Origin of the sequence: Micromonospora humida (assembly GCF_016901255.1) — a bacterium.
Taxonomy (GTDB): Bacteria; Actinomycetota; Actinomycetes; order Mycobacteriales; family Micromonosporaceae; genus Micromonospora; species Micromonospora wenchangensis.
Genome location: NZ_JAFEUC010000005.1, coordinates 230,687 through 346,029 on the forward strand (window position 1 = coordinate 230,687; position 115,343 = coordinate 346,029).

Below are 115,343 nucleotides of genomic sequence, written 5' to 3' on the forward strand. Positions count from 1 at the left end.
AGGCCAGGTGCAGCGCCGTCAGCGAGGACGAGCACATGGTGTCGACCGCGAGGCTGGGGCCGCGCGCGTCGAGGAAGTAGGAGACCCGGTTGGCGACCGACGACGCGAACGACGTCGGTAGCACCGGTAGTCGGTCCTCGGCGCCGAGGCCGAGCATCTGGTACTGGGTGAACATGACTCCGGCGAACACGCCCACCGCTCGGCCAGCGACGGCCGTGCGGGTGATCCCGGCGTCCTCCAACGCGTGCCATGCCACCTGCAGGAACAGCCGCTCCTGCGGGTCCATGCCCTCGGCCTCGCGCGGCGTGATCCGGAAGAACGCGGGGTCGAACTCGTCGATCCCGTCGAGGAATCCACCCCACTTGCTGTACGAACGCCCGGGGGCCGGCTCCGGGGCGAAGAAGCCGTCCAGCCGCCAGCGCTGCTGCGGGATCTCGGTGACGCAGTCGCGTCCGTCGAGCAGGTTCGCCCAGAACCGGTCGAGGTCCGCAGCCATCGGGTAGCGGCCCGCCACGCCGATCACGGCGATGTCCCGGTCGGACGACCCGGATCCGCCCGCGGCGGCCCGGTCAGGTTCCCCGGACGTCGGCAGGGGGGAGGTACGGAAGCCGTCCGTGGGCGGTGCCGCGGTCGTGACCGCCGAGGGGGTGGCGGGCTCGCGCAGGCCCAGTGCCCGACGGGCCTGGTCGGGTCGGCCGTGCAGCACGATGATCTCGGTGCCCCGGCGGTCCCGGATCGCGTCGAGGACCGCGAGACCCGTCGCGGTCGGCAGGGGCGTCTGCCCCTGGTGGCGGAACACCGCCTCGGTGGCCGGGTCGGTGCGCATGCCCCCGTCCGCCCACAGCGGCCAGGCGACGGAGGTGAGCCCGTGCTCGCGTGCGTAGGCGTCGACGAAGGCGTTCGCCGCCCCGTAGTCCGCCTGCCCGACGTTGCCCGCCACCCCGGTCACCGAGGAGAACGCGACGAAGAAGTCGAGGTCGAGGTGCCGGGTCGCCTCGTGCAACAGCACGGTGCCGCGCACCTTCGGTGCCAGCACCGCCGACAGGTCGTCCGGGGACTTCCCCGCGAGCAGGCCGTCGCGCAGGACACCCGCGGCGTGCACCACCCCGTCGAGCCGGCCGTGCCGGGCGATGATCCCGTCGACCAGCCGCCGCACGTCGGTGGCCACGGTGACGTCGGCGCGGACGAACTCGGCGGCCGGCGACTCCCGCGCCGGGTTACGCCCGGCGAGCACCACGGTGGCGCCCCGCGACGTGAGGGACGTGGCGAGCGCCCGGCCGAGGCCACCGGCCCCACCGGTGATCAGGTAGACGCCACCGGGCCGCGGCGGCTGCCCGTCGCCGGGGGTCACGTCCCGGTAGCGGCGTACGAACCGGCCGGCCTCGTGCCGGACCCAGGTCTCACCGTGATCGGCCAGTTCGGCGAGCACGGCCTGCGGGTCGGGGTCGCCCGCGCACTCCACCACGGTCACCGTGAGGCGCGGTTGTTCGAGTCGGATGGTGCGGGCCATTCCCGCCACCGCCGCGGCCACCAGGGGCTGCGCCACGTGCACGACGGGCACCGGGGCGGCCAGCAACACCTGGGCGATCGCCAGCATCTCGCGGCACGCGGTCTCCACCGCCGCCGGGAGGTCGTCGCCGGCCGGCGGCCCGACGTGCACGACCGCCCCGGGGGCGGTGGGGAGGCTGGCCAGCAGGGCTTGCAGGTCGGTCCGGTCACCGGGGCGGAGTTCGTACTCGCGGTCGCCGCACCGCCGGAAGGCCGGGCCGCGCCGGACGACGATCTGGTCGGGCCGCAGCGGGGCATCGCCGATGACGACCAGCGGTCCGATCGACGGCACGTCCGGCCGGACCGCGCCGCACCACTCGCCGGTCACGCATACGGTGGTGTCCGGGGCGTCGTCGCACGGTGCCGGCGTCGTGCCGCCCGGCGGAGCGGCCGGGACGAGGCCGGCCAGGTGCTCCGCGACCGCGTCGACGGTGGGGTATTCGAACAGCAACGTCGGATAGAGCGCGATGCCCCACCGCTGCTCGAAGGAACGGACCAGCGACAGCAGGTGCGTCGATTCCAGGCCGAGGTCGTAGAAGCCGCAGTCGGTCTCGACGTGCAGGTCCGGGTCGCCGGCAGCCTGCCGGACCATGGCGATGATCTCAGCGTGCAGCGAGCCGTCCGTTCCGGACGCGGCGGTGGTCACGGGAGGTGCCGGCGCGGCCGCCGGGGTGGTGAGCCGGGTGATCGCCTCGGTGGACCGGACCCGCTTGAAGACCAGGTCGCTGAAGCGGGCGGACAGCACGCCCGATCCGTCGTACAGATCGATGTCCGCCCTGACGATGTCGGCGGCCGGTCCCGCCGGGGCGAGCCGGACCGCGACGGTGCACCCGTCACCGAGGGGTCGGGTCGCCCGGAACTCCCCGATGTGCAGCGGGATCAGCGGCCGTGCGTCGGCGTCGGCACCGGCGAAGGCCAGCGCGTACGCCTGCATGGTGGACCCGTCGAGCAGCGCGGGGTGCAGCATGAAGTCGTCCACCGTGGCCCGTGCCGCGGTGCCGAGCGCGAGCTGCGCCACCACCGTGTCCGCCTCGACCCGCAGCGTGCCGTGGCAGCGCATGAAGGCACGGTGTTCGATTCCGACGGACCTGCCGGTCGCGTAGACCTCGCCGACGTCGCGCGGCGTGGTGGTTCCCGCCGGTGGTGCCGACCCGGTCAGGGCCGGCAGGCCGGTACGGACGGTGGCCCGGAGGTGGGTGGTGGTGTCGTCGGCCGGGACACCATCCGCGACCCGCCGGCTGGTGGCGGTGACCCGCACGACCTCGCCGTCCGGTTCCAGCGCGACCGTGACCTCCCGGTCGACGTCCCCACCGGTGGTCAGCGGGCTGACGAAGAGGACGTCGCTGAGCCCGACACCGCCCGGCTCGATGCCGCACCCGTCGAGCAGGCGGTACACGATGTCGAGGAAGGTGACCCCGGGCAGGGTGCGCACCCCGTGGACCCGGTGGTCGTCGACGATCGGATGGTTCCCGGTCACCCGCAGACGGCAGCTGACGGCCGGAAGGTCCACCCGGTGGCCTGCCGGTGGGGACGGCTCGACGCGGGGGGTCGGTGCGTGCTCGGCGGTGACGGGCGTGACGGTCAGGTCCAGTCGCGCCGGTCGAAGCGGTGTCGCGACGGGGTGGGCCGGGCCCGTCCGGGTGGCGGTGTCGCGGGGCCAGAACCGACGACGCCGGTACGTGGGCGGCGCGAGCGGAGCCCGACCGGTCCCTTCGGGTGCGCCGGGGCCGAGCACGACGTGGGCGTTGGTGCCGCCGAATCCGAATGCGCTGACCGCGACGCGGCTGCCGGCGGGCAACTGCGTCGTCGTGCGCGCCGGGAAGAACGGCGACTCGGCGAACGCGAACCGTGGATTGGGCCGCTCGCAGTGCAGGGTCGGGGCGATCAGCCCGTACCGGAGCGTCTGCACGGCCTTGATGAATCCGGCGATTCCCGCCGCGCTGAGCAGGTGGCCCATCGAACTCTTGACGCTGCCGATGCCGCAGTAGGCCCGGTCGTCGGTGTGTCTCCGGTAGACGGCGGTCAGCGCCTGCAACTCGATCGGGTCGCCGATCATGGTGCCCGTGCCGTGCGCCTCGACGTACCCGATGGTGCGCGCGTCGATCCCGCCGCGGGCCAGCACCTCGGTGATCAGGGCCCGTTGGGCAGGACCGCTGGGGGTGGTGTGGCCCATCGTGCGCCCGTCGTTGTTGACGCCTGAGGATTCGATGACCGCCAGGACCCGGTCGCCGTCGCGTTGCGCGTCGTCGAGCCGCTTGAGCAGCACCAGCCCGGCGCCCTCGCCCGGAACGAACCCGTCGGCGGACTCGTCGAAGGTGCGGCACCGGCCGGTCGGCGACAGCGCGCTGCCGGCGCTGAGCATGAGGTACGGCTCCTCGTCGAGCAGCAGGTCGACACCGCCGGCCAGGGCCAGCTCGGACTCGCCCAGCAGCAGGCTCTGCACCGCCAGGTGCACGCTGACCAGCGCCGAGGAGCACGCGCTGTCGACGACGAGGTTCGGGCCGGTCAGGTCGAGAAAGTGCGACACGTGCGCCGCGATGTAGTTCTGGTTGATCCCGACGATGGACTCGCGGGTCAGCGGGCGCAGGTAGGTGCGGTGGTTGCCGGTCCGGCTGCCGACGAAGACGCCGACCCGGCGGCCGTGCAGTTCCTCGTCGGTGTATCCGGCGTCGCGGACACACTCGACGGCGACCTCCAGCGTCTTGCGCACCAGCGGGTCGAGTTGCCGCGCCGTCTCGTCGTCGAAGCCGAAGTAGGCCGGGTCGAACAGGGCCGCGTCGTCGAGGAAGCCGCCCCACCGGCTCTGGCTCAGCCCTGGGCCGCCACCCGGCCGATAGAGTGCCGTGACGTCCCACCGGTCCGGCGGCACGTCGCCGACCATGTCCCGCCCGGCGAGCAGTGCCTGCCACAGTTGTCCCGGGTCGGCGGCACCGGGCAGCCGGCACCCCATCCCGATCACCGCGATCCGCACCGGCGCGCCGGGTGGGACGGGCGTGGGTGCGGGCAGCACGGCCGGACGGGCCGCCGGGGGGCGCGTGCTGCGGGTGGTGAGGGCCCGGGCGAGCCCGGCCAGCGTCGGATGTTCCTGGAGCAGGCTGGGGTCCACGGCGTCGCGGACCGCCACCTCGAGGTCGCGGACCAGTTCGGCCATCAGCAGCGAGTCCACGCCCAGGTCGACGAGGTTCGTTTCGGGTCGCAGAAGGGAGCGTTCGGTACGGGTCGTCCGGGCCACCACGTCGAGCAGCCAGTCGATGCCGTCCGGCCTCGGTGCGTCCCCGGGGTCGAGGACCGGTGCCGTCTCCCCCGGGCCGAGGACCGGTGCCGGCTGCGGCGGGGCGGCGGGGCGGGGCGCGCGGAGGAACTCGTCGGCCGGTACGCCCGCACGGTGGGTCAGGCAGGGCAGCAGGACCGGCTCGTCCGGTACCCGCACCGCCAGGTCGAACAGGCGTAGCGCCTCCGCCTCGTCCAGGTCGGGGATGCCGAGGTCGCTCCCGGCGCTGGTCTGCCGCTCCCCCATTCCGATGCCCCGCCAGAGCGGGAACCGCAGCGACCGGACCAGGCACCGGGGTTCGTCGGCGTGCGCCTCGGCGAAATCGTCGAGGACGCCGTTGGCGGCGGCGTAGTCGAGGTGCCCGCCGGCCAGTCGGGGAGACGAGGCGGCGATCGACGAGAACAGCACCAGCAGCCGCGGCAGCCGGCCACCGAGCGCCGCCCAGAGTGTCTCCACGGCGAGTTTCGGCCGGAGCACGTCGGCTGTCTCGTCCCGGGTCCGGGTCAGGAACGACTGTGGTGCGTGCATCACCCCCGCGCAGTGGATGACCGTCGTGAGGTCGCCTGCGGTGCCCCGTACCCGGTTCATCAGTCGACGTAGCGACGTCACGTCGTCCAGCGGATGGGTGTGGACGGAGAGCGTCACGCCCCGGTCGGTGAGCGCCAGCAGTTGGGTCAGGCGGGCGCGCAGCAGCGGATCGGTCGACCCGGCGGCGGCGAGGGACACCCAACGGCTGCGGACGGGCAGCGGGGAGCGACCGATCAGGACGAGGTGTCGTGCGCCCCGATCGGCCAGGTGGGCGGCGAGGCGCAGGCCGATCGCGCCGGTGCCTCCGGTGATCAGGACGGCACCCTCGCCCAGGTTGGTCAGCGGGTCGGGGCCGGTGGGTCGGGCGAATCCGACCACGCGGCGCTGCCGGCGGGAGCCGACGTACCGGATCTCGGTCTCGCGGTCGTCGGCCGCACGCTCGGCCGCGACGGCGGTGGCCAGGTCGCTCCGGTCGCCGTCGACCCGGACGGTGCGGGAGACGACCATGGGCAGCTCTCCGGAGAGGGCGCGGTAGAAGCCGGCCAGCACCGACCGGCGGGCACCGCTGACGTGCAGGCAGCGCAGCCCGGTACGCGGCAGCCGGCCGAGCACTTCACGCAGCAGCTCGATCCGCTCGGTGACCAGCGCGCCCGGCTCGCTCCAGTCGACCAGGTCGGCGAGGCCGGTCAGGCCGTCCACGGCGGGCAACGGGTCCCCGGGCCGGTGTGCGACGGCGTCGTCGCCGAACAGGGCCGGTGCCAGGTCCGGGTCCGTCGTGACGACCAGGAGGCGGCCCTGCGGGGCGAGCGTGGGCGGTGGCGCGTCCCGCCAGAGCGCGGTCAGGAACTCGGGCGTCGCGGTGGGCGCGGCCCAGTGCTGGTCCCGGCGGAACGGGTAGGTCGGTAGGGAGACCACGGGTGCGGCGGGCACCGGGCCTTCGACCGGGGCGTCACCGGCGGGCGGCCCGGCGTCGAGGACGGCGGCGAGTCCGTCCGCCAACTCGCCGAGGTCAGCCGCCGTGACGGCGACCCGGCAGGGCAGCGCGGCACGCCCGGTGCGCATCGTCCGGGCGATCGAGGCCAACGGGGGTGCCTGGGGGGACCGGACCACGTTCAGCAGCGCGGCGACCGCTTCCCGCAGGGCTTGTGGGGTACGGGCCGACACCGGCACCGTCACCCGGCCGGTGGGCGGCGCGTCGGCGGTGGGCGGTGCCTCCTCCAGGACCACGTGGGCGTTCGTGCCGCCCATCCCGAACGAGCTGACCCCGGCCCGGCGGGGGCCGCCACCGGGCGGGGGCTCCCAGGCGGCGCGGTGCACCTGGAGGCGTAGTGGCGATCCGGCCAGGTCGATCATCCGGTTGGTCCGGCGGACGTTGCGGGTGGCGGGGAGGGTCCGGTGGTGCATCGCCAGGATGACCTTGATCATTCCGGCGATGCCGGCGGCGGCTTCCAGGTGACCGATGTTGGTCTTGACGGAGCCGATCCCGCAGTGCGGTAGCTGCGGCATCGGCTGCGGGCTGCGGGCGTACAACCGGCGGAAGGCCGTCACCATGGCCGAGACCTCGATCGGGTCGCCCAGCCGGGTGCCGGTGCCGTGTGCCTCCAGGTAGCCGACGGTCGTAGGGTCGACGCCGGCCATGGTGTATGCGCTGACCAGCAGGTCGGCCTGGGCGTCCGGGTTGGGCGCGGTGAACGACTGGGCCTGGCCGCCGTGGTTGACCGCGACCTCGCGGATCACCGCGTGCACCCGGTCCCCGTCGGCGAGTGCCCGGTCGAGGGGCTTGAGCAGCAGCGCGCACGCCCCCTCGCCACGGACGTAGCCGTCGGCGGCGTCGTCGAACGTGTGGCACCGCCCCCGCGGGCTCAGTACACCGGCCCGCTGGTACGCCGCGTGCCGTCCCGGGTCGCACAGCACGTTCACCCCGCCGGCGAAGGCCTGGTCGCAGACGCCGGCCCGCAGCGCCGCGACGGCGTTGGCGACCGCGACCAGCGACGACGAGCAGAGCGTGTCCACCGCGACGCTCGGGCCGCGCAGGCCCAGGGCGTAGGAGACACGGTTGGCCACCAGCGACGGTGAGACCGCCACACTCAGGTGCGGCTCGTCGCGCCCGGCGTGTTCGGCCAGGACGGCGGCGTAGTCGGAGTGGCAGACCCCGGTGTAGACGCCGGTCCGGCTGCCCGCGAGCGTGCTGGGGTCCTGTCCGGCGTCCTCGGCCGTCGCCCAGGTCACCTCGAGCATGAGCCGCTGCTGCGGGTCCATGAGCGCGGCCTCACGGGGGCTGACGGCGAAGAACTCGTGGTCGAAACGGCGGATGTCGTCGAGCAGCGCCGCCCGCCCCACCAGTCCGGGATGGGCGGCGGTGTCCCAGCGGTCGGTCGGGATGTCGCGGATCGCGTCCTCGTCCCGGCCGAGCAGGTCCCACAGCTCCGTGACGCCCGCCGCACCGGGGAAGCGCCCTGCCATGCCGATCACCGCGATCGGGGCGGTGCTCTGCGGCTGCGGCACGGCCGTGACGGCGGCGATCGGCTCCGGGTCGCGGTCCTCGCCGCGGATCACCCGCGCCATGGCGGCGACGGTGAATGCCTGGAACATGGCGCTGGGATCGATCCGCAGACCGTGCTCGCCCTCAGCCAGCGCCACGACCTCGGCCAGCGCGACACTGTCCAGGCCGTACCGGCGTAGGTCGTCGTCGGCGGCCAGGGTGCCGGCGGGCCGGTCCAACGCCCGTTCGAGCAGGGGCAGCAGCAGCGCGTCCAGGTCGGTCGTCTCGGGGCCGGTGTCCGCCGGCAGCGCGGCGGGACCGGTGGCGGCGACGTGGTCGCCCCAGAGGCTGCCGAACACGCTGCCACCGCGCAACACCTTCACGGTCTCGATCCGGGCCAGCGGCCTGCCGTCCCGTTCACGTAGCAGGGTCGAGGCCAGCACCGCCCGGTGGCCGCGTTCGAGCCGAAGGTCGTCGAGCCGGTACCGCACCGCGTCCTCGGCCCCGCAGTTCGCCAGGTACACGATGTCGCGGCTGACGGTGGCGGCGGCCGTGGCCCACTCGCCGCCGGGTGCCAGCGAGTGCAGGTACCGGCGCTCGCCGTGGTCGTTGATGTGCGGGTACGACGCGAAGTAGAGCAGGCCGAGGGCGTTGACGTCCACGACCGGATTGAGTTCGTAACGCTCGGTGTGCAGGCCGGATCCACCCGGCTCCCGCCCACCGTGCGTCTGGAAGTCGTGCAGGAAGTCGAGCTGGTCGGCGGTCGGCTCGCGCACCGGCAGGCAGCCGGGCACCTGTGGCACGCCGGGGACCAGCCAGTTGCGGTCCGAACGGCGGACGAAGACGGTGAGCAACCGGACGTCGACGTGCGCCGTCCCGGTGGTGAAGCGGATGTCGGACAGGAAACGGCGGTCGTCCAGCCTGGTCAGTTGGCCGGTCATCTCGCCCTCGTCCAGCTCGGCGAACGAGGCGAAGGAGGCGCTCGCGGTGTGCCGGACCCGGACGAAGGCGGGGAGCAGTCGTGTGCCGTCGGAGTCGGCGAGCTTGGTCACCGAGGTGCCGAAGTGCTCGCCGATCAGGGACCAGTGCAGGTCGCCGCACTCGCGTAACAGCCAGTTCTCGGAGAGACCGCCGGTGGCGAGCGTCGGCAGGCCCAGGATGACGTGTCGGGCCGTCATGACGGGGTGCCGGGAAGCCGGTGGCTCGGAAGCTGTGGCCAGCCGTACGGCTGCCCGCTAGATCCGCCTCTCTCGTGAAATAGACGTCCAGAAGTGGCCAGAGCGCGGCTCAAAAGATCACCCCGTGTCATCGACTGCTCTCGGAACGTAGCCCATGGGGCACCGTCCGTCGATAGATGCACGTGATTGCTTGGCAGCCCGCCCGCCACGACCCGGGGCCGTCCCGGGTCACCCCGACCCCGCCGATCCCCCAGTACAGGCCGGGGTTCGCCGCACCCGCAACAGCGGGACCAAACATCAAGCCCAGAGATCGTTAAGTACTGTTATTGCGATATAAGTCACACTAGACAACCCTGGTTGGGCATGACCATCGGGCCCGCGAAACAACCGGTCGATCCGTCCCGCCACGCGGACGGGGGGCGCTCACGTTCCGGGAAAGCCCTCGCCTCAGCAGGGCTGCGGCGGACGGGAGTGCCGAACGACGACCCCGTCCGCCCGCCGCCCGGTGGACACCGTCATCCCACCGGGCGGCGCCGGTCCGCTCCCTCCCGGGCATCCGGGGCGGTGTGGACAGGGTGACCTCGAACGTCACCGGGTTACCGGCTCCTCTTCGGACACGACCAGCACGTACCAGCCGGCCGACCGGTTCAGCAGTCCGGCGTCGACGAGGAGACGCCGGAGGGTGACCGCGTCGAGCACGCCCTCGGTGCACCACGGCCGCAGGCGGTCGGTCACGACCCGCTCGTCGTACCGCTCGTCGGGGGCGAAGCTCTGCCCCGCCACGTGCCGCAGCACCGTCCGCCGGGCATCGTCCTCCTCCGGCAGCCGGACGACGACGTTGCCCCGGACGAAGCCGCGCAACCCCGGATCCGGCTGATCGGCGACGGCCCGCTCCTCCTGCCGTCGGGCCGCCGTCGCCGCCGCCCCGGCAAGGGTCTCCCCCACCAACGCGAGCCGCCCGGGGCCGTCCATCCGGAGCAACCCGGCCCGCAGGAGCTGTCCGATCGCCGGGGCCGCCTGCTGCCCCGTGAGCCCGGTGGCGGCCAGGATCTCGGTCGAGGTGGCCGCGCCGAGGGTGACGGCGGCGAAGACCTGACGTACGGCGGAGTCGGCGAGCAGCAGTGCAAGCTCTTCAGGGGTCATCGAATTCCCTCCCGGGTGCCGGCCGGCACCTCAGCGGCCCCGGCGACGGAGCATGTCGTCGAGATCGCTGGAGACGGAGTTCAGCTCCGTGCAGCCCGCACCCAACTCCCGTACGGCGGCGGCGGCCGACCGCTCCGCCTTGCCGAAGATCGCGGCCTCACCGTCGTCGGGAGCACCCGAGACCAGACACCGGAAGGTGAACGTGCGCAGTGACCGCTCGTAGGTCACCGTGCCCTCCGACGTGAAGCGGGCGGAGAAGAGGTCGTGGTCGTCGGCCCGGGCGAGCAGCGCGGCGCGTTGCCCGTCGGTGAGCGGGGCGAACTTGCCACGGACGATGACCTTGTAGGTGTTGCTGCTCATGACTGCGGATCTCCCCATCAGAGGGTGGGCCGGTCGACCGGTCGACCGGAGCCGGCCGGCAGGGACGAACGGGGCGCGGACGGTTCCGCCGGTGCCCGACGTCGGCTCCACCGGACCAGCGGCCCGTCCGGGGACAGGCGGTAGACCGGCCGGGTTCGCGTCCCGCCGACCATGCCGGGAGTGCGGGCGCTCCGGCCCCGGATACAGCACCATATCCTAATACGGTGCTGTATCTGAAAGCCCGACGTTACCTCCTGGCAAATCGTGATCTTTCGCGATTTCGGCTGTCGCCGGCGCCCCCGCGTCCCGCAAAATTGGCCAGGTGTTGATTCGGTACCTCCTCTCCCACGCCCTGTCCCTGCTGGGCAACTCCATGGCCGCGATCGCCCTGCCCTGGCTCGTGCTGGTACGCACCGGGGACCCGGCGGCAGCCGGGGTGATCGCGGCGGTGAGCGCACTGCCCATGCTGCTCGCCGCGGTGGCCGGCGGGCTGGTCATCGACCGCTTCGGTCGCCGTCGGACGTCGATCTGGGCCGACCTCGCCTCGGCGGTGGCGGTGGCCGCGCTCCCCGTCGTCGACCAGGTCACGGGGCTCACCGTCGGCTGGTTCGTGGTGCTCGGGGTCGCGGGCGCGCTGCTCGACGTGCCGGGCATGACGGCGCGCGAATCCCTGGTGCCGGACGTCGCGACGGCGGCGGGGGTCGGCCTGGAACGGCTGGCGGGCCTGCGCGAGGGGATCAACGGCGTGGTCCTGGTCGTCGGCCCGGCCGCCGCCGGCGGCCTGCTCATCCTCTTCGACCCCACCACGGTCCTCTGGGTCACCGCGGCGTGTTCGGCGGCGGCGGCCCTGACCACGCTCACCCTCCCGGCCCGGCTGGGTCGGGGCTCGGGTGAGGCGGGCGGCGGGATCCGCACCGAGTTGCTCAAGGGCTTCCGGATCCTCGGCGGCGACCGGGTGCTCGCCGCGATGACCTTCGTGGTGACGATCAGCGTCCTCGTGCTGGCCCCGCTCCAGAACCTCCTGCTCCCCGTGTACCTCGTCGGCCGCGACTCGCCCGGCGGCTTCGGTCTGATGGTGGCCTTCCTCGCCGTGGGGGGCATCGGTGGGTCGATCGTGTACTCGATCGCCGGGGCGGGTCTGTCCCGGCGTACGGTCTTCGTCGTCGCACAACTGCTCACCGCGGCGGGCACCGTGGGTCTGGCCCTGCTACCACCGGTCCCCGTGCTGCTCGCCGCCGCCGCGCTCGCCGGCTTCGGTGCAGGGCCCATGCAGGCCCTGGCCCTGGTGTTGGTCACCGAACGCATCCCGGAGCGTTACCGGGGCCGGGTCCTGGGCCTCCAGAACGCCGCCACGACCACCGCGGTTCCGGTCGGTACGCTGGTCGCCGGCCTGCTGATCAACGGGATCGGCCTGCGTGAGACGGGTGTCCTGCTCGCCGTGGCCTGGGGGGTGGTCGCCGCCTTCGCCCTGCTGGTGCCGGCGCTGCGCCGGCTGGAGCCGCCGGACGACGCACGGCAGACGGCGGACTCTGCCGTCGACCGGGAACCGACGGTGGAGAGCGCGTCGTCGGTCGACTGACGCGCGCTGCCGGCCCCGGGCAGGGGCCGGCAGCGCGCCGGTCAGGGGAAGGCGAAGCGCGAGAGGTGTCCGACACCGCGCGAGACCGGCAGCTTCGCCAGCACCTTGGTGTCGAGCAGCAGTCGCAGCCGCAGGCCCAGAGGTAGCCGTCGGTGGTCGTCCGGGTCGGCGGTGTCGTACGCCCTGACCGACTCGACCAACCGCAGGCCCGGGACGTCCTGCGGCACCTCGCGCGGGTCGTCGATGCCCCAGCGCATCTGCGCGCCGGTCTGTCGCATCACCGGTAACGGTCCGCTCAGGCGCACGGTGGCCCGGGAGTACGAGTCGAAGGCGATCTCGCCGCCGAGTGGGAACCGGGCCACGATGGTGCGCAGCATCCGCGGGCCGTCCTCGGCGCCGAGGTACATGGCCAGCCCTTCACCGAGCACCAGCACCGGCCGGTCGGTCGGGATCTCCGTCAGCCAGCTCTCCTCGACCACCGAGGCGCCGAGGGTGCGGCAGCCCGGACGCGCGGGATAGAGCTCGTCCCGCAGGGCGATGACCTCGGGTTGGTCGATGTCGAACCACCGCACCCCGGGACCGGGGGCGAGCCGTTGCGCCCGCCCGTCGAGGCCGCAGCCCAGATGCAGCACGGTGGCCTCGGGGTGGGCGTCGAGGAACCGCCGGGTCCAGCGGTCGAAGAACCGGGTGCGGAGGGCGACACCGACAGCGGTCGCCGGTTGGATCTGCAACTTCGCGAAGTCGTAGTCCAGCCTGTCGAGGATCCCGGCGGCGGTGTGGTCACCGAGCATCGGGTGCGGTGAGCGGGCGTCGACGGCCCGCGCGCAGAGGGTGGCGAGCGTCGTCTCCGCCGCTCCGGTCAGCGATACCTTCATTCCACATCCCCAGTCGGGTGGACGCGGGTCCCATGGCACGGGTGGACGGTGCGGCGGGGGGCCGGCAGTGGCGGCGCACCCGGTGTGGATCTCCGGCCGCAGGTCGATGCTATCGATGCCGGCTACGGCAGGCAAGGCGGCGCTGACTTTCCGTCACCGCCCTCCGTCCTGTGTGGATCCGTTCGCCACATCCGACCGGCCTGGTGGGGCCCCCCGACACACCGGCGGACCAGGAGCCTGAGTTCCGCGGTGCCGGGATGGTCGCGGACACCCGGTGCGGTCAGCCACCGGTCGGCCAGGACCGGCCACGGGGCGCACGGGGGGATGACCTGGTGACGGAAGCGTCGGCGTCGGGCCAGCCAGCGGGCCACCGCCCGCGCCTCCGCCCCGGGGCAATCGGCGCGGAGCACGTGCAGCGTCCCGTCCGGTACCGCCGCCTCCACCTCGGCCAGGAACGGGATCAGCCGCCGGGTCGGGCCCGACGCACCGCCCGCCGGGCCCGACCCGGCGACGCTGTGCAGCGTCGGCGGGGCCGTCGCTGCGGCCGGGGCGGCGACGCCCGTGGCGTCGGGATGACCCACGGAGAGCACGAGGGTGCTCTCCCGACCCGCCAGGTGTACGCCGACCACGCCCCGCACGGCGGCCACGAACCTCGAATCGGTCACCAGCCGCCACGCGCGCACCCGGTCCGCCCCCAGGCCGTACTCGCGCCAGATGCGCGAGACCGTGGTCTGCGAGACACCCGTGGCGGCCGCCAGTGCGCGGGTGGTCCAGCGGTCGCCGGTGGGCGGCGGCAGGTCGAGGGTGGCGACCACCACCCGGTGTACGAGATCGGCGCCGATCGTGCGCGGGGCACCCCGGCGTGGCTCGTCGGCGAGGCCGGCGAGCCGGTGGACGGCGAACCGGTTGCGCCACTTGCGGACGGTCTCCCGGCAGACCCCGAGTCGTTGGGCCACCTCGGCGGTGGTGTCCCCGGTGGCGCAGGCGAGGACGATGCGGGCGCGTAGCGCGAACGCGGATGTCCCGGCCGGAGTCCGGGCCAACTGCTCCAGCGCGACGCGCTCTTCGATGGAAATGTGGTGGTCGTCGTCGGCGACAAAGGTCATGGAACATCCCGCCAACGAACTTGAAACTCATCGGCTGAATCTCCGCACGTCGAACGTGGTTCTGGGGATGAATGATCACCGAAAGGGGCTTGACGGACGCGCTGCGCAGTAGTGAACATGAGTCCAGAATGACACATCGATCGAGGTGGTGATCGGTCATCAAACCACGCAGAGTCTCACTTGTATCAATGCCGTGGAACAGCGCGACACGACCGTCCATTCAGGTGGGAATTCTACGTTCGGTGGCCGAGGCCGAGGGCTGGCAGGTCGACTCCCATTACGCCTACCTCGACTTCTATTCAATGGCTCCGCAGATTCTCGGGCTGTCCGACGACGACTGGGCCCAGGCGTACGAACTCATCGCCGAGCGGCTCTACCATCTGTCGGTCGGCGACTGGATCTTCAGCCGACGCGGTGCCGCGCCCGAGGAGCGGGCGGCCTACGTCGACCTGCTGCGCTCCAAGCGGGTCGACGAGACCAGCATCGGGGTGATCGACGCGCTGCGGGCGGTGGCCGACCGGCACGTCGCCGCCACGACCGAACGGCTGCTCGCCGCCGAGCCGCAGGTCATCGGGTTCACCAGCATGTTCAGCCAGAACGGTGCGACCCTGGCGGTGGCCGAACGACTCCGCGAGGCGGGCTACACCGGGACGATCGTGTTGGGCGGCAGCAACTGCGAGGGCTCGATGGGCCGCGCGCTGCTGGCCAACTTCCCGGCCCTGGACGCCGTGGTCGACGGGCCGGGCGAGGAAGCGCTCGCCGCCCTGCTCGCTCAGGTGGCGGCAGATCAGCCGGTGCGCTCGGCAGGCCGCCTGGTGGCGCGTGGGGAGGGCACCGCCCAGGTCGCCGAACTGGTCCCCGCCGACCGGTTGACCGTTCCCATGCCCAACTACGACGGATTCTTCGAGCAGTTGTCGACGGCCGGTCTCGACCGGCTGGAACCGGATGTTTCATTGCCGGTGGAATTCTCACGCGGCTGCTGGTGGGGTGCCAAGACACACTGCACCTTCTGTGGCCTGAACGGGGCCACGATGCGCTACCGCAGCAAGCACCCCGACTCGGTGGCCGGCGAACTCCGACACCTGATGGACCGGTACGGCGTGCTCGACTTCTTCGCGGTGGACAACATTCTCGACCTCGGCTATCTGGATACCGCCCTACCGGCGGTCGAAGAACTGCGGTCGGACCATTCCCTGTTCTTCGAGGTGAAGGCCAACATGGAGTGGGCGGACATCCGCCGGATGCGTCGGGCCGGGGTGCGTTCGGTGCAGCCGGGCATCGAGAGCCTGAGCACCGAGGGGCTGCGGGCACTCCGCAAGGGTGCCACCGCATTCCTGAACGTCCGGTTCCTGCTCGGCTGTGCCGAGTACGGGGTGCGGGCGGACTGGAACATCCTCACCGGCTATCCCGGGGAGGCCCCGGCGTCCATTCTGGCCCAGATCGATCTGGTCGCCTCCCTGTCACACCTGGTACCGCCGCACGTCACCCTGATCCGCTTCGACCGCTTCAGTCCCTACGTGGAGTCCCCGGCCGAGTACGGGCTCACGTTGACCAAACCGTTCCCCGGCTACCGCTTCGCCTACCCGGCGCTGTCCGAGTCGGACCTGTGGAACATCGCCTACCACTTCGAGGGTGAGTTCACCGACGACCCCCGCAACGTCGAGTTGCGCCGCCGGTTGGCCGCACGCATCCGGCTCTGGCGCAGCCGTCACGGGGAGGCGTCCTTCACCTACCGGCTCGGCTTCGCCAGCGTCGTGCTCGACGACCGGCGGCCCGGCCTGCCACCGCAGCGGGTCACCCTGAACGGGGACGCGGCCCGACTGTTCCGTGCGGTGATCGGGGGCACCCGGTTCCGGGATCTCCAGGCCCAGGGGTGGGACGGGCCACGCTGGGACGCCGCGCTCGCTCTGCTGCAGTCCTGGCAGCGGCGGCGCTGGGTGTTCATCGAGGGCACCAAGGTGATCGCCCTGGCGGTGCGCTGGCGACCCTCGGCCTACCGCACGCCGCCGGCCAAGGGCACGCCGAAGCGAGTCCGGACCCAGGTCCCGCTCACCCTCTCCAGCCCCGCCACGCGTCGCTGACGTGGTGGCGGTGGACCACCGTCCGTACGACGCCCAGAAGGGAGGAAACATGGGACCGGTTGTCGTGTTCGACTGCATGACCGCAGATTTCCTGAACGACGACCCCAACAACGCCGAGCTGAGCGAGCTGGAACTGCACGAGCTCGAGACGTGGGGGGCCTGGTCGGACGAGGCCGAGCCGACCACGTGAGTCGGCCGGCGTGAGCCGCCCAGCGGACGCGTCCTGACCTGACCGGCGGGACGCGACCAGTCGACGGGCGAGCGGGTCCGGGAGGAGGGTGATGATGACCGTGACAGCGGTGGTGACGTGCGTGTTGCGCAGGGTCGAGTACCAGGCGTTCCCTGCGGAGCAGACGATCACCGTCCGGTGTACGGCCGTCGCCGACACGGCGGTGGCCCAAGGCTACGGCACTGCCGTCACCGAAGCCGTCGCACGGCGTAAGGCGTTGTCCGAAGCCGTCGAACGCATGCTCGCGTGTACTCCCTTCGCCCTGCTCGCCCGCCCGTCGACCAGCCGGGCCACCGCAGCCGACGCGCGGTCCGGCCCCGACGGTGCGCGTACGGTCCCACCGGGATGCCGGCTGCGCCGTTACCGGGCGCTCGACGGTGGATCGGACCTGGCGGTCCCGCTCTTCTGGTCCGCACCGTGGGTGGCGGGCACGGAGTTGGCCGAGGGGACCCTCACCCCGCCCGTGGCGCGGCTGTCCAGCACGATCGGCTGGGCGGTGGCGCCGACGCCCGCCGCCGCGCTGCGGGGGGCGGTGCTGGAACTGACCGAACTCCTCGACCACGGCGCCTTCCTCTACCGGTCACTCGCCGTCGCCCCGGCCGGCCGGTCCGGTACGGCGGCGACTGACCGGGCCGAGGTGGAGACGATCCCCCTCTCCTTCGTCGGTGGTACCCCGGTGGTGCTGGTCGTGGCCCGAGCCGGCCGGCGGATGCCCGCGACGGGTCTGGGCGCGGCGCAGACCGTCGCCGCCGCCACCGAGCGCGCTCTGCTGGAACTGGCACAGGCCGACACCATGTGGCGGGCCAACGAGACGGCGGTACCGGCCGAGCGGTACTTCCTGCGTCGCTTCGAACGCTGGCCCCTGCTGCTACGGTGCGCCACCCTCGACTTCGAACCGGTCCCGGCCCCCGTCCCCGGCCGGGCTCCCCAAGCACCCGAGCGGGAGTTGGCGGCCGCCGGTGTGCGGGTCTGGGCCGACACCGGGGAGCTGGAGGTCAGCGCGCCCGAACTACCGACCACCCGGCTGCACTTCGCGCACGCCGTCTCCCGACCACAGCCGCTCCTGGGCCTCGTCCGCGCGGGCGTTCCCGTCTTCGACATGGGAGAAGTGAGGAAGATCCTTGACGACCGAGTACGCAGACAACGACCTCTTGACCGCCGTCCTGCAGGGCGGGGCACAACGCGATGACGTCCCACCGGAACGGGAGACGCCGATCGGCACCGCCCTCACCGCCGTGCGCGACTGGCTGACCGCCGAGCGGCTCACACCCGACATCCGCAGGTACGGCCCGGACACCGCGCCCACCTACGAGGTACGCCTGCACGACGCCGACGGCGTGCTCTGTTCCCGCAGCTCCGGCAAGGGCCTCGGCCACCGGAGCCTGGCGAGCGCCCTGTTCGAGAGCGCCGAGCACTACCACCTGGACTGGCGGCGCGACGCGGGCGCCGGCTGGAGTGGCTTCATGTCCGGCCGGGCGGTGGCCGGGCAACCCACCGCGCGCCGTTCGGCGCTGCTGCGGCGGCTGGGTGGGATCATGCCGGACGCCTCGGTCTTCACCCGCGACTACGTTCCGGTCGCCACCGCCCTCGGGCAGGACGGCGGCAGCTCCCACCGCCAGCCGGTGTTCCTCCGTGACGGGGGCTACCAGAACTGGCCGCATCCGCAGGACGACGGAGCCTTCCGTCCGCTGTGGCACTACACGTCGAGCGCCGGCTACGCCGCCGGTACCACTCTCCACGAGGCGTTGGTCCATGCGATCAACGAGGTCATCGAGCGGGACGCGTGGTCCTGTCAACTCGCCCGCAGCTACTTCGGCATGGGTGAGCCCGGCCTGGTGGTGGTCGACCCGGCGACGCTCACGACGGAGCTGCGGGCCCTGGCCGACGACGTGGAGGAGCTGACCGGCGCGCCGATCCTCATCGTGTCGATCGCCTGCGACACCGGGGTGCCCGCCTACGTGGTCTGCGACGGCAGCGCCGACGAGATGATCCGTCTCATCGGCAGCGGCGCCTCGCCGGTGCGCGCCTACGCCCTCCAACGCGCGTTGCTGGAGTATCTCCAGGTACGCACCATGTTCCAGCACGGGCCGGTGAACGCCGACACCGAGGCGGGGCAGATCACCACCGCGCTGGCCCGCTATCCCCGGCACCTGGCCGCCGCCCGCTTCGACGTCCGCACGTTGCCCCGACGTACCGAGCCCTTCCGTCCCGAGGACGGGTTGCCCGTCGAGGCCACGCCCGAGCAACTGCTCCGCCATCTGGTCGATCAGCTGGCCGCGGTCGGGGTGCACGCCTACCACCGGGTGCTCACCCGACCAGGGTCCATCACCGTGGTCGACGTGGTGGCCCCGGGGCTCGAACTGCTGGACAAGGCACGTGCGGGTTACCCGGTGCTGCCGACCGGTCGGCTCGGTGCGGCGATGGCCGGGCAGGGAGGCGCACGGCCATGAGACTCGTCCTCGTCGCGCCCCCGTGGAACAGCCTCTACCGGCCGTCCATCCAGGTCGCCTCGCTGATCGCGTTGGCCGCCAAATCCGGGGGTGGTCCCGTGACCGCCGAGTACATCTACCTGGACTGGTTCGAGTTCGCCGTCAAGGAGCTGGACTGCGAGCCGGCACGGTTCGCCGCCGTCTACGACACCATCGGCGAGGAACTCTACGGCCTCGGCGTGGGTGACTGGATCTTCGGGCGCGGCCTGCCCGCGGCGCGCGACGAGGACGAGGAGGCCGCCCGTGCCGAGTACGCCGGGTTCCTACGCGCCCGCGGTGTTTCCGCCGAGTTGGTGGACCTCGTGCTGGCGATGCGCGCCAGCGCGCCCCGGTTCGTCGCCGACACCGCCGACCGGCTCCTGGACACCGGCGCCCAGGGATTCGGATTCACCACCTCGTTCAGCCAACTGGTGCCCGCCCTGGCGGTCGGCCGGGCCATCAAGGACCGGGCCCCCGACCGGCTGGTCTTCCTCGGCGGTGCCAACTGCGACCGGCCGATGGGTGAGGCGGTCATGCGCGCCTACCCGTTCGTGGACCTGGTCGTGCAGGGTGAGGGGGAGGCCGCGGTCGCCGCGCTGTGCGCGGCCGAGGACCCGACCGTGCCGATCTCGGCGCCGGGGGTGGTGACCCGCGCCGGCACCCGGCTGGTGGTCAGCACGCCGGTGGTGCAGTCGGTCGACGCCGTGCCGGTGCCCCGCTACGACGACTACTTCCGCCGGCTGGCGGAGCTTCCCTGCAGCGAGCTGATCCGTCCCCACGTGGCGCTGCCGTTCCAGATGTCGCGCGGCTGCTGGTGGGGCGAGAAGATGCACTGCACGTTCTGTGGCGAGAACGGCAGCGGCATGCCGTACCGCAGCAAGCCGGGCCGGCAGCTGGTGCACACCCTGCGCGAGCTGACCGAGCGGCAGGGGGTGCTCGACACGTACGCGGTGGACACCATCCTCGCCAAGGACGACAACGGACTGGTCGAGCTGGCCGAGGCCGAGGTGGACGTGACCACCTTCTTCGAGGTCAAGGCGAACCTGGGACCCAGGGCGCTCGGGCAGCTCCGGGCGGCCGGGGTGATGACCGTGCAGCCGGGCATCGAGAGCCTCAGCACCGGGTCGCTGAAGCTGCTCCGCAAGGGTGCCACCGCCTTCCACAACCTGCGTTTCCTGGTGCTCTGCCGCGAGCTGGGTATCGAGGTCGGCTGGAACCTGCTCTCCGCGATGCCCGGGGAGCAGGCGGAGATGCTGGAGGAACAGCTTCGGCTGATCCCCTTCCTGTCGCACCTGGACCCGCCGTCCACGGTGAGCAAGGTCCGCGTCGACCGCTACAGCCCCTACTTCGAGAGGCCGGACGAGTTCGGGATCGAGCTGCGCGGGCCCGAGGCGAAGTACCGATTCGTCCACCCGGGCGAGGACGTGGACCGGGCGACGCTCGCCTACTCGTTCGACCACGACGAGCCGGACGCCACCGACGGCGCGCTGCTGCTGACCCTGCGCCGGCGGCTGGGCGCCCGGGTCGGGCTGTGGAAGAAACTGCACCCGCAGAGCCGCTTCACCTACCGCCTCGGCCCCACCGTCACCGCGGTCCACGACCACCGTCCGCACGTCGGACGGGGCCGGGAGGTGCTGCGGGGCTGGGAGAACGTGCTGTTCCGTGGGCTGACGCACGGGGGTCGGATCACCGGGTCGGTGGCGGCGGCCGTCGAGGCGGGTGCCACACCGGAGCAGGCCCACGGGAAGCTGACCGAGTGGTCCGCCCGCGGCTGGGTGTTCCTGGAGGCACCGCAGGGTCTGGTGCTGGCCGTACACGACAGCGGGCGCGACGAGCTGGGCCGGGCGATGGCCTTGGGAGGGCGTAGTGCAGCAGCGTGACCTGGAACCGTTCGAGACCACCTCCGCCGACGGCGCCCGGTTGCACGGCATGCGCAGGCCGGGGACGGGGACGCCGGTGGTGCTGGTGCACGGGGTGGCGATGGACCGGCGGATCTGGGCCGACTCGGGGTTCCTCGACGCTGTGCCCGACGCCGACCTGCTCGCCCTCGACCTGCGGGGGCGGGGGGCCAGCGAACGCGTCGGCCTGCCGCAACGGCACGGTATCGACAGGCACGTCGAGGACGTCCGGGCGGTGATGGACCTATTCGGGCACCCCGAGTACACGGTGTTCGGTGTCTACTTCGGCGGGCGGACGGCCCTGCGGGTCGCCGCCGACGATTCGAGGGTCACCCGGGCGTACTCCTTCTGCGCGCACGCCGAGGAGGTGGAACTCCCCGACGACGCGGTCGAGCAGGAGGCGGCGGCGATCGAGGCCCCCGACGGACACCGCTACCTGACCGACCACTTCCACCGGGTCGGCGCGCCGGACTGGATGGTCGACGCGTGCCGTCGGGTCGACCTGCCGGAGCTGGCGGCGGTCACCCGCGGCCTGTGGCACGGCTCGGCCCGCGCCGTCCAGCGGCGGAACCCCGGCCAGGATCTCGTGCTCATCACCGCCGAGGGCGACCCCGAACGGGACGTCTTCACCGCGGGTGAGCGCCGCCTCGGTGCCCGGATCTGGTTGGTCGACAGCCCCACCCGGGTACGGGCGGCCCACCGCCTCGCCGAGGTGGGAGCGCGCGTGGCGACCGAGGCCGCCGGGCAGGCCGCTGGTACGGGTGCCCGATGACGCCCAGCCAGGACGCGCAGTGGCGGCTGCGGGTCGGCCTGCTCCCCGCGGGCGATCCGCAGGCCGACGCGCTGCGGGCCCTCGCGACCCGGCCCCGCGACCACCGCATTCCCGCCGTCGCGCCGGTGGGGCCGGACACCGGCCGCCCCGGACCGGTACGGGATCTGGTGGTCGAGGACGGAGTCCTGGCGCACGGGCCGCCCGGTGACGGACCGGCCCGGTGGTACGCCCTGCCGGGATTCGTGGACGCGCACGCGCACGTGTCGTCGTCCGGCGACCTGGTCGGTCTGCTCACCCACGGCGTGACGTCGTACCGCCAGATGTGGGGCGAGCCCGCGCACCGCTACGCGGCGGGCGTGCACCGGGCCCGGACCGCCGTGGTGCCCCGTGCCTGGGTCAGCACGGCCGTGGTCGACGGCCCGACCACCCGGGTGCCGGGCGGGGCGATGGTGGTGGACGACCGGCACTCGGCCGACCACGTGCTCAACGAGGCGCTCGGCTTCGGCTTCGACGGCATCAAGGTCTACGACGACATGGAACCTGCCTGGTTCACGGCGATCACCGCCGCCGCCGACCGGGTGGGTCTCCCGGTGGTCGGACACGCCCCCGAACGGGTGCCGATCGCCGAGGCGCAGGCCGCGATGTGGTCCACCGAGCATCTCTACGGTCTGGTGCCCAACATCTTCCGGCTTCCCGGTGACCGGCGGTGGCAGGTCCTTTCCGCCGCTCTCGACCGGGTGGAGGCGGAGGGCGCCGCCCGGGTCGAGGGGTACGCCGGACGTTTCGTCTGTCCCACCCTGGTCACCTGGCGGGCGTTGACCGGCGAGCGGCGGTGGACGCGTCCCTCGCCCACCGCCCTGGCGCTGGCCGACGCGGGTCGGACGCAGGCCTGGACCGCGGCCGCCCGCGCGGCCATCGGTCTCGACCGCGCCGCGGCAGCCGAGCGTGGGGCGCTGGTGGACCGGCTCGGTGACCTGGTCCGTGCCGTCGCCGACGCGGGGGCACGCGTGCTGGTCGGCACCGACTGCGGCAACCCGTTCGTGGTGGCGGGTCCGTCGTTCCACAAGGAACTGGCCGAGTTGTCCCGCGCGGGGATCCCCTTCGCCGCGGTGCTGCAGGCGGCCACCGGGGCGGCCCACGCCGCGATGCGCCGGGGCCCGGCCGCGACCACCGAGGCTGATCTGGTGCTCTACCGGCGGCTGCCGACCACGGTGGCCGACCTGGCCCGTCCCGACGCCGTCCTGGTCGACGGCGTCCTGCTCGACGCCGGGGATCTCGACGAACTCTGGTCCCTGCGACTGACCACCGCCGGGCTCAACGCCGGGGTCTGGCCCCGGGGCGGGCTGGACCCGGTGCCCGCCCTACCACGGGAGAAGGAGAGATCTGGTGCAGGCTGACAGGTGCCCGGTCACCGGGGCCACCGCCGCGACGGCGGGGGAATCGGTCGACTTCGACTTCTTCGCCGCGCCGCAGGCGTACCGGCGCGTCGCGGCGGAACACGCCCGCGACGGCGCGTTCCACAGCTCGCACGGCGGCAGCTTCTGGGCCCTGTCCACCTACGAGGGGATCTGCGCCGCGTTCCGCGACGAGGACACCTTCAGCGTGTCCCGGGTCAGCGCCGCCGAGGGTGCCGAGGACGAACGCTGGATCCCCCTGACGATCCAGGGTCGTGCCCACAACGAGTGGCGGCGGCACCTGGCGGCCTGGTTCACCCCGCAACGGGCCCGGGATCTGACCCCCGTGATCCGGGCGAACGCGCGGCGGCGCATCGGGGCGTTCGTCGACCGGGGCGAGGTTTCCTTCTCCGACGAGTTCGCCCGCCCGTACGTACTGGAGAATCTGATGCTGGCGGTCGGGTGGCCGCGGGCGGACCTCGATCACCTGCTCGCCATCAACGTGGCGATGATCCGGTCCCGGGAGGCGCCGGACCCACGTCAGGCGTTCAACGCCGAGACCGCGTTCCCCGCGCTCCAGGAGTACGTGCGGCGGCACGTGGCGCGGCGTCGTGCGGAGCCGGTCGAGGCAGACCTGACCACTGCCACCTTCGGTTGGGACATCGACGGTTCCCCGGTCAGCGACGCCGACCGGGAATCCCTGCTCACGGTCCTCTTCCTGGCCGGGGTCGACTCCACCGTCAACCACATGGCCAACGGCATCCAGCATCTCGCCCACCACCCGGGGGACCGGCACCGGTTCCTGCGCGAGCCGCAGATCCGGCCGGCTGCGGTGGAGGAGTTCCTCAGGGTGAACTCCTGCATGTATCCCGGTCGGCTGGCCACCCGGGAGGGTGCGGGTGGGGTGGCGTCCCGGGGGGACACGGTGCTGCTGCCGCTGGCCCTGGCGAACTACGACCCGGCGGTCTTCCCGGATCCGGAGCGGGTCGACTTCGACCGGACGCAGAATCCCCACATCGCCTTCGGTACCGGTCACCACCAGTGTCTCGGTGCCGCCTACGCCCGCGCGCAGATCCTCACCGCCTGGGAGGAGTGGCACGAGATGATCCCCGACTACCGGCTGCCCGAGCCGACGGTGGAACCCCCCTTCCTCCGTAACGTCTACGACCTGCGCATCATCTGGTGACGACGTGATGAGCGACGCTGGCCGCGCGGCACTCGTCTCGATGCCCTGGAACAACGTCCACCGTCCGTCGATCCAGATCGGCACCCTGCGGGCGGTGGCCGAGGCGGAGGGCTGGGAGGTGGTTTCCGACTACGCGTACCTCAGCTTCTACGCCCTGGCCGGACGGATGCTCGGGCTGTCCCCGGACGACTGGGCGGCGGCCTACACGCGGGTCGCCGAGGGCCTCTACCACCTGTCGGTCGGCGACTGGGTGTACGCCCGGCGGGCGGCCGGCGACGCCGAGCGCGCCGCCTACTACACGCTGCTGCGGGAGCGGGGGATCACCGACCGGGAGATCGCGCTGGTCGACGCGTTGCGCGCGGTCGCCGACCGGCACGTGGTCGAGACCGCCGAGGGGCTGCTCCGGGCCGCGCCGCAGGTCATCGGGTTCACCACGACGTTCAGCCAGAACGGTCCGACGCTCGCGGTCGCGGAACGGCTCCGTGCGCAGGGGTACACCGGGACCATCGTGCTCGGCGGCAGCAACTGCGAAGGGCCGATGGGCCGTACCCTGCTGGCGAAGTTCCCGGCGGTCGACGCCGTGGTGGACGGGCCGGGCGAGGACGCCTTCGTCGCGTTGCTGCGGCAGGTCGCGGCGGGTGGCCCGCTCGCGGCGACCGGTCGCCTGGTGGTACGCGGGCAGGACGCCGCGTCCACGTCCCGGGCGCTGCCGGCCCGGCGCAGCACCGCGCAGCTCGTGGTGCCCCGGCCCAACTACGACGGCTTCTTCGAGCAGCTGCGGGAGGTCGGCCTGCGTGCTCTGGAGCCCGACATCACGCTTCCGGTGGAGTTCTCCCGGGGCTGCTGGTGGGGGGCGAAGACGCACTGCACGTTCTGCGGGCTCAACGGTGCCACCATGGAGTTCCGCAGCAAGCACCCGGATTCGGTGGCCGAGGAACTGCACCATCTGATGGACCGGTACGGGGTGCTCGACTTCTTCGCCGTGGACAACATCCTCGACCTGGGCTACCTGGAGACGGCGCTGCCCCGGGTGGAGCAGATGCGCACGGACCACTCGCTCTTCTTCGAGGTGAAGGCGAACATGGACTGGGCGCAGATCCGGGCGATCCGGCGGGCCGGGGTGCGTTCGGTCCAGCCCGGGATCGAAAGCCTCAGCACCGAGGGACTGCGGGCGTTGAAGAAGGGCGCCACCGCGATGCAGAACGTCCGGTTCCTGCTGGGCTGCGCGGAGTTCGGGGTGCTGCCGGTGTGGAACATTCTCACCGGGTACCCCGGGGAGACCCCCGCGTCCCTGCTGTCCCAGCTCAACCTCGTGGCTTCGCTGACCCACCTGGAACCGCCCGACGCGGACATCCTCGCCGTGCACTTCGACCGGTTCAGCCCGTACGTGGAACGGCCCGGGTCGTTCGGGTTGACCCTGTCGCGGCCCTTCCCCGGTTACCGGTTCGCCTATCCGGGGCTCTCCGACGAGGAGCTGTGGGACATCGCGTACCACTTCGAGGGTGACTTCCACGACGACGCGCGCAACGAGGAGCTGCGCCACCGGTTGGCCGCCCGGGTGCGGCTGTGGAAGGCGCACCGGCACACCGCCCGTTTCACCTACCGGCTCGGCTTCAGCTCGGTCGTCCTCGACGAGCAGCGGCCGGGTCTGCCGGCGGGTCAGACGGTCCTCACCGGTGACGAGGCCCGGCTGTTCCGTGCCCTGATCGGGGGTACCCGCTTCCGCGACCTGCAGGCCCGGCACTGGTCCGGCACACGCTGGGAGCCGACACTGGAGTTGCTGCACGCCTGGCAGCGCCGACGTTGGGTGTTCATCGAGGGGGCCAAGGTGATCGCCCTGGCGGTGCGGCACCGTCCTTCGGCGTACCGCACACCACCGGCGCAGAGCACTCCCCGCCGGGCCCGGACGCAGGCGCCCGTCGGGTTGGAGACGCCGACGGTCCGGGGTTGAGTCGACGGCCGTGGCACCGGCGGTTCGGCCGGTGTGACGGGGTGCGACTGCTAGGTTATCGACAGTGGACAGATTCGGGAGAGGTCCGGTCGTGGTGACCGGTCCGCCCGACGACACAGAGGTGAGGTGTCCGGTGCCCCCGGCCGACGAAGAGCCGCAGACCGACTCCGCTGACCGTCCGCCGTCCTGCGGGGACATCGTCGGCCTGCTGGCCGAGCCGGCCCGGCGGTCGGCGTTCGCCGCGCTCGTGCTCGGGGCGCGCACCGTGGGGTCGGTGTCCGAGCAGACCGGGCTCACCCCCAAGGCCACCGCGGGCGCCCTGCGCCGGCTGGTGGACGGCAGGATCGTCGCCGAGGACCGGGCCACCAACACGTACGCCCTGGTGGACGACGCCTTCCGCCGTGCGGTCCAGGCCGAGGTCCGGGTTGCCGGCCGCAGTGGCGGGGACGGCGCGGGAGCCTACTTCCGTCGTGGCCGCATCACCGCCATTCCCGCAGACGCCGAGGTGCGGGCCCGGGTGCTGGCCGTGGTGGTCGACACCTTCTCCCCCGGGGAGGTCTATCCCGAGGCCCGGGTCAACGCCCTGTGCGGCGAGTGGTTCGACGACTGGGTGGCCCTGCGTCGTGCCCTGGTGGACGAGGGGCTGCTCACGCGCAACCAGGCCGGCACCGCCTACGAGCGCGCCTGACCCGTGCCGGGCGTGAGCGTGACCCCGGTCGCCGACGCCCGGCCCGCCGACGTGGTGGCCCTGCCCTGGCACCACGGCACCCGCCCGGGGACGTTCGCCCTCCGTCGCGGGTTCACCGGCCGCGCCGGTCAGGTCGTCGCCGAACCGGGCCCGGACGGTCGGACGGTGCTGCTCAACGTCGGTCTGGGCCCCGCCGGGGCAGCGACCCCGGCGACCTTCCGCCGGGCGGCGGCCGCTGCCGTCCGGGCCGCCGGCCCGGCCCGTACCCTGCGGCTGGACCTCGCCGAGACGACGGAGGGCCCGATGTCCGCGGGTGCCCGTGCCCGCGCGGTGGCCGAGGGTGCGGTGCTGGCCGCCTACCGCTACGACCGCCACCGCCGCGGTGCTGCTCCGCCCCTGGGTGAGATCACCGTCCGCACCGCGCACCCCGGTGCGGTGGCCGAGGGCGTCGCGGTCGCCGACGCCGTCTGCCTCGCGCGGGATCTGGTGAACAGCCCCGGCGGCGAACTGGGTCCGACGGAGTTCGGTCGGCGGGTCGCCGGCCTCGCCGGTGGTGCGCTGTCCTGCGTCGTGCACCGTGGCGAGGCACTGCACACCCTGGGCATGGCGGGCCTGCTGGCGGTGGCCCGAGGTTCGGCCGAGCCGCCGTGTCTGGTGGAACTCCGGTACGACCCTCCGACGCCCGGACGAAGCGTCACCCTGGTGGGCAAGGGGATCACCTTCGACTCGGGCGGGCTCTGCCTGAAGAGCCCACCCGAGATGCGGGCGATGAAGGCCGACATGGGCGGGGCCGCAGCCGTCGTCGGTGCGGTCTGCGCCGTGGCCGCCCTGCGCCTGCCGGTGGGGCTGCGGGCGCTGCTCCCGCTCGCCGAGAACATGCCCGGCCCGGCGGCCCTGCGTCCGGGGGACGTCGTCCGGCACGCCGACGGGACGACCACGGAGGTCCTGAACACCGACAACGAGGGCCGGGTGGTGCTGGCCGACGCTCTGCTGCTGGCCCGCGACCCTGCCCCGGACGTCCTGATCGACGTGGCGACCCTGACGGCGGCGGTGCCGCACGTGCTCGGGGCCCGCGCGGCGGCCTACTTCACCCGGGACGATTCGCTGGCCGCCGAGGTGTCGGCCGCCGCCGCCCGGTCCGACGAGCTGTTCTGGCGTCTCCCGCTGTGGGAGTCCGAGCGGCGTCACCTCAGATCGTCGGTGGCGGACCGGGCGAACGCCGCCTACCGTCCTGGCGACGCGATCCAGGCGGCGCTCTTCCTCCGGGAGTTCGTGGGGCCACGGCTCCCCTGGGTCCACGTCGACCTCGGGGCAGCCGCGTTCAACGACGAGGCCCCCTACGACGAGATCCCGCACGGGGGCACGGGCTTCGGCGTACGGACCCTGGTGGAGTTTCTGCGCGGTCCGCGGTAGGGGCCCCGTCCCCGGTCGGTGTTGTTCGCCCACCGGTCGGCCCGGCACGAGGGGCGCCGGGCATCCGGCGCGACGGCGCGGGCTTTTTGCGGTTCGAGCGAAAGTCGGTCGTGATTCGACAGAAGGCATGGACAGCGGAATCGAAACAGCTTAATGTCTTCGCCATCACGCAAGTGTTTCAGCGAGGTGAACCGGCGGCGCGGTGATCCATCGACCCCCTCCCCCGCTACGGCATCCGGCGCGACGGCGCGCGCCCGCCCTGGCATTCGAACGTCAGGAAGGGACGGACAGCCAGTGTCCTCACACGATGGCGCGTTCGGCCGGCGAACGGCGTCGGTCAGCTCCGCACTGCTCCTGGTCGCCGCCGCCGGGCTGATCGCCCTCGGCAGCCCGGCCCCCGCCCAGGCCCACACCATCAACCCCACCGACTTCCAGCAGGTCACCCTGGCCAAGGGGGAGCCCGAGGTCGGCGAGCCCATGACCATCGCGGTGCTGCCCGACCGGTCGGTGCTGCACACCGCCCGCAACGGCACGCTTCGGCGCACCGACGCCGCCGGCACCACCACCGTGGTGGGCACGATCCCCGTCTACACCCACGACGAGGAGGGCCTGCAGGGCGTCGGGGTGGACCCGAACTTCACCACCAACCGGCACGTCTACCTGTACTACGCCCCGCCGCTGTCCACCCCCGCCGGGGACGCCCCGGCCACCGGCACGGACTTCTCCGCCTGGCAGGGCGTGAACCGGCTGTCCCGGTTCACCCTCAACGCCAACTGGACGCTGAACACGTCCAGCCAGGTCACCATCCTGGACGTGCCGGCCGACCGGGGCATCTGCTGCCACGTCGGCGGGGACATCGACTTCGACGCGGCCGGGAACCTGTACCTGTCGACCGGCGACGACAGCAACCCGTTCGACTCCGCCGGGTACGCGCCGATCGACGAGCGGACCAACCGCAACCCCGCGTACGACGCGCAGCGCAGCGCGGCCAACAGCAACGACCTGCGCGGCAAGATCCTGCGGATCAGGGTGAACGCGGACGGCAGCTACTCGATCCCGGCCGGGAACATGTTCGCCCCGGGCACCGCGCGGACCCGTCCGGAGATCTACGCGATGGGGTTCCGCAACCCGTTCCGAATGAGCGTGGACAGGGCCACCGGGGTCGTCTACGTCGGCGACTACGGCCCGGACGCCGGCACCACCGGCACGCGCGGCCCCAGTGGGCAGGTCGAGTTCAACCGGGTGACCGGGCCGGGCAACTACGGCTGGCCGTACTGCACCGGCACGAACACCGCCGCCGAGACGTACGCGGAGTGGGACTTCGCCGCCGGCACCGCAGGGGCGAAGTACAACTGCGCCGGTGGGCCGACGAACAACTCGTTCCGCAACACCGGCCTGCCCACCCTGCCCGCGGCGCAGCCGGCCTGGATCCGGTACGCCGGTGACGCCGGCACCCCGCCGGAGTTCGGCGGCGGCTCCGAGTCACCGATGGCCGGCCCGGTCTACCGCTACAGCGCCTCGAACCCGTCCACCACGAAGTTCCCGCAGTCCTTCGACGGCCAGTTCTTCGCCACCGAGCTGGGCCGGGGCTGGATCAAACCGATCCACGTCAACGCCGACGGCTCCCGGGGTGCCATCGACGCGTCGTTTCCCTGGAACGGCAAGCAGGTGATGGACTCCGCGTTCGGCCCGGACGGCGCGCTGTACGTCCTCGACTACGGCACCGGCTACTTCAACGGTGACGCCAACTCGGCGCTGTACCGGTACGACTACGTCGGCGGTGGCAACCGCGCGCCGACCGCCGTCGCCGCCGCCGACCGCACCTCCGGGGCGGCCCCGCTGACGGTGGCCTTCTCGTCGGCGGGGTCGTCGGACCCGGAGGGTGGGGCGCTGACCTACTCGTGGGCGTTCGGTGACGGCACCACCTCCACGGCGGCCAACCCCAGCAAGACGTTCACCGCCAACGGCACCTACAACGTCACCCTGACCGTCCGCGACCCGCAGGGCGCGACCGGCACGGCCAGCGTGCAGATCGGCGTCGGCAACACCGCCCCGACGGTCACCATCACCGGCCCGGCGAACGGTTCGCTGTTCTCCTACGGCGACACGGTGCCGTTCAGCATCACCGTCACCGATCCCGAGGACGGCACCATCGACTGCACCAGGGTCAGGATGACCTACGTGCTCGGCCACGACCAGCACGGTCACCAGATCACCGCAAAGAACGGCTGCTCCGGCACGATCACCATCCCGGTCGACGGCGAGCACGACGACGCGGCGAACATCTTCGCGGTCTTCGACGCCGAGTACACCGACGCCGGTGGGCTGACCACCCACCGGCAGCACACCCTCCAACCGCGCAAGCGCCAGGCCGAGCACTTCAAGACCTCGTCCGGGATCACCGTCTACGACAAGACCCCCGCCGAGGGCGGCAAGACCGTCGGCAGCATCGACAACGGCGACTGGATCGCGTTCGAGCCGTACCGGCTGGACAAGGCCACCTCGTTCAGCGCCCGGGTCTCCTCCAACGGTGTCGGCGGCACCCTCCAGGTGCGGACGGGTTCACCCACCGGCACCGTGCTGGGCCAGGCGACCGTCCCGGTCACCGGCGGCTGGGAGACCTTCACCACCGTCACCGGCACCCTCTCCGGCGCGCCGGCCAGCACCGGCACGCTCTACCTCACCTTCGCCGGGGGCACCGGGGCGCTGTTCGACCTCGACACGTTCACGTTCGTCACCGGCGGCACCGCCGGTACCGGGCCGATCGTCGGGCTCGGCGGCAAGTGCCTCGACGTCCGCAACGCCGCCACCGCCGACGGCACCCAGATCCAGATCTACACCTGCAACGGCACCGCCGCCCAGACCTGGACGGTCACCCCGAACAGCACCGTGAAAGCGCTGGGTAAGTGCCTGGACGTCTCCGGTGGCGGTACCGCCGACGGCACGAAGATCCAACTCTGGACCTGCAACGGCACCGCCGCCCAGAACTGGTCCGCCCAGACCGACGGCACCCTGCGCAACCCCCAGTCGAACAAGTGCCTCGACGTGTCCGACAACAGCGCCACCGACGGCCAGGCCGTCCACCTCTGGACCTGCCTGGCCGCCGCCAACCAGAAGTGGACCCTGCCGTAACCCGCCCGCCGGGGCACCCTCGGGGTGCCCCGGCACCACCCTCCACCCCGTCCGGGAGAGTGACATGCGCAGACTCCTTCGATCCGTCCTCGGCGCGGTGACCGCCGCCGCCGCGGTGCTTGCCGTCCCGACGCCGGCCGGTGCGGCCGACGCCCCGTACGACGTGCTGGTGTTCTCCAAGACCGCCGGGTTCCGGCACGACTCGATCGCTGTCGGTATCCAGGCGATCCGGGAACTCGGCACCGCGAACGGTTTCACCGTGACCGCGACCGAGGACGCGTCCCGGTTCACCACCGCGAACCTGGCCCAGTACGAGGCGGTGGTCTTCCTCAACACCACAGGCGACGTCCTGGACGCCGCACAGCAGTCCGCCTTCGAGTCGTACGTCAACGGCGGCGGCGGGTACGTCGGCGTCCACGCCGCCGCCGACACCGAATACGGCTGGTCGTACTACGGCAGCCTGGTGGGGGGCTACTTCGCCTCACACCCGGCCATCCAGCAGGCGACCATCCGCGTCGAGAACCGGGCGCACCCGGCCACCGGACACCTGCCGCAGACCTGGACCCGCACCGACGAGTGGTACAACTACCAGACCAACCCGCGCTCGGGCGCCCGGGTCCTCGTCACCCTGGACGAGTCGTCGTACTCGGGTGGGTCGATGGGCGGTGACCATCCGATCTCCTGGTGCAAGACGGTCAACTCCGGCCGGTCGTTCTACACCGGCCTGGGGCACACCCAGGGGTCGTACACGGAGGCCGCGTTCCGCAGCCACCTGCTCGGCGGCATCCGCTACGCGGCGGGTCGGGCGAAGGCCGACTGCCGCCCGGAGACCGGCTACGTCACCCTCTACAACGGGTCCACCACCGGCTGGTCGCAGGCCGGTCCGGGCAGCTTCGGCAACGCCGACGCCACCCTCACCTCCGTCGGCGGCATGGGCCTGTACTGGTACAGCGCCAGGCAGTTCACCAACTACTCGCTGAAGCTGGACTGGCGGATGGCCGGCGACGACAACTCGGGCGTCTTCATCGGCTTCCCGCCGTCGACCGACCCCTGGTCGGCGGTGGACAACGGGTACGAGATCCAGATCGACGCCACCGACGCCGCCGACCGCACCACCGGCGCGGTCTACACCTTCCAGTCCGCCGACCTGGCCGCCCGGGACGCCGCCCTGAACCCGCAGGGAGAGTGGAACACCTACGAGTTGCTGGTCGAGGGGGAACGGCTCCAGGTCCTCCTCAACGGGCGGAAGATCAACGACTTCACCAACACCGACCCGGCCCGCTCGCTCGCCGGACACATCGGGCTCCAGAACCACGGTACGGGCGACGACGTGTCGTTCCGCAACGTCCGGATCAAGGAGCTGGGCGGCACCCCGGGCGGCACCACCACGGTGCAGGCCGAGGCGTTCGGCTCGGCCAACGGGGTCAGCGCGTTCACCAAGGCCGGGGCCAACGGCGGGCAGACCCTCGGCTACGTCGACCCGGGCGACTGGGCCGCGTACCCGGGTCTCGACCTGACCGGGGTCACCTCGCTGCGGGCCCGGGTGGTCTCCGGTGGAGCGGGCGGCACCATCGGCATCAGGACCGGCTCGGCCACCGGCCCGCTGCTCGGCCAGGTGGCGGTGCCCAACACCGGAAGCTGGACCACGTACGCCGACGTCAGCACCACCCTGGCCGGGGTGCCCACCGGTACGCAGACCGTGTACCTGACCTTCACCGGCTCCGGGACCGGTCTGTTCGACGTGGACGACTTCACCCTGGTCCGGGGCGGCGGCACCCCCGGCACCCCGGGTACCGGGCCGATCGTCGGGCTCGGCGGCAAGTGCCTGGACGTCCGCAACGCGGCGACCGCCGACGGCACGCAGATCCAGATCTGGACCTGCAACGGCAGTGCCGCACAGACCTGGACGGTCACCCCGAACAGCACCGTCAAGGCGCTGGGCAAGTGCCTGGACGTCTCCGGTGGCGGCTCCGCCGACGGCACGAAGATCCAACTCTGGACCTGCAACGGCACCGCCGCCCAGAACTGGTCCGCCCAGACCGACGGCACCCTGCGCAACCCCCAGTCGAACAAGTGCCTCGACGTGTCGAACAACAGCGCCACCGACGGCCAGGCCGTCCACCTCTGGACCTGCCTGTCCGCCGCCAACCAGAAGTGGACCCTGCCGTGACCCGGTAGGCGGCCACCCGTGCCCCCGCTGCCGGTCCGGCAGCGGGGGCACGTCGGGCACCATGCTTGTCACCCGCGAGAGCTACCCGCAGGTGTCCACCGCACGGTGACGATTCCCGGCCCGCCGATCCCTAGCGTTCCAGGTGGCCCGCGGCACCTCGGCCGCCCACCTCGCAAAGGAACCCGTCATGCGTGTGTTGAAACAGGTCCTCGCCGTCGCGGCAGCCGCTCTCGTCGGCAGCCGGGCCGTCGCGGCGGTGCAGGACAACCCCTGGCTCACCCTGCTCCTCGGCACGGCGACCGCCGTGGCCACGCTCCTCGCGTACCGGTGGGTGGTGCGTCGTACCGAGGGACGGGAGGTCACGGAGCTGGCCCGGTGCGGTGCCGGCGCCCGGATCGTCCGGGGCGCGGTCATCGGGTTCGTCATGTTCGCCGCCGTCGTCGTCACCATCGCCCTGCTGGGTGGCTACCACGTGCACGGCACGGGTTCGGTGACCGGCATGGTGGGCCTGTTCGGGTTCATGGCGGCCGCCGCCGTGACCGAGGAGTTGCTCTTCCGGGGCCTGCTGTTCCGCCTCGTCGAGGAACGCCTCGGGACCTGGCTGTCGCTGCTGCTGACCGGGGTGCTGTTCGGCCTGGTCCACCTGGCCAACCCCGATGCGAGCGTGTGGGGCGCGACCGCCGTCATGATCGAGGCGGGCTTCATGCTCGCCGCCTGCTACGCCGCCACCCGCACCCTGTGGGTGCCGATCGGGCTGCACTTCGGGTGGAACTTCGCCGCCGCGGGGATCTTCAGCGTCGTGGTCTCCGGCAACGGCGAGTCGCAGGGACTGCTGGACGCCAGCACGTCGGGCCCGATGCTGCTCAGCGGTGGCGACTTCGGGCCGGAGGCCAGTCTGTACACGGTGCTGGCGGGGCTGGCACTGACCGTGGTGTTCCTGGCGCTGGCCCACCGTCGCGGTCGCATCGTCCCGCGTCGCCGGCCGGTCGACGTGCCGGCGGCAGACGTTACCGTCTCCTGATGGTCGACCTGCGGACGCTTGCGGACAGGTGGCGGCGCTGGCCGGTCACGGTCCGGGATCTCCCGCTGGCGCTGCTGCTCGCCCTCGCCTGCGCGCCGATCCCGGTGTTGCAGGACCGCAGCACGCAACTCGGTGACCTGCCCGGCCGCCCGTTCGACGCGTTGGCCGTGGTGGCGATCGCCCTGGAGTGCCTCCCGCTGGCCGTCCGCCGGCGATGGCCCGGGATCTGTCTCGCCCTGGTGTCCCTCGGCTTCGCCGTCGACCAGGTGCGCGCCTACCACACGGTCGCGGGCACCGCGCTGGCCGTCGCGTTGCTCAACGCCGGGGTCCACCTGGAACGTCGTCGGCGCGCCACCCTGGTCGTGGGCTCCGCCGCGTACGTCGCCCTGGCGGTCACCCTGCACCGGCAGGGGTCGACGGAGGGTGTGGGTGGTTTCCTCACCTTCTACCTGGCGTTGACCCTCGCCTGGGGCGTCGGGGCCTGGCTGCGGCAGAGCCGGGCCGCCGAGGCCGAACGCCGCCAGCGGGCCGCCGAGGCCGCCCGCGCCACCGAACGCGCCCGCATCGCCGGTGAACTGCACGACATCGTGACCCACCACGTGACGGCGATGGTCGTGCAGGCCGAGGCGGCACGCTACCTGACAGCCGTCCCGGACCGCCTCGACACCACCCTCACCGCCATCACCGACACCGGCCGGAGAGCCATCGCCGACCTGCGGATCCTGCTCGACCTGCTCGACCCCGACCACCACGCCGACCCGCGCGTGCCGTCCGTCGGGGAGCTGCCCGCACTGGTCGAGCAGACCCGGCGGGCCGGGCAGCCGGTGGAGTTCACCCAGGACGGCAGCCCGGCGGAGACCACCGGCGGCGCGGAGGCCGCCGCCTACCGGGTCGTGCGGGAGGCGCTGACGAACGCCCTGAAGTACGCCCACGGCAGCCGCACCGCCGTGCACGTCCACCACGGGAAGAGGGAGATCACGGTGGAGATCAGCACCGCCGGCCCGGGTGCGCGCCCCGCCGGCCCGGGTGGGAGCGGACGCGGCCTGGCCGGGCTGCGTGACCGCGTCACCGTGCTCGGCGGCGAGTTCAGCGCGCAACGCCGGGAGGACGACGGCTTCGTCGTCCGGGCCCGCATCCCCACCGGTGACGCGTCATGACCGCGCCGATCCGGGTGCTGGTCTGCGACGACCAGGCGCTGATCCGGACCGGCTTCACGACGATCATCGGCGCTCAACCCGACCTGGAGGTGGTGGGCGAGTGCGGGAACGGGCGCGAGGCGGTCGATCTCGCCGGGCGGCTGAGTCCGGACGTGGTGGTGATGGACGTACGGATGCCGGTCCTCGACGGCATCGCGGCGACCCGCCTGCTGGCCGGCAGTGGGGTGACCCACCCGGTCAGGGTGCTCGTGGTGACGACGTTCAACCTCGACGAGTACGTCTACCAGGCGCTGCGCGCCGGGGCGAGCGGCTTCCTGCTCAAGGACGCCCCACCGGCGCAGCTGCTGCACGGTATCCGCACCGTCGCCGGCGGGGCGGCGCTGCTGGCACCCGAGGTGACCCGGCAACTCGTCGGCCGGTACGCGGCACGCATCCGCCCCGCCGGGGGCACCCCGGACGACACGGGCCTGACGCCGCGCGAGTTGGAGGTGCTGCGCCTGATCGCCGACGGCCTGTCCAACAGCGAGATAGCGGCCCGGCTGGTGATCAGTCAGGAGACCGTCAAGACGTACGTCTCACGCATCCTCACCAAGCTCGACCTGCGCGACCGTGTGCAGGCGGTGGTGTACGCGTACCGGACCGGGCTGGTGACCTGAACGCCCCGGCACCGTCACGTGCACAGGGGGTGACACGGGCTATGGAAATAGTTACTCTTGTATCAGTATTTCGATACAAGGAGGGGTCATGACCACTGGTGGCCGGTATCGAATGGTCGGGATGGCTGTCGGCGTGGGGACCGCCTTCGCACTGACCCGCACCTACCTGTTTGATCTGGCTCCGATCGCCCTGGTCCTGGCGACTCTCCTCGGCGCTCTCGCCAGCGAAGCCGTCACGCCACGACCGGGCCGGGGCCGTGGCACCGCCAGCCTGGTTCCCCGGCGCGTGCGGGATTACGCGCCGAGACGGGAAGTCGTCGTGGTCGCGCTGCTCGGGGTCGGCATCATGCTCTTCGCCGGCTTTCCCACCCCCGAACGCCCTGATCACGAAGTCAAGTACTTCGGCACCGCGGCACCGGTCAGCCTCACGAGCACACTGATCACGCTTGGTGTCACCGCCGCCCTGACCATCGTCATCGTATGGCTGATCGTCCGTGCGCCCCAGGCGGGAGCCGACGAGGCGGATGCGGCAGCGGACAACACCTGGCGTCACGCCGCCATCCGCCGCACGGTCTACACCTGCACGGCGGTGTTCGCCATCGTGTTCACCACCCTCGCCTTCTGGTACGCCGATCGCCAGTGGGATTGGCGCGCTGGTGGCTCACCTGCCTGGGGTCTCGCCCTCAGCCTCCTCGCCGGGCTCGGCCTGATCATCTTCGGCGGCTATGCGGGTGCCCTGGTGATGGCCCCGCACCGGCTTCCCGGCGCCGTGACCGGTGCCGCCAGCCACATCGGTGCCGACGGGGTAGCCGGATGACGAGCGGCCCCGCCATCCGGATCAACCCGTCCTCGGCTGTTCCCCCGTTCGAACAGGTCCGTCAGCAGATCGCCGAGCTGATCCGGTGGGGGGTGCTCGCGGAAGGGCAGCGACTCCCGACGGTCAGGCAACTCGCCGCCGATCTGGGGCTGGCCAACGGAACCGTGGCTCGCGCATACCAGGAACTGGAGGCGGCCGGCCTGGTCGTCACCAGACGGGCGGCCGGCACCCGGGTGGCTTCCGCGGCCGTCCTGCAGCCAGACGCCCGTCTCGAAGCCCTGACCCTGCGGGCCCGTGAGTTCGTCACCGCCGGTCGTCTCCTCGGTGCCGGTGATGACGAACTCACCGACGCCCTCGCTGCCGCGCTGAAAGCAACGCCATCCGCCGTAGCGGGCCCCTGAGATCGACAGCGCCCTGCCGCACCGTCGAGCGGTCCACCGAGATCGGATCCTCGACGCTGAGGCTCAAGCGGGCTGCCGGTCGGGGACGCGCAGGCGCAGCAGCGGCAGGCAGGACAGGAGCAGACCGACCGCACCCACCCACAGGGCCGTCCGGGCACCGGCGGCGGCCCCCAGCACGGTGCCCGCCAGCGCACCCACCGGCATCGCCCCGCCGAGCAGGAACCGCATGGTGGCGTTCATCCGGCCGAGCAGTCCGGGCGGGCACAACTGTTGGCGCAGGCTGACCTGGGCCACGTTGGAGGCTGTCGCTCCCGCCCACAGCAGCAGGTAGCCGCCGGCCGCCAGCCAGATCCCGCCGACGCTGTCGATCAGGGGGGTGAGCAGCGCGCACGGCGCGGTGGCGAGGAGGCAGAGCCAGACCGCTCGGTACTGCCCGAGCCGGCGGGTCAGCCGCCGGGCCACGACCGCGCCGAGGATGCCGCCGGCGCCGCCCGCGCTGAAGTACGCGCTGGCCGTCGCCGGGGACGCGCCCAGCTCGCTGACCAGCCGCACCGGCACCATCGTCTGCACCATCAGGGCGAACATGTTGTACGCGCCGCCGGCCAGCGCCAGCACCCGCAGTACCGGGTGGCGCAGCACGTAGGCCACACCGTCGCGGATCTGCCCGGCCAGCCGGGACCGGCCGGTGGCGGCGGGCCGCGGATCGGCCGTCCGGATCCGGGCCAGGTACGCGGCGGACCCGGCGAACCCCACCGCGATCAGCAGGACGGCGGGTCCGGTGCCGGCCAGCTCGACGGCCAGCCCGGCCAGTGCGGGCCCCGCGACCTGCGCCACCGCGAGGGTGGTGCTCAGCCGGGCGTTGCCCTCGACCAGCTCGTCGGGCCGCACCACCCGGGGCAGGTAACTCTGGTGCGCGACGTCGAAGAACACGGTGAGCACCCCGACGCCGAGGACGACGACGTACAACTGGCCGAGCGCCACTCCACCCGGTGCCGCCGGCACGGCCAGCGAGGCGACGAGCAGGGCCCGCCCCAGGTCGGTGCCGATGAGCAGCCGCCGCTGCCGCACCCGGTCGACGACCGCGCCGGCGGGCAGGCCGACGACCAGGAACGCCACCGTGCCCAGGGTGCCGACCAGACCCACCTGCCAGGCGGAGGCGTGCATCGGGCCGGCCGCCACCAACGGCAGCGCCACCAGGGCCATCCGCGCACCGAACTGGCTCGCGACCGCACCGAGCCACAGGGACCGGAAGTCGTGCTGTCGGAGCAGCCCGCCACGGCGGTACACCACGTCAGGTCGACGCGGCCGTGGTCGGGGTGTCGGCCGTCCGCAGCCACGTCGCCCGTAGCAGGTCGGCGGCCCGGTCGGCGGCGATGTCGGGTTGCTCGGCCAGCAGGGCGAAGAACCGGACCAGGGCGGCACCCACCGGAGCGGCGGCCGGCAGCACCTCGGGGTCGTGGTGGACGGTCACCTCGGGCTGCTCGGCAGACCACGTCACCGCCAGGTGCAGCGCGTTGTGGGCGGGGAACCCGCGCCGACCTGCGGGCGGGCGTACCCTGCCGCGCAGCAGCCGGCCCGCCGGGCCGATCGTGGCGTTGCCCACCGTGACGGTGGGCTCCGCCGCCACCACGTTGAGCACGAGCCGACGCCGTTCCCGCAGGGCTTCCACCCCACCGAAGTCGGTGAGCCACTGGCCGAGCAGCGGCGGCGCGGCGGCGTTGACGGCGATGAGAGCACGGACATGGTCGGCGAGCGAGGCGGCGGGCAGGCGGGCAGGCGGTACGCTCACCACCGCCTCGTGCAGCGCGCCGGGCACCTCGACGCTCTCCCGGGTCCACCGGCCGCCCCGCGCGTACAGCACCGGGACGTCCGCGTCGGCCCAGAGTCCCAGCAGGAACGACAGGGCCGCCAGGAGCAGCCCGGAGCCGGTCGCGCCGGTGAGGTCGCGGCCGTACCGGATGGCCCGGGTGGTTGCGCCGTCGAGCCGCAGCGGCGAGGCGGCGGTGGCGGTGGTGTCCCGCCACGGCTTCCAGCGCCCGCCGGGGAAGGCGACGGCGGGAACGTCCCGGCTCATCGCCTCCGCCCAGAACTCCCGGGACGCCGTGTGCCGTGGGTCCGCGGCGACCTCGGCCGCGTGGGCGAAGAACGACGGCAGCGGCGACGGCGTGCGCTCCGGATGCTGGTACGCCGCAGCCACCCGGCGCACGAACCGGGTGTGCGTCGCGTGGTCGGCGAAGCCGTGGTCCACCACGAGGGCGAGCGCGTGCTCGTCCGGGGCCAGCCGCACCAGGCAGGCCCCGGCCAGCGGGTCGTGGCGCAGGTCGATCGGCGCGTACACCGCCTCGCCGAGCGCCGCCCCGGCCGCCTCCAGCAGCCGGTCCGCCGGCACGTCGGCACAGTCCACCGTGGTCACCGGGAAGGGCTGCTCGGGTCCGTACACCAGCTCCGGGCCCGGGGCGAACCGGGCGCGCCACACGTCGTTGCCGGCGGCGACGGCCCGCATGGCGGCGGCCAGGCGCGGCACGTCCACCTCGCCCCGGACGTGCCACAGCGTCCAGGCCCGGGGCATCGGGTTGTGCCGGGGCAGACCGGCCCCGTCGGTGTCGCTGAGCAGCAGCAGTTCACGCTGCGCCCCGTAGGGCGGCACCCCCACCCGGCTCACCCCGGGAACGGGGGCAGTTGCGGCCACGCCGGTTGGCCCGCGATCCAGGCCGCCAGCACTCCCCCGTCGTCGGGCAGCAGGCCGCGCAGGTGCAGGTCACGCAGCCGGCGCAGCGGCGTCACCCCGGTCGGCCAGTGCGCGAGCGACCGGCGGTAGCACTCGGCGGCCAGGTCCGCCCGGCCGAGCTGCTCGTGCACCTGGCCGGCGTTGAACCAGGAGATCCGGCCGTACGGGAACTGCAGGTGCGCGGCCCGCAGGTACGCCTCAAGCGCGCCGTCGTGGTCGCCGGCCTGGTACCGCAGTTCGCCCGCGGTGAGCCAGGTCTTCGGATCGATCGGGTCGATCCGCTGCGCCAGCTCGTCGACCAGGGCCAGCGCGGTGTCGCGTTCGCCGAGGTGGGTGTGGGTGCGCACGGCGGTCTCCACGGCCGGGAAGTAGTTGTCGGCGGCGATGACCCGGGTGTGTTCGTCGTGCCCGGTCAGCTCCCGGGCGATGCCGAGCCACCGGTCCATGTCCGCCCGCAGCAGGTCACGGTCGCCGGTGAGGAACGGCAGGAATCCCATGGCCCGGAACCATCTGCTGGTCATGATCGCAGCGTCGAACTGCGACACCTCGGGCAGTGCGGTGTACCGGGCCAGGTCCTCCTCGCCGAGTTTGCGCCACCGGGCGATGGTGTCGGGCTCCCGGCGTCGGGCCGCGTTGACGGTGGCGTTGATGGTGGTGACCACCCGCGTGCGGGCGTACCGGACGTCGTCGCCGAGCTGGTCGTACAGGGTGCGGAAGTGCGGCTCCAGCTCGGCCGCGTGCCCCGTGGTGAGCATCTGCTCGGCGAAGATCCAGCTGGCCAGCGCGTACGCGCTCTCGGGGTCGCGTACCGGCACGTCCGGCCCGGGGAGGATCCGCTTGGCCTCGGCGTGGAAACCCAGCGCGGACAGCAGCCGGCCCAGCAACGCCCGGTCCAGCAGCGGCAGGTCCGACACGTTGGCCAGCCGGTCCCGCACCCCGGGCGGGCAGCCGTCCGGTGCCGCCAGCCACGTCGCGTAGTCGGCCGAGGCGGCATCGGAGGCGTACCCGTACACCGCCGCTGTCGCCTGCAGTTCGTCGCGGAACATGGCGGCCGTGGCCCGTTGCGGGTGGATCTCCCGGAACCAGGGCTCGCGACGCTCCAGCACGGCGGCGTACGACATCAGTGGTGTGTGGATCGCGACCGGCGGGGTGTCGGCCGGGTCGAGGATCGCGCTCGGATGCAGATCGAGGAACGGCCGGTAGCGCTCCAGCGGAAGCGGACGCGCCCCGACCGCCGGGTCAGCCTGCGCCGCGACCGCCCACCGCACCGCGTCGGCGCAGGCCGTGCCGTCCAACGCCGGGCGTCGCGCGACGAGCACCGCCGACCGGTCCCGTTCGGCGCGGCGATCCGTGGCGAGCAGGTCGGCCAGCGCCCCGACCAGCTCGCCGGTGTCCGCTGCCGGAGCCAACCCGCCGGTGGGCCCGTTGTCCGCGCCGGGCGCGGTGGGGGTCGCCAGGTCGAGCAGTCCGGCCAGCGCGGCGGTCCGCTCGGCCAGGCCGGTGCGGACGGCCACCCGGTAGTGGGTAAGGGCCGCCTCCCGGTCGCCCGCCGCCCGGGCCGCGTCCGCCGCGAGGAGCCGGGTCGCCGCGCCGGTGGGATCGAGGTCCAGGGCGGCACTGGCGAACTCGTACGCCGACCCGACGCCGGTGCCGTTCAGGGCGGCCCGGGTGGCGGCCCGCAGCAGCGCCAGTGCGGCGTCGCGGGCGAGGAAGTCGGTCCGGTCCGTTCCCAGGTCGTGGACGACGGCGCGGACCGTGTCGGCGTCCGGCACCGGCTCGGCCGGGGAGCGTAGCCGCGCGGCGAGGACCCGGGCCCGGGCGATCACCCCGATCCGGTCGCCGGTCAGGGCGGCGGCCAGGGACTCCGCGGTGGTGAGCGATTCGGTGGCCGGTTGCCCGTGGGTCACAGCGGACCGGGCGTGGGCGAGGGCGGTGGTGAGGCGGACCGGCAGGCCCGCCGCCTCGGGTGGCACCGGGGGCAGTGGTTGCCGGCCGTCCCCGGCGAGCAGGAGGGCACGCCAGGCGTACACCGGGGGCGGCGCGTCGGAACCGATGCGGCGCAGCAGGGTCGCGGCGTCCTCCCGGCGGCCCAGCGCGCGCATCAGTCGGGCCGCCCACAGCAGGCCGGCGGGGTCCTCGGTCGTGAGCCGTTGCGCCACCCCGGGCGGGACGACGAGTGGGTCCGTGGCGTCGAGCAGGCCGGCGCGGCACATCGTGCGGCGCAGGTCGGCAGGGGGCGCGTGGACGGGCAGCCAGCCGCAGGGGTCTTCCCGGTCGGCGCAGAACAGTGCCGTCTCCGCGACCAGGGACGGCGGGACCGTGGGATCGGCGGTCAGGTCGATGAGCGGGCGCAGCGGCGATGCCGCCGGGTCCCGCCAGGTGAGGTCGGCCAACCCTGTCCTCCCGCCCGGTCGGTTGGTTCGGTCCTAGGGGCGGACACGCGACGATGGGACAGCCCGTGCCCGCCCGGTTGGTGACCGGCGACGTCAGTTGATGACGGCGTTGATCAGACCGACGGCGGTTCCTTCGAGGTCCTCGTAGCGCTCCATGCTCGACACCTCCTCCCGACCGGACGAGGAAGACGGGCGATGACGGCCCCTGATCCCGCCATTCTCGCCCATCAATTGAGTTGAATCAATCTGTTGGAGCGTGGTCGACGGTGGAGACCTGTCAGCGGGCTGGATCAGCTCGGGTTCCACTGCTAGTGATAGAGCGGTGACGATGGGCTGCTCTCCGGGGAGGAACCACGTGCAAGAGATCGACACACATGACACCGTCAAACGGGATCCGGTCCCCCCGCTCATGGTCCTGCTCGGCTGGCACCTGCTGGTGGTCGCCGCCTACATCGTCGTACTGAGCCGGCAATCTCACGAACGGGTGGGCCATGACGAGTCACCGTGGGTGGAAATGGTGATCTTCGGGTTCACCGTCGGGATGCCGTTACTGCTCGTCCCTCTGATCACCGGTCTGATCCTGCTCTGGCTCTTTCCGAGCTTTCCGAGCAGGAGGGGCCAGATCAGCTGGCCCGTCATCCGCGGGACCCTCGCCGCCACACCGCTGTTCCTCATGGTGGTGTGGACCATCCCCGCTGTGCCGCACTGACGTGGACAGGTTCGTTTCGCCTTCGACGTGTACGCCTTTCCGCCAGTCGGGTCCTCGGGCGGCCCGAAGTCAGCCATGGGTCTCGCCGTCCCCGGGTGCGGGGACCGGGTGCATGGTGAACGGCACCAGCGGGTCACCGGGCACCACGTCCCCCTGACGGAGATCGGCGCGCCCGGCGTGAATCCCTGTCGGCTGAAGGCGCAATGATCACCGGGCCGGCGGACGTAATGACACCCTGGAGCGGGCTACACCGATCTGACGCCGAGCACGGTACGCCGCTCGGCGTCGGTCAGCGCACGCTCGACCGCCGGCACCGCCTCGGGCTTGGCGTAGAGCCGATCACCGAGCACCAGGACATCCAAGCTGGATGAGGCGAAGGTGCGGAATGCCTCCGCGCCCGCCCGCGCCGTGGGCTGGCCCTTGACGTTCAGCGAGGTGTTCATCAGCACGGGTGTCCCCGTCAGCCGCTCGAACTCGTCCAGGATCCGCCAGAAGCGTGGATTGTCCGCCCGGTGCACGGCCTGCACCCGGGCGGTGCCGTCGTCGTGCACCACCGCGGCGATCCGTTCCGCCATCCCCGGCCGCACCGGCACCGCCACCGTCATGTGCCGCATGTTCGTACCGGGTGGCACGACGAACCAGTCGTCGGCCCGCTCCGCCATCACCGCCGGCGCGAGCGGACGAAACTCCTCCCGGAACTTCACCGCGGCGTTAACCCGGTCCCGAGCGCCACGGTCCCGCGGGTCCGCCAGGATGCTCCGGTTGCCCAGCGCTCGTGGGCCGAACTCCAGCCGGCCCTGGGCCCAGCCGACGATCCGGCCCTCCGTCAGCAGCCGGGCGACCACCGTCTCGGCGACGCCCTCCGCCACCGACACCGACCAGTACGGCTGGTCGGCCGGGGGCCCGTCCTCGTCGACGTCCGGGCCGAGGTAGGTCATCGTCGGGTAGCGGACGCCGGACACCGCCGGACCGGACACGGCGAGCGCAGCACCGACCGCTGTTCCCTCGTCACCCGCCGCGGGTTGCACGTACACGGCATCAACCAGCCCGGAGGCGGCCAGCTTGCCGATCGCGACGCAGTTCAGCGCCACCCCGCCGGCGAACGCCACCCGCCGCAGCCCGGTGCGCCCCACCCAGTACGACAGCAGATGGGTCAGCGCCTGTTCCACCCGCTCCTGGGCCGCGCTGGCCAGGTCGATGTGCTCCTGGGTGAGTTCCTCGCCGGCCCGGCGCTGCGGGCAGGCCCGCTCGGTCAGCCAGTCGCGGGAGGTCGCGAAGGTCTCCCGGGCCCACGGCGTCCGGTTGAGCCGCAGCAGCGGCACGTCCAGCCGGCCGTCCGGTAGGCACCGCACCGCGTCGGCCAGCACCGCGCGGTACCGCGCCGGATCGCCCATCGCGGCGAGCGCCATCACCTTGTACTCGTCGCTGTTGGGCCCGTAGCCCAGGTGCATGGTGAACAGCGCATAGCAGAGGCCGAGGCTGGCCCGGTAGTCCAGGGCGGCAAGGCGGACCAGTTGCCCGTTGCGCCAGCTGTACACGGTGATCGCGTGCAACTCCCCCATTCCGTCGACGACCACGACCAACGCTTCGTCGAATCCGGACGGAATGGCGGCGGTGAGCGCGTGCGCCCGGTGGTGGGCCACCGGAGTCACCCGGTGCCGGGCCAGGCGGGGCATGAACCGGTGCAGCAGCTCGGTCTGCCGGGCCGGGTCGAGGATCTCCTGATAGCGACGTCGCGCGTATTCCTCCCCTTGGGCAAAGACCCGCACGTGGGAGTGGTCGAAGTTGTGCGCCACCGCGTCGACGTCGGTGAAGTCCAGTCCGGCCATGGTCAGGCAGCTCACCATCGCGTCGGCCGGAAAGGCGTGGTCGAACTTGATCCCCGAGTACCGCTCCTGCTGCACGGCCGCGACCAGCTCACCGTCGACGACCAGGGCGGCGGCGGAATCCAGGCCCTGGAACAGGCGTGCTTCCCGCTCGTCGAGGCCCGGGAAGTAGGACCGCTTCAGCTCTGCCGAGCCGTGCAGCCCGCTGTAGCCGAGCACGACCGTCCGCCGGTGATCAGTCATCTCATCTCCTCACACCCACCTGGTGGGTCAGCCGTCGGCGCGGTTGCGCCAGCGGAAGGTGCGTACCGCGACAAAGAGGCCGACCAGGCACCAGCCGCCGAGCACCAGCGCGATCCGGCCGTGTTCCCAGCTCCCGGCGACCTCGTGGGCGGCGAACGAGTCGGGCAGGAAGACCGATCGCATCCCCTGCGTCATCCACTTCAGCGGGAAGAGGGCGCCGATGCCCTGCATCCAGCTCGGCAGGGTGGCGAAGACGAAGAACACCCCGGAGACGAACTGGAGCACGGTCGCCAGTGGCGACACGACCGCCGGAGCGGTCCGGCCGTTCTTCACGATTCCGGCGACGCCGATACCGAGCAGGGTGCAGGCGATCGTGCCGAGCCCGGCCACCCAGAGGAAGGTCAACCAGGGACCGACGGTCTTGGGCAGGGTCAGATCGTAGAAGAGCACGCCGATGACGATCAGCAGGACGGTCTGCACCGATGCGGTGAACGCCACCATCATGATCTTGCCGGCGAAGTACGCCGACTTGGGCATGGGCGTGCCGGCGAGCCGTTTCAGGCCGCCGATGTCCCGTTCGAGCGGGATCACGATGGCGAGGTTCTGGAAGCTGCACCCGAACATGCCGGAGGCGATCATCCCGGCGACGAAGTACTGCTCGTAGTCCACGCCCGCCGCGACGGGCTGCCCGTGTAACGCCGAGCCGAAGATGACCAGCAGGGCGAGCGGGAAGACGAAGGTGAAGACCATCGCCGAGCGCTCGCGCACGAAGGAGAGGAACTCCAGGCGGGTACGGGCGGCCGCTACCCGGACCAGTCCCGGCAGCCGGGGGGCCGGTCCGGCCGGCGCTGCCGGGTCAGGCGGTCCGGTGGTCGGACGGGCACCTTCCTCGCTGAGGGCGGTCATGCCGGACCGCCGGTCACCGGTGGCGACGCGGAGTCCGACGACGACTGCCCGATCATCTCCAGGTAGGTGTCCTCCAGGCTGGGCCGGTGCACCACCAGCTCCGGAACGACGCCTCCGAACCGGTCGGCGAGTTCCCGCACGACCGCAGTCGGATTCTCGGTACGCAGGGTTTGTGTTCCGTCCGGGCCGGTCCACCGCACCGTGGCGGTGGCTGCGGCCCGCCCGCCGAGGGTCTGCGGTGTGGCGATCGCGACGATCCGTCCCCCGGTCATCACCGCGACCCGGTCGGCGAGGCGTTCGGCCTCATCCAGGTAGTGCGTGGTGAGCAGGATCGTGGTGCCGTCCCGGGCGAGCTGCGCCAGCAGCGACCAGAAGCGGACCCGGGCCTCCGGGTCGAAGCCGGTGGTGGGCTCGTCGAGGAAGAGCAACTCGGGGCGGCCGACGATGCCGAGCGCCACGTCGAGCCGGCGGCGTTGCCCACCGGAGAGTGCGGCGGCGCGGACCCGGGACTGGTCGGCCAGGCCCACCAGCTCGATCACCTCGTCGGGGGAACGGGGCGTCGGGTAGTAGGCGGCGACCGACCGGACCCAGTCGCGCACCGACAGGACGTTGGAGTAGGTCAGGTCGTCGGCGCGTTGCAGGACGACACCGATCCGGGCCCGCCATGCCGGTCCGCCGTCGGCGGGATCGACACCGAGCACGGACACCGTGCCGGCGTCGCGACGGCGGTGTCCCGCCAGGATCTCGACGGTGGTGGTCTTGCCGGCCCCGTTCGGCCCGAGTAGAGCGAACACCTCACCCCGGTGGACGGTGAACTCGACCCCGGCCACCGCGGGCCGCCCGTGGTACGACTTGCGCAGCCCGGACAGCACGATCGCATCCGTGGCGCTCACTGCGGCGTTCCCTGCCGTCCGTCCCCTACGTGCAGCACCTCCATGCGCTGCCATGCCGACAGGTCGGTCGGGTCCTCCGGCGCCCTCGCGCAGATCACATACCGTCGCGGTGCCATCGCCGTGTCCCGGCCCGGCAGGCGTTCCAGGCAGGCCAGGTGAGCCTGGCGCGGCGTGACGGGGGTCCCGTCCGCCAGGTACGCCACCAGTTCCGTCCGGCCCTGGTCGTCCGGTACGGCGAACACCCGGACGCCGGCGGTGGGCAGTGCGTCGTCGAGCAGGCGTTGCGTCTGGGAGAGCTGGATCCAGCTGGAGTCGACCAGTCGCCAGTCCGCGTCGCGGGACAGCGGTGTCACCCCGGTCACCTCGTCGAGACGGTCGAGCGGCACGTCACCCGCAGCTGCCTCGACGAGCAGCCGTTCCACTCCCCGTAGCAGCAGTTCGCTGTCGACGTCGGTGATCCTGTGCCGGTCGGCGGTCAGCAGGCCCAGGATCAGCTGTCCCTGCTTGTCCAGCAGGCGGAAGGCCAGCAGCGTGCGGATCTCCCCCCAGGGCCGTGACACGACCGTCGTCTCGTGCATGGCCCGGTGGGCCTCGGCGGCGTCCGCTTCCGTCGGGTCGGCCGGGCCTGGGGGTCGTTTCTCGGGTCCCATGGCGGCGCTGGAGTCGTTGAAGGTGCAGAGCCGGGCGATGTGGATGCCCCGCTCGTCGCTGATCCGGTCCGTCAGTCGTGTCATGTCCTCCGGTCGGCCGGCCGGATAGCGGTTGGCTCGCAGTACGGCGGTGCCGGCCCGGCCGACGAGTTCGTCGAAGCCTGCGCAGCCAACCTCCACCGACACCAGGCTGTCGGTGGCCAACGGGCCGACGTAGTCGTGCAGTCGGCGCTCGTACCGGTTGCTGCACAGGGTCGGCATGACGATCAGGCGGTGGCCGGTGCGTTGTCTCAGCACCGCGCAGACGGCGGCCAGCACCGCCATCGACGTGCTCGCACCGGTGCGGGCGGCGATGTGCGGCAGGGCCAGGGCGGCGGCGCGCGACCAGAGCCAGGAGGACGACGATCCGCCCGGCCCCTGGGGTGCGGGCGGCACCGCGTACAGGTTCTGCGGGATGGTGGTGAGGGTTCTTTCCCAGTAACGCAGTGCTTCCTCGGCCCGACGTCGGCCCCGCTCGGACCGTTCGGCGGCCGCCTGGTCGAGGGGTTGGTCGCCCTGCCGGCCGACCTGTCGACGGGTGGGGTCGGCGGCGAGTTCGGTGAACTGCCTGCCCAGCATCACCATGCTGGGCAGATCCACCACGACGTGCGAGTAGACGACGGCCGCGGCGGTGGGTACGCCGTCCACCGCGGTCACCGCGACCCGGATCGGCAACTGCACTGTCAGGTCGAACTCGTCCGCACGCAGGATCCGGATCAGCTCGTTCACCAGCACCTGTGGCTCGGCGTCGGCGTCGGCGGTGAACACCTCGACGGTCAGCTCGCCGCAGCGCAGCACCCGCTGGGTCCGCCCGTCGCCGGGGAAGAGGGTGCGTAGCGCCTCGTGCCGGGTCAGCAGCGCCGCGACGGCCGCCGTCACGTCGGCCATCGAGGCACCAGGGGGCAGCTCCAACGGGCCGGCCGCGAATCGCCCGTACGGCTTCTCCTTGGCGATCCAGCCGAGCATGTTCGCTTGGCCGAGGGTGATCGGTCCGGTGCCCTCCCGGTCGCCGGTGAACCGGACGGTCAGCTCGTCGGCCCGGGTCAGGGTGACCGCAGGGGGTGCGTCGTCGGGAGGCGGTACCAGGTCGATAGGTCGAATTCCCATCGTTCTTCTCCTCCAGCAGACCGCCACTCGATGTCGTGCAACGTGGCCGACCCGCGAGACCGTCGCTACGGGCCGATCGCCGGGTGGTGCCTGACGGTCACGGTAGGTTCACCCAGCTCGATAGTCACTTCGGGGATTCCCTACCTTATGAATAGACGCTCATCAAAAGAATTCAGGGGTTTCCCCCAGTTCACCGCAGCTTTCGGGTCTGCCTATGGTCTGCGGTGTGACCGGTGCCCGCGCTGCCGGCCCGATGGGCAGTCCCCCTGGGGAGTTTCGGTCCATGGTCCGATCCGTACCTGCGCGCCAACGGTGCACCGCCTCGTCGACGCCGCCCGGGCGGGCCGCCCCCGAACCGGGAGGAACGAGTGGCCGAGACCTACTCCCGTACGCCACGACCGACCCTCGTCCGGTCGGGCCCCGCCTCGACGGCCCGGCCGGCGGACGGCGACCGGTCCGCCGCGCCGCGGGGGGACGTCCCGCCGGCCGATGCCGTCGACCGTACGCCGGACGAGGAACGGCGTGGGGCGATCCCCCCGCCGCCTGACCTCACCCGGGCGGCCACCCTCCTACACCGGGTCGAGGCGTTCACCCCGGTCCGCTCCTGGACGATCGAGGAGATCGGGGCGGCCTGCGGGCTCAACCGTTACCAGACGAAGGTGCTGCGCCGCATCCGCGGTCTGGCAGAGGTCCGGGCCGATCCCGACGGCGACCTGTTCGACCTGCTCGTCCCGGCGGCCTCGGCGGCGCTGCGCGGGCTGCCTGATCCGGCCGTCGTGCGCTATCTGCTCTACGCCCACACCCTGCCCGATCCGGCCCCCTCGCACGTGCTCGTCGCCGATCAGCTGCGGGAACGGCTCGGGTTGGCCGGGGCCGACGCGTTCGCGGTGACCCAGCAGTTCTGCGCCAGCGGGCTCGCCGCCATCGACATCGCCGGTGAACTGCTCCGCGCCGACGGCGACCCGGCGGCGAAGGCCCTCGTCGTCACCGGCGAGAAGGCATTCAACAGCGTGCTGCGCTACGTACTGCAGGTATCGGTCACCGGCGAGGCGTCAACGGCCTTTCTGGTCGGCCTGGACGCGCCGGGCGGCCCCGACGGCTTTCCCCGCGCCGACGACGGTGTCCCCGGTGCGGGCAGCCGGGTGCTCTCCTACGCGGCCCGCACCGAGGGCGAATTCGCCGACGGTTTCCGGATGTCCGCCGAGAAGTTGCGCCGGTTCGGCGACACCTACAACACCCACCTGTGGGCCGCGATGTCCGACGCCCTCAGCTACGCCGGACTGAGCCTGTCGGACATCCACCTGGTGGTCCCGCACAACGTCAACGCCTCGCTCTGGTTGCGGCTCTGCGCGGAGGTCGGCCTGGACCGGCGACGGATCTTTCTGGACAACATCCCCCGGTACGGGCACTGCAACTGCTCCGACCCTTTCCTGAACCTGGCCTCGATGCGGGAGCGGGGCCTGGTGCGCAGCGGCGAGTTGTACATGCTCACCTCGGTCGGGATCGGTTCCAGCTACGCCGCCATGGTCATCGAGTACTGAGGGGACGACGTGGACACCGGTTACCTCCGCTCGCTCAAACACCGCCTGCTCGGCGAGCCCACCGGACGACTGGTGTTGGTCTGCAACTTCGAAGCCGAACACCGCTGGGCCCGCCAGCACGTCGGACTACCGAATGCGGACTTCTCCGCCGGCACGAACCTGGTCCGGCGGATGGAGGAACTGGGGGTGCTGCTCGCCGGCGTCAACGACCTGCTCATCTGCAAGTACCCCCTGGACCCGGCGTACCGGGCCTACCTGGACCGGATCGGCCTGCCGGTACCCGAGATCGCGGTGCCGGAGAACGTCTCGGCCGACCGTTCCACCACCGAGGACGTGCTCGACTCACCGGCGCTGCTGGCTCGCCTCGCCACGCTCGGTGCCGCCGGTGCCCGGTTGCTGCCGATGGCCACCACCGATCTGGAGGAGAAGCTGGCGGTGAGCTGCGGCCTACCGCTGGCGGTGCCGGACGCGGCGGTCTTCGAACGGGTCAACGGGAAGATCTACGGCCGGCGGCTGACCGCCGCCGCCGGGCTGCGCGCCGTTCCGGGCGACGAGTGCGAGACGTGCGACGAGTTGGCCTCCGTGCTGGACCGATACCGCGCGGCGCTGGCGGCGGGCCGACGGATCGTCGTCAAGGACGCCTACGGTGTCTCCGGCAAGGGGCTGCTGGTCCTGGACACGCCCGGCAAGGCGGACCGGCTCCTGCGGATGGTGCGCCGACGCGCCGAACGCACCGCCGACGACCGGCTGCACGTCGTCGTCGAGGAATGGCTACCGAAACGGTACGACCTCAACTATCAGGTCACCGTGGCCCGGGACGGCTCGGTGCGGCTCGACTTCGTCAAACGGGCGCTCACCGACGGCGGCGTCCACCAGGGGCACATCATGCCGGCCGGGCTCACCGACGCCCAGTATGCCGAGATCGACCACGCCGCACAGCTGGTCGGCGTCCGGCTCCGCGACGACGGATATGTCGGTGTCGTCGGGGTGGACGCCATCGTGGACCCCGACGGCGTGGTCTATCCGGTGCTGGAGATCAACGCCCGACTCAACATGTCGACCTACCAGGGCAGCCTGACCGAGCTGTGTCAGGGGCCCGGTCAGGTTGCGCTGGCCCGGCAGTATCCGCTGAGCCTCACCGCCGCCGTGTCGTTCGCCGAGATCGACCGGAGCCTCGCCGCCCTGGTCGGGTCGTCCGGGCCCGACCGGATCGTCATCACCTGCTTCGGCACCGTCAACGCCGACGCCGACCGGCCGCCACCGTTCAACGGCCGGTTGTACGCCCTGCTCGTGGCCACGGACACCGACCGTTTGACCGCCCTGGACGATGCCGTACGCGCGTCGCTCGGCCGACTCAGCGCCACCCGCCCCCTCTTCAGCCGGGAGGTCTCCCCGTGACCGGACGACCCGAACCGGCGGACACCGTCGGGGTCGCCGACAAGTTCGCCTCCGATCCCGCCCTGCTCGCCGAACTGGCCGAGCGGCACGGCACCCCGCTGTACGTGTACGACGGCGACCATCTGCGCCGCCGGTACGAACAGTTGCGCGCCGCCCTGGACCCGCGGATCGACATCTTCTACTCGCTGAAGGCCAACCCCAACGTCAGCGTCTGCGCGTTGTTTCGGTCGCTCGGCGCAGGACTGGAGGTCTCCTCCCTGGCCGAGCTGGTCACCGCCCGGCGGGCCGGGGTCGACCCCGACGACCTCATCTTCCTCGGGCCGGGCAAGTCCGGTGAGGAACTGCTCGCCTGCTGCGCCGAGGGCGGGATGCACGCGGTGGTCGTGGAGTCCCTCGCCGAGCTGGCCGCCCTGGACGCGTTGCCGGAGGCCGCCGGCACCCGGGCGATCCTGCGGGTCAACCCGACGTTCGAGTCGCACGGGTCACGGTTGTCGATGGGGGGCAAGCCCCGTCAGTTCGGCATCGACGAGGAGATCCTGCACGGCGCCAAGGCCGCGATCAGCGCGCTCAGCCGGGTACGGATCATCGGCGTCCACGCCTACCTGGGCACCCGGATCCTCGACGCGGCGACCGTCGTCCACAACACCACGGGTGTGCTGCGGGTGGCTGCGACCCTCGCCGGGGAACTCGGTATACCGCTTCAGACGGTGGACATCGGGGGCGGCTGGGGGGTGCCGTACTTCGACAACGAGAGCGACCTCGACGTGGCTGCCACCGTCGACGGGGTGAACCGGGCGGTGTCCGAGTTCCTGGACCGGTACCCGGGCACCCGGATCGTCACCGAACTCGGTCGATACCTGGTCGGCTGGTCCGGGACGTACGTGCTGCGGGCCCGCTACGTCAAGCAGTCCCGGGGCGAGTGGTTCGTGGTCGCCGATGGCGGCACCAATCACCACATGGCGGCGGTCGGCATCGGCAGCTTCGTCAAGCGGAACTTCCCCATCGGGTCGCTGACCCGGGCGGACGCGCCGCCGGCGGACGTCTACACCGTCACCGGCCCGCTCTGCACCCCCAACGACGTGATCGCCAAGCGGGTCCCACTGCCCGAGGTGCGTCCCGGCGACCTGCTCGGCGTCAGCCGTTCCGGCGCGTACGGACCCAGCGCCTCACCGGTGCTCTTCCTCAGCCACGGGCACCCGGCCGAGGTGCTCGTGCTGGACGGGGTCGGCCACCTGGTGCGCAGCCGGGACACCGTCGACGACCTGCTCCGGCCGCAGCACCTGATCCCCCTCGCCACTTTCTGAACCGCCTGCCACGTCGGCCGGTCGCGTCCCGTCGCGTTCAGACCGGCCGTACCGCCCCCGCCCGACATCGAGCAGCCGCTTCCCCGATCCGACAGTTCACCCGGCCGTGCCGGCCGGCTACCCGAGAGGACCACCCGATGGACCGCAGCAAGATCGTCTCTCAGATCGAGCAGGCGCTCAGTGACGTGTTGCAACGCCCGGTCGCCGGACTCCCCGAGGAGACGAGGCTCTTCGAGGATCTGCACGTGGACTCGACCTCCGTCCTGGAACTGCTGATGGCGCTGGAGGACGGCGTCGGTATCGAGGTCGACCCGGAGCGGCTGGAGATCGCCGATTTCAAGACCATCGGCACCGTCGCCGACTACGTGATCGTGAACCTGGACGAACGTGCCTGAGCGGGAGTGACCATGCCGCTGTCCCTCACCTCGGCCACCGCGCTGGTGCGCGGTGACCGGCTGCCGCCGGTTCCGGACGACGACCGCGACGCTATCCAGCGGGACATCCTGGGCCCGTTCGGGGTGCGGCCGGACCCGGCCCGGTTGGCACGGGCGGCGAACGTCGGGTTCACCGAGTTGGCCGAGAACCTGGTGCGGGAGCTTCCGATCAGCGGTCCGGACCTGTTGATCTTCGCCTACGGCATTCCTGATCCGTCGTCGCTGAAGCACGTCACCCCGTACGTCAACCACCTGCTCGGCGATCGCAGCCACAGCTTCGCCATCTCCGAGCAGGGTCTGCGCGCGCCGTACACGGCGCTGAAGATCGCGGATGCGTACGCCCGGTCGGGGCGTTGCGGCAGTCTCGCGCTCTTCGTGTGCGAGCAGAACAGCCTGCCGTACCACGATTCCTTCGTGGCGGACAACCGGCTGGCGAACACGGCCGCCCTGTTCCTCTTCGGCGACTGCGGTGGCGGGTACGAGTTCGTCGCGACCGGGCCTACGTCCACCACGCGCGGACTGGGGCCGCTACTGGGGTCGGTGACCGCCCGGTGCGACCCCGACTCGACGCTGGTGGTGGCAGGCCCGTGGGTCGACGCGGACATGCTGGCCGCCACGGGGGTGCCGACCCATCGGGTCGCCCCCGGCAGTTACTGCACCGGCGTCTGGTTGGAGCTGGCCCGGTCCCACCGGACCTGGGCCACCACGTACCGGACGCTGGTGCTCTGTGACACCGACCCGCGTACCGGCCGGAGCCAGACCGCCCTGCTGCGCCGGCGGTCCACCACCGGGGCAGTCGCGCCCGGCGCACCGCAAACGGCGACCGGCGCACCAGCACGTCCCGCCGCCGCACCCACGTCCGCATCGGCCCGAGAGCAGACGCCATGACACCCACCAGGGTCCCCCCCGGCGCGCCGGACACCGCGCAACCCCCTCCCCCGGCGCGGTGGTTCGCCGACGCCTTGGACGACCTGCACCAGCGGGTCTCTCCCGCCGGGCTGGTGCCGTCCCCGACCGGGCACGTGCTGGCCTCCACGGCGGCGCTGCCCACCGCTCCTCCCGGTCCGCTGGCCCGGTTCGGTATCGCGGTGCTGCCCGCCGCCACCCGTGACGCGGCGTCGGCACCGCCACACCCGACACCCGGGGGCGGCGGGAGGGGTCGACCGACGACGATCGCACCGGCGGTGGCCGAGGAGTTCGCCGTGGGCCTGCTCGACCTGCACCGTCGGCTGCTGCACGAGGTTCTTCGGCACACCCTGCGTCATCTCGGCGCCCGGGAATCAGACGGGGTCACCCTGCTGGCCAGACAACTTGTCCAGGCGCAGCTCGCCGAGGTGGCGATCAGGCTCGCCGAGGTCGGGGCGACGCCGGGACCTCGGCGCGACGACGACGCGGCCGCCCGGTGGCGCACCCACCGCCGGCTGGTCGGAGTCGGTCGGGACCTGCTGCGGCTGCTCGGGGCCAGCGGTTTCCTCGTGGACGGGCCGGCGGGGGACCTGCACCTCACCGAGGTCGTCGGCAACGTCTATCTGCATCCAGGAAGGGGACAGGACGATGACTGAGGTCAGTCACGGCAGGCCGCCGTCCGGGTCGGATCTGCTCGACGATCGGATGCTGGAGCTCGACCGGTACTGCTGGTCGGTGTCGGGCGAGTTCCGCAAGGTCGGCGAACTACTCGACCAGGATCCGGATGCCATCGACAGCTACTTCGACCTACCCGGCGTGCTGCTCTACCGCTTCTTCTCCATCCCCCGCCGGTACTGGCCCCAGCTGGATGTGCCGCCACAGCTCGCCCCGCTGCTCGGAACGTCGCTGGCGCAGGCCGTCGTCTGGGAACGGTTCTCCTACGCCGACCCGAACGTGCTGCTCGCCAGCCCGGGGCCGGCGCTGTCCAGCGACGCCATCCACGCCCTCGCCGATCCGGAGCAGACCGACCGGTGGTTCAGCAGGTTCGCCGCGCAGCCGGACCACACGTTCTTCGCGGTCACCGAGCCGACCAAGGGCTCGGCCGCGACGGAGCTGACGACCACGCTGCGGCCGGCCCCCGACGGAGACGGCTGGCTGCTCACCGGCGAGAAGTACTACGTGGGCAACGGCGCCCGGGCACAGGTCGGACTGGTGTTCTGCCGCCGGGCCCCCGGCCCGTGGGGCATCGAGGCGGTGCTCCTGGACGCCTCGTCCCCCGGATTCAGCGCCGAGTTGCTGCCGTCGGTCGGTCTGCGCGGCGCCCGGATCAGCCGGATGCGCTTCGAGGACGTCCGGGTGCCCCACCGGGACCTGCTGGGTCAGCATCTGCGGCCCACCCAGCGTGGCCTGCACGGAGCCCGCCAGGTGTTCTACCGTGCCCGGCCCGGGATCGCCGCCATGGCGCTGGGCTGCGCCCAGGCGGTCTGCGACCATCTGCGCGGGCAGGGGCTGCGCGGCGACCGGTTGTCGGCGGTCGAGGACCGGATCGCCGCGATCCGCCGGCTCAACCACCGGACGGCCGCCGACATCGACGCCGGCCGGGTGGACCCACACCGGATCGCCGCGGCGAAGGCCGGCGCCGCCCGGGTCGCCGAGGACGCCACCCTGCTCGCCGCCGAACTACTGGGGCCGGCGTCGCTGCTCGACGATCCCTGGCTGGAGAAGGTCTACCGGGACGTACGGGCCTTCGAGTTCATGGAGGGGGCTGGCAACGTACATCTGTTGTCGGTCTTCCAGGGGTTGCTCAAGGGGCGCTTCGCCGGGGGCGTCGAGGCCGAGGGCGTCGGCTGATGCGGCTCGGGATCGACCTGTTGCGGGTCGACACACTCGACCGGTTGTGCGAGCGTGCCTGGTTCACCCGGTACGCCTTCGCCGCCGTCGAGATCGAGTACGCGGCGACGCTGGCCCCCCGGCGGCGACGTGAGTTCCTCGCCGGCCGGTTCGCGGCGAAGGAGGCCGTGTTCAAGGTTCTCGGGACGGGCCTGTTCGAGGGGGTGGCACCGCACGACATCGCGGTGGGCCGGGCCTGCGGTGGTTCGCCACAGGTCACCCTGCACGGGGCGGCGGCCCGGGTGGCCGCCCGGATGGGAGTCACCGGGCTGACCGTCTCGATCACGCACACCGACGGCATGGTGGCGGCAGTGGCCGCCAGCTGGTGACCGGCGCGTCTCACTCTCCGGTTGCCCCGTACGCCGTATCCGGCAGTGCGGCGGACGACGCTGCACCGGGTGTCGTCGGGTCGAGGCGTCGGGCCAGCCGTACCCGGTTGCGGACCCCGAGCTTGGCGAACACATGGGACAGGTGCATCTCGACCGTCTTCTCGGTGACCACCAGTACAGCGGCGATCTCCCGGTTGGTCATACCCTCGCGGACCAGCTCGGCGACCTGCTGCTCCCGGCGGGTCAACCGGGCCGACGATGCGAGGTCGTTCCCCGGCCGGAACCCCGACGCGCCGCCGTGCCGGCCGCCCTGGCGAGCGACGGGACGGGTGAGGGCGCGGGCCCGCTCCGCCGCCGGGGTCAGACCGGCGGCGGCCAGTTCAGTACCGGCGGCGACGGCCACCTCGACGCCGGCAGCAGGCTCCTTGGCGATGAGCAGCCGCGCCCGGATGAGCAGCGCGAGACCGACCAGCCCACGTGGCCAGGCCGCGGCGCGGACGGCCTGTCCGGTGGCGGCCGGGCCCCGGCCCCCGGTCAGCGGCGGGGCGGTCACGCCGACCTCGGCACCGACGGACGCGGCGACGTCGCCGGCAACGAGCTCGGCGACCGCGCCGACGTCGCCGGCGGCCGACGCGGCCCGTACCACCAGCTCCTGGTAGGCCATGCGGGTGCTCGGGTCGACCCGGGACAGTGCGTTCAGCGCGGGTGCGGCGGTCAGCAGGTCCAGGCAGCCCTGGGGATCACCGCCGGCGAGGCGCAGCTCGGCGAGCATCAGCCGGGTGAGCACCGCCGACCAGCCGCCGGAGGTGACAACCGCCTGGGCGTCGGGCAGGTCCTCACATCCACCCGACGCGCCGGTCGAACAACCCACGCCGGCACACCACCGGTCTGCGGTCGGCGAACCCGTGGTCGCCGGCGGCGCGCCGGCCGGTACTGCGTCGGCGTCCGGGTCGGACCACGGCCCGGACGCGCCCAGGGCGACCCAGCGACGCAGGATCGCCGCCCGCTGCAGCAGGTGGGGGCTGCCGGAACGGTAGGCGACGTCCGCGACGGTGGCGGCGACACCGACGGCCGCGGTGTGCCGACCGGTGTTGGACAGGATCCAGGTACGCCCCAGCAGCGCGTCACACATCGCCAGTGGGTCGGGTGTCGGCCAGGCTGCGTCCCCCGGTGCCCGTGCCGTCGGGCCGGCGGTCACCCGTTCCAGGTGTCGTAGCGCCTCCGGGTAGCGCTCCAGCACCAGCTCGCTCCAGCCGATCCAGTACACCGCGTCGGCGTGGGCCACCACCTGCGCATCGTTCATCGTGTCCAACAGCGGCACCACCTCGGCCAGGATCGCCGCCACCGACTCGATGTCGCCTGTCAGCCCGTCGGCGGCGGCGAGCACCGCCTGGATACGGATCCGGTCCACCGATCCCGCTGGGCCCGCGTCGGCCAGATACAGCGCGGTGACTGCGCACGCGCGGGCCGCCGACGCCGATCCGTCGGCGAGTTCCAGGAACGCCGTGTCGATCAGCAGGTTCACCCTGGCCGGCTTCGACGCCCCTGTCGTCGACGTAGCCAGGTCGGCGAGCAGGTCGCGGCCCGGTCCAGGGTCGCCGAGCGACCAACACAGCCGTACGCAGCGCACGACCATTGCAGCCCGCTCGGCAGACGGCAGCACGGCCGGCTGTTGTAGTGCGGTCAGCAGCAGGTCCCGGGCGTGCCGGGGTCGTCCGGCGGCGGCGCAGTCCGTGGCGACCTGGAGCAGGAGCGTGTGCTGGTCGGCCGGTGCACCGTCGGCGACCGAGGCGAGTCGCAGCGCCGCCTGACGCCAGCGGGCGGCCGTCTGCGGTGCATCGCGCTCGACTGCTGTCGCGGCGCGTCGCAGAGTACGGGGGGCGGTGGTGTCGTCGGGGGTGGCGACCAGCGCCAGGTGGGGTGCCAGGGCGACTTCCCCGTCCGGGGCGCCGGCCAGCGCGACGGCGGCTCTGGCGTGCGCCCCCAGCCGCCATCCGGGCTGGCTGACCTGGTACACCACCTGGTGCACCAGGGGGTGGCGGAACCGGAACCGGGTCGTCTCCGGCACGTGTCGGACGATGTCGGCGGCGGTCAACTCGTCGATCGTCCGCCGGACGACGTCCTGCGCTAGTTCGGCGACCATGCCCACCATGGGTAGATCGAAGACCTCGCCGAGCACCGCCGCTCCCGCCGCGGCGAGTCTGCTGCGGGGGGAGAGCTCGTCGAGTTCGGCGGCGATAGCGGTTTCCGCCGCCGAGTACGAGCGGCCGGCCGCCCTGGGGCCCGGTCCGGCGCCGGTGATCATGATGCCCCCCGCCGACGCCGTGTCGTCGGTCGGCGAGCGCGCGCTGTCGAGCAGTGCGCGCAGGTAGCGGGGGTTGCCGCCGCTGCGCCGGTAGAGGTCGCCGCACTCGGCGTCAGAGACACAGGTGTCCAGCAGAGCCCGCACGGCGACAGGCGACAGCGGCGCGAGCGGCAGCCGGAGCACCGGGACGCCCGCCCCGGCGGCGACGCCCCGCAGCCTCGGCGGCGTCTGCCGAGGCCGGTAGCCGAACGCCAGCAGGACCGCGGCCCGAGGCGGCGAGTGCATCAGGTAGCAGAGTGCATCGATGGTGTCCCCGTCGGCGCGGTGCAGATCGTCGAGGATCACCGCCACGGGTCCGGTTGAGGCCAGTACCTCCAGCATCGACCGGATGGCGCGGAAGCGCTGGAATCGCGGCACCTCCCACGACGCCGAGGGGTGGTCACCGGTTCGGTACGGGAAGCTCGGGAAGATGTCGGCCAACACATCGACGTCGTGGGCCGGCAGCTGGGCCAGGGCGTCCGCTCGCAAGCCCCGAAGTCGGTCGTCCAGGGCGTCGATAAGGGCGCCGAACGGGAAGACCGATCCGCCTGGTGGAACCCGCCCGGTGAGTACCGGGAGTCCCCGCTGTCGACATCGCTGCGCCAACTCCGTGAGCAGTCGGGACTTGCCGATGCCGGGGTCTCCGCTGACCTCCACCAGGTGGGCGCTCGCACTGAGACCTCCGATGGCTCGGTGCAGGCGGGCCAGTTCACCGTCCCGGCCGACCAGTGGATCGGAAGGCTGGCCCGGTCGCCTCCTGACCGTCGTTCGGCCTCGCGACCCGTCGCTTGATCCATCGACTTCCACATCGACCACAGTGGATAGATTAACTCGCTCGCTCTACGATGGGTAATCGATCTAGCACAGATAGTTCTCACTGTCCTCACTCCAGGGACCACGCCCCCGCTCGGTCCCGGCCGCCAGGTCTTCGAGCTCGCCGACCCCGCAGCGTCACCGCAACCGGATGTCCTCGCGCAGCCGGGCCGCCGCCGGTACGGCTGGCAGCCGTTCGGTCAGACCGATCAACGTCCGTCGCAGGTGGACCGACGAGACCGACCCGACGACGAATCGCCTGCCGTCGTTGCGGTCCCAGCTCGGGTCACCCCGTCCTTGCCACCCGGTGGGGACCCTCCAGCGCGGCACCATGGCCCGGGTAGCAGGCACGACCGAAGCGGGGCAGCCAGCTGTATTGACGACGATCCGGGAGTTCGTGACGATCAACGCATGACGGTGGACACCGCGACGGCGACGGCGACCGCGCGCTACCTGCGGAACACAGCGCTTGTGCCGTTCACAGCCGGCGGACTCACCGGCTGGGGCTCGGTTGCCGCCGTGGCCGCCGAGAAGCCCTTCGGCGGTGTCGACCGGCTGCCCGACACGCGCCGCGAACCGGTACCTGCGGATCGCCACCTCCCCTACACGCAGCAGCTGAGGGGCCAGGCGGCTCGCCGTGTCTCCCGAATGCAGGAGTGCTTCTGCACGTGAGCCTCCGTGGCCTCTGGACAACCCGCTGTGGCGGGATCAACCGGGGCGCAGTGAAGCGACCCGGTACCGCGGGCGACACGCGAACCATGGGACCGGGGCCGACCGGCTCACCGAACTGACCATGCCGGTGCCGCACGACCGCCGCATCGGTCGGCGGCGAGCGGCCGGGAATTTGCGCTACCCAACCTCGAGACCCTCCACCCGTGTACAGGAGATGAGTTCCATGGAAGGCATCAGCGATGTCGTGTCGGGTCATGCCCGACGCATCCCCGACCGGGTGGCCCTGCGGTTTCTGGGCACCGGCGATGTCGACGGGCGGGTCGAGGAGTGGACCTACGGGGAGTTGGAACAGCAGATCCGTACGGTTGCTGCGGGCCTGGCGCGCACGAGAGCCTCCGGCCCTGTCCTTCTGCTCCAATCGTCGGGACCGGGCTGCGCCGCAGCGTTCCTCGGCACTCTTCGGGCGGGCCGTGTCGCCGTTCCCGTACCACCGCCGGACGAGCGACGCCACCAGCCCACGCTGACCCGGCTCGAGCGGATCGCCGCGGACTGCGGTGCCACGACGGTCATCGTGACCGCCGACGTGGCGCGGCGCGACCTGGGGAGCCTCACCGGCCTCGAGCGGGTTCTGCTCGATGCGGGCGAGGAGTCTGTTCCGGAGGGGACCGTCGATGGTGGCTCAGCCGACGGCATCGCCTTCCTGCAGTACACGTCAGGGTCGACCGGCGATCCGCGCGGAGTGGTCGTGGGTTACGACCAGCTCGCGCACAATCTCTCCTGTCAGCAGGAGATGTGGGAACTGGGACCGGACGACGAGTTCGTCAGCTGGCTCCCCACCTACCACGACATGGGACTGATCGCGGGAATCCTGTTGCCGCTGTCGTTGGGCGCGACCGTGACGATGATGGCCCCCGAGGCGTTCGTGCAGCGGCCGATGCGTTGGCTGGAGGCCATCGCCCGGTACCGCGGCACCTTCAGCATCGCGCCGAACTTCGCCTACGACCTGTGTGTCAGGCGTAGTGAGGCGACCCGGGTCGCGGGGCTCGACCTCTCGTCGTGGCGGGTGGCGGCGAACGGTGCCGAGCCGGTGCACGGGCCGACCCTCGACCGGTTCGCCGAACGGTTCGACGCCGCGGGCTTCGATCCGGTGGCCCTCACTCCGGCCTACGGTCTGGCCGAAGCGACGTTGATGGTTTCGTCCGTACCGCCCGGGCGGACCGCCCGTCGGGCCGCCGACCGCCGCCGCAGCGTGTCCTGCGGCGTCCCGGCGCCCGGTGTGGAGGTCCGTGTCGTCGACCCGGTCACGGCCGAGCCGTGCGCCGACGGCGTCACCGGCGAGATCTGGGTCGGCGGTCCCAGCGTCGGTCGGGGGTACCACAACCGCCCGGAGACGACCGAGCAGACCTTCCATGCTCGTACGGCAGACGGGAGCGGTGGTCGATTCCTCCGGACCGGGGACCTGGGTTTCCTGGATGATGGTGAGCTCTTCGTGACCGGCCGCCTCAAGGATCTGGTCATCGTCGGTGGTGCGAACCACTACCCGCAGGACATCGAGCGGGTCGTCGAGGCGGCCCATCCCGGGTTGCGGGCGGGGTGCAGCGCGGCGTTCGCCGTCGAGGAGGCCGCCGAGGAGCGGCTCGTCGTTGTCGCCGAGGTCGCCGGTGGGCACGACGACGATCACGAACAGATCGTGCACGCCATCCGTGACGCGGTGTCCGACGCCGAGCGGATCCCGGTGCATGCGGTGGCGCTGATCGCGCCGCGGTCGATCCTCAAGACGTCCAGCGGCAAGATCCGGCGCGCGGAGATGCGGGAGCGTTACCGGGACGGGCTCCTGCATCCGGTTCACGACTGGACCGCGAGTGAACGCACCCCGACGGCGATCCGCACCTGGCTTCGCTGGCACGTCGCGCTGCGCACCGGCCGTGATCCGCAGCAGATCGCCACGGACGTCCCGTTCCGCGCACTCGGCCTCACCTCGGTCGCCACGGTGGAGCTGACGGCCGCACTGGCGACCTTCCTGGAGCGCGAGATAGCGCCGACGGCCCTGTACGAGTTCTCCACGATCGAGGCGCTCGCTGCGCACCTGACCGGTTCCCGTGCCGCTGCGGCCAGCGTGCCGGTACCCGCCCGGGAGCAGGAGCCGATCGCGATCGTGGGCATCGGCTGTCGTTTCCCTGGCGCTGCCGGCCCGCAGGAGTTCTTCCGGCTGCTCGCCTCGGGTACTGAGGCCATCGGGGACATCCCACCGGACCGCTGGGACGTCGAGGCGCACTACCGCCCGGGCACTCCCCGGCCGGGCAAGATGTATGTCCGGCGTGGTGGTTTCCTTGGCGAGGTCACCGGCTTCGACCCCGAGTTCTTCGGGATGTCGGATCTTGAGGCGCGTTACCTGGACCCGCAGCAGCGTCTCCTGCTCGAACTGACCTGGGAGGCGTTCGAGGACGCGGGCGTACTCCCCCCGGACGTCGCGGGCACCACGGCCGGGGTCTTCGTCGGCATCACCACGAGCGACTACGCCGATCTGATGCGCACGCAGGGGGTGCACGCCGGCCCGTACTCGGGCACGGGCAACGTGTTCAGCCTGGCCGCGAACCGTATTTCGTACACCTTCGACCTGCGCGGCCCGAGCATCGCGCTGGATACCGCCTGCTCGTCGTCGCTGGTGGCGATCCATCAGGCATGCCACAGCCTGTGGCGCGGCGAGAGCGCCCTCGCCCTGGCCGGTGGGGTCAACCTGATGCTGTCTCCGGAGACGACGGCCGCGTTGTGCCAGAGCGGTGCGTTGTCACCGGACGGGCGCTGCCACACGTTCGACTCCCGGGCGAACGGATACGTGCGCGGCGAGGGTGCCGGGCTGGTCCTGCTGAAGCCGCTGAGCCAGGCGGTCGCCGACGGCGACCGGGTGCACGCGGTGATCCGCGGCACCGCGGTCAACCAGGACGGCCGCTCCAACGGCCTGTCCGGGCCCAACCCGGAGGCGCACGTGCGGGTGATCCGGTCGGCGCTCGACGCGGCCGGTCTGCGCCCGGGTGACGTGCAGTACGTCGAGGCCCACGGCACCGGTACCGCCCTGGGCGACCCGATCGAGGCCGGCGCCATCGCGGCCGCCCACGCCCCGGCGTCGATGCGGGTGGGGTCGGTCAAGACCAACATCGGTCACCTTGAGGCCGCGGCGGGCGTCGCCGGCCTGATCAAGATAGCGCTGGCCATCGAGCACGGCGTATTGCCGCCCAGTCTGCACTTCGCACAGCCGAACGAGCACATCGACTTCGCGAAGCTGCGCATGAGCGTGCCCGTCACGGCGGGGCGGTGGCCGCAGTCGCCCGGCGATCGGTCGGCCGGCGTCAACAGCTTCGGCGTGGGCGGTACGAACGCGCACGTCATCGTGGCCGAAGCACCGGCGCCGGTCACCGTCGCGAACAGCGGTCAGGCTCGCCTGATCGTCCTGTCGGCCCGCTCGCCGGAGGCCCTCGAAGCTCTGGCCGAGCGCACCGCGCGTAGTGCCGCAGGCAGTCCCGCATCGATCGACGACCTCGCCTACACGGCCGGGCTGCGACGCACGCACCACGAGCACCGGATGGCCGTGGTCGCGCGAACGCCTGAGGAACTGGCCGAGCGGCTCACGCCACCGCACCCGGAAGCGGTCACCGGCAGGGTCGTCGCCGACCGGCGCGTCGTGTTCGTCTTCCCCGGCCAGGGCTCTCAGCACCTCGGTATGGGGCACGGGCTCTACCGGGCCGACCCGGCGTTCCAGAAGGCGTTCGACGACTGCGCAGCCGCCCTGCAGCCACACCTGGCGTGGCCCGTACGGGACCAGTTCTTCGCTGTCACCGAGCAGGATTCGATGCTCGACCGTGACGACGTCGTCCAGCCGTTGCTGTTCGCCGTGCAGGTCGCCCTGGCCGCGAGCTGGCGTTCCCGCGGCATCGAACCGGCCGCCGTGGTCGGACACAGCATGGGTGAGGTGGCCGCGGCCTACGTGGCGGGCGCGCTCACCCTCGCCGAGGCCGCCCGGGTGACCGGCCTGCGCGCGAATGGGCTGGCCACGCTGCGTGGCCAGGGGGCGATGGCCGTCGTCGGGCTCGCCGGAGACGACCTGACCCGGGCCATCGAACCGTACGCGTCGCTCCTGTCGGTGGCGGTCTGTAACGGGCCGGAGATGTCGGTCGTCTCCGGTGACGTCGACGCCATCGAGCAGCTGATCGCCGATCTGGCCGAGCGCGACGTGTTCGGCCGCCGGGTCAGGGCCAACGGTGCCGGCCACTCGCCGGTGGTGCAGCCGGTCGCGGACGAGCTGCGGACGGTCCTGGCCACCCTACGGCCCCGGCCGGTCACGGTTCCGATGTACTCGTCGGTGACCACGGCGTCGCTGGCCGGCACCGAGCTCGACGGCGCCTACTGGGCGGCGAACATCCGCGAGCCGGTCCTCTACCACCAGACCGTTCAGCGGCTCTGCGCCGACGGCTACCGCCTCTTCGTCGAGATGAGCCCCAACCCGACCCTCACACTGCCGACTGAGCAGGTGATCGGACCCGAAGGCCATGCGGTCGCCTCCCTGAGGCGCGGGCGGCCTGATCCCGAATCCCTGCTGGAGGCGCTGGGGGCGCTGCACGTGTACGGCGTACCGGTCGACCTCGGCCAGTTCTTCGACCGTCCGCGCCCGGTGGTCTCGATGCCTTCCGGACCCTGGAAGCGCACGCCGTACTGGTTCGGGCCCCTGGCAGCGCACGCTCACGCCGAGGTCGTCGGCCAGTCGCCGAAAACTACCGCCGAGGTGGTCCGCGCCGCGTTCTCGGGCGTGCTGCGAACGCGCGTCACCGGCGGCGACGACAACTTCTTCGCCCTCGGCGGGAGCTCGCTCATGGCCGCGCAGATGATGCACGAGCTGCGCGCGACGCTCGACTGTGACATCCCGGTGCGGCTGCTGTTCGACAACCCCACGGTCTCCGCGTTCGCCGCTGCGCTCGACGACCTGCGGGTGGCCGGACCGGCAGCCGTGCCACGGCCCGTGCGGGTCGATCAGGACGACTTCCCCCTGACCATCAATCAGGAGCGCTACCTACAGGCCGAACGCGCCGGAGGGACACCGTTTCTGGTCACCCAGCATCTCGACCTGGCCGGCCCGGTCGACCCGGACGCTCTGGCCCGTGCGATCGACCGGCTCGTCGCTGTGCACGATGGGCTGCGCACGGTGTTCACGGCCGGGGACGTGGTCCGCCAGCGGCACGCGGCGGCGGGCCCGGTGGCGTTGCCGATCACCGATCTCACGGCTGCGGCCGACCCGCAGGCCGAGCTGGCGCGGGCCCTCACCGAGGCCGAACGGCCGTTCGACCCGTTCACCGGGCCGCTGTATCGGTTCGGGCTGGTGCGTCTGACCCCGGATCGGCACGTCCTGACCGTCGTGCTGCACCACCTGATCACCGACGGCTGGTCGGCCGGCGTGCTGTTCCAGGATCTGGTGCTCGGCTACGAGGACGCCTCCCGGCCCGCCGCGCCGCCGCTGCGTCTGGCCGACTACGCGCAGTGGGAGCGGTCGTTCTACTCCGGAGTCGTTCTCGACCAGCAACTGGAGTACTGGCGAAGGAAGCTGGCCACGACCAGCGTGCCCGCGCTGCGTCTGGCGCGGGACGAGCAGCGCGTTGCCGGCCGGCAGCGGGAGTTGGGGCTGCGGGAGGTGGAACTGGACGGCGAGGTGGCCGCCGGAATCGAGCAGACCGCCCGTGAGGCCGGGGCGACCACGCAGATGGTGATGCTGACGGCGTTCATGCTGGCGCTGCACCGGCAGTCCGAGCACGACGAGATCACGGTGCCGATCAACGTGACCGCCCGCGAGGCGCCCGAGCTGCAGCGGGTCGTGGGTTTTCTCTCCCAGCTGCGGCTGATCACCGTCGACCTCGGCGGCGGGCCCGACCTGCGCGAGTGCCTGCGGCGGGTTCGCGAGGCCGTGTTGACCGCCGGGGAGGAGCAAGGACTGTCGATTAGCCAGTACTTCCATCTGGCCGGGCGGGCGCAGGAGGACATCCCGTACCGGATCTCCTTCAACCACCTGCCCGAGGTCGCGCTGCCCACCACGGTCGGGGCGGCCACGGTGACGCCGCTGGCCCGGCAGAGCGGCTACGTGTTACCACGCGATCTGGTGGTGGTTGTCCGGACGATGAACGGGCGGCTGCGCCTGTCCTTCGGGTACGACCGTGGCGTCATCGTCGAGGAGGGGCTGACCCAGTTGATGGCCGACACCCAGCAGATCGCGACCGCGATGACGAGGGACCTGGACGGGGCGGCCCGATGACCGCCGACGAGGTGCGTGCCCGGATCGCGGAGCTGGACTCCCGGCTGGCCGATGCGCGAGACGGCGGGTCACCACGTGCCGTCGCCCGGCAGCGGGAGGCCGGCAAACTGACCGTGCGCGAGCGGATCGGTCTGCTGTTCGACCCCGGTAGCTTCGCCGAGATCGACGCCCTCGTGCGCAGCCGCCCGGACCCCGACTCGACGCGGGCCCGGCCGTACGGCGACGGCATGGTCATCGGGCACGGTCTGATCGAGGGACGGCCCGCTTTCACGTACGCGCACGACTTCACCGTGCAGGGCGGCAGCATGGGTGAGGCCAGCGGCGGAAAAGTACTCAAGGCCATGGATCTCGCCCTCCAGACCGGCTGCCCGATCATCGGCCTCAACGACTCGGGTGGGGCACGCATCCAGGAGGGTGTGGCCGCCGTCGGCTTCTATGCCGAGCTGGTGCGACGCAACGTGGCCGCGTCCGGCATCGTGCCCCAGCTGTCGCTGATCCTGGGCCCGTGCGCCGGCGGGGCCGCGTACTCGCCGGCGATCACCGACTTCGTCATCATGGCCGAGCGGACCGCACACATGTTCGTCACCGGCCCCGACGCCGTGCGCGCGGCGCTCGGTGAGGACACCGACATGGACACACTGGGCGGTGGCCGGGTCAACGCCACCATCTCCGGTAACGCCCACCACCTGGCGGCCGACGAGGCCGACGCCATCGCCTTCGCGCGGCGGCTGCTCGGCTACCTGCCCAGCAACCACACCGAGCGGCCACCCGAAGGTCCGGCCTGCGACACCAGCGCCGACGTACCGGCCCTCGCGGAGCTGATCCCGGGCTCCTCCCGGAAACCTCTGAACGTGGCCGCGGTCATCGAGAACCTCGTCGACCCCGGCTCGTTCCTGGAGATCCAGCCCCGCTACGCCCGCAACATGCTCTGTGGCTTCGCCCGCATCGGCGGACTGTCCATCGGGATCGTGGCGAACCAGCCCACCCACAAGGCGGGTGTCATCGACGGGCGCGCCGCCGAGAAAGCCGCCCGCTTCATCCGCTGCTGCGACGGGTTCAACGTTCCCATCGTGACCCTGGTCGACGTCCCGGGCTTCATGCCGGGCACCACCGAGGAGCATGCCGGGATGATCCGACGCGGGGCGAAACTGGCCTATGCGTTCGCCGAGGCCACCGTCCCGCGAGTCACCCTGGTGCTGCGCAAGGCGTACGGCGGCGGATACGGTGTCATGGGCTCCAAACATCTCGGCGCCGACATGAACTTCGCCTGGCCAACCGCCGAGATCGCGGTGATGGGCGCCCATGCCGCGGTTGACATCCTGCACCGCGCGGAACTCGCCACCGCGGCTGAGCCGGAACAGGCCCGGGCCAAGCTGATGGAGGACTACCAGGCCAGGTACGGCTCGCCGTACCTGGCCGCCGAGCGCGGCTTCATCGACGCCGTCATCCCGCCGGCGGACTCCCGCAGGCAGATTGCGGCCGCGTTGCGCCTGCTCAGCCGGAGGCCGCTCGCAGCGCGGACCGCGAAGCACGGCAACATTCCGCTCTAGGGTCTCTCCACGGGGTTACTCGACGCCGGGCCGATGGCGCTGACCGGATCAGTCACCTCTCCGCCTTCTCGTCATCGGCCTCCTGCCCGGGGGCCACCGCGCCACGGTGCCGGTGCTCGCCGAGCCTCCTGAACGCGCGTGGCGGTGCCGTTCCGACCGCGCTCGGCGGCCGCCTGCTCGTCGTGGGCCTCCCGAGTGACCGGAGTGCCGGTTCCGGGGTCCAGGTGCGCCCGGACGAACCAGTGGAACTGCTCGAGGTATCTGGCCTGGGTGATCAGCATGTCCTGGGTGACGGGGTCGGCCTTCTCCGTCTCGTAGATGGCGGCCCGGTGTGCCTCGATCACTGCGCCGTAGACGATGTTCAAGGCGGCGAGGTGGGTGTGGGTGTCCGCCCGGCCGATCGCGTAGTCGTCCCAGTCGCGCTGCCTGACCAGCGCCCCTGCGGTGCCCACGGGCGATCCGCCGAGAGCGGCGATGCGCTCGGCGACGTCGTCGACCATGACTCGTACGGAGTCGACCTGCGGGTCGAACATGGTGTGGACCGCGATGAAGTGGGGTCCGACGACGTTCCAGTGGACGTGTTTGAGGGTCAGCGCGAGGTCGTTGAGCGCGTTGAGCCGGTCCTGCAGCAGGAAGATCACCTCGGCGGCGGTGTCCGGCTTGAGTCCGGGGACGGTGTAGGCGGGAGCGCTCGGCTGGTAGGTGCTCGGCGACATCATTTCTCCTTTTCGGGATCGGTATGGCGAGGCGCGGTGACGTCGAGACGGCAGTTCGGGGTCAGCGCGGGGAGGGTCTGCTTCTCGGGCACCGTTCGTGTCGATCGGGCGTCTACCGGCGGCGTACAGGTGCCTTCGGACATGCGTCGTGGCGGCACGTGTCGGCGATGCTGCGCCGGGCGGTGTCCTTCAGCGCTGCCGAGGGTCAGGTCCGGGCGGGATGGCGCAGCAACGACATGGCGGCCAGCCCGGCGCCGTTGAGCGCCGCAGTGCGGGGGGACGCGGCGCGGTAAACCAGCAGGCGGAGCACGGCGGACAACGCCGCGGACAGGCCGGGATGTGTGGCGCCGTCGCCCACGACCAGCAGCCCGCGGGTGAGGGCAGGGGCCAGTTGCGTCCGCGCTGTCTCGCCCCACAGGGCCTCGAGGTGGTGCGCGACGACGTCGCTCACCAGGTCGACGGTGGCGCCGCGGGCGAGGTCGCGAGTGCCGATGTCGGCGCGACGGGCCGCGACGACCCGCCCGTGGTCCAGCAGGGCGACCTCGGTCAGTTGGGCTCCGACGTCGGTGACCAGCAGGCTGCCGGCGGCTGCTCCCGAACCGATCGCGGCGGCGCGCACGGTGTCGATGAACACCAGGTGGGAGGGGGCGAGGACCGCCTCGACGACGCGGCGGACCACGGTCTGGTCGTGTTCGCCGGCCAGGACCGGGCGGCAGGCCGCGACGGGGAACGCGTCCCCACACGGCGCGCTGATGGTGCCGCGGTGCGCCGCCCAGACGCCGATGGAGCTGCTGCCGAGGTCGATCGCGACCGCGGTCGGCGGGGCCGAGCGACACATGCCGGCGGCGCGCTGGTCGGACGAGAGGACGTTCGCGGACACGGTCACACCGATCACTTCCATTGATACGAGCGTTCACCGGCTCCCATCGTCGCCGCTGAACAGGGCAGTGACAGCGGTCGGGTCCGGCGAAACTCCGTCGCGCTCGTTGCCGACGCCCGGCAACCCGGCCCGTGGTCACCGACCGCTCGGTAGGCCGGATGCCCGTGACCTCGGTAGACGGCTCGCGTGCTGTCGTGGCCCTTCCTGGTCCGGGCGGCTATGGTGGCCGGCATGGGTGACGGGCGCAGCTTCGGGGGCGTCGGCCGGCGAGCTTCGCTGCCGACGTTGCTCGTATGGGCTGTGCTGGTGTTGGTCGTGTCCGCTGCCCGGGACATCGGGTTGTGCATCGTCTTCCGGCTGACCCGTCGTGCGGTCCCGGGCTGTGTACCGGCGTGGTCGGCGGACCGGGCCCCGCCGACGTGGACGCTCACCGCCTGAAGCCGCCCGTTGCGCGGCGTCGGACACGACGCTGCCCCTTGGCTGGGAGCACCATGCCACCCCTCGTTCATGACTGTCGCTCCGGCACGCCTGTTGACCTGCCGGCGACGTCGTTTCCCTTCGTTGACCCTCGACACCTGGTCTCCGCCGTACCCGGGTGGACGACATGCTGACCGCCGGTGCCTATGCCCGTCCGGGCGTACAGTCCTGCCTTGCCCTTGACCTCGGAACGTCCACCGTGCGGATGTGGACGCCGCTGGCGGGGACGGTGATCACGGAACCGACGGTGCTGTGCCGTCCCGGTTCCGACCGGCACGTGGCCGGACGGGCCGCGCTGACCGCTCAGGCCCGCGGTGTGACCGTCACGTGGCCGGTGCGCAACGGTGTGGTGCGCGACTTCTTCGCCTGTGTGCACCTGCTGCGGCTGCTGACCGCCGATATCCGTCTACCGTCCGACACCGCCTATCCCGTACTGGTCGGTGTGCCGGCGACGGCGACGCTGCGCCAGCGCAACGTGCTTGTCGCCGCGGTCCGCCGTGCCGTCGGCGGACGGGTCAGCGCGGTGGAGGAGCCACTCGCGGCGGCTCTGGCCTGCCGTCCTGACCCGGGCGGTGACGTGGTCGTGGTGGACATCGGATCCGGACGTATCGAAGTGGCACGTATCGGTGACCGCAGCATCGTCGCGGCCGAGCGTGTCGAGGACGCCGGGTCCGTCGACCGGATCCCGGCGATCGCCGACTGTGTGCGCCGTCTCGACCGTCCGCGGGGTGGTCAGCGGCGGCTGTTGCTCACCGGTGGGGGTGCGACCACCCCCGGAACCGCGGCGAGGTTGGCCGCGTTGACCGGTCGCTGCGTCACGATGCCCGCCGAACCGCCGCTGGCCACGCTCACCGGCCTGCGCCGGCTACTCACGGGCTGACGTGGGCCTGTCCTGCATCCGTATCCACTTCCCGGCCGCGGTTTGCGGTCGTCTTCTTCCGGAGTTCTGTCATGGACGTCGAATTCACACCGCTGCCGGGCATCGGAGAGTGCCACACGTTCACCACCGTCACCGGTCATCGGGTCGGGGTTGTCACCCACTACGCCGGCGGTCGACGCGAGCTGATCCATGGCGTCGGCGGCGATCCCGATGCCACCTGCAGCCTGGCTCTCTCGCGGGGCGAGGCGATCGCGTTGGCGGGATTGCTGGGCATCCTGGACGTCATCGACGTGGATGTCACCGGCACTCGGCAGCCCCGTCACCCGGCTGCCGGGTGACGGGGTCGGGTGCTGCCACGGTCAGCGGCCGCGCCGGCCTCGTCGCCGGCGCGGCCGCTGCCGCGGTATTCGGTCAGCCCTTGTGTTTCTGCTGGCAGGGGACGCAGAACCGGGCGTGCGGCAGCACTTCGAGCCGTTCGGCGGGGATGGGGCCGTCGCATTTCTCGCAGCGGCCGTAGCTGCCCTCGGCGATGCGGCGCAGCGCGCCGGTGATCTGTTCGAGGTTGTGCCGGGTGGCCGCCACCAGTGCCGCGCGGTTGTGTGCTTCGCCGGTGTCGGCCGAGATCTCCGTCAGTTCCCTGAGCCGGGTCGTCTGGGCGGCGAAGTCCTCGCTCAGCGATGCGCGCAGGCCGGCGAGCCAGCCCTGATCGGATACTCCGGTGTCGACGCTCATGTGCCGCTCCTTGCTCGGGATGCCGGAAGTGCTTCGGGAAACCGAAGGGCGGGGGCTCGAACGGCTCCGCCCTGGCGATCGGTGGGTGTCGTGAACTACCCCGCTCGCCGGTGGGTCGCGACCCGACGGCTGCGGGCTGCGTCCGGTCCGGAGGTTCGGCAGGGGCTTCGGCAGTGCTGACGCGCCCGCTAACGCAGCGGGTCGAACGGCGTCAGCTCCGCGGGCACCTCACCCTTGAGCACCGCTTGGGCCACCAACTGGCCGGTGACCGGCCCCAGGACGATGCCCCACATGCCGTGGCCGCCGGCGACGAACACCCGCGGCGCGGCGGTCGCGCCGATCAACGGCAGGCCGTCAGGAGTGCACGGCCGGGAACCGACCCACTCGTCGCGGCGGTCGTCGAGGTTCACCCCGTTGAGCAACGGCCGCACCGCGTCGACGACGGCGGTGATGCGTCGCGGGTCCAGTTCGTCTGTGGGTCGGCGGAACTCCATCATTCCGGCCACCCGCAGCCGGCTGCCCAGCGGAGTGCAGGCGACCCGCTGCGCCGGGAAGTACAGCGGGCCGGCGGGCATCCGTTCGACGGGCACGCTGAAGCTGTAGCCGCGCCCGGCCTGCACCGGGCGGCGTACCCCGAAGCGTGCGGCCAGCTCACCGAAGGCCGCTCCGGTGGCGATGACCACAGCGTCATGGCGGTGCTGCTGCCCGGATGGGCCGGTGACGCGGACGTCGGTGGTTGCCGGCTGCAGACCGGTCACCTCGCTGCTGTCGAGGATGCGGCCGCCGCGGGCCCGGACCGCATCGGCCAACGACGTGATGAACTCGGGAGGGTTCAGGTACCGCTGCCCGAAAATCTGGACGGCGGCACCGACCCGGTCGCTCAGAACGGGCTCCATCGAGCGGAGCACCTGTCCGGTCACCGGGCGAAAGGTGACGTCCTGACCGGCGTCGCCCATCTGTTCCAACTCGTCGAGCAGTCCACGGCTGTCACGCTCGCGGGTGAAGCAGGCCAGGAAGGGATCCGCCGGCGTCGTCACGGCGCTCACACCGCCGGCCGCGAGGGCATCGAAGGCGTCCAGGCAGCGCTCGTTGAGCGGGACGTAGGCGGCCATGCCCCGCCGCCACCGCCGGGCGGTGCTGTGGAACACGAACGCAAGCAGGAAGCGCCACAGGTCACGGTCGGCCCGCAGCGGCAGGTACACCGGGGATCGGGCGCTGAGGACCGCGCGCAGACCGTAACGCAGCACCGCAGGTTCCGGCAGTGGGGCGGTCAGCCCCGGAGTCAGCCAGCCGGCGTTGCCCCACGACGCGCCGGCGCCGGCGCCGGCGTGGTGACGCTCGTAGACCGTCACCTGTGCGCCGGCTTCCTGCAGGAACCAGGCCGTGGACAAGCCGATCATGCCCGCTCCGATCACCGCGACGTCACGCGGTGAGCCATGCACGAACGCGGGAGTGCCTGTCACGCCGAGCTCGTCAGACATACCGCTCCTCTGCTGCGCTGGGCGGCTGGACAGCCGTTCGGTGGGTTGGCCGCGTTGTCCGGGCCTGCGTTCCGGCCATGGTCGCTTGGTCACCGTGAACCGGGCCAGGGTTGTGGCCGGTCAGCTGAACCGTCATACCTTGCCGACGCTCGGCAACCAGTAGGCGTTCAGGACCGCAGGGCCGCTGCCGTCGGTGCCGTGGCCGGGATGCGGTGGCGGGGTGCCGCCGTATCGCAGGGTGATCACCGCGGCGGAGTCCCGGTGGTCCACCGCTCCGCCGTCCTCGCGCAGCGGGATGATCCGCGGGGTGCCGGCTGGTGGATCCGTGGGTACGAACCGGGTCTCGACCGGGCCCTGCTCCGCCGCGCCGCAGATCGCCATGGCATCGGTGCCCGTGCGACCGGTCCCCCGCAGATCCCGGTACCTCGCCGCCGGGGCGGCCTCACCAGTGCCCGGGGTGCGAAGGTGACCTTGTCCACGGCATGCTCCGGGTGATGGCCAGCCAGCCCCGCGCCGACCGGTACGGACCTCGAATCGGCGTCTACCGCCGCCGGGATGGGCGATGCTGGGTCAGACGCAACGGTGAACGGGAGCGGCCACGTGAGTGACAACGGCACACGGCGCATTCAGCGGCCGGCGGCGACCGAACCCGACGGGCAGTGGCTCGCCGAGGTCGCCGCCAGCGCCAGTCGTGACGCCGGCAACGTGCCCGTGGCGTTGCTGGGCGACTACCTGCCGCTGCTCGCCGATGCCGCCATCACCGGCCGCAGACCCAAGCGCGCCGAACTCGACGCCGTCGAGACGCTCGGCCGGAAAGCCGCCGAGCAGGGCATCTCCGCCGGCCGGGTGGTGCAGCTCTACCTCTCCGCCGCCCGACGGCTGTGGCAGGACCTTCCGGACGTCGTACGCAGCCGTGACCGTGAGGCCGTGCGTGCGGCGGCGGCCGCCGTGCTGCACGTCATCGACGACGCCGTCGCGACCCTGGCCGAGGGTTATGCGGTCGCCCGTCGCGACCTGGTCCGCCATGAGGAGACGCTGCGTCGCGAACTCATCGACGACCTGCTACGCGGTGACTCCGACCTCGGCGGTCTGGTCGACCGGGCCGAACCGTTCGGCCTCGACCTCGCCCGCGTCCACCAGGTCGCCCTGGCCGCGCCGAGCCGGCGGCTGCCGGACACCGACACGGCGATAACGGCACTGGAGGCGGTCATCTTCGACCGGCTCGGCGACCGTGACGTCCTTGTCGCGACCAAGGACGGGCTCCTGGTCGTCCTCGCTCCCGCCGACACCACCGGTTCCGACGGGGTGCCTGCCGGCCGCGACACCGACGACAATCTCGGCCGGCTCATGCATGACCAGTTGCGCCGGTTGCCCCGCGGACAACCCTGGCGTATCGCCGTCGGCCGGCCCCACCCGGGCCTCTACGGCATCGCCCGCTCCTACGAGGAAGCCCGCGAGGCCCTGACCATGGCTGGCCGGCTCCGCATGCCCACCCCCGTGGTCGACGCCCGGGACCTGCTCATCTACCGCGTCCTACTACGTGACCAACCCGCCATCGTCGAACTCGTGCACGCCGTGCTGCACCCGCTGACCCGGGCCCGGGGCGGCGCCGAACCGCTGGTAGCCACCCTGCAGGCATACTTCGACACCGGCGGCGTCGCCACCGAGACCGCCAAACACATCCACGTCTCGGTACGAGCGGTCACCTACCGCCTCGAACGCATCCACGCCCTCACCGGTTACAACCCGGCCGACCCCGCTCAACGGTTCACCCTGCAGGCCGCGGTGCTCGGCGCCCGCGCCCTCAACTGGCCCGAACAGCCACTGCCGGCAGCCGGCTGACCTGCACGAGTTCCACCTGTCGCTGCTGGCCGTGCTCGGCGTACGCCCGGAACGAGAGGTCGAACGCTGCCGGTTTCGGGCCAGGGCGGCGATGCGCTCCCAGGTGGTCGAGCTTCGCCGCGTGGGCCGGCGGTCCGGGTTGGTACTGATCGTGCCGGTGTAGGTAACCCGTCGAAGGGCCGCATTCCCTCAGACTGAGGACGTGTTTGACCTCGCCCCAGGGGAATGGCCCAGGCTGGGCGGGTGAACGACGTGGAGCTGATCCTGCCCGGCGAGTTCGGTGCCGCGACCCGCCTGTCGTCGAAGGCACTGCGGCTCTATGCCGAGCAGGGTCTGCTGGTGCCCGCAGGAATCGACCCCGCCACCGGCTACCGCCGATACCACCGTGATCAGATTCCCCGTGGTCGGCTGATAGCCCGGCTGCGCGTCCTGGGCCTGCCGCTGGCGCGCATCGCCACCTTGCTGGAGCTCAGCCCGCAGGCCCGCCAGGCCGAACTCCGCGCCTGGCTGGCAGCTCAGGAGGCCCAGCTTCGACGCCGGCGCGAGCTGATCGGGGCCCTCGACGGTACCGCTGCACCGATCACGGCCGCTCCGAGGCTGCGATTGAGGCCATCACGCAAGCTGTTGTGTCAGGAACGGCGCGTGCACATCGGCGAACTGGACACCTTCGTCACCGATGCACAGCACCGCATCCGTGCCCGGCTGCAGGCGACCGGTGTGCCCTGCGACGGGCCGGCCCTGGTGCACTTCCACGGGTTCGTGACCCATGACAGCGACGGACCTGTCGAAGTGGCGGTGGCGTTCACCGGCTCCGTTGAACCCGTCGATGACCTGCGGGTCAGGCTGTCGCCGGCTGGCACCGACGCATACCTGCCGGTCGCCGAGGCCGACGCCGGATTCCCCGACATCCTGCGCGCCTACGAGACGTTGGAGGCATGGATCGACGCGAACCGCTTGCTCAGGCTCGCTAGCCCGGTCGAGATCCGGCCCGGCACCGACGGTGCGCTCCTCGACGTCACCTACCTAATCTCGACCAGCGGAGGAAGCTGAAGCATGCACCCCTACGTCGGTTCCGGGCCCTACTGCTATGCCAACTCGCTGGCGATGGCCCTCGGCCCGACGGCCCCCTCCCCGTCGATTCTCGAAGTGCTGACCGGCTCGCCGTTCGGCATGCATCTGCTCGGCGGGCGGCTGCCGCTGTTCGACCCGTACGGCTGGGACGACCGCGGCATCGACGACGCGATCGCTCTGCTCGGCTGGACCTGCCGCCGGCAAGGCGCCGACGACGGCGGGCAGGCCCTGGCGATGCTCAACGAAGCGGTCAAGACGGGCCCTGTTCTGGCCGGACCGCTGGAGATGGGGCTGTTGCGTCACGTGCCCGGGATGACCGGACCGATCGGGTCGGATCACTTCGTGGCTGTCCTGGAAGCCGACGATACGCTGGTCCGGTTCCATGATCCTTACGGCTGCCCCTACGCGACCCTGCCAACCCAGGACTTCCTGGCCGCCTGGCGGGCCGACACGATCACCCTCTACCGTGCCGAGCCGTACACCATGCGCGGCGACTTCCGGCGCGTCCGTGAGATCACCACTGAGGCAGCGCTGCGCGCGGCGCTGCCCGGCGCGGTCGCCTGGCTGCGTGGGCGCGACGACCTCGCCGTGCCGCCCGGCACCATCGGAGGTGCCGCGGCGGTGCACCGCCTCGCTGACCTGGTTGCCGAGGGACTTGCCCCCGAGACAAACGCTCACCTGACGCACTTCGCGATCCGGGTCGGCGCTCGGCGGCTCACCGACGCCGCCGCCGCACTCGCCAGCCTCGGCCGCGGCGAGGCTGCCGCTATCGCTACCCGGCAGGCCCGACTGGTCGGCAGCCTCCAGCACGACATCGTCAACGGACGCACGGAATCCGCCGCCCGAACGTTGCGGCAGCTCGCTCCGACCTACGACCAGCTGGCGGCGGTGCTCAGCTGACGCCGCCATGCCCAGGGCCCCCAGCCGACGGGTAACCTCCTGTCACGACATTCCGGGCCGTCGACGGCCACGGCGGTACTCCGCCCACCAGAAGCCGCTCGGGTCCGAACAACATCCGCAGCGAGGGCGGTACGAAGCGCCCGTCGGTGCCCGATTCCGCGGTGTCGACCCCACACCGGACCGGGCAACGTCGCGCCGGAGATCATCGGTGCATCAAGACCATTGCCGCGTGCGACGCCATGCTCGCCCAGTACCGTGCTATCCCGGATGCCGGAGGCCACCTCACCGCCCGCTGCACCGCTGGATGTCATGCCGCGACGCCGTCCGCATCAGGCCTTATCGAACACGCGCTTAGCGTTTACCTGTCGCTGATCCCGTGGCGTTTCGCTGGCGTGAATAGGATCTGCTTACGGCGCAGTTCGATCCTGGCGAGAATCCCATCGATGTCCGGAAAGCCAGTTCAGTCGGGAACGTCGAAGACTCTCTTTGGGAAGCTGTCATCATCAGGTGGCACGGTATCCGTCATATCCGACTGAGCCACGAATAGCCCAGGTCGCATCAGCGTCGCCAGAGCGTCGACCCCCCGCAGGGCGCACGTTATGACTGCCGACAAGACGTTGACGTGGGAAAATAGGGGAACTGACATCGATATGCCAGGACGCGTCATCCACGTCGAACGGAGTTCTTGACAGTCAATCGACGCAAGGCTATGGTCGAATCACTCACGGTAATGCGTGGATCTGATTCCTGACAGATGGAGGGCGAATCGGTTGGGAGTTCAGGAAGATCTTCCAAGATGGAACCCGAAGCACATTTTCGCCGCGCCAGACTCCCCAAATGTCGAGCACGCTCTGACTGAGGTGAAAAATAGGTCTCGGAGACTTTCCCGAGACTATCGTGACCAGATATCAATCCTGGACCTCGATCACCTCGTACTCGGAATCAGGGAGTACGAGAGTTGCGTCAGCCTCCTCCAGCGGGTTTCCTCCTACGCCGAACTCTGCTATGGCTTGCACGACCAGCAGGCGGAGACACTCGCACTGCTGACAAGATGTGACGAAGCTTGGGCAGAACTTGCCACAGAACTCAGCTTCTTCGAGCAGGAAATCGCCGCCCTGGACAAACCCGACAACGCAGCGTTTCGCGAGTATGAGCATTTCGTCCGCAAGGTGAGGGCGACCTCACTTCAGCAACCTTCAGGGCCAGCCGGGGAGGTGTTGACCAGACTCGCGCCGACAGGAATCGACGGCTGGCAGCGGCTGGCCCAGCAACTCCTCGGCCGGCTTCGGGTCGAGATCGATGGTGCCACCCAGGGCATCGGCGCTCTCCTTCCCACGCTCTACGACCCAGACCGCAGCGTTCGCGCCTCGATTCATGCCGCCATAACCCAGGCCCTGCAGGGTGAGCTCGACCTTCGGGCCACAGCCCTGAGTATGATCGCCGCTGATGGCGAGGCGCGGGCAAATCTCGGTGCACCAGACTGGCTGACATCCCGTTACGCGCTGGACCAGGTGGACGCCACCGAGGTCGATACGCTGTTGGCGGTGGCCGACGAATGCCTGCCCGTCATGCACGACTACTACGCCCTCAAACGCGATGTGCTGGGTCAGGGCGAACTCACGGACTACGACCGGTACGCGCCACTTTTCCCGAATGTGGACCCCGGGCCGATTTCGTGGTCGGAGGCAACGACGCTCGTGATCGATTCCTTCGCGAGCATCGACGCCATCTTCGGAGCTGCGGCACGATCGGTTCTGGCAGGGAACTGCATAGATGCCGAGCCGCGCCCGAACAAACAGAGGAAAGCTTCGACGCGGGCTATTCCCGGCTCCCCTGCGTGCATATCGCTGAACTACACGGGAAGGCTGCGCGACGTTTTCACCCTTGCCCATGAGATGGGACATGCACTACACCTGAGATTCGCGGCCGAGCAGCCCTTCTTCGCCGCCACACCGCCGCCGGTGACGGGCGAGACCGTTGCTCTTTTCTGCGAGGCGGTTGTTGCACATGAGCTGATGTCTCGCAACGACCGGGTTGAACTTCAGGCGATCTATCTGGCACGGTGGCTCGAGGACCAACTCGTGGCGATAGGCCGACACTCGGCTCTGCACGCCTTCGAGGTCGGAATCCGCTCCTCGGTAAGGGACTGTGGATTCCTCACCCCAGATCACATAAACCAGGTCTGGCTGGACACGCAACGTCAGGTTTATGGCCCTGCCGTTACCTTCACTGCAGGCTACGCAATCTGGTGGAGCTACCTCAGCGAACTCTTCATTCAGCCCGGGTCGAACTACAGCTACATCTACGGTCAATTATCGGCGCTGACGCTGCTCGAAGGCTTCAAGCGGGATCCGGAAAGCTTCGGTCCGCGTTTCCTCGACCTGCTTCGGGCGGGCGACAGCAAGCCACCCGCGGACCTGCTGGCCGCGACCGGCGTGCGGACGAGACACCCGAGCTGCCTGCGGCAGAGCGTGGAAGCTCTGCGTACACGGCTTACCCAGCTACACACCCTGGTGGCGGAAGCCGCCACGATACCTCCGCCCCCGGCTCTGTGAGGGGCGGAAGACCCAGCTATCACCAGAAGGGAGGGATCACCATGAACGTCGCCATGACGACCCGCAAGGCCAGCATCGCCGGTGGCACCGCCGAGGGCTGATGCGCCTCGTGACAGGCATCGTCCTGTCCAGTGACAGATCCCGTCGGTGGAAGCGCAATCTCCATCGGCGGGATCTGTTCGGTCGGCCACCGACGGCCGACTGTCATCACAACATCGGAAGGTGGTCGATCATGCAGGACGATGTCAAGCCCGAACTGAAACACATGTCGCCGGTCTTCGGATCGGGGGAGACGATCTATATCGGAGGATTCGGGGAAGTAACCGAGATCAGGGACCCTACGGGTGCGATCCGTGCACTGTTGGCCCTGCTCGACGGAACCCGGACGGTCACAGAGGTGCACCGCGACCTTGCCGCGGCGTTCCCCGAGGTGACGCGCGAAGAGGTTGTCGCGGCCGTAGAGCAGTTCGACGGTGCCGGCTTCCTGCTCAATGGAGCGGTCACGCCGGACGGCATCCTCGACGACTACGAATTGCGTCGATGGGAACGCAACATCAACTTCTTTGGTTCGTTCGCCCGAATGAGCGGCAACAAGTACGCCCAACAACGCAAGCTGCGTGACTGCCGTGTCACCCTCCTTGGGCTCGGCGGCCTCGGATCCCATCTTCTACTCGACATGGCTGCGATGGGAATCGGGTTCGTGCGGGCCGTGGAGTTCGACCGGGTTGAGATCTCCAACCTGAACAGGCAGATCCTCTACCGGGACAGCGATGTCGGCCAGGAGAAGCTGGGGCTGGCGGTCGAACGGGTACGGCAATTCAACCCACGCATGACGATCGAGCCCGTGAGCCTGCGCGTCACCTCCACCGAGGACGTGCTCAGGGTCGCCGATGGAGCCGACGTGCTCATATCGGTGGCCGACCGCCCCAAGATGGAAATCGTCAACTGGGTGAACGAAGCGTGCGTGATGCGCGGCATACCGATGCTCACGGGGGGTTTGGAAACTCAACGCGCCATCTACTTCACCATCGTCCCGGGTCAGACCGGTTGCGTGGAGTGCTGGCGTCAACAGGTTTTCGCAACGGATGACGTGTCCCGGGATCTGCTCGAAGAAAAGCGTCAACGACAGATCGGTGGGGACAACGCCGCCTTCTGCCCATTGGTGACGATGACCACCGGCTTCCTGATCGGGGAACTCACGCGTCTGGTCACGGGCGTAGCCCCGCCGGTGGCCGCAGGACGACTCATGGAGCTCCAGTTCACCGACTACTCCATGACCGAAAGCGAGCGCTGGGTACGCATGGAAGAATGCACCGTCTGTGGTTCAGATCGTCGGGTGGGTTCGACAGCCGCCCAACTCACCAGCGCTCACTGATCTGCAAGGCCGTTGCAGGTGTCGCTCGTGGAGGCCGGACAGGCGGGATGCGGCCACCGCGTGATCGAGTGTCCGTCGTGGACGTGTCTCGATCCGGCGGTGGCCGCTGCCCCGCGTGAGCGATCACGATGCATTGCTGCGTCCTGGTGCAACATTCACCGCTGCGCCGTCAGAAGCCAGAGGTGCCACACCCGGGACTGACTGCATGCGATCACCACGATCCGATTCAGGATCATCGGTGCCGCCCGACCTCCCTCGCTCGCAACCGGGCGACCGCTCAAACCCGGTCACGACTCTGACTATTCAAGATCGGCAAGCGCGTGCCGGCCGCGCGCTTCGCGCGTCTACCACCGGCTTCACAAAGGTCTGCAGCTTCCCGGCACGGCCGCCCACAGGTCACTTCCGCCGCATGTACTATGAGCCCGGCCAATCTCACCGACCCTGCGCCATCGAGGGGAGACATCATGGGTGGACGCTATTACCTGCTGCTCATAGCGTCCGTGACGTCTTCCTTGGGCAACTGGGTTTATCGATTGGCTCTCCCCCTGCTCGTGCTGCATCTCACCGGCTCGGCGTTGAGCACCAGCCTGCTCTATGCGATCGAGTATCTCCCGTTCTTGCTGCTGTCTCTGCCGGGTGGGGTTTTCGCTGACCGTTGGGACCGCCGGCGACTCTTGATAGCGGGCGACGCCACGGCGGGGGTGATAGCCCTCGGCCTCGCTCTGCTGGTCGTGATGGACATGCAGGTGATTTGGCCGATCTATCTGGTTGCTTTCGCACTCTCGTGCGTTGAGCCGATCTATCATCCCGCCTTTCAGAGCTTCCTACCGCAGATCGTTCCTGCGAACCGCCTCGGGCAGGCCAATGGATGGCTGCAGTCTGGTGAGAACGTCACCACCATGATCGGGCCCGTGGTCGCCGGCGGCCTGATCGCGCTGACCGGGTTCGAAGTGACCATCCTGGTAAACGCCCTCTCTTTCTTTGTGTCCGCACTCGCAATCTTGGCAATTCGGGCCACCGATGCTGTGACCCGGGTCGCCAGGACAGCCAGAGCATCCCTCACAAACGAGATCAGGGAGGCACTGGCCTACATATTCCGCAAGAACAAAGTGCTGATGGCCGGCTCACTGATGTTCACCGGGACCAACTTCGCCATCTGGTTGATTCAGGCGAACTTCATCTTCTACCTGGTGAGTTACCGGAAGCTCTCCCCCGACGTTATTGGCATCGTCCTGGCCGCTCAGGGGGTCGGCGCGGTTCTTGGTGCGGCCGTCGCGGGAAGGTTGATCAGGCAGATCGCCCCTGCTCGGGTGCTGATCGGCACGACGGCCCTGGCCGGCCTCGTGACGCTCTTCCTCATTCCGTTGCACAGCCCCGTGGCCATCGCCATCGTCTGGGGCCTGCTCTATGCACTCGGATCCATCAACCCGGTCGCCTGGTTCACGCTTCGACAGAAGATCGTACCCAACGAACTCCTGGGACGGGTGGTGGCAACAACCCGGATGCTGGCCTTCGCCTCCATCCCCGTTTCAGCGATGGTGGCCGGCGTTATCGAGACGACCTTCCACAACTTCTATCTGGTGATCGCCATCGGTGCACTGCTCAGGCTGTTGGTTGCCGGTCTTGCCTACCTGTCACCCCTGGGGGCGTCAGTCCGGCGCCTCGACCCCACCACGCCCGTCGAGGGTTCCGCCAAGGAGCAGGAACCGGTGCCGGCCCCCCGCATGGTCCGGGCAGAGTCGGTGCAGGACGCCGAGTAACGCAGTGATCGGGCGTTGGCGCAGCGCGCGGGGCCACTGCACCGGCGACATGCGCGTCCTCGGCCGCGACAGCGGGCCCAAGAAGAGCACGACAACCCTGGCGAGAACCCGCCGGAGTGGCGTTCGTGTCGTTTACCCGAAGTGACCTTCCGTCTCGTCGCTCTCCGGCCAGCCGCGGCGCACGTCGGGTTCCGCGTTGACCTCTGCGTAGGAGGGAAGGTCCGTGCGGACGGTGAGGCCGTCGCGGACGGCCAGAGCCGTCTGCACGGATGCGGCAAGGGCGGCGCGGAACAGCAGGGAGCCGGTGCTGATCCGTCGTACGCCGAGCTCGGTCAGGGTGGCGACGGTGTGTCGTCCGGGCAGGAACAGGACGTTGACCGGTATGTCGACCGCCGCCACGAGGGCGGCGATGTCGGCCGACTCCGCTACCCCGGGGACGAACACGGCATCGGCACCGGCGTCGGCGTAGAGCCGTATCCGGCGCAGGGTCTCAGCCAGGTCGCCGGAACGCTGCCAGTAGGTGTCGGTGCGGGCGTTGACGAACAGACCCGGCACTTCCCGCTTCACCGACCTGATCAGTGCCGCGTGCGCCGTGGCCGGGCCCATCGCGTCCTCCATGTTCACGCCGACGGCACCGGCTGCCGCCACCGCAACCGCGGTGGCGACCGAGCCGGTCTCGATGTCGACGGTGATGTGGGCCGGGAGCGTCGCCAGGCTGTGCGTGAGGCGCAGCGTCTGATCGTCGGTGGCGTTGACACCGTCGCGCAGGCCGTTGGCAGCAGCAATGCCGAGGCTGGTTGTGCCGAGCGCCGGGAAGCCAGCGTCGACAAGGCAGCGGGCCGAGGCGACATCCCATACGTTCGGTAGGACGAGGGGCGCAGCAGTGCGGTGCAGCGCGGCGAAGTCCCTCACGTACGGGCTCCTTCGATGAAAGCGAGCACGCCTCCAACCGAGGCGGCGTGGCATAAGGACGCTGAGCGCCAGGTCCCTGGCGAGGCTCACCTGCTCCAGTCGCCAGCATTGATCCTGGCATACGTTATGGCCGTCGTCATGAGCACCTGCTGAGGTTCCCCCGGTTCGCCGGAGGGTTAGTTACCTGGCGCCGGTGGGCTCAGGCTGAACGATAGCCGTCTCGTCGGGTCGGGCCTGGTGGGTGTGCCAGGCGGTTTCGTACTCGTCTGGGGATCGCCAGCCGAGGTCTTTCTGGATGCGGCGGGTGTTGTACCACCCATCTATGTAGGCGAAGATCGCGTTCTCAGCTTCGTCGCGGGTCCGCCACGAGTTGCGGTAGACCAGTTCGATCTTCAACGTCGACCAGAAGTTCTCCATCAGAGCGTTGTCGAACGAGTCGCCGACCGACCCCATCGACGGCAGGATCCCGTTGTCGGCCAGGCGTTGGGCGAAGCGGAACGACGTGTAGTTCGACCCTCTGTCCGAGTGGTGGATCAGCTGGCCGTCGCGGACGTCGCGGGACCAGATGCCGTACTCCAGAGCGCCGAGGATCAGGTCGGTGTCGCAGCGGTCGGAGCACCGCCAGCCCACGATGCGGTTGGAGAACACGTCCCGCACCGCGGCGAGCCAGAACACCCCCTCACCGCATGGGATCCGGGTGGCGTCAGCGACCCACAACCGGTTCGGCGCCGCGGCCGTGAACTGTCGGTTGACCAGGTCCGGAGCCGGTGTCGCCTTCGGGTTCGACCGGGTCGAGGGGATGCGCCACTTCTTGCGCAGGAACGCGCCTTGCAGGCCGGCGGTCCGCATCAACCGCTCGACCCGCTTGCGACCGACGTGCCGGCCCTGGCGGCGCAGCATGGCGTGCACCCGCGGGCTGCCGTAGGTGCCGCCGGAGACCTCGTGGATCTCGGCGATCTCCACCGCCAGATCGGCGTCCTCACGTCGGCGGGCGGACGGGTCGACGGCCTGGGTGAGCCAGCCGTAGTAGGTGGAAACGGCGACGTTGAGGACCCGGAGGACGGGCTCGACCCCGAAGCGATCGCGTAGCTCGTCGACGAGCGTCACGACCGTCGCCGGGTCGGGTCGAGTTCCGAGGCGAAAAAAGCCGACGCGGCTTTCAGGATCTCATTCGCCCGCTTCAGCTCGGCATTCTCCCGCCGCAGCCGGCGCAGCTCCTCCACCTCCGAGGTCGTCGGCCGGTCGCCGCGCTGACCGCGGTCGGCCTCGTCCTGGCGGATCCAGTTGCGCAACGCTTCGTGATGCACCCCAAGCTGGCGGGCCAGCTGGCGGATCACGGGCTTCGGATCCGACTCCCGATACAAACGCACCGCACGTTCACGCAGCTCATCGGGGTACTTCTTCGGTGCAGCCACGGATGACTCCCTTCAGCTCCATCAGAGCATGATCGAAAGCCTCCGAGCTACCGGGGGAACCTCACTGCCGTTCGACCTGAGGTTCCCCCGGTCTTCAACTGCCCGAGGGAGTCGAGGTCGTGGCCTTCTGCGACGGCGCGTTCCGAGTGCCCACCGACGCCGTCCGGCTGCTCACGATCAGCGGCACCGCGCCCGGGGCCCTGCGGCGGACAACCGGCCGGGATGCCCGGATGCGGTAGGCCCCTCGCTCCGTCTGCTGGACGGTCGGACGGCGTCCGGCACGTCGACCTGGAGACGGTCGAGGGCCGCTACGGCGTGACCGTAGGGCTCCACCAGGGCGACCACTGCCGCTACGAGGTCGTCGCCCGGCTTCGGTCCGGCGGTCTGAGCCCCCTGCCGGGCAGCCGCCGGCCGCGCCCAGGGCGTCTGATTGTCGACAGTGGCGAATCGCGAGCTGGGCGCACTTTGATCTCAGAGCCATGCCACTGTTGCGCGCGTCGCCTCGCTTAGGAGTGATCGTGGTGTGGAGTCGAAAGTCGTTTCGGGCGTCGTGGAGTTTGGCCGCCGCGGCCTTGCTTGTCGCCGTCGGTGGTTGTTCCGCTGTGGACGACAGCCCCGCCGGCCCGTCCTCGGAACCCGCCGTCGTCTCCGTGCAGGCCGCCTATCCTGGCGACAAGCAGGGCGCCCGAGCCTTGATGGCAGAGCTCGCCGCGCACGGCGATCCCGCGCTGGTCGCCTCCCTGCGCCCGACGACCGCGGACTATCAGGCGCTGTTCGAGCCGGCCTTCGCCGAGCGGGCGCAGCGCTTCTACGAGAAGGGCCTCTGGGCCTCGATGCCGCCCACGGCGGCGCCGTTCGCCAAGCCGGACCAGACGGAGGTACGGGTCTGGGGTGCGACCACCGAGGAACTGCGGGCCTGGGGGAAGGACGCCCAGGCCAACTTCCCGGGCGGGTACGAGGAGATCAAGGACCAGTTGCGGCCTGGACTGACGATCTACTCCATCGACATGGTGGTTCCCGGCGAGGAGCACGGGATGGCGTACAACGGTCTGACGTACGTCAACGGTCATTGGGCTTTCTTCCCCAAGCCCTGGCGCGTACTCGAGTCCGAGAAGTGAAGGGGTGTCGATGACTGAGCTTGCTCGGATACCGCTCGCCGGGGGCGGCGTCGTCCTGGTCGAGTCGGCCGAGGTGGACACCGCCGGTGGCCCGGTGAAGGCCGGTCGCGTCGGCGACCGGGTGCACGAGATGTCCGCGACCCTGCAGGACCTGTTGGAGCCGGTGGTCGACGCCGCCCAGGTCCTGCTCGACCAGCTCAGCCGGGCCAAGCCGGCCGAACTGGAGGTCGAGTTCGGAATCGCGCTGTCCGCCCAGGCCGGCGCGGTGATCACCAAGACAGCGATGAGCGGCAATCTCAAGGTCAAGATGAAGTGGCGGCGGGACGGGCCGGAGGTCCCGGTGCAGGAGGAATCGGGCAGCGTGGACATCGCGTGACCGATGCCGTCGACCTGGGGTGGTCCAGCAGCGTGGCCCAGATCCTCGACGCGCGGGACGCCGCGGCCGGGGCGGGTTTCCTGATCGCCGAGGACGTCCTGGTCAGCTGCGCGCACGTGGTACTGGCGGCAGGAGCCCGGATCGGCGACCCGGTGCGGCTGCGCTTCCCGCAGGCGGCGGGCACCCCGATGGTGGGCGGCCGGGTACTGGCCGACGGCTGGCAGCCGCCGGACGGCGACGACATCGCCCTCGTACGGCTGGATTCGGTCCCTGGGGGGCTGCGACCGCTCCCCCTGGCCGGGTCCGGCGGCCGGCGGGGGAACCGGGTGCGGTCCTTCGGTTTCCCGGCCCAGGCCGGTCCCGGCGGCCACTTCGGGTACGGGCGGGCCGGTGACCTGCTGCAACCGGCGCTGCTGCAGCTCACCGCAGCCAACGACCTGACCCAGGGGTTCAGCGGCAGCCCCGTGTGGGACGACAGTGCCGACGCGGTGATCGGCATGGTCTCTGCGGTGACCCGCCCGGACGCGCTCGACCGGGGCACCGGCATCGGGTATGCGACGTCCGTCGCGGCCCTGCGGTCGGCCTGGCCCGCGCTGGTGGTGGCCGATTCCTGCCCGTACCGGGGACTGGACCCGTTCGGGCCGGAACATGCCGGGGTCTTCCACGGCCGGGCCGGCGCCGTCGACCGGGTCGTGGCCGCGCTGGCCGACCGGCCACCGCTGCTGTTGCTGCTCGGCCCGTCCGGCGCCGGGAAGTCGTCGCTCGTCCAGGCGGGTGTCCTCCCGGCGCTCGCAGGGGGACGGCTGCCGGGCAGCGCAACGTGGTCGACGATCGTGGTCAGGCCGGACGATGCGGGTTTCCCGCTCGGGGAACACGAGTTGCTGGTGATCGACCAGTTCGAGGACCTGCTCATCACGCCCGCGGCGGGGCCGGTCCTCGATGGTCTGGTCGCCGCCGCCGGGCGGCCGGGACGCACCGTGCTGCTGGTCATGCGGGACGACTTCTACCCCCGGCTGGCCGCCGAAGCGCCCGCCCTGCTCGAGCTCGTCGGCCCGGGAATCATCAACATCCCGGCCACGCTCACTCGCGCCGAACTGCACGACATCATCGAGGCACCGGCCGCCGCGGGCGGCGCGCGGCTACAGGACGGCCTGCCGGAACGGATCATCGACGACGTCCTCGCCGCCGATCCCCGGGCGGCCACGGCAGTCCTGCCGCTGCTGGAGGTGGCGCTGAAGCAGCTGTGGGAGAGCCAGGAGGACGGGGTTCTGACGCACCGCGCGTACGAGAGGTTCGGGGGCCTGCGTGGCAGCATCACGACCTGGTGCGACCAGACTGTCACCGATCTCCCGCAGGTCGCCAGCCGGGACGTCCTGACGGCGCTCGTCCGCCCGGCCGACGCTGCGCACCACATCCCCGCCGTGCGCCGCCGACGTCGGTTGTCCGAGCTGCGGGAGCTGGCGGGCGACGCCGACGACGTGCTGGCGGTCCTCACCGCCCAGCGGCTGGTGGTGACCAGTGCCCCGGCACCCGGTGCCGAACCGGTCGCCGAGCTGGCGCACGACGCCCTGATCCGTGACTGGGCCACGCTGCGCAGCTGGGTGCGCAGCGACGAGCAGTTCCAGCAGTGGCTGCAGCGCGTCGAGGAGAAGCAGCACCGCTGGTCCGACCGGCGCGAGCCCGCCGAACTGCTCCGCGGCCGGGACCTCGGCGAAGGACGGGACTGGTCGGCCAACCGGCGACTGCCCCAGGACCTGAATGTCTTCCTCGCCGCCAGCGAGCGGGCCGCCAGGCGGGCGACCCGGGCACGCCGGACCCTGCTGGCCGGCCTGTGCGTGCTGACCCTCGTCGCCACGGTCGCCGCAGTCGCCGCGCTCCGCTACGCCAGGAACGCGAACGAGCAGCATGCCATCGCCCTGTCCCGGCAGCTCGCGGCGCAGAGTGGCAGCATCGACGGCACGCAGCCGGTGACCGCCCGCCGACTCGCGGTCGCCGCCTGGAAGCAGGCACACACCGCCGAGGCCGGGGACGCCCTGGCCGCGCGCCTCACCGAGGGGCAGTCCGGCTTCGTCGGTCACTCCGGCGCAGTCCACGCCGTGTCGTTCTCGCCGGATGGCCGGCAACTGGCGTCCGGCGGCGAAGACGGCACCGTCCGGTTCTGGCAGGCGGCAACCGGCAGGGTCTGGCAGACGGCCGCCGAGGGGCCCGCTGCGGCGCCACCGGCCGGGCACACCGGGGCGGTCACCGCTGTGGCGTACGACCCGGCCGGGACGGTGCTGGCGTCGGCCGCGGCGGACGGCACCATCCGGCTGTGGGACACCACGACGGCGCAGCCCACCGGCGGACCGCTCACCGGTCACACCGACCGGGTCAGCTCGGTGGCGTTCGCCCCCGACGGCACCCGTCTGGCGTCGGCCGGGTGGGACGGAACCGTCCGGCTCTGGAACCGCGGTACCGGCGAGCAGATCGCCTCGGTCGCGCATTCCACCCGGGTGCAGGCGGTGGCGTTCAGCCCGGACGGCAAGTGGCTCGCATCCGCCGCCGACGACGAGACGGTGGTTCTCCGCGACCCGCATACCGGCCGGGCCGTCGGCTCCCCGATCACGACCCGGAGTTCGATCCGTGCCCTGGTCTTCGACCCCACCGGGACGAAACTCGTGACGGGTGGTAGCCGAGGCGACGTCACCCTGTGGGACGTCGGCAGACGCCGGCCCGCCGAACTGCCCGCCGGCTCCGACCCGGTGCTCACCGTGGCGGTCAGCCCGGGCGGCACCCGGGTGGCGGCCGCCGGCATCGACCGGACGGCCCGTCTCTGGAACCCGGCCACACGGGTGCCGGTGGGTCCGCCGATCACCGGCCACGGCGCAACGGTGTGGTCGGTGTCGTTCAACGCCGACGGCCGTGTCCTCGCCACCGGCGGTGCCGACGGCCGGATCCGGCTGTGGGACTCGACCACCGGCGCGCCGACCACCGCTGCGCGGCCACTCGACGGCAGGCGAACGCTACCCGTCGCCACGGCCGGGACGTCGACCCTGACGGCCACCGTCGACGGCGAAAACAACCTCCGCCTCTGGGAGGCGACGACCGATCAGCCCTTCGGGGTACCGCTGCCAGGTTCCGTCGGAGCGCTGTCACACGTCGCCACCGACCCTGACCGGCGGGTCGTCGCGGCCGGGGCAGGCAATCGCATACGGGTGTGGGAGCCGCGCTCGGGTAGGCAGATCGCCGGTCCGATGAGCACCGACAGCGACTACATCGCGAGTCTGACGATCAGCCCCGACGGCACCCGCGTGGCCGCCTCCGGCAGTGACGACCGGGTCCGGATCTGGGATATCGCCACCGGGCGGCTGATCCAGCTCATCCGTACCGGCGGCGACTTCTTCGTCCACGAGGCGATCTTCGCCCCCGACGGTTCCCTGGTCACTGCGGGCAGCGAAACCGGTGTCCGGTTCTACGACCCGGACACCGGAACGCTGATCCACGACTACCGCACCACCTACCGGTACCCGGTCAGCGCACTGGCACTGGATCCCGCAGGCACCCGGTTCGCGACGGGCAGCCGCGACGGACCGGTCGAGATCCGGGACACCGGCACCGGTGCCCTGCTCACCCGGTTGCAGACCGACGACGCGAAGGAGGCGACGGCCCTGGCTTTCGTCGCCGACGGGTCGGTCCTCGCCGTGAGCGACGGAGCGTTCCGCGAACCCGGCACGATCCGCTTCTGGGAGATCGCCACCGCACGCCTGCTCGCCACCCGCACCGGCCACCCGTCCCGGATCGCGGGCCTGGCTGTGAGCACCGACGGCACCGTGATCGAGTCGGTGGACGAGATCTTCCAGACCCGGGACTGGTACGTGCCGGCGCCCCGGGTCGCGTACGCGGAGTTGTGCGCCCGCCATGGCCCACCCACCGGGGCGGAATGGAAGCGGTACGCCCCCGACGAACCCGGCCCCCCGCCCTGCAAGCCATGAGCTCCCTGAACCGGTCGTCGCAAAGAAAGTGTCGACATCCAGCGACTCATCGAGGCCATCGGCAATGTGCGCGCCCAAGGCCACACGGGCCGGCGACTACTCGAATTCGCAGGGTCACCGCAGGCGGTGCGTGGCTGTCCTTGGGCCGTCAAATGGTCGAGACGGCGGCCCGCGTCGCATGCAGGATGGGGCCATCACTCTCGTGGCCAGGACCAATGACGACACGTACTCGTCACCGCCAACCGCGAGCTACACCTTGACCAGCAGATTGCCGGTGCGGGCGTGGACCATGTACTCGGCGTACTTGAAGCCGGGGGTGGACCGTTCGGTGAACGCCTCCGCCTGCTCCCCCATACCCTGCACTGCGCGGCGGGAGCCATGGCCGTGACGTGCCGGGTCGTGAAGTGCCCCCTGTCAGCCGGTCACCCACATGCCTGTCACGGACTACCCGGTCATGTCGACATGGCGACGTAGGGGCAACCGGAGCGAGTCCAACGGGGTCGCGTGAGTCCATCTGTTCGCGGTCGGGTCCCAGCTTCAGCGGGACGGCGTCCGGGCCGGTCCATCGCGCGCCGGCCCCGTCCATCGCGCCAGAGCATCCACGGAGCACCCCGTGAGACGCCGCGTGGACAATCAACCGCCAGCCGGCCATCGGGTCACGGTCGGCCCCGAACCAGGTTACGCAGAACCACTCACATGGACATGGTCCGCTCCGGGTCTCCGATCAGCCGACGACGCACATCGAACGTCCTACGACGACGGTCGGTCGAGCCACGCCCCAGTGCATGGACGGCACCAAGAGTCCATGCACTCAGCCGCGACGCCCCGGGCCTGGCTCACGTACGGGTAGCGAGCGGACCAGACCGGCGTCTGTCCGGATCGGTAGCTCGTGTCCCACCGCGATCGGATCGTGGCCGACTCGGGCGCACAAACCGTGCCCCCGAGTCGGCGCGACAATCGGCAGTCCGCTACCGGCGGCCGAACTTGACACTCACCTCTGCCACTGGTCAGGCGGGTACGAACTGCCACTGCTGGTTGGTCCCGCCGTTGGCGGTCCACTGCACGACCTGCGCTCCGTCGCTGGTAGAGGCGCCGTAGACGTCGGCTGCCAGTCCGTTGCCACGGCTGACGATGGTGTAGTAGCCGTCACCGGTGGGCCGCAGGTACCACATCTGGTTGGTGCCACCGTTGGCCGACCACTGCTGCAGTTGCAGGCCCTGCGTGGTGCTGCCGCCGTTGACGTCGAGCACCTTTCCGGAGGCGGTGTAGCGCAGGGTGTAGGCGTCCTGTGCGGTGCTGACCGTCCAGGTGGTGGTGCCGCTCTGCTGGACGGTCTTGGCGCCGTCGGCGGTGGAGTTGCCGGCGATGGCCAGGGGCTTGCCGCTGTTGCGGTTGACGATGCGGTAGGTCCCGGGAGTGGGTCCGGTCCCGCTGCCTCCGCTGAGGTTGAAGTACTCGACCGCGTCGGTGAAGACGGGGCTGCCGGACTTCGTGGTCGACAGCTGCAGGTACACGCGGCTCCCGGTGGCGGGGGCGGTGAAGGACACCGGCTGGGTGACCCGCGAGCCGAGCGGGACGGTCAGGGTCGTGCTGCCGGACGCGACGACCGCGCCGGTCGGGCTGTCGAGCCGCGCCGTCCAGGTGAAGCCCACCGAGCTGTCGACGAAGTCGTCGTTGAACACGGTGATGTTGCGGGTGACCGTGGCGTTGCGGGCGTAGCTGGGTACCGCCTGCGGCAACGGGAAGGTGCCGTTCGAGTCCGAATTGCCGGAGGCCGACCAGTACGGAAGGTCGACTGCGGCCACCGGGTTGAACGCCGCCTGCACGCGCTGGATCTGCGGGTTGCTCCAGGGGTCGGGCAGGTTGTCGGCGCCGTAGATGGGGTGACCACCCTCCTCCGGGGTGAAGTCGGTGCTCCGCACGCCGGGCACGACGCTGGCCCAGGCGGACAGCAGCGTGTACGGGCGCAGGTCGGTGGCGCCCTTGCCGCGCTTGGCCAGGGTTGCCGTGGCGAACCACGCGAAGCCCTGCTTGTTGTTGCATGCCGGCCAGATGTACTCGCCCTCGCCGTCGGGCCGCCCGTTCACGGTGATCAGGCCCTCCCCGTACCTGCCGAAGCCGTCGACGTAGTGCGGGATCACCGCGAAGTTGGCGTACGTCATCCCGGGATACAGGCTGACATTCCCGCCGACGCCCACCTCGGCAATGATCGGCCGGGTGCCGTCGGCGCCGTTCATCGCCGCGTACAGCTCCTTCTCGAACTGTTCGGAATCCTGGCCGCTCTGGTTCGGCTCGTTGTTCTGACTCCAGCGGATGATCGCGGGGTGGTTGCGGTCGCGCAGGACCAGCGCACGGGCGTGGTTGACCATGTTGTCGTGCCCGACGGACTCCTTCCACTCCTGCGAGGATTGGGAGCCGCGAATCGCGACCTCGTCGATGATCATCAGGCCCATCTCGTCGGCGACGTCCAACATGTACGGGCTCCCGGGCTCCTGGTGGATGCGCACCACGTTGTAGTTCAGCCGCTGGTAGTTGTCCACCGCCTGCGGCCAGCCGCCGTTGCCGGACGACGGGGGCAGGAAGCCGGGCAGGGTGTGGTAGGCATCGCCCTTGCCGCCGTTGTTGATCCGGTCATAGTCGGCACCCTGGAGGTTGTCGCCGCGGAAGTTCACGCGCACGCCGTTGAGGTAGTAGTAGTCACCGTTCTGGGTGGCCTCCCGGAATCCGAACCGGTACTCGGCGTCGCTCGTCCGGCCGTCGTCGGTGACGGCATGCACCGTCAGCCCGTGCAGCTGCGCCCGGTACCCCGACCGGTACGGCACGTTGGGCCACCAGTACGAGGTGCTGTCGAGGTTCCACGCGACCGGCCCGACGGTCACGGTCACGGTCGAGCGGGCCGCCACGGTGACCGTACGGCCGGGCAGTTCCGGGTAGCTGAAGGCCGTCCCGTTCTTCGACGCCAGCGACCCGGTCAACGTCACCGACCGGGGACTGCCCGACGTGTTGCGCACCGTCACGTCGTAGGTCAGCGTCTTGTTCGCCACCGACGTACGCACGAATGTGTTGCTGACGTACACCGCCGGGTATACCCGCAGGAATGCGGACCCGAAGATCCCCTGCGGTACCGCCTCGGACCACGTGGCGGCGTCGGGCACCAGGTACCGGCCGTTGGATGCCTTCAACGCGCCGCGGCCCTTCACGTTCACCGTGATCGTGTGGGTGGTGCCGGGTGCCGCGTAGGCGCTGATGTCGAAGTTCGACGGGGTGAACGCCGTCGTCTGGGTGGCGACCACGCGGCCGTCGACCGACAGTGTCGCCTGGTGGTTGACGGCGCCGAACTCGATCCAGGTCGACTGCGGCTGTCCCGAGTCCGGCACGGTGATGCTGCGCGAGTACACCGCCTCGTTCACGGTGGTGAAGCCCTGTTTGTACCAGCCGCCACCGGGCACCGCGATCGTGGTCGCCGCCCGGCCCGCGGGCGTGAAGCCCCAGGTTCCGCTCAGGTCGACCGAGGCGATCGCGGCGTTTCCGGCCGCCACACCGTCAACACCGGCGGCGGCCACGGCCCCCATCGCGCCCGGCGCGGCCAGGGCCGACCGGGGGGTCGCCAGGGGCAGGCCGCCCAGCGTCAGGGTCAGGCCGAGCGCCACGGTCGCGGCAAGCCCTCTGGCCGACGCCGACAATCGGACACCCCAATGGGCGTTCGTACGATGCACGGCAACCTCCTGTGACTCATCCGTCAGCTCCGTAACGCCGGTTCAGGGCGCAGCCTCAAGGCCGATACTCGAACCGATTCGACGAATCTGCCGGCGTCGCCGACCACCCCGGAAGGGTGACTACGACCCGAATACATAGGTATGTATTAATGGACCCATCGAGCGTGAAGTCAAGGTTTCAGGACGGTTACTTCCTGCTCCTGGCACCTCGCGGGCTTCAAGCGGCCACCGATGAGCGCGCCCCTTCCGGAGCGCCAGGGCATCGCGCTCAGGCATTCCGTGTCGCCGGCTCACCGACGTGGCACCGACGGATTAACGAATCGATTCGACTATGCGGTTGCCCGGCTGCGTGACACGTCGAAGGCGTGGACAGCACTGCGGTCCTCGGCGAGGTCGGCAGGCGGCCCGACCCGGCCTGTTCGGTTCGAAACTGGGGTTAGGGTGTTGGCAGGGAACGTGCTTCGCCCGCATTACAGGCGGGTGACGGGATCTTGATGGCGAGTGTATGACTGCGCAGACATGACAGCGCAATCATACATAACGATGACTGGCGATGGGAGGTGCCATGACGCGACTGGCGAGGCCGGGTGGAAGCCCTCCGACGCCGCGCAGCGTGGACGTCGCGCGGCTGGCCGGCGTCTCCCAGAAGACGGTGTCCAGGGTCCTCAACGACGAGCCGTATGTCTCGGCCGACGTGCGCCGGCGGGTCCTGGACGCCGCCGAGGAGCTCGGCTACCGGCGCAACCAGGCGGCCCGGGCGTTGGCCTCCGGTCGGACCCGGTCGATCGGCGTGGTGACGCTCGGCAGCGCCTTGTACGGGCCGACGTCGTGGCTCATAGGCATCGAGCGGGCGGTCCGGAAGGTGGGCTACACGCTGCGGGTGGCCACCACGATCGAGGGCGACCCGGGCGGCATCGCGAGCGCCCTGGCATCGCTGCTGGACCAGGGCGTGGACGGCGTCGTCATCTCCGAGCCGATCGACGAGGGCGTCGGCATCATCAGCGTGGACGTGCCGGTCCTGGTCCTCGGCGCGCCGCCCACGTTCGCCGCGCCGCAGGTGGTGACCGCCAGGGTCGGCGCGGGCCGGCTCGCGCGGGCCGCGACCGAGCACCTGCTGGAGTTGGGGCACGCGACCGTCCATCACCTGGCCGGCCCGCAGCGGTGGCATTCGGCACGGGACCGTCTCGCCGGCTGGCGCGAGGCGCTGCGAGCCCACGGCGCGGACGAGCCGCCGGTCGTCGAGGGCGACTGGTCGGCCGCGTCCGGCTACGCAGCGGGCCGGGAACTGGCCGGCGACGGCACCGTGACCGCGGTGTTCGCCGCGAACGACGACATGGCGATCGGTCTCATCCGCGCGCAGCTCGAGGCCGGGCGCCGGGTGCCCGAGGACATCAGCGTCGTCGGGTTCGACGACATCCCGGTCGCCGCCTACGTCACTCCCCCGCTCACCACCCTGCGCCAGCCGTTCGACGAGGTCACACGGCAGGGTCTCGCGCTGCTGGTACGCGTCATCGAGAAGCCGGACGTCGCGCTTCCACCGGCGGCCGACCAACCGGTCGAGCTAGTCGTCCGCGCCTCGACGGCACCACCACCGCCTCGATCGATCCCGGGACGTGGCCGCCGAGCGGTCCCCCACGCCCACGGTGACCCGGACGGTCAGCCCGCCGGCAGCGAAGCCCTCTCCACCTAGCCCTGATCAGCATCGATCTGGCCACCTACGGCGGCACGTCACCCGAGGCCCGCACCGGCTGTCGCTGACGAGCGGCGGTGGCACCCGCGCGGACGCGCACCTCATCTCGATACCCTGCCTGTCCCAGCACTCCGTTGCCCGGCGCGCAGGTCCCCGTGAGCGGGCAGTCCGCGCCGATGTCGAGCCGGACGATGCCCGGTCCAACTTCTGCTGGGACAAGCGGATCGATACTCACCTGTTTCCAGTGTGTTCTGGCCCAGCCGCCTGCACGTGCGCGATGGGGCCAGTTGGCCTGCCCGATCTGCCGACATCGCGCCCCGGAGCACGGCGGCAGGCCGACCACGCCCGTAGGCGCGTCCACGCACCGAGGAGCGGCAGTGTGGTTCGGCCTGGGCAGCCGCTCGCCTCGCCCAGGCAGGCTGCCGGTACCGCGTCCGGATCCATCGATGACTGCAGCGCGAAGAGAAGTTGTCGTCCCGGCCCGGCGGGGTGGCGGCCGAGGGAACTGGCCGCCGCCCCGCCTCACCGCCGTGCCATGGTGGTACGGGGTTGCCGGACTGTCAGCTACGGGTGGCCCATTGCTGGTTGCCGCCTCCATTGCACGCCCACAGGTTGAGTTGCGTCCCGTTGGCGGTGCCGTTGCCGACGGCGTCCAGGCAGAGTCCCGACTGGACGGAGGTGATGGTCCCGTTGCTGTTCAGGTTCCACTGCTGGTTCGCGCCGCCGTGACAGTCCCAGATGTGCACGACGGTGCCGTTGCTGGTGCCTGACCCGCTGGCGTCCAGGCACTTGTTGCCGTAGACGGTCAGGGTGCGGTTGGCGGTGTGGGTCCAGCGCTGGTTGTTGTTGCCGTGGCAGTCCCACAGTTGCACCCGGGCGCCGTTGCTCGTGCTGGAGTTGGCGACGTCGACGCAACGGCTCGACTGGCCGCCGGCGATCATCACGTTCGCCTGGCCGGGCGGCGGCGTGGTCGGCGGGGTGGTGGTCGGCGGGGTGGTGGTCGGCGGCGGGGTCGACCCGAACTGGGTGAAGAACCGCCACACCTCAGGCTTGACCCAGCTTCTTGCGCCGCTCTCACAGCCGGCACATCCGTCCACCGGGCCCTGCTGGTGTCCGCCGTCGAACGGGGCCCAGAGCACTGGATAGCCGGCCCGGCACGAGTAGGTGGTGATGATGTGGGTCAGGCTGCCCCGTGCGGGCTCGGGTGCGTTCTGCGCAGCGCAACCGTTGTTTCTGAGCCACCTGTCGCGTAGTGACCGGCCGCTCTGAATGTTGTCGTTGATGCCATGAATTCCCATGTACGCCACGGGCTGGGTCCCGCCACTGCAGCCACTGATCTCTCCGGGGGCGGCGATGGCCGCGACCGCGCGGAACACCGTCGGCCGGGAACACGCCAACGAGTAGCTCATCGCGCCGCCGTAGCTGAACCCGACCGAGAAGCGTTGCGTGGTGTCGACGCAGAGCGCGTTGTCGATCATTCGGATCATGTCGTCGGTGAAGGTGACGTCCTCGCCATTGGTGTTGGCCCAGCCGTTGTTGATGCCCTGGGGGGCGACGAAGATCGTGGTGTTGTTCGACTGCGACAGCATGCCGTAGTAGGCCCAGGCGTAACCGTCGGTTCCGCCTGAGGCGACGGCACTGGCGGTGCCACCCAACCAGTGGAACCCGAAGGCCAGCCGGTGCGGGTAGGTGTTGTTGTAGCTGTCGGGAAGCCGAAGGATGAAGCTGCGGCTCTTGCCGCCGCTGGAGATGGTGTGGGTGCCGCTGTTCAGCCCCGGGGCCTTGCCGCAACCGGCAGTGGCGGCCGCGGCGGCCGGCGTCGCGTTCGTGACGACGTACGCGCCGACCGTGGCCACGACCATGGCGGCCAGGATCGCCCCTATCCAGGGGGCCGAGCGTTTGCGAGGTGACACAGAGTCGTCTCCTTACGGGGAAGCTGCCGTCCGGCTCGGGTGTCAGGCCAGCGACCGCTACGTGAGCCACAGCCGGCTGGACGTGCAGGCGCCACCGAAGCGTCGACGTCAGCGCAGGACTGCGGTCGAAGCGGCGACCGCAGACGTCGACCGGCCCGGTGTCATCTCGACCATTCGGACGGGACGCGGGCAGGCATATATCGACGCCTATATTCGTATGACGTACGACGTCCGTCAAGTCCCTGCTGCTGTGGGCCATCGACCAGCAATGCATCGCCTACGGCCAGACCGTCACCATCGGCCCACCCGGGACCGCCGCCAGCCGCCGCACCGTCGCCCTGGACCACACCACCGCCACCTCACGCCCACCACCCTACGGACGCCCCGCGCCCACCCCCTTCCCCGCGTCTTCCCGCTGCCTGGCGTCGACGAGGTCCTGCGCGTCAACGGCACGGTCACCTCCCAGCAGAGAGCATGGACCACAGTGGCGATCAGGCAGGCGTGGGTACACTGCGCGCAGGCCATCCTCCGGTCCGGGCTGTGGCAGCCGCCCACCCGGACCGCGCCGACCCCGGACGGCCACACCGGGCGCCCCCGACGGCTCGTCGACGGCGACCTCGGCACCACGATCGCGACCACCACGCCGCAGCCGATGACCGTGGAGGCGGCCGGGCAACCCGTCGGTACGGGGACTGTCGAGCCCGGTCAGAGTCTGCTCGACGCGGGTCTCGCCGCCGGGATCGACCTGCCGTTCTCCTGCACCGTCGGCACCTGCGGCGAGTGCGTCGTGCGGCTTCGCCGTGGTGACGTCGTGGTGAGCGGGCCGAACTGTCTCACCCCGCAGCAGCGGGCCGCCGGTTACACCCTGACGTGTGCCGGTCAGCCCCTGTCCGAGGTGGCCATCGACCTCGCCGACCAGGGGCGTTCCACGACGGGTGGCCGAGGCTGATCTGGACGCCGGGTGGCGGATCGGCGGGGTTGCAGGTCGACGGCGTGGTGGTCACGCCCGGGCTGGGGAAACGTGGTGTGCGGCAACGCCGACGGCGTCCGGGCCGAGGGCGGTCGAGCGGTAGTCGGCGCGGGGGTGGGTTCGCTCCGGCAAATGGCGATCACCTCGGGTGCGGCCTACCCTGAAGCGGTGATGAAGCGAATGGTGACCGCAACGCTACTGACCGTATCGGCAGCTGTGCTTGGTGCCGCACCCCCCGCCGCAGCCAGTGGGTCCGCCGTCGAGACCCGGCAGTTCAGCGGAGAGGGCTCCAGCAGCATGGGCCTGGCCTACTACTACGCCTACCAACAGGCCCTGATGAAAGCGGACGACGCCGGATTCGGCGACTGCGTGCTGATCGACAGCTACACCTGGCCCGGCGGGTTCGACGTCTGGGTGCTGCTGGAGTGCACCCGCTGACCGGCAGCCTGCCGTGAGCGCCGCGCAGTCTCCACGGCATCGGCGACCTGCCCGGCGCTCGTCCTTTCCGTAGCGTCGCCGGATTACTCGGTGCGGGTTACGCAGGCGAGAAACACGCCCCAGGCGGCGATCATCACCGGGACCACCGAGTTCCACCAGTTCGGTGTCAACCAGGGGAAGGAGCCCACGACGAATGCGGCTGCGGCAACGATGCCGACAGCTCGCCCGGCCAGTCCGGCGCGTGTCGACCAGCCGAGCGCCACCGCGGCGACGGCGAAACCCAGGAACGCAACGTGCAGGGCGCCGAACGTCGAGCTGACGAGCAGGGCTACGACCTCGGCTGACAGGTCGATCTCAAACACCGGGTAGACCAGACGCCCCACCGCGAGCAGTACGACGACGAGCGCGCCGAGGGTGACCGTGAGAGCGGTCCTTCCCACGTCGACCCACGCCGACGTGCCGGCCCGGCCCGTGCTGACGAGACCGCGTGCACCGGCTCCCCAGCAGATGACCGCGAGGAACAGCAGTTCGTTGCTCCACATCAGTAGCGGGTGGCCGCGTTCGACCCACGCCGTCATCGCGACCGCCTCGGCGGGCGGGTCAGGGAGAAGCGACAGCAGCAGGAGGGCGCCTGCGGTCAGGAGCGCCCCCACGATCATCAGCCAGCGGTGCGCCCGCACGTCGACTGCCTGACGCGGCGTCATGTCTCGTACCATCGGACCGCCTGCGGTAGCGGTCTTCTCTCTCCCGTGCCCTGCATACTCCGCCTCCCGTGGACGACCAGCCATGATTCCGGACGGCGGTGCCGTATCAGGAGTCGCGCCTGCCCCAGTTGCCGAGTGCGACGATCGCCTCGCGTAAGGCGAACCCGCGATCGGTCAGCGCGTAGGCCCGGGTGTTGTGGTGAAGGGGCAGGCGGATCAGCACGCCGGCCGCTTCGAGCTCGCGCAGGCGTATCGCGAGCATGTTGGTCGGTACGCCGAGGTCACGTTGCAGATCGCCGTAGCGTTGTGGCCCGTCGAGCAGCCGTTCCACAATGAGCAGGGCCCACCGTGCTCCGACGATGTCGAGGGCCGCGGCGAGGTCGCTCACGCGGTCGGGTCGGCGTCCGCCTTCATCCAGAACGGTGAGTAGTGGTAGCCGTCGGGGTCGTCGAACTGGCGCTGGTACATGAAGGGGTAGTCGTCGGTGTCACCGATCCGCCCGCCGGCGGCGCCGGCGCGGTCGACGAGTTCGTCGACCGCCTCCCGGCTGCCCAGGTCGAACGAGACCGTGACCTTCGAGGGCGTCTGCGGTCCGCCGATCAACTCTTCGACTCCGCCGACGCTCGCGTACATCTCGCGGCTGCCGAGCATGACGTACTGCTCGGGGGCGATCGCGAAGCACGACACGTTGTGGTCGGACATCTCGGCGTTGAGGGTCCAACCGAGGGCGGTGTAGAAGGCGGTTGCGCGCTCGACGCTCTCGACCGGGCAGGTGATGAAGAGGCTCACGCGGGCCATACTTGCAAAATACAAGTGAATGGTCAAGCGGCGCGCACCCGTGGTCAAGCGACAGAACCGGGAGTGGATGCCCTCCCAGGTGCCGAGTTCGTCAGGAGGGTCCCGCCACGGTGCGCCCGGTGCGGCACTTCCAGACGATGGTCTCGATCTCCTCGGTTCCTGAAAGGACGCTGCGCGCAGTCAGCACATCTGGGTGCTCTCCCATGACGGACCCGGGTCGTTCGAGGAGGCCGATGGCGCCTGCTGGGCCTCGGATCGACGCTGGATGCCGGGGCCGAACCCTGCCGGCTACCTGGTGGGTGAGGAAGCCTGGGAGGTGGAGCAGACGTTATGGGTTCCCGCTGCAGGTGACCGCACGGGCCCGCTTCCGTGGCCGCTGAGTACGAGGAACCGGTCGGTTGCCGGCGAAATCCGGTGGGGCGGGCACAACACCGCCCTCGTCAAATGCCGCCCGGCTCGGTGGTCGGGGGTCGTGCGCCGTTGCTGGCCCGCAGTTGACACATCCCGCATGAATGGCCTCGTTGCCGGCTCCGCCCTGACCGTCCTCGTCGTGCTGGTGGGTGCGCTGCGGCGGCGGGCGGCCCGTCGTTGACCAGACCCCGCTCCCGCGATCGCGGCACATCCTCCGAGGGGATCCCTGAACGCGTGGCATGCCGGGTCCCGCCGTGCCTCGGTGCCGGTCTCGGGACGCCAGGGTGACGACGACCTGCGGGAGAACGCCTGGCAGTCAGCTACCGGTGTGGGCCGGTCGAATGACGGTGAAGACGGCTCCCGCCGGGTCGGCGAGCGCGCAGACCCGACCGGTCACCACGTCGCGCGGCGGCACCAGCAGTCGGCCACCGCCCCGCTGGGCCCGCTCGGCGACGTCGTCCGGATCCGCCACGGCCAGATAGACCATCCAGCCGGCGGGCAGCAGGGTATCCAGCGGCGCAGGCGTGGCGAGCCGGCCGGCGACCGGCGCGACGTCGCCGACGAGCAGGGCGTACGAGTCGTCGGGGGCGCCGGGTGGCACGCTGGACCGCAGGCCCAGGGCGGCGGTGTGGAACCGGTCCGCTCCGGCCGGGTCGGTCGTCATGTACTCGTACCAGCAGGGCCGACCGAGGCCCGGGGCCACCGGGGCCGGTGCGGTGCGTAGCCGGAAGCTCCCGCCCAGCGGGTCGTGCACCTCGTCGCCGGACAGCCGGGCGCCGGCTGCGCCGGCGGCGGCCCGGACGGTGGCCTCGTCAGCGGCGCCGAAGACAGTCCACCAGCGGGCCGGGGCAGGACCGAACCGCAGATCGGCGGCGCGAACCCCGTCGGCGAGCGCGGTGCAGCCGTCGGCGGTGGCCTGGTACGTCCATCCCAACAGGTCCTGGTAGAAGGTACAGGCAGCGTCGAGGTCGCTCGTGACGAGTTCGGCGCCGGTGGGGAACGGCCTTGTCCGGGGTGCGTTCACCTGAGTCTCCAAACCGGGGCGGTTGATCAGGGTTCAGGATGCCCCACGACTGTTCCGGCCGCCCCGCCGCCCTGCCGCGAGTCGAACGTTCGACCGAGTAGTTCGTCCAATGGGGTCGGTCGGCCCAGGTGGTAGCCCTGGCCGGCGTCCACGCCCAGCAGCCGCAGCGCCGGCACCAGCGCGGCGCGCTCCACCGACTCGGCGACGGTTCGCATGCCCAGGCCGTGCGCGGCGCGGACGACCGCGTCGATGAGCACGGGATCGGCGCCGCCGTGATCCGCCTGGCGGACGAAGTCGCCCGCGATCTTGACCGTGCTGAAGGGCAGGTGCTTGAGGTAGGCGAACGAGCCGAATCCGGCGCCGAAGTCGTCCAGGCTCAGCCGGCAACCGGCGTCGCGCAAGGTGCTGGCGAGGTGCCGCACCGCGGCGACATTGGTGATCGCCGCGGTCTCGGTGATCTCCAGGCCGAGCCGGCTCGCGTCGATGCCGGCCGCGCGCAGGGTGCGCACCACCCAGTCACCGAAGCCCGGCGATTCCAGGGATCGAGCCGAGATGTTGATGTCGAAGCGCATCCCCGCCGTCATGGCCTTGGGGTGGGCCAGCGCCTGAGTGGCGGTGGACACCACCCACCGGTCGAGCTCACCGATGAGGTCGTCACGTTCCACCGTCGGTAGGAACTCCGCCGGTGACAGGCTGGGCTCGCCGCCGTCGCGCAGCCGGACGAGCAGCTCGCGGCTGACCACTTCCCCGGTCGACAGGTCGATGATCGGCTGGGCGTCCAACCGCATCCGGTTCTCGTCGAGGGCCTTGCGGACCCGGGTCACCACGTTGACGCGCTGCACGGCGTGTCGGTACTGCTCCGGCAGGTAGAGCCTGGCCCGGTTGCGGCCGGCGTTCTTCGCCTCGTACAGGGCGAGGTCGGCGTGGGCGAGCACGGTATCGCGGGTGTCGCCCGGTTCCAGCGAGGCGGCACCGATGCTCAGGGTCACCCGCAGCCCGGTGCCGGCCAACGGCACGGGCGTGCTGACACTGGCGTCGCAGAGCCGCTCGGCGACGGCGAGGGCGTCCTCGGCGTACGCCCCCGGCAGGACGACCGCGAACTCGTCGCCGCCCAGGCGGCCCAGCACCGTGCCGTCGGGCAGCTCGTGCAGCAGCCGCCGGGCCAGGACGCGCAGCACGTCGTCGCCGACCGCGTGCCCGTGCACGTCGTTGATGTCCTTGAAGTTGTCGATGTCGATCAGCAGCAACGCCGCGGACCGTTCCCGCAGCTCGGCGATCAGGTCGTCGAGGCGGGCCAGCAGGGCACGGCGGTTCGGCAGGTCGGTCAGCGGGTCGCGTTCGGCCAGCTTGGTCAGCTCGTCCTGCACTCGCCGCATCTCGGTGATGTCGTGGGCGGTGCCCAGGACGCGCGCCGGCGCCCCAGCGGCATCGGGGAAGACCTCGCCGTAGCACTCGAAGACGCGCAGTGTCGCGCCGTCGGCGAGGTACATCCGATGCGTGTAGGAGAACGAGCCGCCGTCACGTAGGGCCTGCTCCAACGTCCGTTCGATCATCGCGACGTCGTCCGGGTACAACATCTGCCGGTAGGAGTCGTAGTCGAGGTGTGCATCAGCGGGCAGACCGAACATCTGCAGCAGCACGTCGCTCCAGACGACCTCACCGGTCAGTACGTTCCACTCCCAGGTGCCCACCTTGGCGAGTTGCTCGAGGTGGGCCAGCCGCCACCGGTAGTTGCGCCCACGGTCGCGTTCCTGCCGCTCGGCGCTGACGTCACGCAGCTCGTACAGGCGCAGCGGTTGCCCCTCGTGCTCCATGCCGTGACATAGCACTCGTAACCACCTGGTGGCCCCGTCGGCACCTCGCACCGGGTGGTCCACTGCGGGCCCGTCGGGCCCGATCTGCCCCAGCGGCAACTCTGCCAGCCCCACACCCAACCGGTGACCGGCTGGGTTGCACCAGAGAAAGCGGCCGTCCGGGGCCATTATCGCCAAGGCGGTGGAGGCGGTGTCCGCCGCGAGTCCCGGCAGCGTGCTCACCTGGGGCCACCACTTCCCTTCGCCGAGCAGGGCGCAGCACGGCCACGGCTGACAGACGGTCATCCTATCGCGACGGGCAGTCTAGCGGCCGTCCGGAGGGTCCGCTCAGGCGTCGGCGGCGAGAGCGGCGGGCCCGGTCGCGATGCTGGTCTATCGAGCCCGTGGTGACGGGTTGAAGCTGACCGGTGCGGCGCATGCACCGTCTTCCCGACAGCGTCGACCGCACGGTCCGTGATCTGATCGAGCATCTCTCTTCCGATGCTGGGTTGTTGCCAACCGATCTGAATGACGTCCGGACGAGGCTGGACGAGATGCAGCGTGTCACCGCCGACTTCTACGCTGCGCCGGCGCAGATGGTGCAGTCTGATGTCACCGACGATCTGCTGTTCGGGGAGAACCGTGATCGTGTGATCGAGGCCCTGCGACAGTTCCCGCGTGAGTACGGGCGGGCGCTGCGCCGGGTCGAGGCGGCCCTGACCGACTTGGAGTCGGCCGGGCACCGGCCGCTGGTCGAGACCGCCGCCATCCACGCGGGCCTGCTCGACACCTGCGATCAGCAGGAATCGATCGACGAGCGGGTGCGTCGGTTGTCCGACCTTGCCGCCTGGTTCGCCCCTTCAGGTTTGGTGCAGCCGCTGATCTCCTCGGCGGCTGGCGCCGTGCACACCCTCCTGGTGGCCATCGATCGACGCTACACAGCCCTGCGGCGTGGTTCGGATCTGGCCGCCGACTTCCGGGAACTCGCCTACAGCTTGTCCGCCCAGCCGGACGACGACGCTGCCAGCCGGGTGTATGCGGCTACGTTCGGCCAATGGCCTGCCGTGCATGCGGTCGTCGGGACGACCGAAGAGGACGTCGCCCACGCCACCCCGGCAGCCGGCGGGACCAGCCGGCCCCAGGTGGATGTGCTCCTGCTGCGAGCACGAACGCGTCGGTCGCGCCAGCGGCCGTCCCCGCAAGGTCCCGGACGCCGGTGCTGCCCGCGCTGCCGCTTTGGAGAAGGCTGGAGCCACTGCGGCGAACCGGCGACGGTTCAGCGCGTTGCTGGTCACCGACGGCGAAGTGCCGCCGAGCTATTTCACCGCTCCGGTTTACCGAATGAACTTTCCCCCGCTTTGATGGGGCGGGTCTACTTCGCTGGCCTGGAGGTCCAGCCGAACCGGTGCTTATCGGCTGCCTCAGCGGTACGGGTGGCCGGCGACCAGGTCGGCCAGCAGTACCGTCTCCGATGAACATGCAAGCCTGCTGAGGCTCGACGGTTTCGGGGAGGGGCGACCGGTGGCTGATGACGTGCCGATGCCGGTCCACCTGTCGAAGGTGCTCGACGGCCTTGCCGAGAACCCAGCTCTGCCCGCCGGCTTGGTCCGCCGCTTGGTGCGCTACCGGGGCGGCTTCGGTCACGTCGCCACCCGTGCCGACCTGACCCTGGACGTGATCGAGGAGATCCTCGCCTCGGACCATCACTGGCTGCTGCACTCACTCGCACTCAACCCGCGATTGCCGAACACCGCCCGGAGGCGGTTGACTGCGCACGCCGATCCCACCATCCGGGCCGCCCTGGCCGCTGGTGCCCGTGACGCACCCCGCGACGTGTACGAGCGGCTCATCGAGGATCCGCACACACAGGTACGCACCTACCTCGCTAACCGCGACGACATACCGGCCGATCTGCTAGCCCGACTCGCCGTCGATCCTGACCCGCAGGTCCGGACCACCCTCGCACGATGGTGGACGCAGGCACCCGAGACGACCCGGCGGATCCTCCTCACCGACCCCGTCGACGAGGTCCGCGCAGCTGCCTGCTCGACCTACTACGCACGGTCACCCCACCCGGTGCCGCCCCCCGACCTCGTGACAGGACTGCTCGCCGACCCGGTCACCCGCGCCGGAGCGGTACGCCACGCGATCCTCACCCCGCAACTGGCCGCACAGCTGGCCGGTGACCCCGACCACCAGGTGCGCCGCCAGCTCGCCGAACATCCACACCTCTCCCCACCAGTACGGGATTTCCTCACCGACGACCCCAGCGCGAACGTACGCGTCGGTATCTTCGGCCGCCGGGACACGCCCGAGCCGGCACGTCACCGGATCTACGGGGACATCCAGCAGAGTGAGCGCCCACTGACCGACCTGCTCGACAGCGACCTCGACGACAATGCGCTGCTGCAGCAGGTCGAAGACCATATGGCCCTCGCCGAACTGCGGTACCTGCAGCTCGACTGGGTCACCGCAGACCCGCGGCCACACCTGTCCTCGCCCTTCATCTGCTTCCGCCGCTCCGCGGCACGGAACCCGGCGCTGCCGGCCGACGCGATCATCCGGCTCCTCAACGACGACGACAGCGGCGTACGCATGACCATGGCCACGCACGCCCCGCACCTGGTTGATCCTGCGACGGCCGAGCGCATCGACCGTGAGTTCCGGCCGGAGAAGAGGACGACCTGGCGTCCGGCCGACGTCCTCACGTTCCCGCCGCAGACCCTGCGCCGGCTCGCCACCGACCCCGACCCACGGATGCGATGCCTCGCACCCCGAGACGTCGACCTACCCGTCGACCTGGCCGAACGTCTGGCCACCGACCCCGAGAGTACGGTCCGCCGCGCCGTCGCCGAACACCCAAACCTGCCAGTCCACGTGCGACGCGCCCTGCTCGGAGATCCAGACGAATGGGTAGCGCACGCAACCGCCGCAGCACCCACACTGCCAGTGACCGAGATGGACCGGCTCCTTACCCTCGCAGGCATCTGAACGGACACCTCGGCGGATCGAGACGACTTGAACCCACAGGCGGCGGCACCCTCTGCAGCCCTGCCGCTGGATCCGGGACGCGACAGTCGTCTCCCACTCCTTCGACCCGCAGCAGGGGCAGTGCCACCGGCAGCGGTCACCAGAACCCGGGCGGAGCCGATCAGGCCCCCGATCAGGGTGGTCCAGGTTCGCCAGAAAGGTGCTCGCGATCTCGGGATGCAGGTCGCCCAGCGATCCACCGGGCGAGGGCTCCTGGCGGGACGCGGTGCGCCGGCGGATGCCGCACGGCTGGCAGCCGCGCCCGGAGGTGCGGGTGACGACGGGCGCCACCCACTCGTGCGCACAGTCTGGGCATCGCCAGAGCGCTCGGATGGTCGACCCGCGAGCCAGATCGAGCAGCTCGATGTCGCGGGCCTTGTCGACGTCGAGGATGCGCACGGCCCGGGTAAGCAGTTCGGGAGCGACGTCGCGGAACCGGAGTTCGGCCCGGGTCAGACGAGTCTGGTAGGAGCGTTCCCGCCGAGAGCACGCTGGGCAGCCGGTTTTGCGCTGGGCCCGGCTGACCACCCGGGTACGCCAGACGTGCCGGCAGGTCTCGCACGGTCCACTGGAGCCGCGACGTCACCCACGACGAAGACCGCAGCCGGATCCGCACCGGCGTCGGACCCGAGGTCATGGCCGCCCTCCGCAACGCCGCGATCGGTGCACTGCGCCTGACCGGCGTCACCGACATCGCCGCCGCCAACCGACATGACGCCCGAGACAGCACCCGCCCGCTGGCACCGCTCGGCATCACCTTGTGACTGTGCCGGGGCCCTGGGGTGCCAGGACCTGCACCGGAACGAGACGGTCACTAGTAGTGCCGTCGCCAAGCTGACCGTGGTTGTTCAAGCCCCAGGCGACGACGGTGTAGTTCGGCTGTAGCGCCAGATTGTGGGCGACGCCGGCGGCGATCGCCCGAATCAGGTACAGGAATCGACCGGAGGGCGCGACTTCCCCCACCGCACATACCCGCACCGGCGTCAGACGATTCACGCGAGTACCGTCGCCGAGCTCGGCACGGCCGTTGTAGCCCCACGCCAGAACGCCTCCGCTGCTCAGCTGCGCCATACTGTGATAACCGTTGGCGGCGATGTGCCGCACCCCGTACAGAAACCGATCACAGGGTGCGACCTCCCCCGTCGCACACACCCGCACCGGAACGAGCCGGTGGTTATCGCGTGTACCGTCACCGACCTGACCCTCGACGTTGTAGCCCCAGGAAACGACACTGCCGCTGCCCAGTAACGCCATGCTGTGGAAAGTGCCGGCCGCAACGGCGCTCACCCCGGACAGGAACCGGTCGCAGGGGGCCGTCTCCACCACCGCACACACCCGCACCGGGATGGGACGGAAATCGTCGTTGGTGCCATCGCCGACCTGACCTGCGCCGTTGAAACCCCAGGCGACGGCGTGGCCGGTCCCCACCACGGCCACACTGTGATCTTCACCTACCGCGATGGACGTGGCCCCGGTCAGGAACCGGTCGCAGGGGGCGGTCTCCCCCACCGCGCACACCCGCACCGGAACCGAGCCTCCGGAGTATTCGCCGTCACCGAGCTGACCGAAGGCGTTGAAACCCCAGGCGACGACAGCACCGTTGCCCAGCAGGGCGAGGTTGTGGTCTGCACCGCCGCTGGCGATGGCCCTGACCCCGCTGAGGAACTGGCTACACGGCGCGGCCTCCCCCACCGCACACACCCGCACCGGAACCGAACGATCCGTGAAAGTGCCGTCGCCGAGCTGGGCTGTCACGTTCTGACCCCAGGCGACGACGGTGCGGTCCCGCAGCAGGGCCACGCTGTGCGTGAACCCGGCAGCGATGGCGATCACTCCGGTGAGGAACTGGGTGCAGGGCGCGACCTGACCGACGGCGCACACCTGCACCGGGGTGACACTCGCATCGAGGGTGCCGTCACCCAGCTGGCCTTCACTGTTTCGACCCCAGGCCAGTACGGTGCCGTCCGAGCGCAGGGCAAGGCTGTGCCCGTAGCCGGCGGCGATGGCGGTCACTGCGCCGAGTTCGGCCGGAGCCTGCTGGGCCACTGGTCGCTGGGCCACCACAGGCACAGCGGATGAACTGGCCGGTGCCACCCTCGCCCCACCGACCGAGGCGTCACCGACCACCGCGACCAGCGCCAGCACCACCAGCACGCCAGTGACGGCAGCGCGTCGGGCATGGCCGACCATCACGGCCGACGTGTCTTCGGGAAAGCAGAATCCACCCATCTCCTTCTCCTGACCGAGACAAATTCAATTCCTGGCCACCTGACTGCCCGGACCTTGGCGGCGAATCAGGCGTGTAGCTGCACAGGCCCCGAGTCCGGCACGCCGCACAGGCAAGACCAGAACGGGGACACGCGTGAGGGGCGGGAGGGATGCCACGAGAATTGGAGTAGATCTCACCTCCCTGGCAGGCAGCTCAAGCAACAGGGATTCGTGACCCAGAATATAGACCCATGCAACGCGGAGATGAATAGCCGAGTCGAATGAGTGAGATACTCGCGAACGGTTGCGTGTTCTTCTCACATCGAACCATCGCACGCCCGCCCTCGGCCGCTGCACGTCGAATGCCGGCACGGATGTCCGCCCGCCCTGCGGGAGATGACGCAGCGGCAGCCTCCCGGCTCGTGGATCGGTGTCGGACCCCGTCGTTGATGCGTTGACGACCGACGTTCGCGGTGGTGGGGTCAGGCCGCTGGGGCGGGTGATCTGGTCGACCGGCCGGCGGCACACAGGTGCGAGAACCAGCAGCAGGCCCAGAGTGTCGATGGTTCGGTGTGCAAAGGAATGCGACACCCCCGACAACGGCCCGATCTGCCGCATCGTCAGGTTCTGTACACCAGTCGCCGGCCATCAGCTGCACCCGGTCGGGTCGATCGAGGGCCCACTGCTGGCCCGGCCGACCGTCAGGCGTCGTACCGGAAGTGTGCCGGCGGGGCGCTCTCCGGGCAGGCCAGGCGGGGCGTCTGAACACACTCGATCCAGTGGTCGCCCCCTGGGGGAACCTGGTAGGTCCGGGGTCCGGGTGCTGCGGTCGTGACAAAACTCCGACCCCGATTGCTCACCTCGACCCGCTTTCGCTTCCCAGCGACCACCAGGTCGAGTTCGAGAGTCCACTCCACTGTGCCGGTGGTGAACGCGGTCAGGTCGAACACCTCGGTCTCACCCTTGGCGAGGGTGAACCCGAACAGTGGCCTGCGCCCCTCAATCAGGGTGCGGTAGCGGGCGGCCGGCTGGGGAGCGTCCAGGTCCATCTCGACGTCCCGTGGTTCGGCGGCCCCCTGCTGGCCGCCGCAGCGCAGTTGCACACCGGACGGATCCGGAGTCTGGCTGCGCCGGATCACGCGGGCACGCAGGTTGTCGATCAGCACACCCTGATCTCCGGCGCCCTGCACGACGACGCGCACCCGGCTCACCTGGTGATCGACCGCGCCAAGGGCGCGCGCCCAGTCGATCAGCGTCGCGCAGCCCACCGGGGGATCATCGGAGGGGCGGGCGTCCTTCGGCAGCACCATCGCGAACTCGGCGGTGCCCCAGGTGTCCACGGTGGCAGGATTCGCCACGACGTGCACCGCGACGACCTGCGGGTCAAGATCGTCCACCCACCTGGTTGCATAGATGCTCGCGACGGCACCGAGAAGGGCGGCTACCGCAGTGCCCAGCACGAACCACCAGGCCCGATGCAGCGATCCCAGCACCCGACGCACCCGCGGTACCGGCTGGTCGCCGCCTGGTTTGTCCTGGCCCGCTACCGGACGCCCGCCTTGGGCTTGCCGCTTTCGGTCCGGACCGCTGTTGCCGCGCCGCCGTTTCGCTCTGCCGCCGCTCACGACCCGGGCTCCTGCCAGGAACCCGCCAGCCTGCCGTCCGGGATCGATCACACGTGGCCGTATTCCGGGCCGGCCAGCAGCCAACCGCCGTCTTCGGTGAACTTCAACTCGGTGGGGTTCACGGCCGGTTTGGCGCCAGAGGCCAGGGCCGGCACCTTCCAGTGTCCAACCTCCCGGGGAGGGCCCGGATCCCAGAGCACCACTTCGTCGTCCAAGGTCAGGAATGCCACATGCTGAGCCTGCCGGTCCACGGCGCTGGTCAGGGTGCTACCGCAGGCGCAGGGCCGCCACTGGAATGCCCGATCGTCCGGCGCCCAGACCAGGAAGCCACCCTGACCGGCGATCACCACCCGCTTTCCGCCGTTGACCACGGCCAGCCCCGTCACGTACAAGATGACACCCGGATCACTCGGGACCTCGATGTTCGGCGGGAGCGGCGAGACGATCTGACGGCGGCTGCGCAGATCGTGGAGCCAGTAGCGACTGTTGTTCCGTTCGTCGAACAGTTCGACCACCAGATGGCCGCTGTCGGCCGAGAATCTCAACTGGCCGGTGCTCGGCCGGGGATCACCGTCCGGCCGCTTCACCTCCTCGGGCAGGGGCAGCGCCGTGGGGTCCTTCGTGGTGAAGTCGTAGAGGACCATCGAGTCCGAAAGCCCGACCGCGAGGTAGCGCCCGTCGGGAGAGAAGTCCATGTTGATCCGGACGCTTTCGGTGCCGATGCCGAACCGGTCGAACTCGGTACCGTCGGCAGTGGATACGACCACCCAGTCGCCGACCAGCCGGGCCTGGTACTTACCGTCGCGAGTGAGCAGGGGACCGGCCAGACTCCGACGAGCCAGGTCGAATTCAGGACCAGGCGGCGGCGCGCTGCTGACCGCCGGCTCGACGATCTGATCGGTGCCGTCCAGCCGGGTCGGCTCCGGGTCGGTGGTGCAACCGGCAAGCAGCAGACTCACCAGTCCGGCGACCATGGCCCGCGCTAGCCCGACTCTCGCCGGTTCCCGGCGAGCCGACGGCGCCGCGGGCGGCGGATGACGTCGACCCGCCAGCACGCTCGGACCGCCGGAATGACTGGCACCCATCATGCATCGCCGCCGATCGCCATCGCATCAATGCGCCTCCAGTGATCCACTATGGCCACTCGTTTCGCTCACGCATTCTATCCTTTGGCAGCGATTCGCCCGAATGACTGAATACTGACAGTTCGCTGCTCGATGATGTTGACAGTCGGACAACGCATTCGGACGCAGAGACCGCGCAGGGTCCCATTGCACTCGGACGACTACTGTCAGTCGCCCCGACGCCCCCACGTTCGCGCTGAGCGTTGAACGATGCCGCTACGTCGCGGCGAGTTGTGTGCACGCGCAGATGGTCGGCGAGTTTGCGGATGCTTCACCGGGTGAACGGCCGGCGCAGCTTCACGGAGGGGGTGTTGGCCGTCTCGACGATGGATGCTCTGTCATCGGGACTGATCTGGCCGGGACGGCCACCCATCGCCCGCCTCGGTCGGATCGGTGAACCGGCTCCGACGGGTGACTCCGGGCAGCTGCCGACCTTCTTGATCCCCGAGCCGCCGCACCCGTACAAGATCTGCCACAGCCTGATCGCCACGACGCCGCCCGACCGACACCACGGGCGGCGTGTCAACCAACACCGTGAACGTTCATGGCCACGGCACAACCCGCACCCGGCCAAGGGGTTCCCGGTCAGGTGCGCTTGCGACTCGCGATCCGGTCAGAGAGTTGCCGCACACGGGCAGGGTCCGCGTCACGGGCAAGGGCGACGTAGTGGTCCATGACGGCCGGCCGGTAGCGCACGGGCAACGTCTGCCCCGGGGCGAGTCGGGCGAGCTCGGTGACCGTGAGATCTTCGTCGGCGACACCGCGGAACGAGACGCCCTCGGCGGTCTCCACGTCGAACATCAGGACCACGCGAGGGTTGCTGTTCACCTCCCGCCAGCCGACGAGGACACCGAGCGCAAGCACCCCCGTACGCAGTTCCGCATTGCGCTTGCGTGCATCACCGCTCAGGAGCGGATTCGGGGCGACGCCCGGGAAGTCTGGCCCGACGCCCAGCGACTCCCGGCTCAGGTCAGGCCTGAGCTGCGCCACCATATCGTCGAGCTTCTTCTTCCGACCGAACATCCTGACCCCTCCCTCACCGGTGCCGGGATCTCGGCCTGACGCCTCGCCACCATCGCGATCATACGTCGCCAGTCATCCCCTTCCGCCCCAGGCGTCCCAGCGGTTTCAGGAGCATCCCCTCGAACAACGACCACTGGGCATCCGAAAGCAAGCAAAAGCGACCGGACCAGAGTCCCGGCCAGAATATTCAACCTTTGTCACATGCCCTCAGTATCAAACGTTCCCGCGCACGCATCCGCATCCGCATCCGCATCCACGGTATTCCCGGCAGGGGATATCGTCCTCGACTGCCGGCACCTAATCGGGGAGTCGGCCACCGAAGAACTTGGCCGACAACGGAGACGCCCCGGACACACCTCCTACCGATTGTTGATCAGACGCTCGATGGTGTTCCGCTCCTTGTAGAGGTCGGCGTCGTGGCTGACGGGTCGGCCGCCCCGGCTGCCCTTCTTCCGGTTCGCGGCCTGGCCCCTCTTTCCGGAGTGACCGCCTGATGTGGTGTTTCCGTAGGTAGGCGCGGTTGCCGCGGGACGAGTAAGCCGTGTCCCCGGCGCATCACCATCCGCTGGGACTCCGCCGGTAACTCGCCGGCCGGGACGGCGGTCGTCGAGCGCACCGTCGGCCCTCCGGGCGGAACCGGACAGAGTGGACCGTATTTGTTCCAGCCACCCCATCAAGGCACCTTGCAACAATTGTCGAAACAACTCGCTCGCATTGACAGTCATGAAGTTGATCTGAAGAATTTACCAACAACATGGACGACGCATGGAGGGGCTGGTCGTCGCGACGATCACGGCGACCGTCATGACGACAGGAGTCACGGCGACGGCAATGGCAGCGGTCCCCGCCGGCCATTCGGACGCCGCCGCCAGCAGCGACCCGGGCAGCCGACTGCTCGCCGACACCGCTCCGCTGATCAGGTACCGGGGGTCAAAGAAGGACCACATGAGTTCCGTCTTCCACCCCGGTCAGGGCTACGCACCCGAGTTCGTCATGGGGCAGATCCACAGCACGCCGCAGGCGGGCACCCACCCGCTCTTCCATGCGTTACGGGCTCCGACCGAGCGTCTTCTACCGTGATGACATGCAGTGGTACACCTGCCGCCGCGATTGCGGGATTTCGCGCAACAGGCCACGCGAGATGGTTCAAGCCGTCGGCGCACCGGCGAGTCCCGCCTACTTGTGAGTACTTAACTCGTTCAGGGAGCCTATTCGCTGATCATGCTGCCTTGACTTATATTTCCATCAAACCCGGGCAGCACTCCCGGGTCGACAAGCCGAATCCCGGTCACGTTCCCTCAACTCGCACCGTTGCCGCTCCCGACCTTCTTCGAACCTCGGGAAAAACGTAGACCTTCCCTGTCGCACGGCTGACCGGCTGTTGCGATCGGACTGAATCGAATCCAGAAGCTGCCTCGGAAAGGAGAGCAGATGGGCACAGGAAATGATCTTCATCCTACGCCGGCAGCAACGTCCGCCCATCGCCGGCGGTCGGAATTCCTCGCCACGGTGGCGGCGCTGGTCGTGGTTCTGATGATCGGTGATGCCTACGGCGCAACGGCCGGCCGTGCAGTCGCCTTCGCGATGCCACCCAACCCCGGCACGCAACAGGTTCCAGCGAAACTCGGCACCGTGACAGCCATCGCCGCCGGTGACGCGCACAGCATCGCCCTGCTCTCGAACGGCACCGTCGTCACCTGGGGCGAAAACTTCTTCGGGCAGCTTGGCGACGGCACCAACGCCCGCCGCACCACTGCGGTACGAGTGTGCGCCGTCGGCCAGAGCGCCCCCTGCTCCAGGTTCCTCACCGGCGTAATCGCTATCGCCGCCAACCGGAACGACAACCTCGCCCTACTCAGGGACCACACGGTCGTCGCCTGGGGCTACAACAGTTTTGGGCAGCTTGGCGACGGCACCTGGACCAACCGCACCACTCCGGTACGG

At 70.9% G+C, this 115,343-nt stretch carries 84 protein-coding genes and 3 pseudogenes (2 of these 87 running past the window's edge); 50 read left to right on the forward strand and 37 right to left on the reverse strand.

Going from position 1 to position 115,343, the window contains the following annotated elements; translation table 11 throughout:
* From JQX11_RS12675 to JQX11_RS12685, 3 genes are all read right to left on the reverse strand, one after another.
* On the reverse strand, window positions 1-9,007 hold the 5' portion of the coding sequence (locus tag JQX11_RS12675; RefSeq protein ID WP_204925170.1) for an SDR family NAD(P)-dependent oxidoreductase. The gene continues 9,890 nt to the left of window position 1, outside the view; 9,007 of the gene's 18,897 nt are visible here — the first part of the coding sequence; it begins with the start codon at window positions 9,005-9,007; the stop codon falls past the left edge of the window.
* A 588-nt stretch (window positions 9,008-9,595) separates the two neighbouring features.
* The gene (locus JQX11_RS12680; RefSeq protein WP_204925171.1) at window positions 9,596-10,150 is read right to left on the reverse strand and encodes a DUF2087 domain-containing protein; all 555 of its coding nucleotides are present in this window, start codon (window positions 10,148-10,150) and stop codon (window positions 9,596-9,598) included.
* Between the two features lie 30 nt (window positions 10,151-10,180).
* The gene (locus JQX11_RS12685; RefSeq protein ID WP_204925172.1) at window positions 10,181-10,510 is read right to left on the reverse strand and encodes a DUF6204 family protein; all 330 of its coding nucleotides are present in this window, start codon (window positions 10,508-10,510) and stop codon (window positions 10,181-10,183) included.
* Window positions 10,511-10,832: 322 nt separating this feature from the next.
* On the opposite strand from JQX11_RS12685, the gene JQX11_RS12690 reads away from it, so the two are divergent.
* Complete coding sequence (locus JQX11_RS12690) at window positions 10,833-12,089, forward strand: MFS transporter (protein ID WP_204925173.1); 1,257 nt, start codon at window positions 10,833-10,835, stop codon at window positions 12,087-12,089.
* Window positions 12,090-12,130: 41 nt separating this feature from the next.
* Here the strand turns inward: JQX11_RS12690 and JQX11_RS12695 are convergent, their stop codons facing one another.
* The gene (locus JQX11_RS12695; RefSeq protein ID WP_204925174.1) at window positions 12,131-12,964 is read right to left on the reverse strand and encodes a class I SAM-dependent methyltransferase; all 834 of its coding nucleotides are present in this window, start codon (window positions 12,962-12,964) and stop codon (window positions 12,131-12,133) included.
* Between the two features lie 122 nt (window positions 12,965-13,086).
* On the reverse strand, window positions 13,087-14,070 hold the full coding sequence (locus JQX11_RS12700) for a helix-turn-helix domain-containing protein (protein ID WP_204925175.1): 984 nt from the start codon (window positions 14,068-14,070) through the stop codon (window positions 13,087-13,089).
* A 224-nt stretch (window positions 14,071-14,294) separates the two neighbouring features.
* Between JQX11_RS12700 and JQX11_RS12705 the strand changes: the two genes are divergently transcribed.
* The 18 genes from JQX11_RS12705 (at window position 14,295) to JQX11_RS12790 (ending at window position 37,504) form a co-directional block, all read left to right on the forward strand.
* Window positions 14,295-16,151, forward strand: coding sequence for a RiPP maturation radical SAM C-methyltransferase (locus JQX11_RS12705; RefSeq protein WP_307826161.1), 1,857 nt, complete (start codon window positions 14,295-14,297; stop codon window positions 16,149-16,151).
* Window positions 16,152-16,200: 49 nt separating this feature from the next.
* Window positions 16,201-16,341 carry a bottromycin family RiPP peptide gene (gene botA, locus JQX11_RS12710; RefSeq protein WP_204925177.1) on the forward strand — a complete coding sequence of 47 codons (141 nt, stop codon included), beginning with the start codon at window positions 16,201-16,203 and terminating at the stop codon, window positions 16,339-16,341.
* A 94-nt stretch (window positions 16,342-16,435) separates the two neighbouring features.
* Window positions 16,436-17,569 carry a YcaO-like family protein gene (locus tag JQX11_RS12715; RefSeq protein WP_204925178.1) on the forward strand — a complete coding sequence of 378 codons (1,134 nt, stop codon included), beginning with the start codon at window positions 16,436-16,438 and terminating at the stop codon, window positions 17,567-17,569.
* A complete protein-coding gene (locus tag JQX11_RS12720) occupies window positions 17,502-18,830 on the forward strand; it encodes a YcaO-like family protein (RefSeq protein ID WP_204925179.1) in 1,329 nt (442 codons plus the stop codon). Before JQX11_RS12715 ends, JQX11_RS12720 begins: the two co-directional genes overlap by 68 nt.
* Window positions 18,827-20,728 (forward strand): RiPP maturation radical SAM C-methyltransferase, encoded by a 1,902-nt coding sequence (locus JQX11_RS12725; RefSeq protein WP_204925180.1) that lies wholly within the window; start codon window positions 18,827-18,829, stop codon window positions 20,726-20,728. Before JQX11_RS12720 ends, JQX11_RS12725 begins: the two co-directional genes overlap by 4 nt.
* Window positions 20,715-21,518: an alpha/beta fold hydrolase gene (locus tag JQX11_RS12730; protein WP_204925181.1), complete on the forward strand. Its 804-nt coding sequence runs from the start codon at window positions 20,715-20,717 to the stop codon at window positions 21,516-21,518. The genes JQX11_RS12725 and JQX11_RS12730 overlap by 14 nt, the downstream gene beginning before the upstream one ends.
* A complete protein-coding gene (locus tag JQX11_RS12735; protein WP_204925182.1) occupies window positions 21,515-22,915 on the forward strand; it encodes an amidohydrolase family protein in 1,401 nt (466 codons plus the stop codon). The genes JQX11_RS12730 and JQX11_RS12735 overlap by 4 nt, the downstream gene beginning before the upstream one ends.
* Window positions 22,905-24,098 carry a cytochrome P450 gene (locus tag JQX11_RS33385; RefSeq protein WP_204925183.1) on the forward strand — a complete coding sequence of 398 codons (1,194 nt, stop codon included), beginning with the start codon at window positions 22,905-22,907 and terminating at the stop codon, window positions 24,096-24,098. The genes JQX11_RS12735 and JQX11_RS33385 overlap by 11 nt, the downstream gene beginning before the upstream one ends.
* A gap of 7 nt (window positions 24,099-24,105) precedes the next feature.
* Complete coding sequence (locus tag JQX11_RS12745) at window positions 24,106-26,049, forward strand: RiPP maturation radical SAM C-methyltransferase (protein ID WP_204925184.1); 1,944 nt, start codon at window positions 24,106-24,108, stop codon at window positions 26,047-26,049.
* A gap of 133 nt (window positions 26,050-26,182) precedes the next feature.
* Complete coding sequence (locus tag JQX11_RS33390; protein WP_204925185.1) at window positions 26,183-26,737, forward strand: DUF2087 domain-containing protein; 555 nt, start codon at window positions 26,183-26,185, stop codon at window positions 26,735-26,737.
* Between the two features lie 12 nt (window positions 26,738-26,749).
* Window positions 26,750-28,150: a leucyl aminopeptidase family protein gene (locus JQX11_RS12755; RefSeq protein WP_204925186.1), complete on the forward strand. Its 1,401-nt coding sequence runs from the start codon at window positions 26,750-26,752 to the stop codon at window positions 28,148-28,150.
* 153 nt (window positions 28,151-28,303) lie between these two features.
* A complete protein-coding gene (locus JQX11_RS12760; protein WP_372444581.1) occupies window positions 28,304-31,282 on the forward strand; it encodes a PQQ-dependent sugar dehydrogenase in 2,979 nt (992 codons plus the stop codon).
* 64 nt (window positions 31,283-31,346) lie between these two features.
* Window positions 31,347-33,452: a ThuA domain-containing protein gene (locus JQX11_RS12765; protein ID WP_204925188.1), complete on the forward strand. Its 2,106-nt coding sequence runs from the start codon at window positions 31,347-31,349 to the stop codon at window positions 33,450-33,452.
* Window positions 33,453-33,639: 187 nt separating this feature from the next.
* Window positions 33,640-34,473 (forward strand): CPBP family intramembrane glutamic endopeptidase, encoded by an 834-nt coding sequence (locus tag JQX11_RS12770; protein ID WP_204925189.1) that lies wholly within the window; start codon window positions 33,640-33,642, stop codon window positions 34,471-34,473.
* Window positions 34,473-35,630 (forward strand): sensor histidine kinase, encoded by a 1,158-nt coding sequence (locus JQX11_RS12775; protein WP_204925190.1) that lies wholly within the window; start codon window positions 34,473-34,475, stop codon window positions 35,628-35,630. Before JQX11_RS12770 ends, JQX11_RS12775 begins: the two co-directional genes overlap by 1 nt.
* Window positions 35,627-36,286 carry a response regulator gene (locus tag JQX11_RS12780; RefSeq protein WP_204925191.1) on the forward strand — a complete coding sequence of 220 codons (660 nt, stop codon included), beginning with the start codon at window positions 35,627-35,629 and terminating at the stop codon, window positions 36,284-36,286. Before JQX11_RS12775 ends, JQX11_RS12780 begins: the two co-directional genes overlap by 4 nt.
* Before the next feature lie 88 nt (window positions 36,287-36,374).
* A complete protein-coding gene (locus tag JQX11_RS12785) occupies window positions 36,375-37,103 on the forward strand; it encodes a hypothetical protein (RefSeq protein WP_204925192.1) in 729 nt (242 codons plus the stop codon).
* A complete protein-coding gene (locus tag JQX11_RS12790; RefSeq protein ID WP_204925193.1) occupies window positions 37,100-37,504 on the forward strand; it encodes a GntR family transcriptional regulator in 405 nt (134 codons plus the stop codon). Before JQX11_RS12785 ends, JQX11_RS12790 begins: the two co-directional genes overlap by 4 nt.
* 63 nt (window positions 37,505-37,567) lie before the next feature.
* Here JQX11_RS12790 and JQX11_RS12795 read toward each other — a convergent pair whose 3' ends face one another.
* From JQX11_RS12795 to JQX11_RS12810, 4 genes are all read right to left on the reverse strand, one after another.
* The gene (locus tag JQX11_RS12795; protein ID WP_204925194.1) at window positions 37,568-38,794 is read right to left on the reverse strand and encodes an MFS transporter; all 1,227 of its coding nucleotides are present in this window, start codon (window positions 38,792-38,794) and stop codon (window positions 37,568-37,570) included.
* A gap of 1 nt (window position 38,795) precedes the next feature.
* Window positions 38,796-40,157 (reverse strand): condensation domain-containing protein, encoded by a 1,362-nt coding sequence (locus JQX11_RS12800; RefSeq protein ID WP_204925195.1) that lies wholly within the window; start codon window positions 40,155-40,157, stop codon window positions 38,796-38,798.
* A gap of 5 nt (window positions 40,158-40,162) precedes the next feature.
* Window positions 40,163-42,625 carry a tetratricopeptide repeat protein gene (locus JQX11_RS33045; RefSeq protein ID WP_204925196.1) on the reverse strand — a complete coding sequence of 821 codons (2,463 nt, stop codon included), beginning with the start codon at window positions 42,623-42,625 and terminating at the stop codon, window positions 40,163-40,165.
* A gap of 93 nt (window positions 42,626-42,718) precedes the next feature.
* Window positions 42,719-42,931: a hypothetical protein gene (locus tag JQX11_RS12810; protein ID WP_204925197.1), complete on the reverse strand. Its 213-nt coding sequence runs from the start codon at window positions 42,929-42,931 to the stop codon at window positions 42,719-42,721.
* Between the two features lie 49 nt (window positions 42,932-42,980).
* On the opposite strand from JQX11_RS12810, the gene JQX11_RS12815 reads away from it, so the two are divergent.
* Window positions 42,981-43,334, forward strand: a complete 354-nt coding sequence (locus tag JQX11_RS12815; RefSeq protein ID WP_204925198.1) for a hypothetical protein — start codon at window positions 42,981-42,983, stop codon at window positions 43,332-43,334.
* 245 nt (window positions 43,335-43,579) lie between these two features.
* On the opposite strand, the gene JQX11_RS12820 is transcribed toward JQX11_RS12815, so the two are convergent.
* The 4 genes from JQX11_RS12820 to JQX11_RS12835 are packed head-to-tail and all read right to left on the reverse strand — an operon-like array spanning window position 43,580 to window position 48,998.
* Complete coding sequence (locus tag JQX11_RS12820; protein WP_204925199.1) at window positions 43,580-45,403, reverse strand: carbamoyltransferase family protein; 1,824 nt, start codon at window positions 45,401-45,403, stop codon at window positions 43,580-43,582.
* A 27-nt stretch (window positions 45,404-45,430) separates the two neighbouring features.
* On the reverse strand, window positions 45,431-46,309 hold the full coding sequence (locus tag JQX11_RS12825; protein ID WP_204925200.1) for an ABC transporter permease: 879 nt from the start codon (window positions 46,307-46,309) through the stop codon (window positions 45,431-45,433).
* Window positions 46,306-47,202, reverse strand: a complete 897-nt coding sequence (locus tag JQX11_RS12830) for an ABC transporter ATP-binding protein (RefSeq protein WP_307826162.1) — start codon at window positions 47,200-47,202, stop codon at window positions 46,306-46,308. The genes JQX11_RS12825 and JQX11_RS12830 overlap by 4 nt, the downstream gene beginning before the upstream one ends.
* Window positions 47,199-48,998 (reverse strand): condensation domain-containing protein, encoded by a 1,800-nt coding sequence (locus JQX11_RS12835; RefSeq protein ID WP_204925202.1) that lies wholly within the window; start codon window positions 48,996-48,998, stop codon window positions 47,199-47,201. Before JQX11_RS12835 ends, JQX11_RS12830 begins: the two co-directional genes overlap by 4 nt.
* Window positions 48,999-49,366: 368 nt before the next feature.
* Between JQX11_RS12835 and JQX11_RS33395 the strand changes: the two genes are divergently transcribed.
* The 8 genes from JQX11_RS33395 to JQX11_RS12875 all read left to right on the forward strand — a co-directional run bounded on the left by JQX11_RS33395 (window position 49,367) and on the right by JQX11_RS12875 (window position 56,800).
* Complete coding sequence (locus JQX11_RS33395) at window positions 49,367-50,539, forward strand: 3-oxoacyl-[acyl-carrier-protein] synthase III C-terminal domain-containing protein (RefSeq protein ID WP_204925203.1); 1,173 nt, start codon at window positions 49,367-49,369, stop codon at window positions 50,537-50,539.
* Window positions 50,540-50,548: 9 nt separating this feature from the next.
* Complete coding sequence (locus tag JQX11_RS12845) at window positions 50,549-51,937, forward strand: preATP grasp domain-containing protein (protein WP_204925204.1); 1,389 nt, start codon at window positions 50,549-50,551, stop codon at window positions 51,935-51,937.
* Window positions 51,934-53,241 (forward strand): type III PLP-dependent enzyme domain-containing protein, encoded by a 1,308-nt coding sequence (locus tag JQX11_RS12850; protein ID WP_307826163.1) that lies wholly within the window; start codon window positions 51,934-51,936, stop codon window positions 53,239-53,241. Before JQX11_RS12845 ends, JQX11_RS12850 begins: the two co-directional genes overlap by 4 nt.
* Window positions 53,242-53,378: 137 nt before the next feature.
* The gene (locus JQX11_RS12855; RefSeq protein WP_204925205.1) at window positions 53,379-53,636 is read left to right on the forward strand and encodes an acyl carrier protein; all 258 of its coding nucleotides are present in this window, start codon (window positions 53,379-53,381) and stop codon (window positions 53,634-53,636) included.
* A gap of 12 nt (window positions 53,637-53,648) precedes the next feature.
* Window positions 53,649-54,563 carry a hypothetical protein gene (locus tag JQX11_RS12860; protein WP_204925206.1) on the forward strand — a complete coding sequence of 305 codons (915 nt, stop codon included), beginning with the start codon at window positions 53,649-53,651 and terminating at the stop codon, window positions 54,561-54,563.
* On the forward strand, window positions 54,560-55,237 hold the full coding sequence (locus tag JQX11_RS12865; protein ID WP_204925207.1) for an acyl-CoA dehydrogenase family protein: 678 nt from the start codon (window positions 54,560-54,562) through the stop codon (window positions 55,235-55,237). Before JQX11_RS12860 ends, JQX11_RS12865 begins: the two co-directional genes overlap by 4 nt.
* Entirely contained in the window at window positions 55,230-56,432 is a 1,203-nt protein-coding gene (locus tag JQX11_RS12870; protein ID WP_204925208.1) for an acyl-CoA dehydrogenase family protein, read from the forward strand. The genes JQX11_RS12865 and JQX11_RS12870 overlap by 8 nt, the downstream gene beginning before the upstream one ends.
* Window positions 56,432-56,800 (forward strand): holo-ACP synthase, encoded by a 369-nt coding sequence (locus tag JQX11_RS12875; protein WP_204925209.1) that lies wholly within the window; start codon window positions 56,432-56,434, stop codon window positions 56,798-56,800. Before JQX11_RS12870 ends, JQX11_RS12875 begins: the two co-directional genes overlap by 1 nt.
* A 10-nt stretch (window positions 56,801-56,810) precedes the next feature.
* On the opposite strand, the gene JQX11_RS12880 is transcribed toward JQX11_RS12875, so the two are convergent.
* Window positions 56,811-59,960: a helix-turn-helix transcriptional regulator gene (locus tag JQX11_RS12880; RefSeq protein WP_307826164.1), complete on the reverse strand. Its 3,150-nt coding sequence runs from the start codon at window positions 59,958-59,960 to the stop codon at window positions 56,811-56,813.
* Between the two features lie 135 nt (window positions 59,961-60,095).
* A complete protein-coding gene (locus tag JQX11_RS12885; RefSeq protein ID WP_204925211.1) occupies window positions 60,096-60,308 on the reverse strand; it encodes a hypothetical protein in 213 nt (70 codons plus the stop codon).
* A gap of 60 nt (window positions 60,309-60,368) precedes the next feature.
* On the opposite strand from JQX11_RS12885, the gene JQX11_RS12890 reads away from it, so the two are divergent.
* Genes JQX11_RS12890 through JQX11_RS12900 form a run of 3 tightly spaced genes read left to right on the forward strand, consistent with a single transcriptional unit; the run spans window position 60,369 to window position 68,471 of the window.
* Window positions 60,369-60,629, forward strand: a complete 261-nt coding sequence (locus tag JQX11_RS12890; RefSeq protein WP_204925212.1) for a hypothetical protein — start codon at window positions 60,369-60,371, stop codon at window positions 60,627-60,629.
* Window positions 60,595-66,921: a type I polyketide synthase gene (locus JQX11_RS12895; RefSeq protein ID WP_204925213.1), complete on the forward strand. Its 6,327-nt coding sequence runs from the start codon at window positions 60,595-60,597 to the stop codon at window positions 66,919-66,921. Before JQX11_RS12890 ends, JQX11_RS12895 begins: the two co-directional genes overlap by 35 nt.
* Entirely contained in the window at window positions 66,918-68,471 is a 1,554-nt protein-coding gene (locus JQX11_RS12900; RefSeq protein ID WP_204925214.1) for an acyl-CoA carboxylase subunit beta, read from the forward strand. Before JQX11_RS12895 ends, JQX11_RS12900 begins: the two co-directional genes overlap by 4 nt.
* 71 nt (window positions 68,472-68,542) lie before the next feature.
* Here JQX11_RS12900 and JQX11_RS12905 read toward each other — a convergent pair whose 3' ends face one another.
* Both JQX11_RS12905 and JQX11_RS12910 read right to left on the reverse strand, forming a co-directional pair.
* A complete protein-coding gene (locus tag JQX11_RS12905; protein ID WP_232377765.1) occupies window positions 68,543-69,187 on the reverse strand; it encodes a Dps family protein in 645 nt (214 codons plus the stop codon).
* Window positions 69,188-69,392: 205 nt separating this feature from the next.
* Window positions 69,393-70,088, reverse strand: coding sequence for a cell shape-determining protein MreB (locus JQX11_RS12910; protein ID WP_204925216.1), 696 nt, complete (start codon window positions 70,086-70,088; stop codon window positions 69,393-69,395).
* A gap of 583 nt (window positions 70,089-70,671) precedes the next feature.
* On the opposite strand from JQX11_RS12910, the gene JQX11_RS12915 reads away from it, so the two are divergent.
* Together JQX11_RS12915 and JQX11_RS12920 are read left to right on the forward strand one after the other, a co-directional pair.
* On the forward strand, window positions 70,672-71,424 hold the full coding sequence (locus JQX11_RS12915; RefSeq protein ID WP_232377822.1) for a rod shape-determining protein: 753 nt from the start codon (window positions 70,672-70,674) through the stop codon (window positions 71,422-71,424).
* Between the two features lie 71 nt (window positions 71,425-71,495).
* Entirely contained in the window at window positions 71,496-71,762 is a 267-nt protein-coding gene (locus tag JQX11_RS12920; RefSeq protein WP_204925218.1) for a cation:proton antiporter regulatory subunit, read from the forward strand.
* Between the two features lie 73 nt (window positions 71,763-71,835).
* On the opposite strand, the gene JQX11_RS12925 is transcribed toward JQX11_RS12920, so the two are convergent.
* The 3 genes from JQX11_RS12925 to JQX11_RS12935 form a co-directional block, all read right to left on the reverse strand.
* The gene (locus tag JQX11_RS12925) at window positions 71,836-72,156 is read right to left on the reverse strand and encodes a TraR/DksA family transcriptional regulator (protein ID WP_204925219.1); all 321 of its coding nucleotides are present in this window, start codon (window positions 72,154-72,156) and stop codon (window positions 71,836-71,838) included.
* A 188-nt stretch (window positions 72,157-72,344) separates the two neighbouring features.
* On the reverse strand, window positions 72,345-73,637 hold the full coding sequence (locus tag JQX11_RS12930; protein ID WP_204925220.1) for an NAD(P)/FAD-dependent oxidoreductase: 1,293 nt from the start codon (window positions 73,635-73,637) through the stop codon (window positions 72,345-72,347).
* Window positions 73,638-73,769: 132 nt separating this feature from the next.
* Window positions 73,770-74,018, reverse strand: a complete 249-nt coding sequence (locus JQX11_RS12935; RefSeq protein WP_204925221.1) for a hypothetical protein — start codon at window positions 74,016-74,018, stop codon at window positions 73,770-73,772.
* A 219-nt stretch (window positions 74,019-74,237) separates the two neighbouring features.
* Here JQX11_RS12935 and JQX11_RS12940 point away from each other — a divergent pair, with 219 nt between their 5' ends.
* From JQX11_RS12940 to JQX11_RS12965, 6 genes are all read left to right on the forward strand, one after another.
* Window positions 74,238-75,479, forward strand: a complete 1,242-nt coding sequence (locus tag JQX11_RS12940) for a PucR family transcriptional regulator (RefSeq protein WP_307826165.1) — start codon at window positions 74,238-74,240, stop codon at window positions 75,477-75,479.
* A gap of 243 nt (window positions 75,480-75,722) precedes the next feature.
* Window positions 75,723-76,529, forward strand: coding sequence for a MerR family transcriptional regulator (locus JQX11_RS12945; RefSeq protein ID WP_307826166.1), 807 nt, complete (start codon window positions 75,723-75,725; stop codon window positions 76,527-76,529).
* Between the two features lie 3 nt (window positions 76,530-76,532).
* A complete protein-coding gene (locus JQX11_RS12950) occupies window positions 76,533-77,450 on the forward strand; it encodes a YobF C-terminal domain-containing protein (RefSeq protein WP_232377766.1) in 918 nt (305 codons plus the stop codon).
* A gap of 734 nt (window positions 77,451-78,184) precedes the next feature.
* The gene (locus tag JQX11_RS12955; RefSeq protein WP_204925224.1) at window positions 78,185-80,005 is read left to right on the forward strand and encodes a M3 family metallopeptidase; all 1,821 of its coding nucleotides are present in this window, start codon (window positions 78,185-78,187) and stop codon (window positions 80,003-80,005) included.
* Between the two features lie 232 nt (window positions 80,006-80,237).
* On the forward strand, window positions 80,238-81,380 hold the full coding sequence (locus JQX11_RS12960) for a HesA/MoeB/ThiF family protein (protein ID WP_204925225.1): 1,143 nt from the start codon (window positions 80,238-80,240) through the stop codon (window positions 81,378-81,380).
* Between the two features lie 464 nt (window positions 81,381-81,844).
* Window positions 81,845-83,140 (forward strand): MFS transporter, encoded by a 1,296-nt coding sequence (locus tag JQX11_RS12965; protein ID WP_204925226.1) that lies wholly within the window; start codon window positions 81,845-81,847, stop codon window positions 83,138-83,140.
* 132 nt (window positions 83,141-83,272) lie between these two features.
* On the opposite strand, the gene JQX11_RS12970 is transcribed toward JQX11_RS12965, so the two are convergent.
* The 3 genes from JQX11_RS12970 to JQX11_RS12980 all read right to left on the reverse strand — a co-directional run bounded on the left by JQX11_RS12970 (window position 83,273) and on the right by JQX11_RS12980 (window position 85,467).
* Window positions 83,273-84,052 carry an isocitrate lyase/PEP mutase family protein gene (locus JQX11_RS12970; protein WP_204925227.1) on the reverse strand — a complete coding sequence of 260 codons (780 nt, stop codon included), beginning with the start codon at window positions 84,050-84,052 and terminating at the stop codon, window positions 83,273-83,275.
* 180 nt (window positions 84,053-84,232) lie between these two features.
* A complete protein-coding gene (locus JQX11_RS12975) occupies window positions 84,233-85,159 on the reverse strand; it encodes an IS3 family transposase (protein WP_204925228.1) in 927 nt (308 codons plus the stop codon).
* Entirely contained in the window at window positions 85,156-85,467 is a 312-nt protein-coding gene (locus JQX11_RS12980) for a transposase (protein ID WP_046570475.1), read from the reverse strand. Before JQX11_RS12980 ends, JQX11_RS12975 begins: the two co-directional genes overlap by 4 nt.
* Before the next feature lie 692 nt (window positions 85,468-86,159).
* Between JQX11_RS12980 and JQX11_RS12985 the strand changes: the two genes are divergently transcribed.
* The 3 genes from JQX11_RS12985 to JQX11_RS12995 are packed head-to-tail and all read left to right on the forward strand — an operon-like array spanning window position 86,160 to window position 90,932.
* Entirely contained in the window at window positions 86,160-86,585 is a 426-nt protein-coding gene (locus tag JQX11_RS12985) for a hypothetical protein (protein WP_204925229.1), read from the forward strand.
* Window positions 86,586-86,595: 10 nt separating this feature from the next.
* A complete protein-coding gene (locus JQX11_RS12990) occupies window positions 86,596-86,961 on the forward strand; it encodes a CU044_2847 family protein (protein ID WP_204925230.1) in 366 nt (121 codons plus the stop codon).
* Entirely contained in the window at window positions 86,958-90,932 is a 3,975-nt protein-coding gene (locus JQX11_RS12995) for an nSTAND1 domain-containing NTPase (protein ID WP_204925231.1), read from the forward strand. The genes JQX11_RS12990 and JQX11_RS12995 overlap by 4 nt, the downstream gene beginning before the upstream one ends.
* Before the next feature lie 1,007 nt (window positions 90,933-91,939).
* Here the strand turns inward: JQX11_RS12995 and JQX11_RS13005 are convergent.
* Window positions 91,940-94,582, reverse strand: a complete 2,643-nt coding sequence (locus JQX11_RS13005; RefSeq protein WP_307826167.1) for an RICIN domain-containing protein — start codon at window positions 94,580-94,582, stop codon at window positions 91,940-91,942.
* A gap of 631 nt (window positions 94,583-95,213) precedes the next feature.
* On the opposite strand from JQX11_RS13005, the gene JQX11_RS13010 reads away from it, so the two are divergent.
* Entirely contained in the window at window positions 95,214-96,338 is a 1,125-nt protein-coding gene (locus JQX11_RS13010) for a LacI family DNA-binding transcriptional regulator (protein ID WP_204925233.1), read from the forward strand.
* A 560-nt stretch (window positions 96,339-96,898) separates the two neighbouring features.
* Here JQX11_RS13010 and JQX11_RS13015 read toward each other — a convergent pair.
* Window positions 96,899-98,251 carry a ricin-type beta-trefoil lectin domain protein gene (locus JQX11_RS13015; protein ID WP_307826168.1) on the reverse strand — a complete coding sequence of 451 codons (1,353 nt, stop codon included), beginning with the start codon at window positions 98,249-98,251 and terminating at the stop codon, window positions 96,899-96,901.
* Between the two features lie 484 nt (window positions 98,252-98,735).
* Here JQX11_RS13015 and JQX11_RS33400 point away from each other — a divergent pair, with 484 nt between their 5' ends.
* Together JQX11_RS33400 and JQX11_RS13025 are read left to right on the forward strand one after the other, a co-directional pair.
* Window positions 98,736-99,200: a 2Fe-2S iron-sulfur cluster-binding protein gene (locus JQX11_RS33400; protein WP_204925234.1), complete on the forward strand. Its 465-nt coding sequence runs from the start codon at window positions 98,736-98,738 to the stop codon at window positions 99,198-99,200.
* A gap of 153 nt (window positions 99,201-99,353) precedes the next feature.
* Window positions 99,354-99,659, forward strand: coding sequence for a hypothetical protein (locus JQX11_RS13025; RefSeq protein WP_204925235.1), 306 nt, complete (start codon window positions 99,354-99,356; stop codon window positions 99,657-99,659).
* An 83-nt stretch (window positions 99,660-99,742) separates the two neighbouring features.
* Here the strand turns inward: JQX11_RS13025 and JQX11_RS13030 are convergent, their stop codons facing one another.
* From JQX11_RS13030 to JQX11_RS13050, 5 genes are all read right to left on the reverse strand, one after another.
* Window positions 99,743-100,363, reverse strand: coding sequence for a hypothetical protein (locus tag JQX11_RS13030; RefSeq protein WP_204925236.1), 621 nt, complete (start codon window positions 100,361-100,363; stop codon window positions 99,743-99,745).
* Window positions 100,364-100,469: 106 nt separating this feature from the next.
* On the reverse strand, window positions 100,470-100,751 hold the full coding sequence (locus JQX11_RS13035) for a winged helix-turn-helix transcriptional regulator (RefSeq protein WP_204925237.1): 282 nt from the start codon (window positions 100,749-100,751) through the stop codon (window positions 100,470-100,472).
* A complete protein-coding gene (locus JQX11_RS13040) occupies window positions 100,748-101,152 on the reverse strand; it encodes a VOC family protein (protein WP_145919122.1) in 405 nt (134 codons plus the stop codon). Before JQX11_RS13040 ends, JQX11_RS13035 begins: the two co-directional genes overlap by 4 nt.
* A gap of 736 nt (window positions 101,153-101,888) precedes the next feature.
* Window positions 101,889-102,596, reverse strand: coding sequence for a VOC family protein (locus tag JQX11_RS33405; protein ID WP_204925238.1), 708 nt, complete (start codon window positions 102,594-102,596; stop codon window positions 101,889-101,891).
* Window positions 102,597-102,622: 26 nt separating this feature from the next.
* Complete coding sequence (locus JQX11_RS13050) at window positions 102,623-104,410, reverse strand: putative bifunctional diguanylate cyclase/phosphodiesterase (RefSeq protein ID WP_204925239.1); 1,788 nt, start codon at window positions 104,408-104,410, stop codon at window positions 102,623-102,625.
* 416 nt (window positions 104,411-104,826) lie between these two features.
* Here JQX11_RS13050 and JQX11_RS13055 point away from each other — a divergent pair, with 416 nt between their 5' ends.
* Both JQX11_RS13055 and JQX11_RS32395 read left to right on the forward strand, forming a co-directional pair.
* Window positions 104,827-105,864 (forward strand): DUF2397 family protein, encoded by a 1,038-nt coding sequence (locus tag JQX11_RS13055; RefSeq protein ID WP_232377768.1) that lies wholly within the window; start codon window positions 104,827-104,829, stop codon window positions 105,862-105,864.
* 46 nt (window positions 105,865-105,910) lie between these two features.
* Window positions 105,911-107,380, forward strand: coding sequence for a hypothetical protein (locus JQX11_RS32395; protein WP_307826169.1), 1,470 nt, complete (start codon window positions 105,911-105,913; stop codon window positions 107,378-107,380).
* A 51-nt stretch (window positions 107,381-107,431) separates the two neighbouring features.
* Here the strand turns inward: JQX11_RS32395 and JQX11_RS33580 are convergent.
* Window positions 107,432-107,968, reverse strand: a pseudogene (locus JQX11_RS33580) (zinc-ribbon domain-containing protein); the annotation flags it as partial.
* A gap of 86 nt (window positions 107,969-108,054) precedes the next feature.
* Between JQX11_RS33580 and JQX11_RS33050 the strand changes: the two are divergent.
* Window positions 108,055-108,183 carry a hypothetical protein gene (locus tag JQX11_RS33050; RefSeq protein WP_269756848.1) on the forward strand — a complete coding sequence of 43 codons (129 nt, stop codon included), beginning with the start codon at window positions 108,055-108,057 and terminating at the stop codon, window positions 108,181-108,183.
* Here the strand turns inward: JQX11_RS33050 and JQX11_RS13070 are convergent.
* The 6 genes and pseudogenes from JQX11_RS13070 to JQX11_RS13095 all read right to left on the reverse strand — a co-directional run.
* Entirely contained in the window at window positions 108,173-109,648 is a 1,476-nt protein-coding gene (locus JQX11_RS13070) for an RCC1 domain-containing protein (RefSeq protein WP_204925241.1), read from the reverse strand. The two genes, JQX11_RS33050 and JQX11_RS13070, sit on opposite strands and share 11 nt — an antisense overlap.
* Window positions 109,649-110,095: 447 nt before the next feature.
* Window positions 110,096-110,339 (reverse strand): annotated as a pseudogene (locus JQX11_RS33585) (IS5/IS1182 family transposase); the annotation flags it as partial.
* Entirely contained in the window at window positions 110,329-111,120 is a 792-nt protein-coding gene (locus JQX11_RS13080; protein WP_204925314.1) for a hypothetical protein, read from the reverse strand. The pseudogene JQX11_RS33585 and the gene JQX11_RS13080, both read right to left, overlap by 11 nt.
* A gap of 179 nt (window positions 111,121-111,299) precedes the next feature.
* Entirely contained in the window at window positions 111,300-112,211 is a 912-nt protein-coding gene (locus JQX11_RS13085; RefSeq protein ID WP_204925242.1) for a WD40 repeat domain-containing protein, read from the reverse strand.
* A 750-nt stretch (window positions 112,212-112,961) separates the two neighbouring features.
* Window positions 112,962-113,399 carry a hypothetical protein gene (locus JQX11_RS13090; protein WP_204925243.1) on the reverse strand — a complete coding sequence of 146 codons (438 nt, stop codon included), beginning with the start codon at window positions 113,397-113,399 and terminating at the stop codon, window positions 112,962-112,964.
* 368 nt (window positions 113,400-113,767) lie between these two features.
* A pseudogene (locus JQX11_RS13095) lies at window positions 113,768-113,951 on the reverse strand (IS5/IS1182 family transposase); the annotation flags it as partial.
* Between the two features lie 213 nt (window positions 113,952-114,164).
* On the opposite strand from JQX11_RS13095, the gene JQX11_RS13100 reads away from it, so the two are divergent.
* Window positions 114,165-114,479: a hypothetical protein gene (locus JQX11_RS13100; RefSeq protein WP_204925244.1), complete on the forward strand. Its 315-nt coding sequence runs from the start codon at window positions 114,165-114,167 to the stop codon at window positions 114,477-114,479.
* A 351-nt stretch (window positions 114,480-114,830) separates the two neighbouring features.
* Window positions 114,831-115,343 carry the beginning of an RCC1 domain-containing protein gene (locus tag JQX11_RS13105; protein ID WP_204925245.1) on the forward strand. 951 nt of this gene lie beyond the right edge of the window, so only the first 513 of its 1,464 coding nucleotides appear in the window; it begins with the start codon at window positions 114,831-114,833; its stop codon lies beyond the right edge, outside the window.

Bases quoted from the DNA above. Each gene is read 5' to 3' on its own strand.
- JQX11_RS12680 (WP_204925171.1), bottom strand. From the start codon at position 10,150: ATGACCCCTGAAGAGCTTGCACTGCTGCTCGCCGACTCCGCCGTACGT.
- JQX11_RS12685 (WP_204925172.1), bottom strand. From the start codon at position 10,510: ATGAGCAGCAACACCTACAAGGTCATCGTCCGTGGCAAGTTCGCCCCG.
- JQX11_RS12695 (WP_204925174.1), bottom strand. From the start codon at position 12,964: ATGAAGGTATCGCTGACCGGAGCGGCGGAGACGACGCTCGCCACCCTC.
- JQX11_RS12700 (WP_204925175.1), bottom strand. From the start codon at position 14,070: ATGACCTTTGTCGCCGACGACGACCACCACATTTCCATCGAAGAGCGC.
- botA (WP_204925177.1), top strand. From the start codon at position 16,201: ATGGGACCGGTTGTCGTGTTCGACTGCATGACCGCAGATTTCCTGAAC.
- JQX11_RS12715 (WP_204925178.1), top strand. From the start codon at position 16,436: ATGACCGTGACAGCGGTGGTGACGTGCGTGTTGCGCAGGGTCGAGTAC.
- JQX11_RS12725 (WP_204925180.1), top strand. From the start codon at position 18,827: ATGAGACTCGTCCTCGTCGCGCCCCCGTGGAACAGCCTCTACCGGCCG.
- JQX11_RS12735 (WP_204925182.1), top strand. From the start codon at position 21,515: ATGACGCCCAGCCAGGACGCGCAGTGGCGGCTGCGGGTCGGCCTGCTC.
- JQX11_RS12745 (WP_204925184.1), top strand. From the start codon at position 24,106: ATGAGCGACGCTGGCCGCGCGGCACTCGTCTCGATGCCCTGGAACAAC.
- JQX11_RS12760 (WP_372444581.1), top strand. From the start codon at position 28,304: ATGTCTTCGCCATCACGCAAGTGTTTCAGCGAGGTGAACCGGCGGCGC.
- JQX11_RS12765 (WP_204925188.1), top strand. From the start codon at position 31,347: ATGCGCAGACTCCTTCGATCCGTCCTCGGCGCGGTGACCGCCGCCGCC.
- JQX11_RS12770 (WP_204925189.1), top strand. From the start codon at position 33,640: ATGCGTGTGTTGAAACAGGTCCTCGCCGTCGCGGCAGCCGCTCTCGTC.
- JQX11_RS12775 (WP_204925190.1), top strand. From the start codon at position 34,473: ATGGTCGACCTGCGGACGCTTGCGGACAGGTGGCGGCGCTGGCCGGTC.
- JQX11_RS12780 (WP_204925191.1), top strand. From the start codon at position 35,627: ATGACCGCGCCGATCCGGGTGCTGGTCTGCGACGACCAGGCGCTGATC.
- JQX11_RS12785 (WP_204925192.1), top strand. From the start codon at position 36,375: ATGACCACTGGTGGCCGGTATCGAATGGTCGGGATGGCTGTCGGCGTG.
- JQX11_RS12790 (WP_204925193.1), top strand. From the start codon at position 37,100: ATGACGAGCGGCCCCGCCATCCGGATCAACCCGTCCTCGGCTGTTCCC.
- JQX11_RS12820 (WP_204925199.1), bottom strand. From the start codon at position 45,403: ATGACTGATCACCGGCGGACGGTCGTGCTCGGCTACAGCGGGCTGCAC.
- JQX11_RS12825 (WP_204925200.1), bottom strand. From the start codon at position 46,309: ATGACCGCCCTCAGCGAGGAAGGTGCCCGTCCGACCACCGGACCGCCT.
- JQX11_RS12835 (WP_204925202.1), bottom strand. From the start codon at position 48,998: ATGGGAATTCGACCTATCGACCTGGTACCGCCTCCCGACGACGCACCC.
- JQX11_RS12855 (WP_204925205.1), top strand. From the start codon at position 53,379: ATGGACCGCAGCAAGATCGTCTCTCAGATCGAGCAGGCGCTCAGTGAC.
- JQX11_RS12860 (WP_204925206.1), top strand. From the start codon at position 53,649: ATGCCGCTGTCCCTCACCTCGGCCACCGCGCTGGTGCGCGGTGACCGG.
- JQX11_RS12865 (WP_204925207.1), top strand. From the start codon at position 54,560: ATGACACCCACCAGGGTCCCCCCCGGCGCGCCGGACACCGCGCAACCC.
- JQX11_RS12870 (WP_204925208.1), top strand. From the start codon at position 55,230: ATGACTGAGGTCAGTCACGGCAGGCCGCCGTCCGGGTCGGATCTGCTC.
- JQX11_RS12875 (WP_204925209.1), top strand. From the start codon at position 56,432: ATGCGGCTCGGGATCGACCTGTTGCGGGTCGACACACTCGACCGGTTG.
- JQX11_RS12890 (WP_204925212.1), top strand. From the start codon at position 60,369: ATGACGGTGGACACCGCGACGGCGACGGCGACCGCGCGCTACCTGCGG.
- JQX11_RS12900 (WP_204925214.1), top strand. From the start codon at position 66,918: ATGACCGCCGACGAGGTGCGTGCCCGGATCGCGGAGCTGGACTCCCGG.
- JQX11_RS12905 (WP_232377765.1), bottom strand. From the start codon at position 69,187: ATGTCGCCGAGCACCTACCAGCCGAGCGCTCCCGCCTACACCGTCCCC.
- JQX11_RS12910 (WP_204925216.1), bottom strand. From the start codon at position 70,088: ATGGAAGTGATCGGTGTGACCGTGTCCGCGAACGTCCTCTCGTCCGAC.
- JQX11_RS12915 (WP_232377822.1), top strand. From the start codon at position 70,672: ATGCTGACCGCCGGTGCCTATGCCCGTCCGGGCGTACAGTCCTGCCTT.
- JQX11_RS12920 (WP_204925218.1), top strand. From the start codon at position 71,496: ATGGACGTCGAATTCACACCGCTGCCGGGCATCGGAGAGTGCCACACG.
- JQX11_RS12925 (WP_204925219.1), bottom strand. From the start codon at position 72,156: ATGAGCGTCGACACCGGAGTATCCGATCAGGGCTGGCTCGCCGGCCTG.
- JQX11_RS12930 (WP_204925220.1), bottom strand. From the start codon at position 73,637: ATGTCTGACGAGCTCGGCGTGACAGGCACTCCCGCGTTCGTGCATGGC.
- JQX11_RS12935 (WP_204925221.1), bottom strand. From the start codon at position 74,018: ATGGCGATCTGCGGCGCGGCGGAGCAGGGCCCGGTCGAGACCCGGTTC.
- JQX11_RS12950 (WP_232377766.1), top strand. From the start codon at position 76,533: ATGCACCCCTACGTCGGTTCCGGGCCCTACTGCTATGCCAACTCGCTG.
- JQX11_RS12960 (WP_204925225.1), top strand. From the start codon at position 80,238: ATGCAGGACGATGTCAAGCCCGAACTGAAACACATGTCGCCGGTCTTC.
- JQX11_RS12965 (WP_204925226.1), top strand. From the start codon at position 81,845: ATGGGTGGACGCTATTACCTGCTGCTCATAGCGTCCGTGACGTCTTCC.
- JQX11_RS12990 (WP_204925230.1), top strand. From the start codon at position 86,596: ATGACTGAGCTTGCTCGGATACCGCTCGCCGGGGGCGGCGTCGTCCTG.
- JQX11_RS13010 (WP_204925233.1), top strand. From the start codon at position 95,214: ATGACGCGACTGGCGAGGCCGGGTGGAAGCCCTCCGACGCCGCGCAGC.
- JQX11_RS13025 (WP_204925235.1), top strand. From the start codon at position 99,354: ATGGCGATCACCTCGGGTGCGGCCTACCCTGAAGCGGTGATGAAGCGA.
- JQX11_RS13030 (WP_204925236.1), bottom strand. From the start codon at position 100,363: ATGACGCCGCGTCAGGCAGTCGACGTGCGGGCGCACCGCTGGCTGATG.
- JQX11_RS13050 (WP_204925239.1), bottom strand. From the start codon at position 104,410: ATGGAGCACGAGGGGCAACCGCTGCGCCTGTACGAGCTGCGTGACGTC.
- JQX11_RS13055 (WP_232377768.1), top strand. From the start codon at position 104,827: ATGCACCGTCTTCCCGACAGCGTCGACCGCACGGTCCGTGATCTGATC.
- JQX11_RS33050 (WP_269756848.1), top strand. From the start codon at position 108,055: ATGGCCGCCCTCCGCAACGCCGCGATCGGTGCACTGCGCCTGACCGGC.
- JQX11_RS13070 (WP_204925241.1), bottom strand. From the start codon at position 109,648: ATGGGTGGATTCTGCTTTCCCGAAGACACGTCGGCCGTGATGGTCGGC.
- JQX11_RS13090 (WP_204925243.1), bottom strand. From the start codon at position 113,399: ATGTTCGGTCGGAAGAAGAAGCTCGACGATATGGTGGCGCAGCTCAGG.
- JQX11_RS13100 (WP_204925244.1), top strand. From the start codon at position 114,165: ATGGAGGGGCTGGTCGTCGCGACGATCACGGCGACCGTCATGACGACA.